Source organism: Rhodococcus sp. 06-1474-1B (assembly GCF_002258885.1).
Classification (GTDB): domain Bacteria; phylum Actinomycetota; class Actinomycetes; order Mycobacteriales; family Mycobacteriaceae; genus Rhodococcoides; species Rhodococcoides fascians.
Genome location: NZ_NOYR01000024.1, coordinates 1 through 96,737, shown reverse-complemented (window position 1 = coordinate 96,737; position 96,737 = coordinate 1). Strand labels below are relative to the sequence as shown.

Genomic DNA, 96,737 nt, shown 5'->3' with positions numbered 1-96,737 from the left:
AAAACCCCGTCACCGCCCACAAAGCAGGCACCATCACCGGCCTGAGCGTCACCGCAGGCGACGCCATCACCCAAGGCACCGTCCTCGCAGAAATCAAGTGACACCGACGTTCGATGCCGAACGGATCGACCCCCGGGCGACTTTCGGCATCGAACGGCGGCGCGGATAGCGCTACCCTGTAGCAATGTCCGAGCTTCCGGAAATACGTATCGGTACCGCTGATCGGGAGAAGGCCCTCGATGTGCTGAGTCAGCACTTCAGCGAGGGCCGCCTGACGGTTCCCGAATTCGACGAGCGCAGTGCCACAATCGCATCCGCGACGACGCGTGGACAGCTCGAATCGGTATTCGTCGACCTCCCTGCCGCGTCCGGCACTGCGTCGGTCGCTCGATCCGGCACCGACGCACCGGCCGTGAAGGACCGCGGAATCGATTGGGCTGCAGTGGTGATGCCGATCGTCATCTTCGGATCACTTGCTCTGTTCTTTCTCACCGATTTCGACCAGAAGTGGCTTTTCTTCCTTCTCATTCCCCTGGCCGGAGCCATCCTGTCTGCGGTAGGACATCCGGCGGACAAGAAGAAAAAGAAGAAGAAGAAGCGTTGAAAGCGCTGCTGTTCGACGTCTTCGGCACCGTCGTCGATTGGCGCACGAGCATCGCCCGCGAGGTCTCCGAAATCTGCGGTCCGGGAGTCGACAGCTATCGGTTTGCCGATCGGTGGCGGAGCCTCTATCAACCGGCCATGGAACAGGTGCGGTCCGGTGGGCGACCTTTCACTCGGTTGGACGTACTGCACCTGGAGTCCCTGCGAACGGTGCTCTCCGAGTTCGAGATCGACCTGGATGCGGACGCGACGACCGCACTCAATTTCGCGTGGCATCGACTGGAGCCGTGGCCCGATTCCGTTCCCGGGCTCACGCGGCTGCGCACCGAGTTCGTCGTAGCACCGCTCTCGAACGGCAACATCTCTCTGCTGCTGGACATGGCCAAGAATGCCGGCCTTCCCTGGGACGCCATCCTCGGCGCAGAACCGGTGCAGGCGTACAAGCCCATGCCCGACGCCTACCTGCGTACCGCGGACATCCTCGGGCTCCGTCCCGACGAGTGCATGATGGTTGCCGCCCACAACAGCGACCTCGCCGCCGCAGCCGACTGTGGCTTCGCCACCGCATTCGTCGCCCGCCCGCTGGAACACGGCCCGACGCAGACGTTCGACCTTGCTCCCGAAGCCGAGTGGACCTACAGCGCAGACTCGATCGAGTCCCTTGCCGACCGACTCAACTGCTGACAGACGCGGTTCAGAATCTCGCCGCCGGAACCAGTCGATCGGCCAGCCATCTGTTCACTTCTGCGTGCGATCGGAATCGCACGATCGTCAGGTCCGGTCGGCGCATGTTCAGTCGCTGAACTCGCGCGGCCGTCATCCGATGCGTGTTCCAGGCCCACCGGACGACGTGCTCGCGATCGAGAAATATGCGATACAGCGGTGGCTCGAAGTTGCCGTTCCACAGCACTGTTCGACCGACCCGACGACGGAGCGTGCGGAAGACGATCTGCCGCATCACCGTTCGACGAGGCAGATCGAGCCACAGGCAGAGGTCGGCCCGATCGGCGAGTCGATCCCGCACCACGCTGTACTGCCACTCGGTGACCCAGGCTGGGCGGGTGATGAACTCGTCCACGTCCTGCTCGAACGTGGCACGGGGCGTCCAGTCAGGCCCGTGATAGAGGCTGTCGATCTCGATGTGTTCGATTCCCAGAATCGATCCGAGACGAGCCGACAACGTGGTCTTACCGGAACCGGATGTTCCTGCCACCACGATTCGCGAGGGGCGACGCGATACCGCGTCGTTCGGTCCGAGAATCACGACTGTTTTCGCCCGCTACGGTTGAGCACACAGCGCTACGATCGCGTCCGCAATGTTGGTCACGAAGTGTCGACGCGCCGTTTCGGGCAGCCGGTCGAGTGAGAGGTACGGGTTCAGGTCTTCGAGCTCGACCAACAGCAGCGTTCCGTCGACGGTGCGGCATGCGTCCACCCGCGTGATTCCGTGGTCGATGTCGTTCCAGTCGACGAAACGTTGCGCGAACTCTTCGTCCTGAGCAGTACTCGAGTACGGCTCCAACTCCCAACGTCGGCCGGGGTCCGGGGCGTACAGGGCGTATTGCACTGCGCGGCCGATGAAGTAGAACGACACTTCGTAGACAAAATCGATCCGCGGCTGAATCAATGTGCCCGGCTCGACTTCCGACAGTTCGGCGCGTCCGATCTGACGCATGCCGATCGAGTCGGCACCCCATTTCGGTTTCACCACATAGGTATTCACCTCGGGTAAGCGCGAGACGCCCCGCGGATCGTCGACGGTAGGTATGACCGGAAAACCATCTGCGAAAAGATCGACCAGGTACTGCTTTCCTCTCTGGTCGCCTTTGCCGGTCAGCTGGGTGAAAACCTTCGTGCCGTTCTCGCGCGCATGGCGAGCAAACGCGTCGAACGCTTCCTGGTATCCCAGCACAGGTCCGGAGTTCCGGACGACGACAGCATCGAAGCCATCCATCAGTGCCAGCGCATCGAGCGGGTGACACAGCGCGATGTCGACCCACTCACGGAGCTGCGAAGACAAGAAGATGTCTTCGTCGCAGTAGCGTCGGCCCTTAGACAGATACGCCAAGTCGGTGACGAACAAAACGCGTGGACGGGGTGCGCACATCGGGCAAATCCTACCGGTCTCGAGACGTCATGATGTTCGCTTGCGGGCCAACAGAAATGCCTGCGATGTCGACTCGTATCCCATCGGAGCTCGATGCACGCGGACGTCCACCTCGAAGTTCGCCTCGACGAGCATGCCCGCGACCGCGTCCGGGTCGAGTCGGTATGCGTCGTACGAGACCGAGTGTCCGTACGCCTGCTCGAGTCGGACTCGCTCGTTGCCTGCTTGAAATGCCAACAGCAGCAGACCTTCCGGCACCAGCACCCGATGCAATTCGGCGAATATCGTCGACAATTGGTGCGGAGGCGTGTGGATGATCGAGTACCAGGCAACGATCCCCGCCAGGGAGCTGTCCCCCGCGTCCAGTGCCTCCATCGATCCGACACCGAATCGCAGGTGCGGGTGTTCGCGCTGCGCGACCTCGATCATGTTGGGCGACAGGTCTATTCCCGCTACATCGAGACCGAGGCGGTGCAACTGGTCGGCGATGCGGCCGGTTCCGCATCCCACTTCGAGAACGCCGCCGGTCGACGCTCGGTCCGCGAATGTCGCCAACAGTCCATGCTCGAGATGCCGCCCGTCGAGTTCGTCGCGAACCAGGTCGGCGTAGCTCTCGGCAACGGTGTCGTAGGCGGTCCTCGTCATCGAAACATACTGCTGCTCGGTCACAGTGGTTACGGTACCGGCTCACCCGGCGTCGCCAGGTAGGAGTGCGTCAGCATCTCGAAGAAGTGGCCGGTCGGGTCGCGAAAGTACACCGCGACCACCGTCTCCAGGAATTCCGGTCAACCCTCGTGCGCGTTTTGCGCCCCTCCAGGTACGTAAAACGCGCACGAGGGAACCCGTTCGATGGTCTCCTTCTACGACAGCGTTGTCGAGGAGAGGATCTCAGCATGGTCGGCCGACTTCTGTTCGTTCACGGTGCCGGCGGCTTCGTCGACGACACAGAGCTGGCGCAGGGGTTGGCTGAGGCGCTGCGCCTCGACCTCGTCATGCCGGAACTGTCCGACAGCGATATGGGTTACGAGGCCTGGGCTGTGCCGGTTCGGAAGCTGCTCGACGACGCAGGACCTGCGGACCGCGTTGTCGCGCATTCTTTCGGAGCCACGATCGTGGTTCGGGTCCTGGCCGAAGCGATGCGCGCCCATCCGCAGCAAGCCACGCTGCTGGCCATGCCGGACTGGAGTCCGCAGGGCTGGGGCGTGGCGCAGTACGCGCTCACCGGCGAACCGCGGACCGACCTGACGTTGCTGCACTGCCGAGACGACGAGGTCGTCCCTGTGTCGCATCTGGCGCTGAACTCGGCCGCCCTACCGTCCGCGACCGTGATCGCCTATCCCAGCGGTGGTCACCAGTTCGTCCGCGTGACCGAGACGATCGTTGCCGACATTCGGTAGCTACCGGTAGTCGTGGTCGATTCCCGTTGCCCACTGCGAACATTCGACGGCGATCACGTCGTCCCTCCCCCGCAGGAAGTCCCGCGCCCCCGAGTCTCCCGACGCCGATGCCGCAGCTGCCTCGAGGTGTCGACGCGCCAGAACGACCGGATGACCTGGGCGGCCGTCGAACACTGCCCTCGCCAGACCCGTCCGCGGTGCGGCGTCGAGAACGGCGTGGACGACCTCCGGTCCGACGTCGGGTGTGTCGACCACGTGAACCACCACGTACTCCGCGTCCGATGCGGCCGCCAAGCCGGCGGTGAAGGATGCGCTCATTCCCTGCTCCCAATGGGGAGCGTGTACTGCGGTCGCGCCATCGGGCACGGTGACGTCGGCCGCGCCCAGCACAACGATCACCTGGTCACAACCACCATCGGTCAGTGCCTGCACGGCCGTGCGAAGCCACAACCCGTCGTGAGCGAGCACTTTGGGCGATCCGTATCGCGTTCCGGCACCTGCGGCCAGGACCACTCCCACGACAGCGTCGGACATCGTCGCTCCTTCAGTTGTTCTGCCGAGTCTTGGATGATCGCACAACACGCGCCTCGAGCGCGGCGGAAACTTTGTGCTCGCTCGACTGGCGGCAGCGGTCGCAATGACCGATTCTTGGTGCACTTCTCCTGCAGCGTCGCAGGAATCCACCCTGTTGCGTCCGCGAGGTGCCCACCGATGTCCGTCAAGCCCATCACACGCAAGCGCGTCCATCCCGTCGACGAAGTGCTTCCTGTTCCCAAATTGGCCGCGTACGGGTTTCAACACGTGGTCGCGTTCTACGCCGGTGCCGTTCTCGTACCGATCATCATCGGCAGTGCAATCGGGCTGACCAACGAACAGCTGATCCATCTCATCAACGCGGACCTGTTCACCTGCGGTATCGCGTCGATCATTCAGTCGGTCGGGTTCTGGAAGATCGGTGTCCGGCTCCCACTTCTGCAGGGCGTCACGTTTGCCGGTGTGTCGCCGGTGATCGCGATCGCAATGGCCAACGGCGGCGGCACCGAGGGGTTGCTGTACGTCTACGGTGCCGTCATCGTCGCCGGTCTGGTCACGTTCTTCATGGCACCGTACTTCAGTAGGCTGCTGCGCTTCTTCCCACCGGTGGTGACCGGAACTGTCATCACGATCATCGGCGTCGCATTGCTGCCGGTAGCGGTCAACGATGCGGTGACCAATCCTGCGACACACGAACAGGATCCGACCAACGGTCGATGGATGGCGTACGCGATCGGAACGCTGCTGATCATCGTGCTGATCCAACGGTTCTTCAAGGGCTTCATGGCCACCATCGCCGTCTTGCTCGGTCTGGTCATCGGCAGTTCCGTCGCATTCGTGTTGGGGGACATGAACTTCGACGGCACCGCGGAAGCATCGTGGGTCGGATTCACCCAGCCCTTCCTGTTCGGTGTGCCCAAATTCAGTGTCGTCGCCATCATTTCGATGATCGTCGTCATGCTCATCATCGCGGTCGAAACCACCGGCAGTGTCTATGCGACGGGTGAGATCGTCGGCAAGCGCATCAAGAAGGACGACATCGCTGCGACGCTGCGGGCCGATGGAGTCGCCACCGTCATCGGCGGCACGTTCAACTCGTTCCCGTACACGGCATTCTCGGAGAACGTCGGCCTGGTCCGACTGACCGGTGTGCGTAGTCGGTGGGTGGTCGCCAGCGCGGGCGGCATCATGATTCTGCTCGGTCTGCTGCCGAAGACGGCGGCCGTCGTCGCCTCCATCCCGCCACCGGTACTGGGCGGTGCCGCACTGGCCCTGTTCGCGACGGTCGCCGTCGTCGGAATCCAGACTCTGTCGAAGGTGGACTTCACCGACCATCGCAACTTGATCATCGTCGCCACCAGTCTCGGACTGGCGATGCTCGTCACCATCCAACCCACCGTTTCGCAGGGCGTGCCGGATTGGCTCGAGATGCTGTTCGGCAGCGGAATCGTCCTGGGAGCCGTCTCTGCCATCGTCCTCAACGTCCTGTTCTTCCACATCGGGAATCGTGGTCAGGCCGTGGCCGGCGGTCCGGGTGCAGGTATCACCCTCGACCGGGTCAACGAGATGCCGGCCGAGGAGTTCGCCGCCACGTTCGGCGGTCTGGTGCAGGGCACCCCGTGGGTAGTCGAGCGTGCGTATCAGCAGCGCCCGTTCGCCGACGCCCACGGTCTACGTGAGGCATTCCAGGAAGCACTGTTGGCCGGTACCACCGAGGAACAGATCGAGCTGATCAACAGCTACCCCGACCTCGGCAGCGAGGATGCGACGGGCACCCTCAACGCTGCCGATCACGTCGGATTGTCCAACCTCGAGGAGGACGAACACGAGAACATCGTTCAGCTCGCCGCCGAGTATCGGCGACACTTCGGATTCCCGTTGGTGATCTGCGCCCGAGAGACCGAACGCTACGATCGGGTTCTGGCCAACGGATGGTCGCGGGTGGAGAATGCGCCGTCGGCGGAGCGATCTTTCGCGATGATCGAAATCGCCAAGATCGCGAACTATCGGTTCGACGATCTGGTTGCGGACGCCAACCCCATCGCGGCCGCGCGGTTCGGCCGGACCAACGACTTCAGATAGCGAGCGAGATGTGCTGCACGAATGGATAGGACTCGACGGGTTCAACAAGCTCTCCGATCGACAGGCGATGCATGCACTGTTCGAGTGCTGTGCGTCCTCGATCTGGGCCCGTCGAGTCGCCCAGGGTAGACCGTTCGCCAGCCGAGACTCTTTGTTGGACAGAGCAGATCGGGTACTTGCCGAGCTGCCGGAGGCCGAGATAGATCATGCACTCGACGGCCATCCCCGGATCGGGGGCACTGCGGACAACCCGTCGTCCAAGCGTGAGCAGGCCGCAGTGACCACTGCGGGCACCGAAGTACGCGAGAAGCTGGCGGCGGGAAACCGCGCGTACGAAGACAAGTTCGGGCACGTGTATCTGGTGTGCGCGACCGGCAGGTCGGCCGAGGAGTTGCTCGCTATCCTCGAGGAGAGGCTCGACAACGATGCCGAAACCGAAAGACGGGTGCTCCGCGTGGAACTGGCCAAGATCAACCGAATTCGCCTCGGCCGCGTGCTGGGACCGACGCAGTGACCGGGCTGTCCACGCACGTGCTCGACGCCACGGCCGGTACACCGGCGGTCGGCATGCGCGTGCGGCTGTTCCATTCCGAACAGGGCGAGATATCGACGGCCACCACCGACGGAGACGGCCGCATCGGTGAGGTGATTCCCGGACCTGTCGAACCGGGCGTGTACCGGCTCTCGTTCGACACGGAATCGTATTTCGAGGCGACCTCGACCCCGAGCTTCTACCCCGAGGTGTCCGTCTCCTTCACCGTCATCGACCCCGACGCCCACTATCACGTGCCGTTGTTGTTGTCCCCCTTCGCATATTCGACCTACCGCGGGAGCTGACATGACCGACCTGACCGGAAAGATCGTTCTGGGAGCCAATCAGTACGGCAAAGCCGAGAACCGGGTGGTGCGGATCTATCGAGATTCTCCGCGGCACGAGATTCACGACATCAACGTATCGAGTGCGCTGCGTGGCGATTTCTCTGCCGCACACCTGGCCGGCGATCAGTCCGCCGTTCTGCCCACCGACACCCAGAAGCAGACCGCGTACGCGTACGCCAAGACCAAGGGTCTGCTCCACCTGGAGAGCTACGGGCTCGACCTCGCCCGTCACTACGTCGACGACGTCGAGCCCGTCGACGGTGCCCGTATCGAACTCGAGGAGTACGCCTGGGCGCGTGCGGTCGTCGACGGCGTCGAGCACGACCACACGTGGACCCGCAAGGGCGAGGATATTCGCACCTCGGCCGTCACGGTCGAGGGTAAGGGCGAGGCGCAGCGAACCTGGGTCGTCAGCGGTTTCAAGGAGATGGTGATTCTCAAGTCGACGGGTTCGGAGTTCCACGGCTTCCTCGAGGACGATCTGACGATTCTCGAGCCCACGACCGACCGAGTGATGGCGACGTCGCTGACAGCGCAGTGGCGCTACACCACAACCGATGTCGAGTGGGATGCGGTGTACGCGGGCGTCAAGGCCGCGATGATCGAGCGATTCGCCAACCTGCAGTCGCTGGCTCTTCAGCAGACCCTGTACGCCATGGGCGAGGCGGTACTGGAGAAGTATCCGTTCATTGCCGAGATCTCGATGTCGGCCCCCAACAAGCACCACTTCGTCTACGACTTGGGCAAGTTCGGCATCGAGAACAACCTGGAGGTGTTCAACGCCGACGATCGGCCCTACGGTCTGATTCAGGCAACGGTCGAACGAGAGGACGCTCCGGACGCCGGAAGTGCTTGGCGCACATACTCCGTCGTCGGGTAACACATTGCGCTCACGTGTGCAGTGCCGCGGACCATTCCACCAGTGGGCTCAGAGCACGCCAGGCGTCGCGTACTTTCGTTGCTGCCTTGGGGCTTTCGAGCCACGCGGGTGAGCCGAAATGTTTGCCGGCAGTCAACGTCTTGTGCCGCAGCAGATCGATGCGCGGATGGTCGATCTCGTAACCCCGCGGCTTGGTCTTGAGCACGTCACCACCGATCTCGAACCCGGATTTCGTCAGCGTGGCCAGTAGCGCCTCGAGTTCGGCTCCGCGTACGTCGTCGTCGACGGTCTTGCGGAAACGCGCGATCGAGTCCGGGGAGCTGTTGTAGAAGCCGCCTGCGACGAACAATCCGGCGGGATCGATCTGGACGTAGTAGCCGAGGCTGTCGCCCCGTGCGACGAACCCGCCCTGGTGACTCTTGTACGGGGTCTTGTCTTTCGAGAATCGAACGTCCCGGTACGGCCGAAACAGTTTGGCGCTACCGAATTCGGGTTCCAGGTACGCCAGCAACGCGGTCATCGGTGCCTTGACGGCACTGTCGTAGACGTCCTTGTGTTCGTTCCACCAGAGTTTGCTGTTGTCGGCTTCGAGGTCTTCGTAGAAGTCCAGGGCGGTGAAGGGGATTCCGGTGAAGCCTGCAGTCATTTCCCCATTATGCAGCGCCGTGGGCCGACGCCCGAGGCATGGATTGCAGGGCGAGGTAGACATCCAGTCTGTCCGCAGTGGAGCCGAGATCTCGCCCGAGCAGTTCCTCCACGCGTTTGATGCGATATCGGACGGTGTTCAGATGGACGTGCATCGACTCTGCGGTTCGATGCCAGGACCCTCCGTTGGCCAGAAACTCCCGCAGCGTGTCGGTCAGGTCGGCGTCGGTGCGTCGGTCGTGCTCGAGCAGCGGCGCGAGGACATGCTCGACGAACGATTTTCGTACGTCGTCGGGAAGCGCCGACATCATCGATACTGCCGAAGTCGGCTTGGTGCCGGCGGTGACCGTCACCGCCGCGGATCCCTGCTTGCTGAGTTCGAGAGCGTGACGAGCCGACCTCAGTGCGCCGTCGATGGTCAGTCCGGTGGCCACGGCGCTCACGCCCACATGTATTCGGCTGGGTCCGATCCCCGAGCGCAACCGGGACAGCCGAATACGGATGGTCTGCGCGAACAGTATGTCGTCGGTATTGACGACAGCGACGATGTCGCCGTGCGCGCTGCATCCGACACACCCACCGCCGAAGGAGGTCAGGGTGTCACCGACGACGGATCGGAGCATCTCTCGCAGGTCGACGCGACCGCTGTGGGCAACTCTGACGACGGCGAGCGGCCTGTCGGGGTCGACTCCTGCCTGGCGCAGCCTCGTCAGTGCCTCGAATCCGGTGCTGTCGTGTTCGATCAACGCCACCGCCTGATCTGCGATCTCACGCCGCACCAGACGTCCTTCTTCACGCCGGGCACGATCGAGCGCGGCGATGGCTGCGAGTTGCCCGAACGCCTCGGAGACGTCGGGAGAGAACGAATCCATGTCTCCGGCCACAGCCAGGAACCATCGCGTGGTGCGCTGTACGAGCGATGGCCCGACGCCGAAGACACTGTAGGTCGAGCCATCAGCGAGAACGGTTGTCGTAGGAAGTGTTTCGGACGAGAGTGCCGCGTGCGTCAAGGTGTCGACATCGGCGTCGGACAAAGCAGATGCCTCGGTGACCAACCGACGCCCGGTGGCGGTGTAGATCAGGCACGCCATTCCCGTTTCTCTGGAGATGTGCAGTGCCAGTTCGTCGAGGGCTCTGCCGTCGGGGACCGCGGTGAGCAACTGGCGTTGGCGCACGAGCGAATTGTTCAGCGAGGCAATTCGATCACCGGTGACCCGGCCGACGAGAAATTCGGTGACCTCACCGAACGACACCGTGTCGGGAACAGCGAGGAGCGGCAGACCGTGTCGCTCGCATGCGTCGACGAGATCGAGCGGAATGTGTCCGAGCAATCCCTCCCCCGCGGCCAATGCCGCCGCACCGGATCCGGACACCGATCGAACGAACACTTCGCTGTCGTCGGGCGTGCGCCGCCATACGAGTCCGGTGATGACCAACTCGCCGCCCGCGATGTATCGGGACGGGTCGGGTAGGTCGGTGGTGAACGTCCACCGCAGGGTACGTCCGAGTGCGTCGCGATCGGGGGTGAGCAACCGGATGCCCAGGTGCGAGGCGTCGAGTAGGTCTCCGACGTACATCGCTGAACCTCCCGCCTCGTGTGTTCGGCCGTGCCGGAGGCAAAGATAAGCGCGGGTTGTTTCCGCCGAGTTTCGGGCGTATCGCGTGAGCACCGAGATCGGTAACAGAAAGTCACTACAGTTCGAGAAGGCGCACCGGGCGGTGAATCCGGGCCGGCGAGAATGAGGTGAACGAAGCCATGGATCTCGGCACTGTCGATCGTGTTCTGCTTCCCCGCTCGCGTGCGGATCTGCCGCCGGGCAGCGCGGACGCCGCGGTAGTTGCGGGCGGCACGTGGCTGTTCTCGGAGAAACAGGACCACCTGACCACCCTGATCGACATCACGGCCCTGGGATGGGAGCCGTTGATCGTCGACGAGAACGGACTCGGGATCGCAGCGACGTGCACGATCGAGACTCTGGCTCGATTCGAGTCCGCCTTCCCCGCAACCACCTTGTTCCCTAGGTGTGCAGCCGCCCTGCTGGCCTCGTTCAAGATCTGGAAGACGGCCACAGTCGGCGGAAACGTAGCGCTCGCCCTGCCCGCCGGAGCCATGATTTCGTTGACTGCCGCCCTCGACGGCGTCGCAGAGGTGTGGTCGGCACACGGCCCCGAGCACGACTACCGTCTGCCTATCGACCAGCTGGTCGTCGGCCCCCAGACCACGGTGCTCCGACCCGGGGATGTGCTGCGCAGCATCGACGTTCCGCGGCACGCCCTCGAGTCGAGAACGGCGATGCGCACGCTGTCGCTCTCACCTCTCGGCCGATCGGCGGCGGTGGTGATAGGACGCGTCGACCCCGACGGCACATTCGTGTTGACCGTTACCGCGTCGACCGTTCGTCCGTTCGTACTTCGGTTTTCGGCCGTACCGACGGCGCACGAGCTCGACGACGCCCTTGCCGACACTGTCGGTCCGCAGCACTGGTACGACGATCCCCATGGTGCGCCGGATTGGCGTCGACACATCAGTTGCGCTGCGGCGCAGTCCATTCGCGAGGAGCTGTCATGATCGTCGACATCAACGGCGTACCGACCGAGGTCGCCGCGCGACCGGGTCAATGTCTGCGCACCCTGCTCCGCGAACACGACCGTTTCGAGGTCAAGAAGGGCTGCGACGCCGGTGACTGCGGCGCATGCACGGTCCTCGTCGACGGAGAACCGGTGCACTCGTGCATATTTCCCGCTTACCGCGCGGCCGACAGGTCCGTCACCACCGTGGCCGGGCTCGGCACCCCGGAGGATCTGCACCCGATGCAGCGCCGGTTCGTCGAGGCCGCCGGATTCCAATGCGGGTTCTGTACGGCCGGGATGGTCGTGACCGCGTCGACCCTGACCGCGGAAGACAGGGACGAGCTGCCGGCACGATTGAAGGGAAACCTGTGTCGCTGCACCGGGTATCGCGCCATTTCCGATGCCGTGTGCGGGGTGGTCAACACCGAGAAGGTGGCAGACGGTCCGGCATGCGGGCGTTCGCTCGAAGCCCCCGCGAGCACACGGATAGTCACCGGAACCGAGCCGTACACGCTCGATCACTCCCCGCCCGGGTTGCTGCACGCCAGCGTTCTCGGCAGTCCGCATGCCCACGCGCGGATCGTCTCCATCGATACCACGGCCGCGGAGCAGGTTCCGGGCGTGCAGCTGGTGCTCACCTCGAAAGACAGCCCGGCGGTGGCATTTTCCACGGCCAGACACGACAGCCGCGTCGACGACCCCGACGACACCCGGGTACTCGACACCGTCGTCCGGTTCATCGGCCAACGTGTGGCGATCGTGGTCGCGGAGTCGATCGCCGCCGCACAGGCGGGCTGCCGCGCCCTCATCGTCGAGTACGAGGTGCTACCCGCCGTGTTCGACCCCGAGTCGGCATACGCCCCGGACGCACCGAAGATCCACGGCGACAAGGACGCAGCGGCTCGGATCGCCGACCCGTCCCGAAACCTGGTGGCCGAACTGCACGGCAGCACCGGTGACGTCGACGCTGCAGTACGTGATGCAGCAGCGGTGGTCACCGGGCGATGGACGACTCAGCGAATTCAGCACGTGCACTTGGAAACTCATGGCACCATCGGTTGGCTGGACGCCGACGGCCGGCTTCATCTGCGCACCAGCACCCAGGTCCCCTACCTGGTGCGCGACGAAATATGCGAAATCTTCGGCCTCCCCCGGGATCGTGTCCGCGTGTTCACCGCACGGGTGGGTGGCGGCTTCGGCGGCAAACAGGAACTACTGACCGAGGACGTCGTCGCCCTGGCCGTCCTGCGAACCGGTCGGCCGGTGCAGTTCGAGTTCACCCGCACGGACGAGTTCACGGTCGCACCGTGCCGACACCCGTTTCGCGTCGACGTCACCGCCGCCGCGAGCGCCGACGGCGTGTTGACCGCACTGTCGATCGACGTGCTGACCGACGCCGGGGCGTACGGCAATCACAGTGCCGGAGTGATGTTTCACGGGTGCGGCGAATCGGTTGCGATCTACCGGTGCGCCAACAAGAAGGTCGACGCGAAGACCGTGTACACCAACAACATTCCATCGGGTGCCTTCCGCGGCTACGGACTGGGGCAGGTCATGTTCGCGATCGAATCGGCCATCGACGATCTCGCCCGAGAGCTCGATATCGACCCGTTCGAGTTCCGCCGCCGCAACGTCATCGTTCCCGGCGACGTGATCGTCGCCGCGCACCTCGAAGGCGATGACCTGCAATTCGGCAGCTACGGTCTCGATCAGTGCATCGACCTCGCCGAGAACGCCATCAGGCAAGGCAACGGCGAGCCTGCGCCGCCCGGCTGGAAGATCGGTGAGGGAATGGCGGTGGCCATGATCGCCACCATTCCGCCCCGTGGCCACCGCGCCGACGCCACCGCGTCGCTGTTGTCCGAAGGTGGTTACGAGATACGCGTCGGAACAGCGGAGTTCGGAAACGGGACCACCACCGTCCACACCCAGATCGCGGCCAGCGAGCTGTGCACGTCGGTCGACCGTATCCGCGTCGTGCAGTCCGATACCGAGTCGGTCACCTACGACACCGGTGCGTTCGGCTCGGCGGGAACCGTGGTGGCAGGCAAGGCGCTCTACGCCGCTGTGCGCGGGTTGTCGGCCCGCATCGTCGAGGTCGCCGCCACCGCGACCGGGCACCGCCCTTCGGACTGCACGTTGGGGCCCGAGGGGGTGCGGTGCGGAGATCGCTTCGTCCCGTTGGACGACGTACTGGCATCGGCGGGAGGCACGTTGACGGCGAACGGCAACAGCGGCGGACTCCCGCGATCACTGGCGTTCAACGTGCAGGCATTTCGGGTGGCGGTCGACGAAGCGACCGGTACGGTCGCGATCCTCCAGTCGGTGCAGAGCGCCGACGCAGGCACCGTGATGAACCCGCAGCAGTGCCGGGGTCAGGTCGAAGGCGGTGTCGCGCAGGCCATCGGCAGCGCACTGTACGAGGAGATGCGCACCGACGGTGCGGGTCGAATCACCACCGACTCCATTCGTAGCTACCACGTTCCCCAGTTCGCCGACATTCCACGAACCCAGGTGCTGTTCGCGGACACCTACGACCGATTGGGCCCGTTCGGCGCGAAGTCGATGAGCGAGTCACCGTACAACCCCGTCGCCCCCGCACTGGCCAACGCGATCCGTGACGCGGTGGGAGTGCGCTTGCACCACTTGCCCATGTCCTCGGACCGCGTCTGGCGAGCGGTCAACGATCGTAGAACGTCTGCAGAATGATCGTGCTGCGCGTCTGCACGTGCGCCGTGGCGCGAATTTCCTGCAGTAGATGTTCGAGGGCGCGCGGCGACTCGACGCGCACCATCAGGACGTAGCTCTCCTCGCCGGCAACCGAGTGACACGACTCGATGGCGGTCAGATGCTTCAGTCGTGCGGGGGCGTCGTCCGGGCGAGCTGGATCGATCGGAGTGATCGCGACGAACGCCGACAACGGACGCCCCAGAGCTTCGGGATCGACCTGCGCCGTGTAGCCGCGAATGACTCGTCGCGACTCCAAGCGTCGAACTCGCGACTGGACAGCCGACACGGACAGAGACGCCTTCTCGGCCAACGTTGCCAACGTCGCGCGGCCGTCCGAGATCAATTCGTCGACGATCAGGCGGTCGACGCGATCGAGGTTTTCACTCACGTGCGCAATCTAGCTCAGATCCCCGCCGATGCCCCTCTACCCGCACGAGACATGACCCTGTGCTCACACGAACAGCGGGGGCAGGGCCAGAACCATGACCGCCGACCAGCTGACATGCGTCAGGATCGGCGCCAGAATTCCGCCCGATGCCCGACGTTGCAGCCCCATCACGTAACCGAGCAGCACGGCGGCGAAGCCGAGCATCGGGTTGCCGGACGCGAGGGTGGCGATGGTGTAGACGACCGTCGAGATGATCACCGGATGTTTGACCCCGATGGCGGAGTACAAGGCTCCTCGGAAGAAGATCTCCTCGGCGACACCGTTGAGCAACGCGATGAACACGATCAGTACCAGCGACCCCACTCGGGCGTGTGCGAGCACGTTCTCGGTGAAATCGGCGAGCGGCGGAATCTGACGGACGACGAGGCCGCCGAGCATGAACACGCCACCGACTGCGAGACCGATGAGGATGGGGGTCAAGATCGGCCGCCGGATGGACCCGCCCACCTTGATCCGTCCGAGGTGCAGCGGCCCCGACAGACATCCACCGACGATCCACACTGCGGCCAACACGAGCGTCAATGCGTAGAACGACGGGTCACCCGGTTCCACCTTCAGCGAGAAATACAGCACCGTCGCCCCGATCACCAGTGTGATCAGCACGATGATGCGCCGTTTCCTGAACGCCGCGTCGGACTCCCGGTGGTCTCGCTCGACAGGATCGACCAGAGCGGACTTCATCACGTTCAGCGCGGTCGTCGACCACGTTGCCATCACGCCTCCTCGGTATCGGTCAGTCGGCGCACGACCGACTTCGCGCGTCGGTTCACACTCGCAGCCACATCGAGGTTGGTACGCACTGCTGCTGCCACGGGCTTCGATGCCAGCAGTCGACGGCCGCCCAGAGCCTCGACCAGACCCCAGGTGCGGTCCGAGGACGCTGCCACGCCGTGCCGCCGGACGCCGAGCGCATCTCCGCCGCTCCATGCTGCGTCGGTGTTCGCCAGTCGCAGCGGGTCCTTCAGTGCACAGACCCCGGGCGGCTCGCCCACGGTTCCTCGCACGCTACGGGCCATGGCGTCTGCGATGGTGGTCAGACCACGGGGCGGATCGGGGACGAGATCCCGAATCCGGCTCTCCGACGTGGTCATCGTGTTGTGCAGTGAACCGACCAGATCCTCGGCGAGCCCGGCGGGCACAGGAATGATCTTTCCGATCACCTTGCCGGCGAGTGACGTCGGAACGAGCGGTACCGGTATGCCGATGCGCTGCAGCCCGGCGGCTTCGACGTAGGCGAACACCAGGTCGCGGTACGGGACCACGTCCGGGCCGCCGATGTCGTAGGAACCTGCTGGGACGGTGTCGGTATCGGCCGACGCCACCAGGTAGTGCAGTACGTCGTCGACTGCTATCGGTTGAACGGGCTCGGCGAGCCAGCTCGGCAACGGCAGCACCGGCAGGCGGTCTGCCAGATAGCGGAGCATCTCGTACGACGTGGAGCCGGCACCCATGACGATCGCCGCTCGCAACCACACCAGATCGATACCGTCCACCGTCAGCGCCTCACCGACGTCGGCGCGACTGGCCAGGTGCTCCGACAGGTGGGCGTCGTCGGGGACGAAGCCGCCCAGGTACACGATTCGACGCACTCCCGCTCGCGCGGCGGCCGCGGCGAACTGCTCGGCGGACGTCCGGTCCTGGGCACGGTAGTCGGCTTCGCCGATCGCATGGACGAGGTAGTAGGCGACATCGATGTCGCCCGACTCTGCGAAGGCCGCGGCACAGGATTGTTCGTCCGTGACGTCGAGCGACACCGCGGTCACGGAATCGTAGAAGTCGAAAGTGCGCAGGTTCTTCGGAGTCCGAGACCCGACGACGACGTCCGTGTCGTCTGCCAACAGGGCCGCCACCAGCCGAGATCCGATGTACCCGCTGGCACCGGTCACGAGGACTCTCATGCGTCGAGGCTAACGGCAGTCGGGGCGTTGCGTCGGTATGGCATTGTCGCTCCCATGGCTCTCGTGTTGGCAGGTGTGGTCCTCCCCGACCCTCTCGGTACCGAAACGGTGCTTCGGCGAGGAGCCGCAGTGGCGCGGGCCGGTGTGAGCTGGATGTTCACCACGGCCGATTTCGCGCTTACCCTGCCCGGCAGAATCGAAGCACTGCTGAGCCGTATAGAGACATTGATGACACGAATCGACCATGTGATCGATTCGGCCGATGCCGTGGTTGCTCATGTACAACGGACGACCGGTGCCGCGGACACCGTGGTCGCGTCGGCATCGGCCGCCTCGCATACGGCGTTGGAGCTCATCGAGATGTTCGATCCCATCGCCAAGAAGTCCGAGCCGATGGCGCGACGCTTCGTCGACAACCTGTCCGACGCCGAGGTCGACGCAGCGATCGCCATGGTCGATCAGCTTCCCGGACTCCTCGACCACATGGAAGCTCTACTCCCCATCCTCGCGACCCTCGATACGGTCTCCCCCGAGATCCACGAGCTTCTCGGAGTGACGAAGGACGTCAGGCGCGCCGTCATCGGCATCCCCGGATTCAAGTTCTTCCGCAACCGGGGCGAGGACAAGTTGAACGACGAGATGGAAGACGAACAGCGGTAGTCGCTATTTGACGAACGCGAAATCTTCACCTGCGTGGAAACGGGCCAGGGTCTCCGAAATGGACCGCCGTGATGGCGGATGAAATGCGAACGCGTGCAATGCTGCTGCGACGTAAGCGATTTCGGGTGACTTGATGAAGCCGATCCCGCCCAGCGATTCGATGGCAGCCGAACTGCTGCGCACCAGTGCGTCACGAATCGCGATGCGGTTGAACAGCAACTTCACCGAGATGTCCTGTCCGCGTTCACCTTCGTCGAAGGCACGGGCCACGTTCTCGATTGCCGCCATGGACACCTCGAGTTCGGCCGCCGCTCGAACGTAGCCTTCGTAGTCACCCTTGTCCTGCTCGATCATCCGCTCGAGCAGAGAGGTCGCGGCGCCGATGTAGTTGGCGGAGATCAGCATCCCGAACCAGAGGTAGCCGGTCATCTCGTGCACGCCATCGGGATCGTCGTCCTTGTTGGGTAGGACGAGGCTTGCCGGTACTTCGACGTCTTGGAGCAACACTTCCTCGCTCTGCGCGCCGGCCAGAATGTCGGTGGTCCAGAACGGCTTCACACTCATACCCGGAAGGCCGGCCGGAATCAGCGCGACGGCGCGGTCACCGGAGTCGATCTCGACGCTGCAGGTCAGCAAGTCCATCGAACGTGCCAGACTGCACGGCTTCTTGCTTCCGTTGACGATGTAGTTGTCGCCCTTCTTCACGGCGGTCATCGTCGGAATGAACACACTCCCGCCGGTGACGCCCTCGGAGAACCCGGAAGCGACGATCGCCTTCTGGTCGACCAATCCCTTGATCAATGCTCGGTCGTCGTCGGTGGCACCACGAGCGAATTCGGTCAGGGACGCGAGTGAGAGATGGTGCATCGTGGTTCCCGCGCCCAGAGAGGGTGAGCGAGACCCGATGGCCCTTTGCGCCCGAACCGCGTCGATGGCCGGAGCACCGAGACCACCCAGTTCGCCCGGGACCACCAAGCCGGTACCGCCGAATTCCCGAAACTTGTCGATCGCGTCCGAATCGCGGGACTCCAGTCGGTCCAGTGGGGTTGTGTCCAGATAGTGCAGCAAACCCGGCATGTACTTCTCGAGCGTTTCTCTTTCGCGCACCATTAATCCAGTCACTGTTCATCTCCTTGTGTCACTAATCGATTGTGTGCCACTGATTGATTGCGGCTTCGTTTAATTTGTACCATCAGTCGACCTGGACAAATCAGTCGAATATCAGCATGGACAGCGGTAGAGCAGGTGAATTCGCGCTGGACCCCGACAATACCCCGCCACCTGCGGCGATAAACTAAAGGTCTCGTAAAGTTTGCCCCTCGAAAGAAACCGAAGTTATTTTTCGGTGCGTATTTACCAACCGATTTCCGTCGCAAGAGCATCTTTTGAAACGCTGAATATTCTTCTGCCGAATACCAATCGCCCGCGCCGCCCGCTCCGAATGAACTCATGAATTCGCGACAATCCACAATCGACTCTGTGAGGAGTTCTGGTACACGATGGTTGTCAACAGATTGATGAAACGACTCGGCGGAGACGAGCGCGTGGATTTGCTGCGCGCTGTTCGAGACGCCGATGTGGTCCCGTACTTCCGCAAGATGGAATCGGCCGTTGCCCCGGTCGTTCGCGTCGAGGGCCGGGACAAGATCATGCTCGGATCCAACAATTACCTCGGCATTGCCGACCATCCCAAGGTTGTCGAGGGTGCCCAGCACGCGCTCGACACATTCGGCAGCGCAGTCACCGGAAGTCGTTTGCTCAACGGCACTCTGGACCTCCACCTCGAACTCGAGCACGAGATCGCCCAGTGGCACGGAACGGACGACGCACTCGTCTTCACCACGGGCTACCAGACGAACCTCGGAACGATCAGTGCGATCGTCGGCCCCGGTGACACGGTGATCGTCGATTCGGCGGCCCACGCATCGATCCGCGACGGCAGCACCCTCTCGGGCGCGTCGGTGGTCAAGTTCAAGCACAACGACATGGCCGATCTCGAAGCCAAACTCCAGCAACCCGTCGTCGACGACGGAGCCGTGCTGGTCATCGTCGACGGTCTGTACTCCATGGAGGGCGACCTGGCACCGCTCGACGTCGTCTCCGAGCTGTGTATCCGCTATCACGCAGCGCTGATGGTCGACGAAGCCCACAGCCTCGGTGTCTACGGGCCCGAACTCACCGGAGCGGCAGAGCTGTTCGGCATCACCAAGGACGTCGACGTCACGATGGCGTCACTGTCGAAGAGCCCCAGTTCCACCGGCGGGTTCGTGACCGGCTCGAGCGACTTGATCGACACCCTCCGGGTCAAGGCCCGCGCCTTCCTGTTCACGACCTCCGGTGTGCCTGCTGCGGTGGGTGCCGCATTGGCTTCCGTCCGCCTGATCCGAAGCGACGAGGGCAAGGATCGGGCTCGGCGCGTACTCGACAACGCCGAGATCCTGCGCGGCGGACTGCAATCGGCCGGCCTCGACGTGGCAGGCCGCTCGTCCACACCCCACGGCGATACGGCCGCCCCCATCGTCTCACTCCACATCGGCGACGACCTCGTGGCCATGAGTCTGTGGAAGAACCTCTACGACCGTGGCATCTTCACCAGCGCTGCCTTGCATCCCGCCGTGCCGAAATCCGGTGCCATACTTCGCCTGTGCGTGATGGCAACGCACACCGAAGAACACCTGTCGACCGCCACGGAACAGATCATCGAGGCCGTAGCGGAGCTGCCCTCATGAGTGAGCGCCACCGCGGCGTGCGTATCGCGGTCACCGGAGCCACCAGTGACTTCGCGGCCGCGATACTCCCGAGGCTGTTCGAGGATCCCGAGGTGGACGCGGTCGTCGGGATAGCCCGTCGCCCAGCCCGAATCACGCACCCGAAGTTCACCTCGCTCCGCTCGGACATTCGCTCTCCCGACCTCGAGGAGACGTTCGCCGAGTGCGACGTCGTGCTGCACTTGGCGTTCGTGGTCGAGGAGCTCAAAGACAAGACCGAGACCCACGACATCAACCTGCGCGGGTCACGCAACGTCATCGATTCCGCATACCGAGCGGGGGTGTCACGCGTGGTGATCGCCTCGAGCATCAATGCGTACGGTGCCGACATCGCTCCGGAGCCGCTCACCGAGAACAGTTATCCAGCAGGCGATCCCAATCGCTATTACTTCTACGACAAAGCCGAGGTGGAACATTACGCGGAGTGGTGGCTGCGTAGGCACCCCGGTGAGATGACCATCTCCATGTTGCGGTGCACGTACATCGTCGGACCCGACTTCGCCAACGACGGGATCGACCAGTTCACCGGGCCGATCGGCGCGTTCCCGGAAGCGGATCGGGCCTCGTATCAATTCTTGTTCCAGGACGACATGGCCGACGCCTTCCACCGCGCGGCCAAGACCGACCTCGTCGGTCCGTACAACCTGGGTCCGGTGGACTGGGTCGGCGTGCGCGAACTCGCTGCGATGCAGGGCCAGTTGATGTTCGACGTTCCACAGAAAGCGGCGACGCGTATCGCGAACATCGCCTTCGCCCTCGGCCTCACGCCGTTCTCCGGGCAGTGGGTCACGCCCGGAGAGCCCATCGTCGATTCGACCGCGCTCGGTGCTGCCACCGGTTGGGCACCCACCCTCACCTCCCATGAGGCTGCCGCCGTGATGATTCTGCTGCAGGGCAAGTCGCTGCTGAGGAGTCAGGACGCCCTCGAACGCGACCTCGCCTGCGAGGCAGCGTTGCGGCCGGCCTCCGACGCGGTCGCGCTCGCCCGCGCAGACGTCGCCGGCCTCGATATCGTGCACCGGCAGCTCGACATCGCCGGCGGGCGAGTGCACATCGAAGTACACCGATCGGCGACAGCCACCGACCAGTCGGTTGTGCTGGTTGCCGATACCGGTCTGCATGCCCGCTACCTGACACCCCTGGCCGAAGAGATCGCACGGGCAGGCGTCGACGTAGTGGTATTGGATCTCCCCGGCCACGGCCTGAGCACCGGGCTGCGCGGCCGATCATCGGCCACCCAGACCGTCGACGCTGTCGACGCCGCACTGCGCTTCGCTCGCACGCACCTCGACACCGCCCCGGTGGCGCTCCGCAGCGGAGTCCGGCACGCGACCGACACCGTGGTCGGCGGCGTGCGCCGGCGCGCAACCGGGTGGACGACACTGGAGGAACCGATGTGCCCCGACGGGCTGTTGCCTTCTCGAGTTCGCGTGGACGGTACAGCTGCGCTTCCGTTCGTGTCCACTGCGGCGGACGCTCTGGCCTACTGCGCCAGGACGATCGGACTCAGCGCCACCAGCTGAACCTGCTGCGAACGCGCGCGAACCACGATGCACCGTCGTGGTCCGCCGCCGAGGGCCGGCCCGACGTCACAGCCGACTCCGCGTCGTGCTGTCTTTCCAATCGGTCGACCTCGGTTCGATTGGTACGCCACCGGGACACCCATGTCTCGACATCCACGGGGCCGAGCGGCACGATCGGCGGGGTAGGAAAGCGAATCCACTCGACGATGCGAGCGTTGAGCTCGTCCAACACGTCTCGTACGGACTCCTCGTGCCGGAGACCGATCAACGTAGAGGGCAGCCGCTCGATCTCTTTGCGCAGGGCCAACGCCGTGGGCAAGAGCGCATCGACCGGCAGGTTCTCTCGCCTCAGATAGCCGCGAACCCACCACAGTTCGTCGTCGGGGTCGCCCATCGGGATGGGTTTGCCGGTGCCGTCGAGTCCTTCGAATGCACCGGCGTCCTGCGCCTCGCGGATCTGTTTGTCGACCCAGGACTCGAACGTGACTCCTGGCTTCTTGCGTTCGGTCACTCCATCGACTGTAGAACCGGCCCCGGGTGTTCGCCAGGTGCGCCCGAGACGAGCGAGCCCCGATCCCATGCAGGGGTCGGGGCTCGCTCAAATGCGTCGGCTCAGCCGTATTCGGCGACCAAGCGGTCGAACTCGTCACGGTCGATCACCTGAGGCTCGTTGATGGCCAGCGCCTGGGCGTACTTGCTCGCCAGGTGGTAATCCCGGCCGAGTGGACCGTGCTCGGCGTCGTCCTCGTCCGATTGGATGCTTGCCCCCGGCGGCACCTCGTTCTGCAGGCCGTTCGTCTTGCTGCCGAGCAGTGCGTCGAGTTTCGCGGAAATCTTCTGCATGATCTCTTGGTCGTCGGTCATGGCCACCGGGTACCCGAATCGGGCGAAACGACACCGCAGCGCACGAGCTTCGCGCTCCGGGGTTACCTGTCGGTGCCTCGGGGCATGATGGTGGGATGGCCACGCACAGTATCGGCACCGACATCATGGAGAAGCTGTCGCGGCCGACTCGCGAGTGGTTCAACGGCGCATTTCCGGCTCCCACGTCGGCGCAGCTCGGTGCCTGGTCGTCCATTTCCAGCGGATCGCACACCCTGGTGGTCGCGCCGACCGGCTCGGGCAAAACTCTGTCGGCGTTCCTGTGGGCCCTCGACGAGCTGGCCCAGCTGGGTGCGGACAGCACCCGCAAGACCAAGGTGCTCTACATATCGCCGCTCAAGGCTCTGGCAGTGGACGTCGAGCGCAACCTGCGAGCTCCGTTGGTCGGCATCACCCAGACGGCCAAGCGTCTCGGTCTGAACCCGCCGGAGATCTCCGTCGGAGTCCGCTCGGGCGACACCAGCGCTGCCGATCGCCGGACCATGATCAAGACTCCGCCGGACATTCTGATCACCACTCCCGAGTCTCTGTTCCTCATGCTCACCTCTGCGGCGCGGGACATCCTGGCCGAGGTCGATACGGTGATCGTCGACGAGGTGCACGCCGTCGCAGGCACGAAGCGTGGCGCGCACCTCGCGGTGTCCCTCGAGCGGCTCGACGCGATGCTGGACAAGCCCGCGCAACGCATCGGCCTGTCCGCGACGGTGCGCCCCCACGAGGAAGTAGGCCGATTCCTCGCCGGTGCCGCCCCCATCGAGATCGTCGCCCCACCCGCTCCGAAGACTTTCGACCTGACGGTTCAGGTGCCCGTGGAGGACATGACCGAACTCGGCGTCACCGACCCGAATGCGGACACCTCCGCCGCTCCCCCGGCTCAGGGATCGATCTGGCCGCACGTCGAGGAGAAGATGGTCGATCTCATCCTCGAGCACAAATCGTGCATCGTCTTCGCCAACTCGCGCCGGCTCGCGGAACGACTCACCGCGCGGCTCAACGAGGTGTACGCCGAACGTATCGGCGGCGGAGTCGATACCGAGCACAAACCACCATCTCAGGTGGGCACCGCATCCGACGTCAACCACGGCGCCGATCCTCTGCTGGCACGGGCCCACCACGGCAGTGTCAGCAAGGATCAGCGCGCGCTGATCGAAGACGATCTGAAGACCGGTCGTCTGCGCTGCGTTGTGGCCACCAGCAGTCTGGAGCTCGGAATCGACATGGGCGCAGTCGATCTGGTGGTCCAGGTCGAGGCACCGCCGTCGGTGGCCAGTGGCTTGCAGCGAGTCGGTCGCGCCGGCCACCAGGTGGGCGAGATCTCCAAGGGCGTGCTGTTCCCCAAACACCGCACCGATCTCATCCATTGCGCGGTCACCGTCGAACGCATGACGTCGGGCAAGATCGAGGCCCTCTTCGTCCCGGCCAATCCCCTCGACGTCCTCGCCCAGCAAACCGTCGCAGCGTGCGCACTCGAACCCATCGACGCCGAGGACTGGTTCGAATCAGTCCGTCGCACCGGCAGTTTCGCCACTCTGCCCAGATCTGCCTACGAGTCGACACTCGACCTGCTCTCGGGCCGTTACCCGTCGGACGAGTTCGCCGAACTACGGCCACGGCTCGTGTGGGACCGCGACGCCAACACTCTCACCGGCCGTCCCGGGTCGCAGCGACTGGCCGTCACGTCCGGCGGTACCATCCCCGATCGCGGCCTGTTCACCGTCTACATGGTGGGCGAAAAGCAGTCTCGGGTAGGCGAACTCGACGAGGAGATGGTCTACGAATCGCGAGTGGGCGACGTGTTCGCACTCGGTGCCACCAGCTGGCGCATCGAAGAGATCACGCACGACCGGGTGTTGGTCAGTCCCGCATACGGCCAACCGGGCAGGCTGCCGTTCTGGCACGGCGACGGCCTCGGTCGACCGGCCGAATTGGGTCGGGCCCTGGGCGAGTTCCTGCGGAGCACCACCGACCGTAGCAACCTGGCCGAGCGGCTGAGCACCGACGGTCTCGACGCCAACGCGGTCAACAACCTGATCGCTTTGCTCGACGAACAACTCGAGGCCACCGGCCAACTGCCCACCGACAAGACGATGATCGTCGAGCGCTTTCGCGACGAACTCGGCGACTGGCGACTGGTGCTGCACTCCACCTACGGTCAGCAGGTACACGCGCCGTGGGCCCTCGCGGTCGGCGCGAGGCTGATCGAGCGATACGGCATCGACGCCGCCCCCACCGCATCCGACGACGGCATCATCGTCCGGCTTCCCGATACCGACGACCAGCCGCCCGGCGCGGAACTGTTCGTGTTCGAGCGTGACGAGATTGCCGACATCGTCACCGAGCAGGTCGGTGGATCGGCATTGTTCGCGTCGAGATTTCGCGAATGTGCCGCTCGCGCACTGCTTCTGCCCCGCCGCAACCCTGGCAAGCGCGCACCACTGTGGCAACAACGGCAGCGTTCGGCACAGCTGCTCGACGTCGCTCGTAAATACCCCACGTTCCCGATCCTGCTCGAAACCGTGCGCGAGTGCCTGCAGGACGTCTACGACCTCCCCGCCCTCGAAGACATCCTGGCCCGCATCGGGCGACGCCAGATCAGGATCGTCGACGTCGAGACGCCGTCACCGTCACCGTTCGCGAATTCGTTGCTGTTCAACTACGTCGGCGCTTTCATGTACGAGGGCGACAGCCCGCTCGCCGAACGGCGGGCCGCCGCACTGTCTCTCGATTCGGCGCTGCTGGCCGAGTTGCTCGGACGCGTCGAGCTGCGAGAGTTGCTGGACGACAGCGTCATCACCACCACCGAGCTCGAGTTGCAGCGACTGCCCGAGGACAGACACGCCAAAGACATCGAGGGTGTTGCGGATCTGCTGCGGCTGCTCGGTCCGCTGACCGCCGCGGAAGTCGGACAGCGCACCAACGGCGACGAATATCCGCAGTGGCTCGCCGAGTTGGCCGATGCAAAGCGGGCAATGGAGGTCTCGTTCGCCGGCCAGAACTGGTGGACGGCCATCGAGGACGCGGCTCGCTTGCGCGACGCACTCGGTGTTCCGCTACCGATCGGCACTCCCGCCGCGTTCATCGAGCCCGTCGACGACCCACTCGTCGACCTGATCAGCCGGTACGCCCGAACCCACGGACCGTTCACCCTCGACGACGCAGCCGCGCGGTTCGGCGTCGGTACCGCCGTGGTGCGTGACGTCCTGCGCCGACTGGCCGTGGACAAACGCGTCGTCGAGGGCGAATTCCGTCCCGGTGCCACGGGCAGTGAATGGTGCGACGCCGAGGTTCTTCGGCGATTGCGGCGGCGATCTCTTGCGGCGGCACGGCAGGAAGTCGAACCCGTGTCCACCGCCACGCTCGGCCGCTTCCTGCCGACGTGGCAGCACGTGGACAGTCGTCGGTTGAGCGGGATCGACGGTGTGGCAACGGTCATCGAACAGCTTGCGGGCGTGCCCGTTCCGGCGTCGGCGTGGGAATCTCTCGTGCTCGCCTCCCGGGTGAGCGACTACAGCCCCGCCATGCTCGACGAGTTGACCTCGACCGGCGAGGTGTTGTGGGCGGGGCACGGTGCAATCTCGTCCAAAGACGGCTGGGTGAGCCTGCACATGGCCGATACCGCGCCGCTGACTCTGGTGCCCGCCGCCGAATCCGACCTGTCCGAGTTGCAGATTCGCATTCAAGACGCAGTCGCCGGCGGCGGTGCGTACTTCTTCCGCCAGCTCTCCGACACCGTCGGCAGCACCGACGACACGGCTCTGCAGGCTGCGCTCTGGGAGTTGGTGTGGGCCGGACGACTGAGCAACGACACGTTCGCGCCACTGCGGGCTCTGTTGAACTCGACGGCCACCCGCTCCGCCCCGAGTCATCGATCACCGCGTCGAACCCCGCGCCTGCGTTCCTACCGTCAGTTCGAGCGGCCGTCTCTACCCACCCGCACCGGCCCCCCGACGGCCGGCGGCCGATGGTCGCGATTGCCCGAACTCGAACCGGACCTCACCGTCCGGGCTCATGCCACCGCAGATGTACTTCTCGAACGCTATGGCGTGGTGACGCGTGGTTCGGTCATGAACGAAGGTGTCCCCGGCGGGTTCGCCACGATGTACAAGGTGCTGACGGGGTTCGAGGATTCCGGTCGCTGCCGACGCGGATACTTCGTCGATTCGCTCGGCGGCGCTCAGTTCTCCACCTCCGACGTTGTCGACCGTTTGCGCAGCTACGACGAACCGAAGAAGAACGCCACCGCCGTCGTACTCGCGTCCTGCGATCCGGCCAACCCCTACGGCGGAGCACTGCCCTGGCCGAAGGCCGGCGGCGAAGACACCGACGACACGACGAAGCACCGGCCGGGTCGCAAGGCCGGTGCACTGGTAGTCCTCGTTCGCGGTGAGTTGACGATGTTCGTCGAACGTGGCGGGAAGTCGGTGCTGACCTTCGGCGACAACACCGAGGACATCGCTTCTGCAGCAACGGCATTGGCGACCACGGTCAAGCGCGGCGGGGTGGACAAGTTACTGGTCGAACGGATCAACGGTCACGACATCCACGGCACAGACTTCTCCAAGACGTTGACCGCGGCCGGTTTCTCGGCGACTCCCCGCGGACTACGCCTGCGGCGCTGAGGCACCACACCACTGACGACGAAGAGAACCGAAGAACGAGAGAGGACGTAGATGCCCGAGGGCGACACCGTCTGGCGCGCCGCCAACACTCTGCGGGCAGCGCTCGAGGGCCAGCAGCTCACTGCCTGCGACATTCGTGTACCCCGTTACGCCACAGTCGACTTCACCGGCGAAACGGTCGAGTCCGTCGCGTCGAGGGGCAAACACCTGCTGATCAGAGTGGGCGGCTACTCGATCCACTCGCACCTGAAGATGGAAGGCACCTGGCACGTCTATGCACTGGGGGCTCGCTGGCGTCGTCCGGCCTTCCAAGCTCGGATCATTCTGAACACCGAGAAGGCGCAGGCCATCGGATTCGAGCTGGGCGTGCTGGAGATCCTCGAGAACGAGGACGACGCTGTCGGCTATCTCGGACCGGATCTACTCGGACCCGACTGGGACCCAGGTGTCGCCCTGACCAATCTGGAGTCGGACCCCGGCCGACCGATCGGCCTGGCCCTGCTCGATCAGCGCAACATAGCCGGACTCGGCAATGTCTACCGCAACGAGATCTGCTTCCTTCGCGGAGTCGATCCCCGCACGCCGGTCGAGGACTCCGGAGACCTGAAGAAGATGATCGACCTGTCCTTCCGCACCATCACCGCCAACAAGAATCGCAATCAACGCGTCACCACCGGGGATCGTCGCGCGGGCCGTCATTTCTGGGTGTACGGCCGTGAGAACAAGCCGTGCAGGCGGTGCGGTACCACCATCGAGTTCGGACTGATCGGCGACAACCCACTCGAAGAACGGCAGATCTACTACTGCCCGCACTGCCAGAGATGACCGGCCTTCACAGAGCTTCGTCAGGTGAGACCAAGCCTGCTCACAGCTTCGCCGATCACCATGGATCGTATGTTGACACTTGCGATACTCACCCTGCTGGTCATGGCTGTCTCCGGCGCGACGGCTGCTCGCGCACCGCGGACGCTGGTTCGGGTTCCGTGACTCAGAGGGTCCGGACGGGTTCGAGAATTTCCTGACGCGCTTCGGGGGCGACGACGCGCAGAGCGTCGGCAGATTCGTCGTCCGGCTGACGCTGCGACGCGATCTCGGCCTCGACCCGAGCCCGGTACGTGTCGACCTCACGGTCGACCGTGGCCTCGTCCCAACCCAGGATCGGGGCAATGAGTGCTGCGACCTGACCCGCGCAGTTCATCCCCCGATGTGAGTACTCGATAGAAATCCGGGTGCGCCGCGACAGCACGTCCTCGAGGTGCAGTGCGCCCTCGGCCGCAGCGGCATAGACCACCTCGACCTGCAGATAAGCGGGCGCGTCGGTCAACGGTTGGAGCAGTTCGGGTTTGCCGTCCGCCATGGCCAGCACCTCGTCGATCAGCGAGCCGTATCGGTCCAGCAGATGAGTCACTCGGTGCGGATGCAGCCCGTGTACTTCGCCCAGGTGCGGGGCCTGATTGACCAGCGCGAAGTAACCGTCCGCGCCGACGAGCGGCACCTTCTCGGTGATCGACGACGCCACCCGCGCCGGGATGTCCTCGGCCGCGAGATCCACTGCGTCCTCGGCCATAACCCGGTAGGTCGTGTACTTGCCACCTGCGATAGCAATGAGTCCCGGTGCCACCCGCGCCACCGCGTGCTCACGGGACAGCTTGGACGTCTCGTCGCTTTCACCCGCCAGCAGCGGCCGCAATCCCGCGTAGACGCCGTCGATGTCGTCGTGCGTGAGCGGCGTGACGAGCACCCCGTTGACTTCGCCGAGAATGTAGTCGATATCGGCTTTGGTCGCGGCAGGGTGCGCGAGATCGAGGTTCCAGTCGGTATCGGTGGTCCCGATGATCCAGTGCGCGCCCCACGGAATGATGAACAGCACGGACTTCTCGGTGCGCAGAATGATCGCGGCTTCGCTGACGATGCGATCGCGCGGCACCACGATGTGCACACCCTTCGAGGCCCGTACTCGGAAGCGACCACGCATGTTCGACAGCGACTGAATTTCGTCGGTCCACACGCCCGTGGCGTTGATCACCACGTGCGCACGCACCTCGGTGGTGGCCCCGGTCTCCGAATCGCGCACTCGCACACCGGAAACACGGTCGGCTTCACGGAGGAACCCCACGACCTGAGTGGACGTACGCACCACTGCGCCGTAGTGGGCTGCCGTTCTGGCGACGGTCATCGTGTGCCGCGCGTCGTCGACGACGGTGTCGTAGTACCGAATTCCGCCGATCAGCGACTTCCGCTTGAGGCCGGGCGACATCCGCAGGGCACCCGAACGGGTCAGATGCTTCTGTTGCGGAACCGATTTGGCACCGCCCATCCGGTCGTACAGAAAGATACCCGCCGCGATATACGGGCGCTCCCACCCCCGATGGGTGAGGGGGAACAGGAATTTCAGCGGTTTGACCAGATGCGGCGCGAGTGTGGAGAGCGAGAGTTCACGTTCGTGCAGCGCCTCACGGACGAGTCCGAACTCGAGTTGTTCGAGGTAGCGGAGGCCACCGTGGAACATCTTGGACGAGCGAGAGGACGTGCCCGACGCGTAGTCACGCGCCTCCACGAGCGCCACCTTCAGGCCTCGTGTTGCGGCGTCGAGCGCGGCACCCGAACCCACGACGCCACCGCCGACGACCACGACGTCGAATTGTTCGCGTCCGAGCTGGTCCCACGCCTCCACCCGTTGGGTGGGTCCGAGGAACTTCGTGTTCGATCGGTTGCTCACTGGGCGCTCCCTGTCCTCGAAAATTCCTCGCGATGTCTCCCACGTCAGGCTACCGCCCCAGGTCGGCCGAGCGCAGAACCAGCGCAGGCTGGTCGCGGTTCAGCTTCGCCGTGTCATCGACGCATGTGCCGTGCTCAGCCGCCGCACTGCCTCGTTCAGCACCTCCGGTGTGGAGCCGGCGAAGCTCAACCTCAGCGAGCGGCGGAAGTACTCGGCCGACGTGGACGTTGCAGCGCGCACGAACGCGCTACCCGGCACGAACGCGACGCCGTGCGCGAGCGCCGCAGCGAGCAGCTCGGTGGTATCGGTCCCGTCGCGAAAGGTCGCCCATGCGAACATTCCACCTGTGGGTCGCGAGACGTCCAGCGCCGAACCGAATTCCCCGGACAGAGCGCTCGTCAATGCGTCTGCGCGACAACCGTACACGCCGAAGATCGGTCAGGTGGTCCGCCAGCCACCCGGTGTCGCCCAGCATGTCCGCTGCCATCAGCTGTGTCAGCGAGGAACCGCACAGATCGGCACCCTGTTTGAGCAGTTCCACCGCCGCGCACACTCGGGGCGGGGCAACGAACCATCCCACGCGCAGAGTCGGCGCCAGGATCTTCGACGCGCTCGACAGCCTGACGACACGATCGCTGTGACACGCGATCGGCAACGGGGACGGTCCGGATTCGATTGTGTCGAACCAGAACTCGCCGTACGGATCGTCCTCGATGATCCAGAATCCGTACCGGTCGGCCAGGGCCGCGAGTCGGCGACGGCGAGCCTCGGTCATCGTCACGCCGCGGGGGTTGTGGAAGTTGGCGACCGTATGGACCACCGCGGGCCGCAGGCCGGCGAGCAGCCGCGCTTCGAGCTCGTCGACATCCATCCCGCCATCGGTGATGGGGATGGATTCGATCTGCGCCTCGGCAATCGAAAACACCTGCAGCGCGCCGGTATACGCCGGCTCGTCGACGACGACAACGGCACCCGGGTCGATCAGCGCCTGCGCGAGCAGCGTCAGTGCCTGCTGCGATCCGTGCGTCACGACGACGGTGTCAGTCGGAACCGTCACTCCCCCGCGCACGGCGCTCTCTCTGGCGGCGATCACGTTGCGCAGTGTGCGGTGGCCGGGGGACTCGCAGTACTGCACTGCGTCGGAGTGTCGCAGCACTGCGTCCGCTGCGGCAGCGATGCGGTCGACCGGTATGAGATCTGTGGCCGGTAAACCGCCGGCCAGGCTGATGATCTCGTCGCGAGCGGTCAGGGCCAGAAGGTCGCGGATGGCCGAACTGTCGAGTGTTGCGGTGCGTCGGGCCAAGCCGGCCGGCGGATGGATCGAAGACACGAAAGAGACTCCAGGGAAGCAGGGACGGGGAGAACGGCCCGCGGATCCGCAGAGTCGAAGAGAGAGCGGACGGGTGTGTCCGCTCTCTCGACTATGTCATGTGCGTCCGAAATATGAAACGCGTTTCTCACATTGCGAGATCAGTCCAGATCGTCGTGCGCCATCAGCTGGCGCGCGGCCTCGATGACCGAACCCGACAGCGACGGATAGACCGAGAACGTGTTGGCCAGGTCGTTCACCGACAGATTGTTCTGTACGGCCATCGCGATCGGAAGAATCAACTCCGATGCGCTCGGAGCAACCACCACGCCACCGATGACCACACCGGTGGCGGGGCGACAGAAAATCTTGACGAAACCACGCTTGAGACCACTCATCTTCGCTCGCGGGTTGGTCGTCAACGGCAACATCACCGTGCGTGCCGGTACGTCGCCTGCATCGATCGCGGACTGTGCGACGCCGACCGATGCGATCTCGGGCCGCGTGAACACCGCCGACGCCACGGTCTTGAGCTTGATGGGACTGACGGCCTGGCCCAGGGCGTGGTACATCGCGATGCGTCCCTGCATCGCGGCCACCGACGCCAACGGCAGCAGACCCGTGCAGTCACCCGCCGCGTAGATGCCCGCGACCGCGGTACGAGACACGCGGTCGACACGCAGGTATCCACCCTTGTCGAGCTCGATCCCGACCTTCTCCAAACCTAGTCCCGACGTGTTCGGGACCGAACCGACCGTCATCAGCGCGTGGCTGCCCTCGACGGTGCGCCCGTCGGACAGCGTGACGACGATGCCGTCGTCGGTGCGGACGACCGAGTCTGCGCGGGCATGCTTGACGAGGGTGACGCCACGTTCGTTGAACGCGTCTTCGAGCACCAGGGCAGCGTCCTCGTCCTCGTGCGGGAGGACGCGATCGCGGCTCGATACCGCGGTGACCTTGACGCCCATCTCGGTGTAGGCCGAGACGAACTCGGCACCGGTCACACCGGATCCCACGACGACGAGGTGTTCGGGCAGTGCTTCGAGGTCGTACAACTGACGCCAGTTGAGAATGCGTTCGCCGTCCGGCTCGGCACCCTTGACGACGCGGGGGCGCGCTCCGGTGGCGACGAGGACGACATCGGCGTCGAGAATTCGCTCCTCGCCGTCGGCCAACACCGCCTTGATCTGATGCGAGGCCAATCCGACGTGCGTGTCGATCATCTCGGCGCGACCGGCCAGTATTTCGACGCCCACCGAGGTGACCCGGTGCGCGATGTCGGTGGACTGCGCCTGCGCGAGGCTCTTCACTCGCGAATGAATCTGGGGCAGCGCGACCGCTGCCTGTGATGGGTCGAGTGAGATTCCGAGGTCGCTCGCGCGACGCATCTCGGTGCGAATGCCGGTCGAGGCGATGAACGTCTTCGACGGCACGCAGTCCCACAGAACGCAGGCACCACCGATGCCGTCGGAATCGACGAGCGTCACCTGTCCGCCGTGCTGCGCCGCCACCAATGCTGCTTCGTACCCTGCCGGACCACCACCGATGATCACAATCCGGGTCATTGATCCTCTTCTCGCGTGCTGAAATCTTTGTACTGTGTCACGTCAACGGTATTGCAGTGTCCGGTTCCGCGCGTCGGTAAGGCTAGCTTCACTCCACCCGCCGCTCGGCGTACCTGCGACGACGCACCGAAACACCACCACGGGGCGTCAACGGGCGGCGATACGGTTTAGGCTGGCCGACGTGCCAATTTATGCCGCCTACGGATCGAACATGCATCCGGAGCAGATGTTGCAGCGTTGCCCCCACTCACCGCTGTCGGGAACCGGGTGGCTGCACGGGTGGCGCTTGACCTTCGGCGGTGGCGACATCGGCTGGGAGGGCGCGCTCGCCACGATCGTCGAGGACCCGGACTCACAGGTCTTCGTGGTGCTCTACGACGTCTCCGACGAGGACGAGGAGAGCCTGGATCGGTGGGAGGGCTCGGAGCTCGGCATCCACCGCAAGATTCGGCTGCGCATCGAGACCGGAGGCGAGCCGGTCCTCGCGTGGCTCTACGTTCTCGACGCCTACGAGGGTGGCCTACCGTCGGCACGCTACCTCGGGGTCATGGCCGAGGCCGCCGAAATTGCCGGTGCCCCAGCCGAATACGTGCGCGACCTACGCACCAGGAACAGCCGCAACGTAGGGCCCGGTACAGCCTCGTAGCCAGAAGGACAGATCAGAAGTAGTTCTTCATCACCGACGCCACCCAGGCCGGCTCGGTCACGTCTTCACGTGTCGGAACCATGGACTGAAGGAACGGCTTGACGTCGAATATCGGTGACCCGTCGATCGCGTCGAGACCGCGGACCCGGATGCGCAGACCTTGGACCTCGACGATCTCGCACCGCGACACTCCGAGGTGATTCGGCCGGTCCTTGACGCGTTGCGCCAAGACGCCAACCCGAGGGAGCGTCGTATCACCGCGGGGGTGGCGCGAGCCGAGTGTCGTCGAGTCCGGATCGCACAGGTGGAACCGATAGACGACCTCGAGGTGAGAGAACTCCTCGAGCCCGAGAGTCGCATCGGCGTCCAGCACGGTCTCGTCCAGTTCGATCACGGACACGACTTCACCCCAGTTGTCGTCCACCACCTCTGCGCGATCGGAGCGAACGACCCCGATCGGTGAGATCGCGAAATCCACGGTTACCCCTCCGCTAGTTCGGGTCTAATGCGATTCCGGTCATCACTTTCACACCCACGGCCAAGGCTCGCTCGTCGAGGTCGAATGTCGGCTGATGGATGTCGAGTTGCGGACCGGTCCCCGACCACACGCCCAGTCGGGCCATCGCTCCCGGCACGTTCTCCAGGTACCACGAGAAGTCCTCGCCACCACCGGACTGCGCGGTGTCGGCCAACGCCGCCGGCCCCACTCGGCCGATGGCCTTTTCGAAGGTGGCCGTGGACCCCGGGTCGTTCACCACGGGCGGTACGCCGCGACGGTAGTGCAGCTCGAAGCGCACCCCGGTCGGTGCCAGCAGACCGGTGACGATCTCGCGAACGAGCGGCTCGAGCAGCGCCCACGTTTCGTGGTCGCCGGTCCGTACTGTTCCGGTGAGCATGCCGGTCTGCGGAATGGCGTTGGGGGCCTGCCCCGCCACGACCGCGCCCCAGACCATGACCGTGCTGGTTCGCGGATCGATTCGCCTGCTCAACATGCCCGGCAGCCCGGTGATGACGGTGCCCAACGCGTAGACCAGATCGGTCGTCAGATGCGGCCTCGACGTGTGCCCGCCAGGCGAGTCCAGACGCAATTCGACGGTGTCGGCGGCGGAGGTGATGGCCCCGACACGCACTCCCACCTGCCCCACCTCGAGCCGCGGATCGCAGTGCAACGCGAAAATCTTCGACACCCCGTCGAGCGCACCCGCGGCAACGGCGTCGAGTGCACCGCCCGGCATGACCTCCTCGGCAGGTTGAAAGATCAGCCGAACGCCATAGTGCAGGTCCGGCAGCGACGCCAGCGCGAGTCCGGTCGCCAGCAGCACCGTGGTGTGCGCATCGTGCCCGCACGCGTGGGATACGCCGGGAACCGTCGACGTGTACGGCGCACCGGTGATCTCCTGCAGCGGCAACGCGTCCATGTCCGCGCGCAGCGCGACGCGCGGGCCGTCGGGACCGATATCGCAGATCAAGCCCGTGCCGCCGGGCAGCGGCTTGGGTGACAGGCCTGCCGCCGAGAGCTGCTCCATGACGAACGCCGTCGTAGCGAATTCACGACGGGCCAGTTCCGGATGGGCGTGAATGTGCCGACGCCACAGGGACAGATCTTCTGTGTGAGCCTGAATCCACCGATCGATCGCGGCTTCACGTGAACTCATCGCTGCACCGCCGATCGAGCGTTCACACCGTCGAGCAGACGCGCCCGGGTCTGTGGATCGGCTGCGGCGCGAGCGGCCGTTCCGGCGAGGGCGAGAGCACCGTCGAGCAGTGCACGATCGGCGGACTCGGTGACACACGCTGCGGCGAACTCCGGTTGATGCGTCACCGCCCCTCCGGCATCGAGGCCGACGACGGGGTGGATTCCGGGTAGAACATTCGTCACGTTTCCCATGTCAGTGCTGCCCAACGGGCGAAATCCTTCCAAATCCGGTGCCAAGGGCGACCGTCCCAATGATTCGATTTCCTGACGAAATGCCGCCACCAGCCACGAATCCGGGGTCAGGGCCGCGTACGTCGGCGACACCGTGCGGATTTCGTGTGTGCATCCGGTGGCAATGGCACCCGCCTCGAAACAGGCGAACGTCTTCTTCGTCAGCGCCTCGAGTGACTCGGTGCTATTCGCGCGAAGATAGTAGAGCAGCTCGGCATGTCCGGGCACGATGTTCGGCGCGACGCCGCCGTCGCTGACGATGCCGTGCAGTTGCTGTCCGGGCGAGAGGTGCTGCCGAATGAGCCCGAGCGCCACCTGCGCGACGGTGACGGCATCGCCCGCGTTGATTCCCCACTCGGGGGCGGCCGAGGCATGGGCAGCGCGGCCGGTGAATTTGACGGCAACGTCGGCCAATGCCAGCGACGTCGCGCCCACGATGTCGAACGGGCCCGGATGCACCATCAGTGCGGCACCGATGTCGTCGAAGACGCCGCGCTCGAGCATCAGGACCTTGCCGCCGCCGGTTTCCTCGGCAGGGGTGCCGAGCACTCGGACCGTGATGCCGAGCGCATCGGCCACCGGCGCGAGCGTCAGGGCGGCACCCACCGCAGACGCGGCGATGATGTTGTGGCCGCAGGCATGACCGATCTCGGGCAACGCGTCGTACTCCGCGCAGATTCCGATCACGAGCTCGCCGCTACCCACCGACGCGGTGAATGCGGTGTCGATGCCGGCGACCCCGGATTCGATCTCGAAATGGTGGGCGCGAAGCGTGTCGAGGACCTTCGCAACGCTGCGATATTCCTCGAACGCCAGTTCCGGTTCTGCGTGAATCGAGTGCGACAGCGCAACCAGTTCGTCGGTTGCGTGAGCGAGCGCGCGGCCGATCTCCTCGCCCACGGCGGCACTGTTCGGTTCGTCGATCACGAGAGACAGTGTGTCACTAGCGCGGCGGCGTGTCGGAACGGCTGTGCCGACTCCGAGCCCGAACAGTGCCGGACGGGCTAGTTGCCGAAGCTGAAGTTGCTGTCGTCCGTCGGCGTCATCAGCGCAGCGAGCAGGTCCACGTGCATCCGACTCTTGATGCCGGCCAGGTTCGCTCCCCGGGTGCTGGTCAGCGCCGCGGCCTTGGCAACGGCGTCGGAGACCACCGATTCCTCGGACGCGGTGGCCTCGACGATTCCTGCGGCCACCGCATCGGCCCCGCCGTAACGACGGCCGGTCAGCATCGCCTCGACGGCGGTCTGCTTGGGCAGCCTGGAATTGATCAGGGCAGACATGCCGACGGTGAACGGCATGTTGAGGTTGACCTCCGGCAGGCAGTAGAAGCCTCGGTCTGCGCGCTGGATGCGGAAATCCTGCGATGTTGCGAACATCGCGCCGGCACCGAACGCATGGCCCTGCACCGCTGCGACCGTGGGCATCGGGAACGCCAGCAGCCGCGTGTAGAGCGTGTGCACGCGGTCGAGGTACCAGGTGATCCGGTCCAGGTTCGCGAACAGCCAATCGGTATCGAGTCCGTTGCTGTAGAACTTGCCTGCCGAGGTGGTGACCAGCGCGGCCGGACCGGTCGATGCCTCGACCTCATCGAGCAGTGCATGGACGGCATCTATCCAGTCGGGGTGGAACCTGTTCTCTGGATTGCCCGCGCCCTCCTGGGCACCGAGGAACAAGATGTGGACATCACCGTCGCGTTCGAGATAAGGCATGCAGCGGATACTACTCGGCGGTAACTTCCCGGTCGCACCGTCTCGGTTCCACATCCATCGCAGCGATCTCATACTGTTGTTCATCGTGGCAACTTCCGACGCACGAGCAACCGATCCCGTGACCGATCCCGATGCGGCGGCGCGCACCGCCGCCGATGCTCTCGCTGCAGCGACCGGCATCGACACCCATACCGTCGCCATCGTCCTCGGCTCCGGCTGGCAGGCGGCCGCAGATGTCTTCGGCTCCCCCACCGCGACCGTGCGCATGGCCGATCTCCCCGGCTTCGCGCCGCCGTCCGCGTCGGGCCACTCCGGCACGATCACCTCGGTGGACGTGGGCGGAACCCACACTCTGTTACTTCAGGGCCGTACGCACGCCTACGAGGGCCACGACCTCCGACGCGTCGTGCACCCGGTGCGCACCGCGATCGCGGCAGGCGCGACGACCGTCGTCCTCACCAACGCCGCCGGCGGCATCCGTGAAGGCATGAGCGTCGGCCAACCCGTTCTGATTTCCGATCACCTCAACCTGACCGCCCGTTCGCCGCTCGTCGGCGCCGAATTCCTCGATCTCGTCGGTGCCTACTCACCCGAACTCCGCGCTCTCGCGGCCGAGATCGATCCGTCTCTCGAGGACGGCGTCTACGCGGGACTGCCGGGCCCTCACTACGAGACGCCTGCCGAAATCAAGATGCTGCGCACGTTCGGTGCAGATCTGGTGGGCATGTCGACGGTGCACGAGACGATCGCCGCCCGTGCAAAGGGTGCTCGCGTGCTGGGAATTTCGTTGGTCACCAACCTCGCTGCCGGCATGACCGGAGAACACCTCGATCATTCCGAAGTGCTCGCTGCGGGCAAGGATTCGGCAGCTCGGATGGGCGCTCTGCTGCACGAGTTGGTCACCCGGCTGTGATCGAGGATCTCACCGAACGCGTGCAACGCTGGATCGCGGGAGATCCCGATCCGGCGAGCCGCGACGAACTCGACGGCCTCTCCGATTCCGAACTCGCGGACCGATTCAGCGGTCCGTTGACCTTCGGCACCGCCGGTCTCCGAGGGCCGGTGCGCGCCGGCCCGAACGGCATGAACGTCGCCGTGGTCGTGCGAGCAACCGCCGGTATCGCAGCGTGGTTGCTCGGGCAGGGCCTCGGCGGATCCACGGTCGTGGTGGGCCGTGACGCGCGCACCGGTTCGGAACAGTTCGCCTTCGCAGCGGCGGAAACGTTGGCTGCGCAGGGATTTTCGGTGGTCCTTCTCCCTCGACCACTCCCCACGCCCGTTGTCGCCTTCGCCGTACGGGCGCTCGATGCCGAGCTGGGGGTGCAGATCACCGCCTCGCACAACCCGGCCGCCGACAACGGGTACAAGGTGTATCTGCGGGGCGGGTCGCAGTTGGTTCCGCCGAGCGATGCCCAGATCGAGGCGCTCATCGACGCCAGTGCAGATGCAGTCGACGTGCCTCGCACAGCCGTCGAGCCCAGCGGCTCGGACATCGCGTCGCGCTACCTCGATTCGGTTGTGAGACTGCCCCGTTCGAGATCACGCGATGTTCGTATCGCCCTGACCGCACTGCACGGCGTCGGCGGAGAACTCGCCGTGGCGGCACTGCGCGGCGCTGGGTTCCGCGACATCCGGGTGGTCGAGGGGCAGTTCGAGCCCGATCCGTCCTTCCCGACGGTGACCTTCCCCAACCCGGAAGAGCCGGGTGCTGCGGACGCGGTTCTCGCGCTGGCGGCCGAGACCGACGCCGACCTCGCCGTGGCACTCGACCCCGATGCCGATCGCTGCGCAGTCGGAGTCCGAGACGCTCACGGTTGGCGGATGCTGACCGGGGACGAAACCGGCGCTCTGCTGGCCGACTACCTGCTGCGTGACGCACCGCCCGGCTCACTGGTGGCCAATACCATCGTGTCCTCGCAGCTGCTCTCGGCACTGGCACCGGCCCGCGGCGCGCGCTATGCCCGCACACTGACCGGTTTCAAATGGCTCGTGCGCGCCGGAGACGGCCTCGTGTACGCCTACGAAGAAGCGATCGGTCACTGCGTAGATCCAAATGTGGTGCGAGACAAGGACGGGATTTCTGCCGCCGTCGTACTGGCGGACCTCGCGGCGGCGCTGAAGCAGGACGGACGCACGCTACTCGACGTACTCGACGACCTCGCCGTCGAATTCGGAGTCCACAGCGGCGCGCAGGTGTCGCGCCGAGTGCAGGATCTCACCGACATCGGGGACATGATGCGCCGACTGCGCAGCACGCCGCCGACCGAGCTGGCCGGACGCACGGTGACTGTCATGGACTACGCCGACCGGGACGACGAGTTGCGCACCGACGCAGTCGAAATCGCGGGATCCGGACTCCGGGTCATCGTGCGACCGTCCGGGACCGAACCCAAGCTCAAGGCGTACCTCGAGGTCGTCGAGCCCGTCTCGGACCGGCAGGATCTGGCGAGGGCGAGAGCGACGGCGTACGAACTCCTGGCCCAGCTCTCCGCGTTCGCAAAAGAGCTGTAACTCAGAACAGTGCCGACTGCACCGCAGGCAGATCGGACGTGAAGGCCCCGAGTTCGATGCGCCGACCCTTCAATGCCGCCAGATCCGCGACGTAGGTCTGCTCGTCGACCGAGGCGATCACCGCCTGCCCGACGCATGTCCTGATCTGCAGTCCATGAGAGCCGGTTGCGACATCGGCGGGGTAGGCAACCCGAGTATCGTTTTCGCTCAATGTTTCCCGCCCCGCAGGCGGAGTCCACCGCTCCGCGATCGGCCGACATCCGCCGATCGCGGCGTCGGTCAACAGCTGACGGACCTGCTCCGCACGCGCGGCAGTGCCTGCCTCCAACCGGTCGAGATCGAGTGGCACGCACAGCGATGCTGCTTTCGTCGCCGACCGTACGGCCTGCCGTAGTCCGAGCCTTTCGGTCACCAGGTCCTCGGCGACACGCACGGCCTTGCCGTCGTCCGCGTGCGCGACGTACTGCGCACAGATAGCCCCCTGCTCGGCCAGCCGACCCCATTTGCGAGTCTGCGCGGCCGTCCCGATCTTGAAGGTGCCGTTGGCAAACGCCGCCAGGTAGAGCCAATGCGGTGCCATGACATGCTTTTCCAGATCACGCGAGACGAATCCGCTGCGGTGCACGGTATGAACGAAACGAAACACGTCCTTGTCCGCGCACCGTGCACACTGGCTCGATCCGACGGCCGGCTCCCGGCCCGGGCACGGAACGTACCGCGGCGGCCCGTCCGCAGTGAATGCCGTTCGGCCCGTGCAGTATCGGTCTGCCGCACCGCCGAGAGCGCGGTAGCTCAGTGTGTTACCCACCAGCTCCTGAAACTCGACCTGCTCGGCCTCGATGTCGAGCAGGCGCAACCGCGGGGTGTCAGGACCGGCGGAGGGCCAGGACACCCCGAGCGCGAGCAGGGTTGCACCGGAGCGAATCAGCGGGGCCCGAACTGACGGTCGCCCGCGTCGCCGAGGCCCGGGACGATGAAGGCATTGTCGTTGAGTCCGTCGTCGATGCTCGCGGCAACGAGTCGCACCGGGAGTCCCGATGCTTCGAGCGCTGCGACGCCTTCGGGGGCGGCCACGACGCAGATGGCAGTGACATCGGTTGCGCCGCGTCCGACGAGCAGCTCGATCGTGTGCACCATCGATCCGCCGGTCGCCAGCATGGGGTCGAGCACATAGACCGGAGTCTGGGACAGGTCGTCGGGCAGGGACTCCATGTAGGGCACCGGCTGATGCGTCTGCTCGTCCCTGGCCATCCCGACGAACCCGACGCGAGACTGTGGAATCAGACCGCTCGCCTTCTCCACCATGCCGAGACCGGCACGCAGTACGGGCACGAGCAGCGGCGGACGAGCCAACCGGGTGCCCTGGGTGACTGCGACGGGAGTACGTACCTCGAACGTGTCGATGCCGGCGTCCCTGGTGGCCTCGTACACCAGCATGTGGGTGAGCTGGCGGAGCGCAGTGCGGAACGTGGCGTTGTCGCTCCGCTCGTCCCGCATGGTGGTGAGCAGGGCGGCGGCCAGTGGGTGGTCGACCACGTGTGTATCCATGTCTCACAGGATAAGGCCCAGCACCATGAGGCCCACACGATGAGCCCCAGCGGAGGAGATCGCCGAGACGCACGGTGAACGGCAAGTCGTGGGAACCGATGTGCCCGCAGTCGCGTCGAACCAGTTGGGCGTCGCATTCGGCGACTGCGCGAACGCACGCGATTTCAGGGGGACTCATGGACGAACTCGTCGTCGAGACCGAGGGGGTGCTCGCCTACGGTGCGGCTGCGTCGACCATGGCCGAGCAGATCGCGGCGGCCGGTGCTGCCGCCGCTGCCTGCGGGCCCGCCGTGTTGGCGCCGGTGTTCGGCCTGATCGGGCAGGAATTTCTGGCCACGGTGACCGGAACCCATCTGGCGCATACCGATGCGGTCGTTCGCCTGGCGGGAGCGGTGGCGAGCCTCGGTTCTGCGGCCGCCGATGCTGCGGTGTCGTACGCCCGCACCGACGACGCAACCGGGGCGGCCGTCACGGCCCACTCTGCCGGTCGCGCACCGGACGCTCGGTAAGCGGCGATGATCGATCTACTCTCTCGCCCCATCGTCGAGCTACTCGGTGCCTTCGGCGGCGGTACCGTTCCCTCCGGAGGCCCCGCGGACGTGTTGCGACTGTCGTCGGCTGCGATCGAGGCCGCCCAGGGAATCGGCCGCATCGCGATCACCGAACTTGCTTCGAACTGGAACGGCGACGCCGCGGACGCAGCACTTCGGTACGCCGAGAACGCTCATGCGAGTGCTCTGGCCCTTGCCGATCACGCGGACGATATCGCCGCCGTCGTCGATCGGGCATGTCGGGATACCGAGCAGGGTTTCGTCGAACTACAGGCAATAGTGCAGTCGTTCGTGGGCATCGCCCTTTCCGCAGGACCGATCATCGCCACCCCGATGGGGCAGACGATGCTGATCTCGGCCGCGATCGAGCACCTCGAGCGCGCTCTGGCGGTGGTCGCGCGTGTGCGCGCCGAACTGGCCGTGCACGCTGCGACAGCCGGCGAGCTGGCCTCCCCACCCGCGGTCCCCGCACCCATCGACTCCGGCCCGGCAGCGGTGCCGGGCTCGCCCTCGAACCTGATGACCTCACCCGCAACGGCTCAGGTGATCGAGACCGGGGAGAAGCTGGCGAAGACGTTCGCGCAGTCGCTCTCACAAACCGGCGGCACGCCGGACTCCCCCGGAGCCGGTGGAGCACAGCACTTCTTGGGCAATTCGGCGATGGATTCACCCCGCGCCGGGGACGCCGGCCGAGGAGTAGAGGTGCGATTGCCCGACGGGAGCACCGTCACCGCCCCCAACGCCGAAGCCGCAGGTGCCGTTCGCAGCGCGTTGACGCAGCAGGGCGTCCCCTACGCCTGGGGCGGTACGACGCCGGGCACCGGACTGGACTGCAGTGGGTTGACCCAATGGGCGTACGCACAGCAGGGCGTCGACATCCCCCGGCTGGCGCAGGAACAGGACATCGGCACATCGGTGGCGGCCGGTGACGTACAGCCCGGCGATCTCGCGGTGTGGGACGGCCACGTAGCGATGGTCATCGGCAACGGCCAGCTCGTCGAGGCGGGAGACCCGGTGCAGGTAGGACCGATCAGAACGACCAACAGCGACATGGCATTCAAGGGCTTCTACCGCCCGACCCAATAACGGTCGGACCGAACGAGAGGCAGACCGAATGAGAGGAAGTCGATGACGGACGCGAACACCACCGTCGTCAGCGCGGTATCGGCAACTCGATCCGGCTCGGTATCCGTTCGCGCCACCGAGCATGGAGTGCCGATCGCAATCGCTATCGACGAACGTGAACTACGTTACGGGGGAACAGCATTGGCGTCGACAATCCTGGATCGGTGCACGCGGGCGACCGCAACCGCTCAGGCGCAGCGCCGAATCCGGTTGGCCGAGGACGGGGTTCCCGCCGACATCCTCGATCGCCTGGGTCTGCCGACCGACGCCCGAACGGCCGCCGACGCGAACGACGATCTGGCCCAGGAACCGGCACCCACGAGTTGGTTGCGACCGGTATGACCCACTCTCACCCCACCGATCTCGACACCGTGATCGACAACGCCCGATGCCGGCTCGACGGATTGCGTGAGACACAGGAGCGCGTCGACCACATCAGGATTCGAGTGGCCTCGCCCAACGGGCTCGTGACCGTCGTCGCGGACGGAACCGGGGCCATGGTCGGCCTCGATCTCGCGGAGGATCTCGGATCGGTGACCGCCCGCGAACTCGCGTCGACCATCGTTCTCACAGCTGCCGAGGCGGCGTCCGCAGCGTTGGACCTGCGCGAGACCATCCTGCAAAGTCTGCAGGCTTCGTTCACAGACTCCTGAGATAGGCTTCGCGCCATGGCTGGAGACATCATCCCGATCGAACTCGGTCTGACCGCCGGTGACTTCTCGACTCTGTGGGCACCGGAGTGGCGAGAAGGCGACGACGAATGGGAGGCATTCCTCGGACACGAGGAAGATCTCTACGGATTCGCCACGGTTGCCGAGCTCGCCGCATTCGTCCGATCCGACGACGACAACGACCTCGTCGACCACCCGTCGTGGCCGGTGGTGTCCGCTCTCGCGGCCTACGAACTCGAGCCCGACGAGCTGCATCGGTTCGACCTCGTCGCAGTGCCCGAGCTGGTGGCTGCAGACCCCGAAGCCGACGTTCTCGCCGAACTGCAGGCCACCTTCGACATCGTCTCGTCCATCGGTGATGTCTGCGAACTACGGCCCGTCACAAGCTTTTTCGGAACCAATCCGTTCGTCGGAGCGGTGGCCGGTGGCGTCGAGAACTTTCTCGGCCGTGAAGGTGCCGAGCTGTGGGACCGCATCGGCGCAGCAGTGGCGAAGCATTGGGACGAAGTCCTCGACGCAGTCGATTCCATCGTGACCTCCCCCGACGTCGACAGCGCCGCCGTCGCCGTCGCCGACGCGGAGATCACCGCGGCTGCAGAGAACGCCGTCGATGCAGACGACGCAACGGACGACATCGACGACGACACCGAGGACGAAGAGTCCGACGACGACGCAGAGAGCGACGAGGACGACGTCGACCGAGATCCCATCGCCGCTGCCGCGGCGGAGGAGACGTTCTGGACCACCGTCGGTATCGATCCCATTCGCATCATCACGTCCGACGACACGCTGTACACCCTGCGGTGCTACCTCGGCGACAAGCCCGTCTTCCTCGGCCGCGGTGGCGCCATCAGCGTGTTCGGGTCCGAGCGCTCGCTGGCTCGCTATCTCGCCGACGATCACGATCACGACCTGGCGCAGGTCAGCACCTACTCCGATGTTCAGACCGCCGCGATCGACGGCTCACTGGACATCACGATCACCGACGACAACGTCTACGTACTGCCCGGACTCGCCGACGACCTTGCCGACGGGCCCACCGCAGTGGACGTCGACCAGCTCGATCTTGCCGTCGAATTGTTCACCGATGCAGCCGATTTCGCCGGGGACAGCTCGGTGGACGAGGCCCTCGCCACGTCCACACCGTTGGGCTGGTACGTCTCGTACACCCTCGAGCCCAGTCCCGATCGGCTGGCCCCGAGCGCACCGTTCGACGTCGAGGCCGAGGCCTGGCGCGCCCTCGAGCGAGAGTTCGAGAGCCGTCTCCGCAAGAAGTAGGGCGTTCTCGCCCGGCCACGCGCCCGCTCGTCAGCCGATCAGCACCGCGTAGCCGGGTTTGATGACGTCGTCGATCAACGCCAATCGCTCGTCGAACGGCAGGAATGCGGACTTCATCGCATTGATGGTGAATCGCTCGAGGTCACTCCACCCGTAGCCGAACGTATCCACCAGTTTGACCATTTCTCGGCTCATCGAGGTGTCGCTCATCAATCGGTTGTCGGTGTTCACGGTGACGCGAAACCGCAGTCGTGCGAGCAGATCGAAGGGGTGCGTCGCCAACGATTCGACGGCACCGGTCTGCACGTTGGAACTGGGGCACAACTCCAGAGGCATCCTGGTGTCGCGGACGTACGCGGCCAACAGACCGAGTGACGGCGTGCCGTCGGAGTTCGTGGTGATGTCGTCGGTGATCCGCACTCCGTGTCCGAGCCGGTCGGTCCCGCAGAACGCCACTGCCTCCTGGATCGACGGCAGACCGAACGCTTCGCCTGCGTGAATGGTGAAGTGCGCGTTGCTGGCTCGCATATATTCGAAGGCGTCGAGATGGCGGCTGGGAGGGAAGCCCGCCTCGGCCCCGGCGATGTCGAAGCCCACCACCCCGCGGTCACGGAAACGCACCGTCAGTTCCGCGATCTCTCGTGAACGTGCGGCGTGCCGCATGGCCGTCAGCAGGGTGCCTATGGTGATGTTCTTGCCCCGCACCTTGGCTGCGGAGATGCCCGCCTCGAAACCGGCGAGGGTGTGGGTGACGACCTCGTCGAGGGTCAGCCCGCGTTCGAGGTGCTGTTCCGGCGCGAAGCGCACCTCGGCGTACACGACGCCGTCGTCGGCCAGATCCTCGGCGCATTCGCGCGCCACCCTGAACAACCCCTCGGGGGTTTGCATGACGGCCACGGTGTGCGCGAAGGTCTCGAGGTAGCGCTCGAGCGATCCACTGTCCGCTGCGTCGCGGAACCACTCCCCCAGAGCGGCACCGTCGGTCGCGGGTAACCCGTCGTATCCGCATTCGTCGGCCAGTTCGAGCACGGTCTGCGGTCGGAGTCCGCCGTCGAGGTGGTCGTGGAGTAACGCCTTCGGAGCCGACCTGATGGACGCGAGATCGAGTGGCGCACTGCCACCGATCGAGGACTGAGTGTTCTCCGCGGTGCTCATGTGTCGACGGTAGCGCGCGTCGTGCGCGGACGCGCGCCTGTCATCGCCACTCGGCGAGTCCGCGGATTCCCCCGACGTCCGCCGCTTCCGCGACCTATTTCGTTGCATTGTTACTCCGATGAAAACTATTCCGTCGATACACAGCGAATCGGCGACGGAAATCGTAGTGTTCATCCATCACACGCGACCGATTCTGTCGGGTCCCCTTCCGACGCCTCGGTCGACTCGAACCTCGGAGAGACCTATGTCGATTGCGGAACCGCCCAACACCATTCCGGGCAAGGGACTCAACACCGGCGCGCTCGGGTTGGTCGGCAACATCGTCATCGGACTGTCGGCGGTGGCCCCGGCCTACAGTCTCGCCGCCACCCTCGGCTACGTCGTTCTGGCCGTCGGCGACAAAGCACCGTCGATGTTTCTCATCGCCTTCGTTCCGATGCTGCTCACCGCCTTCGCCTACCGCGAGCTCGGGCGCGACACACCGGACTGCGGGACGTCGTTCACCTGGGGCACCAAAGCCTTCGGGCCCTGGGTCGGTTGGATGGCCGGGTGGGGGTTGGCCGTCTCGGCGATCATCGTGCTGGCCAACGTCGCCGAGATCGCAGCCATCTACCTGTTCGAGTTCCTCGGCCTGTCGGACTTGGCGGAGTCGACCGCGGCCAAGGTCGCCCTCGGTTCGTTCTTCATCGTCGCGATGACCTACGTCAGTTTTCGCGGCATCCTCATCAGCGAACGCATGCAGAACGTGTTGCTGGTCGTTCAGTTCGGCGTACTCATCGGAGTGTCGGTGACGGCACTGGTCAAGGTGGGGACAGGTACGGCCGGTCCGCAGGCCATCACGCCGCAATGGAGCTGGTTGGCGCCCACCGGGGTGACGATGTCCGACGCGGCCCAGGCCATCATCCTGTGCATCTTCATCTACTGGGGATGGGATGCCTGCCTTGCCGTCGGCGAGGAAACGAAGGACTCGGAGAAGACGCCGGGACGAGCCGCAGTGATCACGACGTTGATTCTCGTCGCGACCTACGTGCTCGTCGGATACGCCGTGCAGTCGTTCGCCGGGTTCGGAGACACGGGTATCGGTCTGAACAACCCGGACAACGTCGACGATGTGCTCACCATTCTCGGCGATCCGGTCGCCGGCTCGATCGTCGCGTCGCTGCTGCTGTTGACGGTGTCCATCTCGGCGCTGTCCTCTACACAGACGACCATCCTGCCCACGGCCCGCGGAACACTGTCGATGGCTGTGTACGAGGCAATCCCCAAGCGGTTCGCCAGTGTGCACCCCAAGTACATGACGCCCGGCTTCGGCACGCTCGTGATGGGTGCCGCAGCCCTGATGTTCTACCTTGTGCTCACCTTCGTCAGCGCCAACGCGCTGCAGGATTCGGTGGCATCGCTCGGGCTCGCGGTCGCGTTCTACTACGGCATCACCGCCTACGCGTGCACCTGGTACTTCCGTCGGACACTGTTCTCGTCCGCCCGAAACCTGTTCATGCGCGGCATCTTTCCACTTCTCGGCGGGCTGTCCATGACGTGGGCGTTCGTGCAGAGCGCAGTCGACATGATCAAGCCCGACTACGGTTACACCGTCTACGGTCCGATCGGCGGAGTGTTCGTCCTCGGTGTCGGCATGCTGGTACTCGGAATCCCACTGATGCTGCTCTGCTTCGTGGGTAACAAGGATTTCTTCCAGGGCAAGACACTCACCGCGTCCACCGAAGTCAAGGTTCCGGACACTTACTAGAAGAGAAGGACCGAAACTCATGAAGATCACCGTCGGCTACCTCGCCACCCCCAGCGGCGACGACGGCGTAGCCCTGGCCACCGCCCTCGCCCGCGCCCTCGACGCGTCCATCGACATCGTGCTGGTGATGGCCGTCGACGAACCTGTCATGGAAGGCAGCGGACCGTATCGAAAGATCCTCGAGGCCAAGGCGAGGGGCTGGGTGGACGACGCGGCCGCCCAGGTCCCGTCGGATATCGAGGTGACCACGCACGTGATCGGCCACGAGTCGTTCGCCCGCGCCCTGATCGACTTCGCCGTGAACTCCGATGCCGACATGATCGTTGTCGGCGGTGCCAGTGACGGCCTGCTGAACCGACATTCGATCGGCTCGGTCGCCGGTCAGCTTCTGCACGCCTCGGAAGTTCCGTTGGCACTTGCCCCTCGGGGTTACCGGCTCTCCAGCGCACCGATCACCGATCTCACCGTCGCCGTCCCAACCCGGTCATCCGCCCCGAACCCGTTGCCGTTCGCTTTCACTCTCGCCAGCGCTGCGCACGTGCCTCTTCGATTGGTCTCGCTGGTCTCTCTGGAATCGACCGGAACCCCGAGCGACGAGACTTCACTGGACACGCGTCGCCGGCAAGTCGCTGCCGCACAGGAGAATCTGGAACTCGCGGCCCGCACGCTCCCCGGCATCGAGGGCCTGGAATCCGTGGTGGCCGACGGGTCGACACTGGACGAGGCCGTGGGCAACCTCGAGTGGAAGCCGGGCGATGTGTTGTTGCTCGGCTCGAGTCGACTGGCGACCCCCAAGCGGGTGTTCCTGGGCTCGAGTGCTGCCAAGATTCTGCGTGCTGCCCCGGTGCCGGTGGTCGTCGTTCCGCACGAGTGAGCGGCTTCGCCGCATGTATCAAGACAGCACACGTAGCAGAGCCCGAGTTTCCACTCACGTGCGGCGCAGCCGCTCTAACTGTCGAAGCCCAGACCCAACGCGTCCATTCCCTTCAGCCACAATCCCCGCCGTCCCTCGTTGCGGTCTGCACGAGCGAATTGCGCACGAGTGATGTTGATCCCGATCGACTTGAGGGGCTCGGGTGGAAACGGCAACGGCTTGGTACGCACCATTTTCAGGCGCGTTCGTTCGGTATCGCGTCCGTCGAGCAGATCCAGTGCCGTGCGGGCCCCGAAGTGCGACGCGCCGACGCCGAGGCCGGTGAACCCGGCCACCGACGCCACTCGCCCGTTCATACCCAGATCCCAGAAGGCACTGAACCGCGAGCACGTGTCGATCGATCCGCCCCACGCGTGGGTGGCACGGATTCCCTCGAGGGCTGGGAACATCTGCAGCAGATGTTCGGCGAGCAACGCGAACTCTTCTGGATGTTGGGTTCGACGTGGGTCGGTGTCGCTACCGTAGAAGTAGTGCGCGTCCCACCCACCGAACAGGATGCGATCGTCCGCCGTCAACCGGAAATAGTGGAATCGATTGCCGGAGTCGGCCAATCCTTCGCGGCCGGACCAGCCGATTGCGGCGAGCTGCGCAGACGTCAGCGGTTCGGTCATGATCACGTAGTCCCACACCGGGACTATCCAGTGACGGAGCTTGCGGCGTAACGATTTCGATGCCGAGGTGGCCAGCAGAACCTTGGCTGCCTCGATGGTGCCGTAGCCCGTCTTCACCCGAATACCGTTGCCGGACTTGTCGATCGACAAGGCACGAGTGTTCTCGTGGATGCGTACGCCGAGCGACTCCGCCGCGTCGGCCAGGCCCCAGGCCAATTTGGCAGGATCGATCATCGCGACGTCGGGGTCGAACAGGGCACCGCGCGCCATCGGTGAGGTGATTTTGGCTCTCACTGCAGCGGCGTCGAGGTATTCCATCGGTTGCGACAGTCGTCTCCCCTCGTCGCCGAGCTCACGGAGGTCGTCGACCTGCCAGTCGAAATTGGCGATGTCGAGCTCGCCGGTGCGTTCGATGTCGGCGTCGATTCCGTACTTCTTCGCAGTCGCGCAGATCGCGTCGAGCGTCTCGGTTCCCATCCGCAGCAACTCGGGTAGTTCGTCGGCATACCGGTCGAGTCCGTTGCCCAGTCCGTGCGTCAGGCTGGCCGCGCAGAAGCCGCCGTTGCGTCCGGTGGCGCCCTCGGCAATGCGGTCGCCTTCGAGCAACACGATCGATCTGTCGGGGTTCTCCTCTGCCGCCTGCAGAGCCGCCCACAATCCGGTGAACCCGCCGCCGACGATCACCAGATCCGCAGACGTCGAACCGGAGTGCCGCGGCCTGGGCGTCGGTCGTTCCGGTCGGTCGAGCCAGAAGGGCTGCGGCGCTGCTCCGAGAACCATCGCCACGCCGCGATCGGTGGGTTCGGTAGCCCAGGATGCGCTCATCGTCGTAGCTCCTGATCCTCGGGTCCTGCGCTGGCGAAAACGGTGCGATGCCAGGACTTTCGGGCCACACCGGTGATGTCGGTCATCACGTGTTTGACGGTGAGGTACTCGTCGAGCGAGTAGCTCGACATGTCCTTGCCGAACCCCGAGGCTCCGAATCCGCCGTGCGGCATCTCGCTGATGATCGGGATGTGGTCGTTGATCCACACACAACCGGCGGCGATCTCCCGCGACGCTCGGCCCGCGCGGTACACGTCGCGGGTCCACGCCGAGGCCGCCAGTCCGAACGCGGTGTCGTTGGCCCGCCGAATCGCATCGTCGTCGCCGTAGTGCCGCGACACCGTGAGCACCGGTCCGAACACCTCGTCGCGGTAGATCTCGTCCTGCTCACCCACATCGGCGATCAACGTCGGAGGGTAGAAAGCACCCCTACCGTCCGGGACACGGCCTCCGGTGACGATCCTCGCTCCGGTATCGCGAGCCCGATCCACCATGGCCGCAACCCGATCCCGATGCGCGATCGAGATCAGCGATCCCATGTCGGTCGCCGGATCCGTCGGATCTCCCATGACGACGCGTTCCATCACCTCGGCAACTCCGGCGACGAAATCGTCGTACAGCGAGTCCGCGACGATGGCGCGGGTGGCTGCCGTACAGTCCTGTCCGCCGTTGATCAACGAACCGGCGACGGCACCGTGAATCGCAGCCTCGAGGTCGGCATCGTCGAACACCACGAAGGGGGCCTTGCCGCCGAGTTCGAGCTGCACCCGGGTGCCGTGCACGGCTGCCTGCGACATCACCTGCCTCCCGACGGGAGTGGAACCGGTGAAAGTCATCAGGTCCAGGCCCGCATGCGAGGACAACGCGACTCCGGCCTCCGCTCCGGTTCCGGTGACCACGTTGAACACCCCGTCGGGCAGGCCGGCCTCCGAGGCGAGACGCGCCAGACGCAGCGTGGTCAGAGGCGTGAGTTCACTGGGCTTGAGCACGATGGAACACCCGGCCGCCAACGCCGGGATCGCCTTCCAGACGGCCATCTGCAGCGGATAGTTCCACGGCGTGATCGATCCGACCACGCCGACCGGGTCGCGTCGGATGGCCGAGGTGTGTTCGCCCGAGTACTCGGCCGCTGCCTTGCCGTCCAGATGTCGGGCAGCTCCGGCGAAGAACTCGATGTTGTCGACACTGCCCGGAACGTCGAACTCCGTTGCCAGACGCACGGTTTTACCGGTCTGGGCCACCTCTTCGGTGGCGAATTCGGCGTCGGCCGCCACCGATCGCGCCAAGTCGGCAAGCACCGCGCCGCGCTGGGCCGGCGTTGCGGTGGCCCACTGCGGTAGCGCCGAGCGCGCTCGAACGAGAGCCGCTTCGACGTCCGCTGCCGTGGCGAGACCGAACTCGGACACCACAGTTCCGGTCGCCGGGTTCTCGACGCCGCAGCGGTCGCCGCTGCCGTCCACTGCGCGTCCGTCGATCCAACAACCAGGAATGTTCGCCATGACTGCACGATACCGACCGATCCACGGATTCGCCCGGTTTCCGATCCCGCAACAACCGATTCTGTCGTCGACACAGATATTTATTGCGAATTTCATCGCCTATCGCTTGTGTCGGCGGCGGTGTCGGTGACAAGATCGACCGATGCCGGATCAGTCACCCATCGCACTCGACGACGTCTCCAAGGCGATTATCGAACAACTTCAGGAGGACGGGCGACGCTCCTACGCCGCGATCGGCAAAGCCGTCGGGTTGTCGGAAGCTGCCGTGCGGCAACGTGTTCAACGCCTGACGGACTCCGGCGTCATGCAGATCGTCGCCGTCACCGATCCGGTACAGGTCGGATTCAAGCGGCAGGCCATGATCGGCATCAAGTGCACCGGGGACAGTCATGCACTGGCCGAGCAACTCTCGGCGATCGACGCGATCGACTACGTGGTCCTCACGGCAGGCTCCTTCGACATCGTTGTCGAAGTGGTGTGCGAGGACGACGAACAACTACTACGGATTCTCAACAAGCAGATCCGCAGCCTCGACGCGGTCACCAGTACCGAAACCCTGGTCTATCTGAAACTCGTCAAGCAGCAATACAATTGGGGAACACGATGACGCGATCCACATCCGAACTCGACGCCTCCGCGGCCAAGCATCTGTGGGGCCACTTCACCCGTCACGGCGGCGGGGTCGTTCCCCCGATCATCACCCGCGGTGAGGGTTCGACCATCTGGGACTCGAACGGCAAGAGCTACATCGACGGACTGTCGGGCCTCTTCGTGGTGCAGGTGGGGCACGGCCGCGAAGAACTGGCCGAGGCCGCAGCGAAGCAGGCCAAGGAATTGGCGTTCTTCCCACTGTGGTCGTATGTCACCGAGCCTGCCATCGAACTCGCCGAACGGCTCGCCGGATACGCCCCTCGGGACCTCAATCGTGTTTTCTTCACCACCGGCGGTGGCGAAGCAGTCGAGAGCGCATGGAAGCTGGCCAAGCAGTATTTCAAGAAGGTCGGCAAACCAGGTAAGCACAAGGTGATCTCGCGTGCCATCGCGTACCACGGCACCCCGCAGGGCGCTCTGGCCATCACCGGTATCCCGGCACTCAAGGAACCGTTCGAACCGTTGACCCCGGGCGCATTTCGGGTGCCGAACACCAATATCTATCGGGCTGCGGCCCCCATGGACACCGATCCCAAGGCGTTCGGAATCTGGGCGGCCGACCGCATCGCCGAGGCCATCGAATTCGAGGGCCCCGACTCGGTGGCCGCGGTGTTCCTCGAACCGGTCCAGAATGCGGGTGGCTGCTTCCCTCCTCCACCCGGATACTTCGAGCGGGTCCGCGAGATCTGCGATCGCTACGACGTCCTGTTGGTCTCGGACGAGGTCATCTGCGCGTTCGGGCGCATCGGATCGATGTTCGCCTGCAACGACTTCGGCTACGTGCCCGACATCATCACCTGCGCCAAGGGAATGACCTCGGGCTACTCCCCCATCGGCGCGATGATCGCCTCCGACAAGCTCTTCGAGCCGTTCGACGACGGCACGTCGAGCTTCGCCCACGGCTACACCTTCGGCGGGCACCCCGTCTCCGCAGCCGTCGCGATGGCCAATCTCGACATCTTCGAACGCGAGGGGCTCAACGCCCACGTTGCGGACAACGCACCCGCGTTCCGCGCGACGCTCGAAAAACTGCACGATCTGCCCATCGTCGGCGATGTGCGCGGCGAGGGGTACTTCTACGGCATCGAGTTGGTGAAGGACAAGGCCACGAAGGAAACGTTCAGCGACGCCGAAGCAGAACGCATCCTCCGCGGGTTCCTGTCCACCGCCTTGTTCGACGCCGGGCTGTACTGCCGGGCCGACGATCGCGGCGACCCGGTGGTACAGCTGGCTCCGCCACTGATCTGCGGGCAGAAGGAGTTCGACGAGATGGAACAGATTCTGCGCAGCGTGCTGACCGAGGCGGGCAACCTGATCTGATCGCCGGTGCTACTGCCCGATACGGTCGATGACGAGGGGGGTCGGCTGCGCGGCGGTGGTGCCGATCTCCCAACTGCCCTCGAGGGCCTGCTGCGCGTAGTCGAACTTCTCCGGGGTGTCGGTGTACAGGGTTGCGAGCCGATCCCCGGCGCGAACCCGATCGCCCGGCTTGGCATGCAAACGCACCCCGGCTGCGCTCTGTACCGGCTCGCCCTGCCGCTCCCGGCCCGCACCGAGCCGCCACGCCGCGAGGCCGACTCCCATCGCATCCAAGCCGGTGACGACGCCGTCCTGCGTCGCAGTGAATTCCTGGCTCTCACGGGCGACGGGCAGCGCGGCGTCGGGGTCGCCGCCCTGCGCGGCGATCATCGTGCGCCACCGGTCCATGGCGGACCCGTCGGCAAGCTTGTCGGCCGGATCGATGCCCTCGATCCCGGCCGCGGCGAGCATCGTGCGTGCCAGCGTGATCGTCAGCTCCACGATGTCCGCCGGCCCGCCGCCGGCCAGTACCTCCACCGACTCCTGCACTTCGAGCGCGTTGCCCGCGGTGAGGCCGAGCGGTGTGTCCATCGCCGTCAGCACCGCCAGGGTCCGTACGCCCGCATCCGTTCCGAGTTCGACCATCGCCGTTGCCACTTCGCGTGCATCGTCGACGTTCTTCATGAACGCGCCCGCCCCGACCTTCACGTCGAGCACCAACGCGCCCGTGCCCTCGGCAATCTTCTTGCTCATGATCGAACTGGCGATCAACGGAATCGACTCGACGGTTCCGGTGACGTCGCGCAGGGCGTAGAGCTTCTTGTCGGCCGGAGCCAGATCTGCGCCTGCCGCGCAGACCACCGCGCCCACGGCCGGGTCGGCAAGAATCCGGTGCATCTCGTCGCCGCTGAGATCAGCTCGCCATCCGGGGATGGACTCGAGCTTGTCCAAAGTGCCCCCGGTATGTCCCAGCCCGCGGCCCGACAGTTGCGGCACCGCCGCTCCGCACGCAGCGACCAAGGGTGCGAGCGGCAGCGTGATCTTGTCTCCGACGCCACCGGTCGAGTGCTTGTCCACGGTAGGGAGCGGCAACGCGGAGAAGTCCATTCGCGTGCCCGACGCGATCATGGCGTTCGTCCACGTACTCAACTCCCGGCGCGACAATCCGCGCAGCAGAATTGCCATCGCCAACGCCGACATCTGTTCCGGCGCGACGCTTCCGCGGGTGAACTCGGCGATCACCCACTCGATCTGCTCGTCGTCGAGAACGCGTCCGTCGCGTTTGGCGCTGATGATCGATACGGCGTCAGGCATGGTTGTTCACGCGTCCTTCGTCGAGGTTGTCGGGGCCGAATGCGTCCGGGAGCAACTCTGCCAGCCGACGCGGCCCGGTGGCGGTATCGACGAGCAGATCCGCGCCGCCGAACTCGTACAGCAACTGCCTGCACCGCCCGCACGGCATGAGGATCTCGCGTCGGGAATCGCAACAGGAAAAGGCAACGAGCCTGCCCCCGCCGGTCGAGTGCAGGTTCGACACCAACCCGCACTCGGCGCACAGGCCCAAACCGTATGAGACATTTTCCACATTGCACCCGGTGACAATGCGATTGTCGTCCACCAGAGCTGCCGCGCCCACCGGAAAATTGGAGTACGGGGCGTATGCATGCCTCATGGCCCCATGGGCATTGTCGCGCAACGCATTCCAGTCGATTTCGTTCATGGTCACCCATCCAATCACGCTGTCTGAATTGATGCAGAGATCTACCCGAAACCGCCCGAATGAATTGGGAAGGCAAACCTAACACGGGATTTCGGCACCGTACGAACCTCGAGTCGAATTAGTTCCGTGTTTCGAATGGGTTTACAGTTTCTATCAAGCGGCTAGTACAACCAGCACTAGGGCCGAATCGCGACAAATCGAGCCAGGTTAAGCCCGGCCACCGGGCTCGACGCGTCCACCAACGACGTTGGAGGCATTGCACTCGATGAGTAGCACGACGGAAGCCGCTCCGGTCAAGGAGCGCAAGCGGTCTCTGTACCGCGGGGACCCGGGAATGTGGTCCTGGGTTCTGCACCGCATCACAGGCGTGTTGACGTTCTTCTTCTTGTTCGTCCACGTTCTCGACACGGCGATGGTTCGGGTCAATCCCGAGACGTACGACGCCATCATCGAAACCTACAAGACCCCGCTCGTCGGACTCATGGAACTCGGCCTCGTCGCGGCAGTGCTGTACCACGCGTTGAACGGCATCCGAGTCATGCTGATCGACTTCTGGGCCAAGGGACCGCAGTACCAGAAGCTGATGCTCTGGGTCATCGCAGTCGTCTGGCTCGTCGTCATGATCCCGGGCGCGGGACGAATCTTCTACAACATGTTCACGGCGGGTGGTCACTGATGTCGACGCAGGGTCCCGAGGCGAAGGTCCTCGGCACGAACTACGACCGTCCGGCCAGCCTGGCCAACCCGCGTTCGCCGCGGCGTCAGAGCAAGGGCAACTTCGAGCTCTACGCGTGGCTGTTCATGCGGTTCTCCGGCCTGGCACTCGTCGTGCTGGTCCTGGGCCACATGTTCATCATGCTGATGCTCGACGACGGCGTGCACCGCATCAACTTCGCCTTCGTCGCCGGCCGTTGGGCCAGCCCGTTCTGGCAGTTCTGGGATCTGACGATGCTGTGGCTGGCACAGCTGCACGGCGGCAACGGTCTGCGCACCATCATCGCCGACTACTCCCGCAAGGACTCGACGCGATTCTGGCTGACGACCTTGCTGGTGCTGTCGATGATCCTCATCATGGGCGTCGGCACCTACGTCATCTTCACCTTCGATCCCAACATCTCGGCGAGCTAAGGACACTGACGCTTACATGCAGGAACATCGTTACGACGTACTGATCGTCGGCGCAGGCGGTGCCGGAATGCGTGCTGCGATCGAAGCCGGACCCCGTGCTCGGACAGCCGTATTGACCAAGCTCTACCCCACCCGCTCCCACACCGGAGCAGCTCAGGGCGGCATGTGTGCCGCACTGGCCAACGTGGAGGAAGACAACTGGGAGTGGCACACGTTCGACACCGTCAAGGGCGGCGACTACCTCGCCGACCAGGACGCGGTGGAGATCATGGCCAAGGAGGCCATCGACGCCGTCCTCGACCTCGAGAAGATGGGTCTTCCGTTCAACCGGACACCCGAAGGAAAGATCGATCAGCGACGCTTCGGCGGCCACACCCGTGACCACGGCAAGGCACCCGTTCGTCGCGCGTGCTACGCAGCCGACCGCACCGGTCACATGATTCTGCAGACGCTCTACCAGAACTGCGTCAAGCACGACGTCGAGTTCTACAACGAGTTCTACGCGCTCGATCTCTGCCTGACCGAGACGGACGACGGGCCGGTTGCCACCGGCATCATCGCCTACGAACTCGCCACCGGCGAACTGCACATCTTCCACGCCAAGTCGATCATCTTCGCGACCGGCGGCTCGGGACGTATCTACAAGACGACCTCCAACGCGCACACTCTGACCGGCGACGGCATGAGCATCGTGTTCCGCAAGGGACTTCCCTTGGAGGACATGGAGTTCCACCAGTTCCATCCGACCGGCCTCGCAGGCCTTGGCATCCTCATCTCCGAGGCCGTCCGCGGCGAAGGCGGCATTCTGCGCAACGAGTCGGGTGAACGCTTCATGGAGCGGTACGCCCCGACCATCAAGGACCTCGCTCCGCGCGACATCGTGGCGCGGTCGATGGTGCTCGAGGTTCTCGAGGGACGCGGCGGTGGTCCCAACAAGGACTACGTCTACATCGACGTCACCCACATTCCCGAGGAAGTTCTCGACGAGAAGCTCCCCGACATCATGGAGTTCTCGCGCACCTACCTCGGTGTCGACCCCGTCAAGGAGCCGGTGCCGGTCTACCCGACCTGTCACTACGTCATGGGCGGTATCCCCACCAAGATTCGCGGTGAGGTGCTGCGCAACAACGAGGACATCGTCCCCGGCCTGTACGCGGCAGGTGAGTGCGCCTGTGTGTCGGTGCACGGCGCGAACCGTCTGGGAACCAACTCGCTGCTCGACATCAACGTCTTCGGTCGTCGTGCGGGCATCGCCGCGGCCGAGTACGCCAACTCGGTGGACTTCACCCCGCTCCCCGAGGAGCCGGCGAAGATGGTGCAGGACTGGCTCGAGCTGATCCTGTCCGACCACGGTCACGAGCGGGTGGCCGACATCCGTTCCGAGATGCAGCAATCGATGGACAACAACGCGTCGGTCTTCCGCACGCAGGAACGCCTCGAGACGGCGCTGAAGGATGTGCGTGCCCTCAAGGAGCGCTACAACCACATCACCGTCGCGGACAAGGGCAAGCGCTACAACAGCGACCTGCTCGAAGCCATCGAACTCGGCTTCCTGCTCGAGATGGCCGAGGTGACCGTCGTCGGAGCGCTCAATCGCAAGGAATCGCGCGGCGGACACGCTCGCGAGGACTTCCCCGATCGCAACGACGCCGAGTACATGAAGCACACCATGGCCTACAAGGAGGGCGAAGGTTTGCTCACCGAGATCCGCCTGGACTACAAGCCGGTAATCCAGACCCGCTACGAGCCGATGGAGCGGAAGTACTGACATGAGCGCACCCACACTGGACAAGAAGTCCGAACAGAACGATCTGCCTCCCGTGCCCGACGGCGCGGTCATGGTCACGCTCAAGATCGCTCGTTTCAACCCCGAGAGCGGCGACGGCCAGTACTGGGACACCTTCCAGGTCCCCACGCTGCCCACCGACCGCCTGCTGAACCTGCTGCACTACGTCAAGGGCTACCTCGACGGAACTCTGACGTTCCGTCGCTCGTGCGCCCACGGCGTCTGTGGCAGTGACGCGATGCGCATCAACGGCGTCAACCGTCTCGCCTGCAAGGTGCTGATGCGCGACATGCTGCCGAAGGATTCGTCGAAGACCCTCAACATCACCATCGAGCCCATCCGTGGCTTGCCGGTGGAGAAGGATCTCATCGTCAACATGGAGCCCTTCTTCGACGCGTTCCGCGCCGTGAAGCCGTTCCTCATGACGACGGGCAACGAGCCGACCCGCGAGCGCATTCAGTCGGCTGCGGACCGCGCCCGTTTCGACGACACCACCAAGTGCATCCTGTGTGCGTGCTGCACCACCTCGTGCCCGGTGTTCTGGAGCGACGGAAGCTACTTCGGTCCGGCGGCCATCGTCAACGCGCACCGGTTCATCTTCGACAGCCGTGACGAGGGTGCCACCGAGCGTCTGGACATCCTCAACGACGTCGAGGGTGTGTGGCGCTGCCGCACCACGTTCAACTGCACCGACGCATGCCCTCGTGGCATCCAGGTGACCAAGGCCATCCAGGAAGTCAAGCGCGCACTGCTGTTCGCTCGCTGATCTCCACGGCTACGACGAAAGCGCCCCTTCGCAGACGCGAAGGGGCGCTTTCGTCTGTCCGTCACACGAACGCGCTGTAGCCCGTCACGCCGCGACCGACGATGAGATTGTTGATCTGAGCGGTGCCCTCGTACGAGTACAACGCCTCGGCATCGGAGAAGAACCTGATGACCTCGTGCTCGATGAGAATTCCGTTGCCGCCCATGATCTCTCGGGCCCATCCGACCACCTCGCGCAGACGCGTCGTGCAGAACGTCTTCGCGAGCGCCGCATGCTCGTCGTGATGAACTCCGTTGCCCTGCAGTTGTGCGACGCGAACGGCCATCCCCAGAGACGCGGTGATGTTCGCCGTCATCCGCGCGATGAGATCGGCAATGAGCTGGAACGAGGCGATCGGAGACCCGAACTGCTCCCGTTCGCGCGCGTAGGCGACGGCTCGCTCGTACGCGCCCATCATGACGCCGACGGCTTGGAACGCCACTCCTCCGCGGGTCAGCCGCAGCACCTTGGCGGTGTCGGCGAACGAGTTGGCCTCGGCCAGCTTGTTGGCGACCGGGACGCGGCAGTTCTCGAGATGGACGTCGGCGTTCTCCACTGCGCGAAGCGAGTACTTCCCCTCGATCTTCTCTGCCCGGAACCCCTCGAATTCCTTCTCGACCACGAAGCCCTTGACCTCGCCGTCCGCCTCGTCCTTGGCGAAGACGATCGTCAGGTCCGCGAAGGTCGCATTACCGATCCATCGCTTGCTTCCGTTGAGAATCCAATGGTCTCCATCGAGGCGAGCCGTGGTCTCCAACCCGCCGGCGACGTCCGATCCGCCGTGCGGTTCGGAGAGTCCGAACGCGCCGATCGTCTCCATTCGGCGCATGGCGGGCAACCACCGCTCGCGCTGTTCTTCGGACCCCAGAATCGAGATACTGCTCATGGCCAGCGAACTGTGCACGCTGAACATCGTTCCCGTCGATGGGTCGACCCGCGCGAATTCCATCTCGAGCCAGCCGGTGAGTAGTTTGCGGGAGGCCTTGCGGTCGTCAAAGGTGTATCCCAGACCCGCGATTTCGAGTTCGGCGATGGCCGGCATCAGGTGTACCGGTGACACGGCCTTCTCCCAGAACTCGTTGGCTCGCGGCGCAACCTGCTCCTGGAGGAACCGGCGGGTACGCAGCACCACGTCGACTTCGGCCTCGTCGAGCAAGCCCTGATACCCGTAGAAATCCGATTCGAGGAAGTCCGGCGACAGTGGCCCGAGGGGCTCGTGCTTGCTCATGGTCGACTCCTTCGTCCGGTGCCGCGCTCGGGCACCACTACTGCTCTTCTACCCGCCGCGCCCCTGTCTCACCCATCGCGGGTCGTCAGCGACCGAGTTCGTGGGTGAGGGTTGCGAGCTCCTGGCCCCCGGCCATTTCGGTCGTGAGCTCGTCGAGCGAGATGTCGTCGTAGGTGCAGTCCAATTTCTGGCGGCCGCGGTCGAGCAGGACGAAATGATCGCCCACCAGGTATGCGTGGTGAGGATTGTGGGTGATGAACACGACGCCCAGTCCCTGCTCTTTGGCGGCGGAGATGTAGCGCAGCACCATCCCGGATTGTTTGACTCCCAGCGCCGCGGTCGGCTCGTCGAGAATCAACACACGGGCTCCGAAGAAGATCGCGCGCGCAATTGCCACGCATTGCCGCTGACCGCCGGACAGCGCCCCGATGGGGGCATCGACGTCGGGCAGATCGATGCCCATCTTGCGCAGCTCTTCGATGGTCGTCGCGCGCATGGCGTTCGTGTCCAGAGTCTTGAAGAATCTGCCCTTCGTGAGCTCCTGGCCGAGAAAGAAGTTGCGCCACACCGGCATCAGCGCGACCACGGCAAGATCCTGGTAGACCGTCGCGATACCCAGGTCGAGAGCATCCCTCGGCGAGTCGAACGTCCTCGGTGTGCCGTCGACGAACAGCTCCCCCTCGGACTGCTTGTGCAGGCCCGCCATGATCTTGATCAACGTGGACTTGCCCGCGCCGTTGTCACCGAGAACTCCGGTGACCTCACCGGCGCCGACGCGTAGGTCGATTCCGTGCAGCGCAACGATGTTGCCGTAGTTCTTACCGACGTTCTTCAGCTCGATGAGCGGCGCCGACGGCGACTCGACGGGCTGATCCGAGGAGGTAGTCATGCTCACCTTTTCGCCGCGTAGTTACGGAAGGAGTTGTTGGCGATCACGGCGAAGAGAAGCATCGCGCCGAGAAAGAACTTGAACCAGTCGGGATTCCATCCGGCATACACGATGCCCTGGTTGGTCATTCCGAAGATGAACGCACCGATGAAGGCTCCGACGGCGGTGCCGTACCCACCCGTGAGCAGACACCCTCCGATGACTGCCGCGATGATGTAGAGGAATTCGTTGCCGACGCCTTGGCCGGACTGCACGGTGTCGAACGCGAACAGCAGGTGCATCCCGACGAACCACGCGCAGAACCCCACGAACACGAAAAGGCCGATCTTGACCTTGGTGACCGGAACACCGACTGCCCTGGCCGATTCCTGATCGCCGCCGACGGCGAAGATCCAGTTACCGATGCGAGTTCTCATCAGCACCCACGTGGCCACGAGTGTGAACACGACCCACCACACGACGGTGACGCGGATGGAGACCCCGAACAGCGAGAACGACGAGGAGAACACGGCTTTCGCCGAGTCGAAGCCCTGCATGTCCGAGATCGACGGGGTCGCAACCTGTCCGGTGACGAGTTTGGTGACGGCCAGATTGATGCCGGTGAGCATCAGGAACGACGCCAGCGTGATCAGGAACGACGGAATTCTCGTCTTCGTCACCAGATACCCGTTGACGAAGCCGACCGCCGATGCCAGGCCCAGCGCCAGCACAGCTCCGGTCCACACGTTGAGATGCAGGTTGTAGGCGAGCATCGAGGCCATGATCGAGGAGAACGTGACCGCGACCCCGGTGGACAGGTCGAACTCGCCGCCGATCATCAGCAGCGCGACACCGATCGCCATGATTCCGATCGTCGACGACGCGTACAGCACGGTCGCCAGTGCTTCGGGAGACCGAAACGGCGGCGCGACGATGCAGAAGAAGACGAAGATGGCGATCGCACCGAACAGGGCACCCATCTCTGGGCGGATCAGCAAGCGCTGCAACGGTTTCTGTTTCTTCACCCGCTCGTCCAGGATCACGGCGTGCGTTCCCGAAGCCGGGTCGGCCTGTGTTGGCATGATGTTCCTTCCGCGTCCGGACGACGCTCAGCGAGTTCCGTTGCGGGCGTACTCGGCGATGGCCTCGATGTTGGTCGAGTCGACGAAGGCCGGGCCGGTGAGCACCGGGGTGCCGCCGCCGATGGTGTTGCCGTTGTTGAGGTACAGCCACAGGGAGTCGATGGCGAGATAACCCTGCAGATAGGGCTGCTGATCGATGGCCCAGGCGACGTCGCCTGACTCGATCGCGTCGACGAGGGCCGCGTTGGTGTCGAACGTGACGACGGTGGCGTCGCTACCGGCATTGGTCTTCGATTGCACCGCGGTCAGTGCGATCGGGGCTGCGAGCGCTACCACGTGATCGATGCTCGGGTCCTGCTGGAGCTTCGCGGTGATCGTCGCCTCGACCGACGGCATGTCCTTGCTGTTGACGTTCAGAATTTCGGTGCTGCCCCCGGTGAAGCCCTGTCGAACTCCTGCGCAGCGTGCTTCGAGCGCTACTGCACCCTGCTCCTGGATGATGCACAAGGTCTTTCGCGCACCGTCTTCGGTGAGCCGCGCCCCGGCAGCCCTACCCGCAATGGTTTCGTCCTGACCGAAGTACTGCTGCACCCCCATTGCGCTCCATGCGTCGTAGCCGGAATTGAAGGCGACGACCGGGATGCCCGCTGCGGTTGCCGCCTCGACAGCCGGAGCCATGGCCTCGGGCTTGGCCAGTGTCAGAGCGATGCCGTCGACCTTCGAGTCGATCGCGCTCTGAACGAGATTGGCTTGATTGGGTGCCTCCGGATCGGCCGAGTAGCGGAGCTCGATGTTGTCCTTGGCGGCTGCGGCCTCGGCTCCCTTTCGGATGAGATCCCAGAAGGTGTCGCCCGGTACCTCGTGCGTGATCATCGCTACCGTCGCCGCAGGCGTGTTCGCCACTCCCGCATTGCTGCCGTTGTCGGTGGACCGTGGAGCCCCACCGGTGCTCGAACAGGCCGTCAGCGTCAGCACCATCACCAACCCGAGCGCGACACCCGCCCCACCGGCGCGGCGTCGAACCGAGCGGAGCGAGCCGGTACGGGCCGCCTGTCGAAATGTCATCCGGGTTCCTCTCGGGCGACCGAGCTGTCGGTAGTACAGCTCGGCGGATCACTGTCTGTACAACGTAATGCCGATCACAGACGATGGACGTAGTTTGGCAGGGCCTTCGAACCGGCCCGCTCCCCGGTGGGTCGCGGCCTCGGTGACCTCTGCAGCGCCTATGGTAATTCGCGATGAAAAGGACTCGAAAGTTCGTAGCCGTGTGGGCGACAGCTCTCGCTCTCGCCGGCGTCGGCGGCGGCCCGGCATCGGCGCAGCCGGCAGTCGAGCCACCCGTCGTATCGACGACGCCACCGTTCACGACGCCGAACACCGACGCGTGCCCGTTCGCGGCCTCGCCGCCCCCGGCGATCGATTCCTCGGAAGTTCCGGCTCCGGGTAGCACTGCGCCACAACCGGTTCCGATCCCGGCGGACCCGGTGGGCGGATCCCGACTGGCCGAGTGCGGCGCGATCGTGCCGGACGGCGCGCCCCCACTGCCCGCGGACATCTCGGCAACCGGGTTCGTGGTGGCAGACCTCGATTCCGGATCGGTGGTAGCCGCCAAGGATCCACACGGTCGGCACCGACCGGCGAGCACGATCAAAATACTGCTCGCCCTCGTCGCTCTGGACGAGCTGGACCTCGGCAAACAGATCACCGCAACGGCCGAGGACGCCGACGCGGAAGGCAGCGCCGTCGGCATCGGGAAGAACGGTGTCTACACCAATCTGCAACTGTTGCAGGGCCTGGTCATGGCGTCGGGAAACGATGCCGCGCATGCCTTGTCGACTCAGCTGGGAGGTGACGCCGCGACCGTCGAGAAGATGAATGCCAAGGCAGCAGAGTTGGGCGCGCTCGACACACGGACCGCGACCCCCTCCGGCCTGGACGGGCCCGGCATGGCCAGCTCGGCCTACGACCTGGCACTGTTCTACCGGGAGGCCATGCGCAATTCGACCTTCGCGCAACTGATTTCGACCGAGAACGTGCAATTTCCTGGCTATCCGAAGGATCCCACGATCCCCGACGACCAGGACCGCCCCGGTTTCACGCTGTCCAACGACAACCAGCTGCTCTACAACTATCCGGGCGCTCTCGGCGGCAAGACCGGCTACACCGACGATGCCCGGCAGACCTTCGTGGCGGGTGCCGAACGCAACGGTCGCCGTCTGGTCGTGACGCTCATGAAGGGTGACGTACTACCGATCCGGCCGTGGGAACAGGCGGCTCGGCTGCTCGACTACGGGTTCGCCCTCGACCCGAGCAGCAGCGTCGGCGATCTGGTCGAACCGGATTCCACGTCGCCGGTGACGAGTACACGTGCGACCGGCGCGGTGCCGACCCTTGCTCAACCCCCTGCCTCGGCGTCGAGTGCCGAATCGGGTACCCGACAATCCGATCTGCAGGCGCAGGGCGACACGGTCGTACGCATCGCGATCGGGGTCATCGGTGCACTGGTCGTGGTCGGTTTGCTGTGGGGCGCACGCACACTGTCTCGCCGCCCCTGAACTCCCCCGCCGCCTCTCACATTCGCAAGTAGGTTGCCTCGGATCAGCGTCGCCGATTGCGAAGTCCAGCGATACCCAGAGCGGCCAGAGCGCCCGCGCCCACCAAGGCCAGACCACCCTTGACACCCGGGCCGTCGCTCACCTCGACCCGGGTGTTGATCACCGCGGGGTTCGGTGCCGGAACATGAGCGTCAGCAAGGCTCTCCCGAGTGGTGGCTGCAAACGCAGTCGAGAACAGCACCAACCGCGACGTCGTGAACACGAACACCAACAGACCGATGATGGGACCGAACACGACTCCGGCGGGCCCGCTCGTGACGGACGCGAGGTAGATCGCGCCGAGCTGCTTGAAGATCTCGAACCCGACTGCGGCCAACAGTGCACCTTTGGCCGCACTGCGCCACGACACCGGTTCGCGGGGCAGACGTGAGATCACCCAGGTGAACAGCGCCCACGTTCCGGCAAGCGCGAGCAGTATCGAGAAGACCCGCAGCGCCACTCCGACGCCGGGAACGGAATCGAGGTTCAACCATTCGAGAATGCCACGCATGACGCCGCCCCCGGCCAACGCGGACAGCCCGAGAGATAGCACCAGTGCTGCTCCCAGGCCGAGCAGAGCCGCGAGGTCCTTGGCCTTGGTCGCAAGGAATCCGCCCGCCTCGTGCTGGCTTTCCCACATCGCGGTCAGGGCCTCACGCAGATTGGCCACCCAACCGAGCCCCGCGTACAGCGCGCCGAGCAGGCCGATGACACCGACACCGGTACGGGACTCGATCGCGGTATCGATCAGCGAGCTGATCGTCTCACCGAAGCTACCGGGGACGTTCTCGGCGATCTGCGACTGAATCTCGGCAAGCCATTCGGGCTGATTCACCAGTACGAACCCGGCAACGGCGAATGCAACCATCAGCAGCGGAAACAACGCCAGCACACTGAAATACGTCATCCCCGCGGCGTAGTAATCGCCCTTCTGCCCCTGATACCGCTGCGCGGCAACAACAGTGTGATCCAGCCACGGCCACCGAGCACGCCGATCGTCGAGCATGGCCTTGAAATCGGGCATGGCACTCACCTTTTCGCTGTCGTCGGCGGCTGTTCGGGCCGTGTCCTCGAAATGTCGTGTAGCGCGAATATCGTGTACTGACAGGGCTATGCGCCGGGAGGAAGGAACCCCACCCTGTCGTACACCTGAGCCAGCGTTTTGCTCGCGACCTCCCTGGCTCGATCCGCACCGGCAGCGAGGAGGCGATCCAATTCGGCTACGTCGGACATGAATCCGTCCATTCGTTCGCGCAGCGGAACCACGAACTCGGTCAGCACGTCGGCAGTGTCGGACTTGAGTTCGCCGTAGCCCTTGCCTGCGTAACCGGCGACCAGATCATCGATGCTCTTCCCGGACAGAGCGGACTGAATCACCAGAAGATTGCTGACGCCCGCCTTGTTCTCCGGATCGAAGACGATATCGCGTTCGTTGTCCGTCACTGCCGAACGAATCTTCTTCGCGGACACCTTCGGATCGTCCAGGATGTTGACGATGCCCGCCGGATTCGACGACGACTTGCTCATCTTCGCCGTCGGATCCTGCAGGTCGAAGATCTTGGCCGTGCCCTTGATGATGTGTGCATCGGGAACCACGAAGGTCTTCTTGAACCGCGAGTTGAACCTCTGCGCCAGATCGCGAGTCAACTCCAGATGCTGACGCTGATCCTCGCCCACCGGAACGAGATTCGGCCGGTACAGCAGGATGTCCGCGGCCTGCAGAATGGGATAGGTGAACAACCCGACGCTGGTGTGATCGCGACCCTGCTTGGCGGACTTGTCCTTGAACTGCGTCATCCGGCCGGCTTCGCCGAACCCGGTGATGCAGTTGAGAACCCACGCCAACTGCGCATGCTCGGGAACCTGGCTCTGCACGAACAACGTCGACTTCTCGGGATCGATACCCACCGCCAACAGTTGTGCGGCCGCTATCCGGGTGCGCCGGCGCAATTCCTTCGGGTCCTGCGGAACCGTGATCGCATGGAGATCGGGAACGAAGTAGAACGCATCGAACTCCTCCTGCAACTCCACCCAGTTCCGCACAGCACCCAGGTAGTTACCGAGATGGAACGAATCCGCCGTCGGTTGGATGCCCGAAAGCACCCGACGACGCGGACCCTGCGACGTGTCGATCGAGTCAGGAGAAGACATGCGGCAATCTTTTCACGCCGTCCCCGACCCGTACCGATTGCCTTGCCACACCGGTCACTCCGCAGGCTCCGCTCCTCACCACCCCGGTCACTCCGCAGGCTCCGCTCCTCACCACCCCGGTCACTCCGCAGGCTCCGCTCCTAGCGGTAGCGCACCGTCACCGGCGCGTGATCGGACCACCGCTGGTCGTACGCCTCCGCTCTCTCGGTGACGGCTTCCTTCGCACGCTCGGCCAGATCACTGGTGGCGAGTTGGTAGTCGATGCGCCACCCGGCGTCGTTGTCGAACGCCTTGCCGCGGTAGGACCACCAGCTGTACGGCCCCTCGACGCCGGGGTGCAGCTCACGCACGACGTCGGTCCACGGTGACTTCTCGGCGAGCAATCGCGATACCCACTCACGTTCTTCGGGCAGGAATCCCGACTTCTTGCGGTTGGTCTTCCACGACTTCAGATCCGCTTCGGTATGGGCGATATTCCAGTCGCCGCAGACCACGACGTCGCGCTCGGCAGACGTCGTTGCCTTGGCGGTCTTGGCGAGATACTTCGCGAACGCCGCCATGAAGCGTTCCTTCTCGTCCTGTCGGTCGGTCCCCACCTCGCCCGACGGCAGGTACAGGCTCGCCACGGTGACGTCACCGTAGTCTCCTTCGATGTAGCGACCCGCGTCGGCGAATTCAGCGACGCCGATGCCGGTTCTGATCGCCTCCGGTGCGGCCCTCGACAGCAGGGCCACACCGTTGCGTCCCTTCGCCGACGGTTCCGCCGACGCCAGATGCCATCCCGCATCGAGGGCCGGGGCCAGTGCTGTGGTCAGCTCGCCGTCGTTGGCGCGCGTCTCCTGAAGACAGATGACGTCGGCATCGGTGGCCTCGAGCCACGGAAGCATGCCCTTGCGAACAGCGGCGCGGATCCCGTTGACGTTGACAGTGGAAATAGTGATCGGCACGCCGACGACCGTAGCGGAGGCCACCGACAACCGGCAGGTGGCCTCCGCAGGCTCACCTTCTCTTCGGTTTGGCTCCTGGCTTCGGAGCCGTCACCACCGATGCCACCTTCGGCACCGCGACCGGCTCCTGGTCGATCCGTCGGTAGACGATGTGCTGCTGGGCGTAGGTCCAGATGTTGTTGCTCACCCAATAGAGCAGCACCGCAACGGGCAGCACCGGGCCACCGATCAGCACCCCGGCCGGGAAGACCCACAGCGCGAGTTTGTTCATGATCGCGGTCTGCGGGTTCGCCGCGGCGGCCGCATCCTGACGCGCGATCGATGCCCGGGAGTTCAGGTGGGTAGCCACCGCGGCAACGATCATCAACGGCACCGCGACGACCGCGATGCTCCACACCGACGGCACCCCACCGAACGGACCGAACGCTTCGAGAACATCTCGAGAGCTACTGACGGCAGCGGAGATCGGTGCGCCGAACAGCCGCGCGTCGAGAAACGACTGCACATCGCCCGCACCGAACACGTAGTTGGCTGTACTCGCATTCTCCTGCGCCGACATACCGAGATGCCCGAACCCGGTTCCCGTCCGGTTGAACGAGCGCAACACGTGCAGCAGACCGATGAACACCGGTGCTTGCGCGAGCAGCGGGAGGCAACCCATCAGTGGGTTCACCCCGTGTTCCTTTTGCACTGTGCGGATTTCCGTGGCCTGTCGAGCCCGGTCACCGGAGTACTTCTTCCGTACCTCCTCGAGCCTGGGTTGGAGTTTCTTCATGGCGAGCTGTGAACGAATCTGACCGACGAACGGTTTGATCAACAGCGTTCGTAGCGTGAAGACCAAAAATACGACGGCCAAGGCCCAGGCGACGCCGTTGTCGGGGCCGAGCACGAAACCGAAGACCCGGTGCCAGAACCACAGCACCGCGGAGACGGGGTAATAGACGAAATCGAGCATGATGGAGTGCCTCACTGAGAGAGAAATCGGTCGGATGACGTCTCGACCGGATCTCGCAGTGGCTCAGCGGAACTGGAGCCACCGATCCGGTCCGTGAACCGATCCGGGTGCTCTCGGCATAGGGCGACCTGGCGCGTCGGGTTGCTCTTGTCTGCGGTAGGCCCCACGGAGTCTGCCGCCGTCGGATCCGGCGGTTGTGGACGCGGGCGGCACCACGACGAGGATGTCGGCCGATGCACCCGTCACCAGCAGTGCCGCAGCCACCAGCGCACCGAACATCGCTATCTGGGCCGCGGGCTGGGCATCGACGACGGCGAAGACGACCAGCAGAACTGCCGTCACTCCGACGAGGGTGACCACTGCGGCTCGCCACGGCGACACCGCACGCCTGGAAATTACGTCGAATGCAGCCGTCGAATCGAGACGGCGGGTGGCGTTGTCGATGGACAACATGGTGATTCTCCCGATGAACCTCGTGGACCAGGGGCACGTGAGGTGTGGGAGAGCTGTCGAACTACAGCGCTCCCACCAGGAGACCGGGTGCTCGCGGCTGCGGGCGACCGGGTGCGTCGGGGCGATGTTGACGTCGGAACGAGCCACGAAGGTGGCGCTCCTCCGCATTCGGTCCGACGTTCGACGGACGGTACAGAAGGCTCAGCGCCCCGGCACGATGCGCGTAGAACACCGCCGCCGCCAGAGCAGCGACGATGATCAGCGCGAGATCCGCCGGTCCGGCCGGAGTAGTCAGCAGCAGCGCGAAGAACAGCACCGACGTGACGACGAGGTTCTGATAGCCCATCGTGCACCTCCGTCCTTACGTCACCGATCGTCGAGTCGTTGCTCAGGGTACAGATACCGTCGGGTCTGTGCACTGGTACCAGCTGTCTCCCCAGGAGACCGGGCCTCGGGCCTGAACACACTTACGCACACGTTCGGGCAGGCGATCGAGTTCGGAATCTGCGTCCGCCGACAACCCGCCGAGGTAGAACACGTCGATCCGCCCCGTCTCCTCGAACCGTTCGACGTTCTGCCGCGCGATGTATGCGTCCGGGTTCACGGCCGCGAGGGCGAGAACGGTCAGCACTGCTCCCACACCGACTGCTCGCGGAAGCCAGCGACCCGACATACGTACGCCCGCGACGAGCAGCAATACGAACACCGAACCCAACCACCATTCGACGGCGGTGACGAACAGCCGCAGGGTGGTGTAGCCGTACTGCTCCTCGTACAACGACATTCGATGCAACGCCGACGCCACGATCACCACCGACAGTGCGCACAGCGCGCCGAGCAGAACCCGCAATGCAAGTCGGTCGCGTAGGTCCGTTCGTTCGGCCTTGGTCACGGTGACCGCGATGACGAGCAAGGTCAATACCGTCACCGTCAGCAACTGCCAGAATCCCTGCCGTGCGTACTCGGCGTTGGTCAAACCTTCGGTGCTCAGAACGTGTCCCTGGCCGCCGAACAAGCTCGGAATCTGAAAGGCGACGAACACGCCGAACAGGCCGACGACAGCGCCGAGCGGTATTGCCCACTCCCACAACCGAAGTGTGCGACGCGGTGTTGCCGCCAGGCGGTCGAAGCGCGGCGGATGCACGGCCACGTATGCGGCGGCGAGCGCACCTGCGGCCGTCAGTACGAATACGACCACTCGCCCGAAAATCGATCCGAGATCGAACTGCGGAGTGACCGAGCCCAGAGCATCCGCGAAACGTCGATCCGCCGCCCCGAACAGCGCGGCGAACACCACACAGAGCGCGACGGTGACGGCGGCGACCACGCCGATTCGGATCGGCTTGGGCCCGTCGAGATCGATGGTTTTCGCCCCTCGTCGCGTCCACCGCACGACCCGCAAGGGCAGCAGCAGCGGCAGCACGGTGCCGAGAGCAATGCCCGTCCAAGTCCAGGCCCGCGAGAGAACGACCGACCCGACGACGACAGCAAGGGCAACGGACAGAGCGACGATCCACTCCGCCTCTCGTAGCGCCGCGACGCTGGACAAGGCGAGGACCCCCGCCACACCCACCCACTCCCACGGCGACAACGACGCGCGCCGAACCGCTACGACGACGGCCATGATGCACGCGGCAGTGATGGGTACGCCGAAGTTGTTGTAGCCCAATATCACTGCCGCGACGAGCCCGGCAGCAAGCGCTCCGAGAAGTGCCGCGCGGGGTGCCCGAGAGTGTCGCAGCACCGGCCAGGTTCGAGGGCTCCACAGCGATCGACGAGGCCGCGTTCTGGCTTGAATGGGTATTCCGATCGTGGTCATGACTGTGATCCATTTCTGTGTTCGAGGCATGCCGAACCGCGGCTGCGGTCCAGGGACGAGCAGTCGAGGTGTGTGCGTGAGAGAGAAGGTGGGTCGTCAGCGCCCGGGGATGGCCACTCTGATGTGGCAGCCCGACTCACTGTCGAGAACGTCGATTGTCCCGCCGTGCAGTTCGGTGGCCCACCGTGCGATTCCGAGTCCGAGACCTGTTCCGCCGTCGGTGGATCCGCCGCGAGTGAACCGGTCGAACACCGCGTGACGGTCGGCCGGTGCGATGCCGGGACCCTCGTCGCGAACATCGAACGCGAACCGGTCCCCGGCTCGATGCGCTCGGATACTCACCGTGCCCGACTGCGGCGAATGCCGTACGGCGTTGTCGACGAGATTCGTGATCACCTGCGTCATTCGAGCGCGATCGGCGACGACCGTCCCGGCACCGGGTGAGACGACGATCGATACTCGTTCTCGGTGAACGCCGGTCGCCTCCTCGAGGAAGGGGCGCACCGGGAATTCCGTCGGTGCGATGCTCAGCACTCCGCCCTCGACCCTCGACAGATCGAGGAGTTCGGTCACCAGGTTTCCCAGTCTCTCGGTCTGGCCGAGAGCCACCGACAACGTAGCCGGGTCGGGTTCGGTCACCCCGTCGACCATGTTCTCGAGCACTGCCCGCAAGGCAGCGATCGGAGTCTTCAATTCGTGGGAGACGTTTCCGATCAGCTCGCGGCGGTACTTCTCGGCGGCTTCCAAGTCGCTCGCCATGGTGTTGAATGCGGTGGCGAGCTCGCCCACCTCGTCGCGGGACGTGGCACGCACCCGGGTCGAATAGTCGCCTCGCGCCATCGCTTTGGCCGCCGAGGTCATCTCTCGCAGGGGCGACGTCATGCCGTGCGCGACGAATTGTGTTGCGGCCAAGGACACGATCAATGCCGCGAGAAGTGTGTAGCGAAATTGCCAGCCGGCCCCGATCCAGAAGACGACGCTCGCCAGCACGAGCACGATGCCCACCACGAGCGAGACCTTGAGTTTGAACGACCGCAAAGGATCGAGCGGACGCGGCAGCATCGGCCTCATCGCGGTGCCTCCACGGCGTATCCGACGCCGTGGACGGTACGAATCAGGTCGCCACCGAGCTTGCGCCGCAACGCTTTCACATGACTGTCGACGGTACGGCTGCTGGCCGAATCGTCCCAGCCCCACAGTTCCGACAGCAGAGTCTCCCTGGACACCGCCGTACGAGGCCGAGCGGCGAGATACGCCAGGATGTCGAATTCGGTTCTGGTGACGTGGATGTCGCCCGCGTCGGTGGAGACGCGTCGCTCCCGGTGATCGATGTGTACGTCGCCGATTCGAGTGGTGTACTGCTCGGGAGTGACGACGCGCTCGGCGCGCCTGATGAGAGCGTGCACACGCGCGACCAGTTCACGCATGCTGAACGGCTTGCCCAGATAATCGTCCGCACCGACGCCCAGCCCGACGAGCATGTCGGTCTCGTCGGACTTGGCCGTCAACATCAGTACCGGTACCGGCCGGGATGCCTGGATGCGTCGACACACTTCGAGTCCGTCGAAACCGGGAAGCATCAGATCCAGCACCACCACGTCGGGGTCGATCCGGCCGCACACTTCCACCGCGGAGGGGCCGTCGGCGGCAGTGACCACGTCGTACCCCTCGCCTCGCAGTCGAGCGGCCACGGCGTCGGAGATCGTGGGTTCGTCGTCGACTACGAGAACTGTGCGGCTCATGAGAATTGACCCTAGAGGTCGCACATGGAGGACTTCGTCGGGAAATGTGGAGGTTCGGTGAAGGTTGACCTGAAAGTCGAACTAAGGGTGGGCTACCCTTCCTTTCGATACCCGACCTGACGAAAGGCCCACTCGATGCGTACCCGACCACTTCGGAGAACTTTGGCGGTGTGCGCGATCGCGCTGACCACGGCGGGACTACTGAGCGCCTGCTCGAACTCCGACGGCACGTCCGACGGCCCCGACTCCCCCACGACCGCCAGCTCGGGCGTCTTTCCCGTCTCGGTAAAGCATGCGTTCGGCGAGACCGTCGTTCCCGAGGAACCCACGCGCGTCGTGGTGGCGGGATACACCGAACAGGACACGGTGTTGGCCCTCGGCGTGATCCCCGTCGGAGTGACGGAGTGGTACGGCGACCAGCCGTACGCGACCTGGCCCTGGGCTCGGGCCGCGCTGGGAAATGCCCAGCCCGAGGTGCTCACCAACAACGGCGACGGTTTCGAGACCGAGAAGATCGCCGCCCTCGAGCCCGATCTGATCATCGCCACCAACGCCGGTCTCACCGCGGACAGCTACCGGACTCTGAGCAACATCGCACCCACGCTCGCCCAGTCCGACGCGTCGACCGCCTACTTCGAGCCCTGGGACGTACAGGCGGAGAAGATCGGCCGGGCGTTGGGCAAGAAAGCCGAAGTGGACGGACTCATCGACGGTGTGAATCAGAAGTTCGCCGATGCCGCGGCGGCTCACCCCGAGTTCGCAGGGAAGAAGGCGATCTTCCTGCAGAACGCGTTCTACGAGGGCAAGGCCATCGCGTACCAGGACGGTTTGAGCACCGACTTCCTGACGAAGCTCGGTTTTGTGATCCCCGACGACATCGACGCGTTCGTGCCGGCCGACGGCAGTGCACAGGCGAGCATCCCGCTGGAGAACCTGTCGGTCCTCGACACTGCAGATGTGCTGATCTGGGGAACGGAGAACCCGGGCGATCGCGGCCAGTTGGAGAGGGAACCGGTGTACAACGCTCTGCAGCCGGTCAAGGACGGCAACCTCGTCTTCACCGACGGGGTGACGGCGGGCGCGATCTACTTCACGAGCGTGCTGAGCCTGCCGTACGTGATCGACAAGGTGGCTCCGGCACTCTCCGAGGCGCTCGACGGTACCGCCACCACCATCACGTCCTGACTCATGCCGCGGAGCGCTTCTCCATCCACATGGCGACGGACAGAACGCCGAGGCCGGCAACAGCGAGACCCGAGCCGACGGCGGCCGGTGCCGTGTAGCCGAGACCTGCGGCGATCACCGCGCCGCCCACCGCGGCTCCGATGGCATTGGCCAGGTTGAACGCCGCGTGGTTGAGTGACGCGGCGAGAGTTTGCGCGTCCTCCGCCACGTCCATCAGACGGGTCTGAAGTCCGGGGACGACGGACGAGCCGGACGCGCCGATCAAGAACACGAGAAGCAGCGCGGTCACCGGGTTGTGAGCCGCGACGACGAAGACGGCCAGGGACACTGCGGTCGCGGCCAGCCCGATGAAGGTGCCCTTGAGCTTGTACTTGTCGGCCAACCAACCGCCTGCGTAGTTGCCGGCAACCATGCCGAGGCCGTAGATCATCAAGGCCACCGGAACCAGTGCACGGGCAAGGCCTGCGACGTCGGTCAGGGTCGACGCGATGTAGGTGTACACCGCGAACATGCCGCCGAATCCGACGATGCCGACGAACAGGGTCATCCAGACCTGGCCACGGCGGAGGGCACCGAGCTCGGTGATCGGGCTGGTGGTCGGCATGGCGTCGAGTCGCGGCATCCACAGGACCAGCGCACTGACGGTGAGCAACCCGATCACGGCGACGAGCGCGAATGCGCTTCGCCACCCGAGGGCCTGGCCGATCCAGGTCGCCACCGGTACACCGACGACGTTCGCCACCGATAGACCCATCATCACCATCGCGACGGCCTTCGCTCGTTTGCCCGGTTCGGCGAGGTGCGCTGCCACCAGTGCGGCAACGCCGAAATACGCGCCGTGCGGCAGACCGGCCACGAACCGGGAAGCAACCAACTCGTTGAAACTCGGCGCGAAGACCGTCCCGAGATTGCCGAGAGTGAACGCCACCATCAGGGCCAGCAACAACATGCGCCGAGGAACACGCGCCGCAAGAGCGGCGATTGTCGGCGCACCGACGACGACGCCGAGCGCGTAGGCGGAGATCATGTGGCCGGCCGACGGCTCCGAGATTCCCATCGTCGTCGCGATGTCCGGGAGCAGGCCCATCGACGCGAATTCGGTGGTGCCGATGCCGAAGCCGCCGATGGACAGGGCCAGCATGGCGAGCCTGCGGCGGGTCGAGTGCGGTCGATGGCCGACGCTCAACCCACTCGACACCTTGCCGCGCACGGCGCTGACGTTTCTGGCGAGAGCGGAATCGGTGACAGTCACAGCAGAACAACCTTCGTAAGCAATCGGATTACAGAGCGGGCCAGGGGCTGGTGGATCGACCTGGTAAATCGACGACCTGGTGGATCGATTCAGTACAGCCCGACCGGACGGCACAACGTTCGTCGTGTTCATTGTCTTCCCCGAGGCGACCGGTTTTCGAGTCGTCGGGCGGTGATTGTCCTCACCAGAGCATCTGCTCGAGGGTCGTGAGCGCCCTCGTTCCCCCGAGACACCCGTACCCGCTAAGATTCCTGCCAGGTCATGAGTGCCAGCATCGAGCCCCGGCTTGCTGGCCGGCAACCCTCCAACCGCGGTGGGGTGCCCCGGGTGAACGACCAGGCCGATGCAACACATCCGTGTCGTATCGACAAGCGCGGGTCCGCTCCGAAGCGGACCCACTGATCTTCGGCCCCCACGGGCCGAGGCATGTCAGGAGGTTCTCATGTGTTGCTGTACCGATACGCCCCGTAACGCTCGAGTTCTCGAGCTTCATTCGACAGAAAACACGTCTGAGAAAACGGAGTATCACCAGCCATGACCGATTCGACCCCCGACGTCGTCGACGCCACCGGAGCACCCACCGAGGATCCGTTCACCGATCCCGCAGCCGACTGGAGCTTCGAGACCAAGCAGATCCATTCGGGTCAGACACCGGACGGCACCACCAGGGCTCGTGCGTTGCCCATCTACCAGACCACCTCGTACACGTTCGACAACACCGACCACGCGGCCGCACTGTTCGGCCTGGCGGAACCGGGCAACATCTACACCCGCATCATCAACCCCACGCAGGATGTCGTCGAGCAGCGCATCGCCGCTCTCGAAGGGGGCGTCGCAGCGCTTCTGCTCGCGTCGGGCCAGGCGGCAGAAACGTTCGCCATTCTCAATCTCGCCGAGGCGGGCGATCACATCGTCTCGAGCCCGCGGCTCTACGGCGGCACGTACAACCTTTTCCACTACACGCTTCCGAAGCTGGGCATCACCGTCTCGTTCGTCGACGATCCGGACGATCTCGAGCAGTGGCGCGCGGCCATCACACCGTCGACAAAAGCGTTCTACGGTGAGACGATCTCCAACCCGAAGAACGACATTCTCGATATCCCCGGCATTTCGGCGATCGCCCACGAGAACGGCATTCCGCTGATCGTCGACAACACCGTCGCGACGCCGTACCTGCTGCAGCCGCTGAAGCACGGTGCCGACATCGTGGTGCACTCGGCGACGAAGTACCTCGGCGGTCACGGCACGGCGATCGCGGGCGTCATCGTCGACGGCGGAACGTTCGACTGGACGCAAGGCCGTCACCCCAACTTCACCACCCCGGATCCGAGTTACCACGGTGTCGTCTTCGCCGATCTCGGCGCTCCGGCCTTCGCCCTGAAGGCGCGGGTGCAGTTGTTGCGTGACATCGGGGCTGCGGTGTCACCCTTCAATGCGTTCCTGATCAGCCAAGGCCTCGAGACGTTGAGTCTTCGAATCGAGCGGCACGTGGAAAACGCGCAGAGGGTGGCCGCCTTCTTGGCCGGTCGCGACGACGTCGTCTCGATCAACTACGCCGGACTCGAATCCTCGCCCTGGTACGAGCGCGGCCAGCAGCTGCTCCCGAAGGGGCAGGGCGCGATCATCGCGTTCGAGCTGAAGGGAGGAGTGGACGCGGGCAAGAAGTTCGTCAACGCTCTCACTCTGCACAGTCATGTGGCTAACATCGGAGACGTGCGTTCTCTCGTCATCCATCCCGCGTCCACCACGCATTCGCAGTTGACCCCGGAAGAGCAGTTGGCCTCCGGCGTCACTCCCGGCCTCGTGCGTCTGGCCGTCGGTATAGAAGGAATCGACGACATCATCGCCGATCTCGAGGTCGGCTTCCGCGCGGCGGCGTCTTGAGCCACAGCTTGAACACAGGCGTTCGTCCGGAGGCGGTCCTTCCGTCTCCGGACGGGCGGTTGGGAACCATCGACATCGGTGGTCTCGATCTCGAGAACGGTTCTCACATTCCGCACGTGACCGTGGCGGTGCAGCGTTGGGGCGAGATGGCAGCCGATCGCAGCAACGTCGTGCTCGTCGAACATGCGTTGACCGGCGATTCCCACGTTTCGGGACCGCCGGATGCCGACCACGTACTGCCCGGTTGGTGGAACGGGATGGTCGGACCGGGCAGCCCCATCGACACCGACGAATGGTGTGTCCTCGCCACCAACGTTCTCGGCGGATGCGGAGGCACCACCGGGCCGAGCAGCACCTCCCCCGACGGCACCCCGTACGGTTCTCGCTTCCCGGAAATTTCGATTCGCGATCAGGTGGCGGCAGAGGTCGCGGTGGCCGACGTTCTGGGCATCGATCGGTTCGCCGCCGTCGTGGGCGGGTCGATGGGTGGCATGCGCACCCTCGAATGGATTGTGGGACATCCGGATCGGGTGGGTGCCGCGCTGGTGCTCGCCGTCGGTGCCCGCGCGACAGCGGACCAGATCGGGACACAAACCACCCAGATCGCTGCGATCAAGGCCGATCCGGGTTGGCTCGGCGGCAACTACCACGACACCGGCACCGCCCCGACCGCCGGACTCGGGATCGCTCGTCGCATCGCGCATCTGACGTACCGAACCGAGAGCGAACTCGACATTCGGTTCGGAAACTCTCCGCAGAACGACGAGGACCCGTGGGCCGGCGGCAGGTACTCCGCGCAGAGCTACCTCGAGCATCAGGCCGCCAAACTGGTCAATCGATTCGACGCGGCGACGTACGTTCTTCTGAGCGAAGCGATGAACCGCCACGACGTGGGCCGAGGACGCGGCGGAGTCGCCGAAGCCCTTGCGTCCGTGCCGGTTCCGACCATCGTCGGGGGCGTCGATTCCGATCGCCTCTACCCGCTTCGACTGCAGAAAGAAATTGCGCGTGAACTCCCACAGTGCCGGGGGCTCGAAGTGATCCAGTCGCGAGACGGCCACGACGGATTTCTCACCGAGGCCGATTCGGTGGCGAAGTTGCTGGCCGAGACGATGGAGCTCGCCCGCCTCGGACGGCGCTGACCCGAGTCGATCGGTCTACGTCAGTCCGTCCCCAGGGGATCGATCGACAGCGACAGAAAGACGATGGCGCCGCCGACGCCTCCCAGCGCCAACACGTCGAATCCCCTGCTGCGCACCTTCAGGGTGCCGACGCGTGACTCGGGTAGGCACAGTCGCAGCAACGCTGCCACCACCGCTGCGCACCCGAAGATGAACGAGCCGCGCCGCCAACGGTCGGCGAGAACCAGGACCAGCGCGGCGAGCACGATGATCGACACCACGACCATCGGTAGATTCCGAGCGAGCGCCGCTCGGAAACCCGGCACGTGATCGCCTCGCGCATCCTGTACGTCGTTCACCTCGGCTCGCTCAACTCTGGGCCGCAGTGCGTTCGGCTCGCTCCACGACATTGGACAGCAGAAACGCGCGCGTCAACGGCCCGACTCCACCGGGGTTGGGCGACAGGAAACCGGCCACCTCGGCGACGTCGTCCGCGACGTCTCCGCGCAATCCGTCCTCGGTGCGGGTGACCCCGACGTCGAGCACAGCCGCCCCGGGCTTGACCATGTCTGCGGTGATCAAACCGGGAACCCCGGCGGCCGCGATAACGATGTCGGCGCGGGAGACCTCGGCGGCAAGATCACGAGTTCCGGTGTGGCACAACGTGACCGTCGCGTTCTCCGAACGGCGGGTCAGCAGAAGTCCGATCGGCCGGCCCACCGTCACACCGCGGCCGATGACCACAGCGCGCGCCCCGTCGAGTGCGACGTCGTAGCGACGCAGCAGGTGGACGATGCCCCGCGGGGTGCACGGCAATGCGGCGTCCTTGCCCAGCACCAAGCGGCCGAGGTTGATCGGGTGCAGACCGTCGGCATCCTTGTCGGGATCGATGCGCTCGAGCGCGGCGTTCTCGTCCAGATGCTTGGGCAACGGAAGCTGCACGATGTACCCGGTGCAGTCGGGGTTGGCGTTGAGCTCGTCGATGACCGCTTCGAGATCGGACTGAGTGATATCCGCGGGAAGATCGCGTCGAATGGAAGTGATGCCCACCTTCGCGCAGTCGTTGTGCTTGCCCCGCACGTACGCGGCAGAACCCGGATCATCTCCGACGAGCACCGTCGCCAGGCCGGGAGTGATGCCCTGCTCCCGCAGCCGTGCCACACGGGCGGTGAGGTCGACGAAAATCTCGTCACGAGTCGCTTTGCCATCGAGGATCGTTGCAGTCACCGGGCCATTGTTTCAGGTTCTGCCCGTCCGGCGGCGCGCCGGGCCGATCACCGCGGTCAGCTCTCGACGATCAGACCCTGCGCAGCCGCGAAGGCCACTGCTTGCATCAGTTCGATCTTGGCCCCGCGCACCCCTGCGCCGACCCACAGGGACGCATCCACGACGGCTCCGCGCAGGTCCGACTCCTCCATTTTGGCACCGACGGTTCGTGCTCCCGCGAGATCGACGGACCGCAACACCGCTTTGCGAAGATCGGTCGAGGTCAGGTTCGCCTCCCGCATCCGACATCCGGTCAGATCGACGCCGCGCAGGTCGGCATTACCCAGCGAGGCCAACGTGAAATCGACTTCGTCGTAGGTGGCCGGCCGCATGCGAGTGTCCACGAACACCGATCCCATCAACGTCGAGTGACGGAAGACGCTGTGCTGCAGATTGGTTCGAGTGAACGTGCACGATCGAAAGGCCGAGTTGGTGTGCACCGAATCCGTGAGGTCGGTACCGGTGAAGTCGCATTCGGTGAAGACGACCGAGTCGATTCGGACATTGCTCATGTCCGCGTCACGGAAGGTGCACCGGACGAACTGCCTGCCCGACCACTCCCGCCCGTCGAGTCGAGAATCCGAGAAATCTTCGCCGATGGTCTGTTCGTCGTCCACCTGCCCCATCCTCCCCGGGCCCGTGGTGGCAGAGTGATCCGGGTGTTTCGACTCATGTTCTTCGAGCCCCGGATTCCGCAGAACACCGGCAATGCGATTCGCCTCGTCGCCGGCACCGGATGCGAACTGCATCTCGTGGGCCCCCTCGGGTTCGACATGTCCGAACCCAAGCTCAAACGTGCGGGATTGGACTACCACGACCTCGCGTCGGTCACCGTGCACCAGGACCTGCCGTCGGCGTGGTCCGCACTGGCCCCGGAACGGGTCTTCGCCTTCACCGCGCACGCAACACGCTCCTACGCCGACGTCGCCTACCAACCCGGTGACGTCCTACTGTTCGGACCGGAACCCACCGGACTCCCCGACGACGTCTTGAACGACCCCCATGTGACCGATCAGCTGCGCATCCCGATGATCCCCGGACGCCGATCACTCAACCTGGCGAACGCCGCAGCAGTGACGATGTACGAGGCCTGGCGCCAACACGACTATCAGGGCAGCGTCTGAGCGATTTGCGTTCGAGTGCGCTCGAAGCCATAGCTTTCCGTTCATGACACAACCGCTCGGACAACGGCATTGGCTCATCACCGGAGCATCCTCTGGCCTGGGTCGGGCGCTCACCGTCGCCGCTCTGGAGGCAGGCGACACCGTCGTCGCAGCGATGCGGCGACCCGAACGTCTCGACGACCTGGTTGCCGAGAACCCGGAATCCCTACTGACCATCGCCTTCGACGTCAGAAACACCGAATCCGCGCCGACCGTCGTCGAGGCCGCGATCGGCCGGTTCGGACGCGTCGACGTACTGGTGAACAACGGAGGCGTCGGGCAGATCGGTGCGGCGGAGGAGATAGACGACACGCGATTGCGCGACATGCTCGAACAACACGTGGTCGGGCCTGCTGCTCTGACCCGCGCAGTCCTGCCTCACATGCGAGAGCGGAGCGCGGGAACCATCGTGCAGGTCAGCAGCCAAGGCGGCCGCGTCTCGTTCCCGGGTGCCGGCTCGTATTCTGCAGGTAAATTCGCGCTCGAAGGCTGGTCTGAAGCCCTTGCCGGCGAGGTCGCTCGGTTCGGCATTCGAGTTCTCATCGTCGAACCGAGTCGGTTCAGGACCGGGTTCAACAATGCCGATGTACTCGAGATCGCAGACCCCATCGATGCCTACACCGCCCTGTTGGGCGCGCTCAGAGTCGACGTGCTCGACGTCGACGGACGGCAAGAAGGCGATCCGGCCCGCGCCGCGCACATCATCCGCCGACTGGTCGACGCCGAATCCGCTCCCCTGCGCATCCCACTGGGGCGAGAAGCGGTTCGACGGCTACGCGAGTCGTACCGTCGGGAACTCGACTCCTTGAACACCCATGCCGAATTGTCCGCAAGCGCGGATTTCCCCGGTGTGCCCGAATCCGTCCGTCCGGTATGACTGCCCAGGTAGGACTATCTTCCCTCTCATGTCGACGAACGAATTGATGAACAGGGCGCTGTCGGCGGCCGTGGACTCGGCTGCGCCCCTGACGGTGGAGCTGCTGCACGACCTGATCGAGCCGTCGGAACTGCCCGAACCGCTCGGTATCGCCGAGGTAGCCGAACTACTCGGCATCTCCACACACACGCTGCGGTACTACGAGCGATGCGGCCTCATCGACGTCGATCGCGACGGACTCGAGCACAGACGATACGATTCCGCGGCCGTCCGTCGATTGGTGTTCCTGACAAGGATGCGGCTCTCGGGTATGCCCATGCGCGACCTCCGGAGATACGTCGCGCTGGTCGACAGCGGCGACCAGACTGTCCCGGAACGACTCGAGATGCTCGTCGCGCATCGCGACGCTGTTCACAAGCGCATCCGAGAACTGCAACTGTCTCTCGTGGCAACCGAGTACAAGATCGCAACATACGGCGGCGCCACGGGTCCGTGATCCGGGTGAAACAACCGTTCGGCCCGGTGGGCATGTCTGCGTCCTCGCACGTCAAATCGATTGTGAGCGTCGACAAATCGATCTGGTCGGAACGGCACCTGCGCTGTGAGACCCAACTATCGAGCCGCGTCCGACGGCTCGCCAGCCCTCCGATAACAATTTCCTTTCGTTCGGCGGTCGCCCGGGCATGCCGACTCGGAGCATCGCCACCCGCTTCGGACACCGGCACCGAGCCGACAAACAGGCCCCAATCATGAACTGACGGAACGGAATCGACCGGACTGCGCACGTAGAACCTGGGCAGTACAAAGGCGGTACGAACCGGCTCGACCGTTACCGCAGGGGTCCGAGAAATCGGACTTCTACGACGATTCATCTCCCGATGCCATCGGCACCGTTACACAATCTGTGTCTGCTTGCTGTCACGGACCCCCGGAGCGGGGTACCGTGTGCCGCACCGACCCGTTTCGCTCGTGAAGGAGCTTTCTGTTGTTCTCTGTTTCCCTGCCCCGTACGGTTTCTTCCAACTCCTCCTCCGCGCGAACGTTCAGTCGGTTCGGTAGTCGAATCGCCCGCACCGCAGCTATTTTCGCCATCGGATCGGGCCTGACGGCGGCCGCCTTCGCCGGCACCGCCACCGCGTCGGCGGCACCGGTCACGTGCGTGTCGCCGCCCTCGGCCAACGACATCCAGGTGAGTGACACAGCGAGCTGCGGAGCCACCTCGAGCGGACCCGGAAGCGCCACCGCCGGTGCCGCCGACAGCGGAACTGCCGTCAGTGTCAACGACGGGCCGGGCGCAACCAACACCTACGCCAACGGTTACGGTGTCGCGCTCGGAGCGAGCAAGAACGCGGGCACGGCATACGCGCTCGCACTCGGCGGCGGAATCGCGCACTCGTGGGCAGATGCCGGCCAGACGACCCTCGCGGTCGCAGGATGGGGATCCGGTGCCACATCCGAGGCACGCGGCGTCGACTGCGTCGGGCCGCTGTCGTTGGCACTGAACCTCACGAGCGGTCAGTTCTGCGTTCTCGGTAGCTGATTCTTCATCCGATCGAGCGGAGCCGACTACCCCGACACGGACCCGTCGAGGTAGTCGGCTCCACCTACGTAGACAGTCCGGCCGGACTTCTCGATGGGTCCGATTGCAGCCTCAGTCACAGCCGACGCGAACTCCGCAATGGTCGGGAGCGCACCCTGCGCGGTTCGCGCAGCGACTGAGTCCGGATTACGGCGTTCGAGCAGGGTGACCACGATCGTGCCCTCGATCATGTCCCCGGACACCACGACCAATTCGATTCCCCGAGAATCCAATTCAGGAATCATCCCACGCAGTGCATCCTCCCCCGCCCGTTTGCTCGCAGCAACGGGTTCGTATTCGACGGGGACCGGTTTCTTGCCGTGAAAATGCGCCTGGTGGCTGGTGAGGAAGACGATCCGCGAGCCCGGCTCCATACGGGCGATACTCGCGCGAGCCAGCGCCACCTGCGCGTCGCGATTGATACTCATCGCGTAGTCGGGTTCTGCACCGAACTCCAGGCCACCCGAGGCATTGAGAACCAGAACGTCGATTGCGCCGAACTCGGCAACGACTACGTTCAGCATGGCGTCGATCGCGTCAGCGTCGGTGACGTCGGCACCCACAGGAAGAGCTGTGCCGCCGCCCTCCTCGATCGCGCGCACCACGGCCTCGGCTCGACGCTTCTTCTCGCGGTAGTTCACCGCGACCGCAGCACCGAGAGCACCCAACTGCAATGCAGTTTCTGCTCCGATTCCCCGAGATGCGCCGGTGATCAACACCGTCTTTCCATCCGCCCGCCCGGTCATTCGTTCTCCACTCCTCGTAGTGCTTCGAATTTCGAACTGCTTCGATTTTCGAACCACTATGATGAGTCGAGATGGAAAAGGCAAACGAACCGCGCCGTGCCATGATGGCCGCGCTCGACCTTCTGGGGCAGCGCTGGAACATGCGCATCCTGTTCGAGCTACGCAGCGGACCGCTCGGCTTCCTCGAACTGAGGCGACGCACCGACGACATATCCTCGAGCGTGCTCGCCACCCGGCTACGCACTCTCGTCGACGCACGAGTGCTGGCGAAGGGCCCTGATGGCTCTTACCGTCTCACCGAGATCGGTGACGAACTCGGACCCGCACTCGAACCGCTGTGGCAATGGGCACAGCGATGGAACGAGGACAGCGACCACACCGATCACCGCATGTAACCAGTCTCGGCAAGTGCTCAACGGGCACCTTTCCATTCTTGTCGGTGGGTCGAGATACTCTTTCTTCAGTTCGAACGCATGTTCTGAACTGGGGGTCACCGGGGGGTGAAAAATGGCTGCACCAGTGGTGTCGTTGGATGCGTTGACCGCTGCCGCGCGGGAAGAGAATCGGCATGCGGCCCGAAAGATCGCTGCCTGCTACGACTTCCACCTCACCTGCATCGCGCAGGATGCGAAGCATCGGCGGTACAGCCGGTACGGACGCACCGAACTCGCTGTCGCGTTGGGATGCTCGGCGACGGTCGCCGAGGCCTACATCTCTGCCGGGGTTGCGCTGCACACCCGCATGCCGAAGCTCCGGGGAGAATTCGAGGCCGGTGAGATCGACTTCGCGCGGGTTCGGGTCGCGTGCCGGATTCTCGACAATCTGTCCGACGCCCTCGTCGACCTCGTCGAAGGCGACGTCGTCGAGGCCGCACGTCGCTTCTCACCGGGGCCGTTGGAAAAGGAGATCTGGGAGATTTTGCTGCGCGTCGCACCGGAGGAAGCAGCAGCGTTGCGAGAGTTCGCGAAGAAGTTCCGCAATGTTTCCTACGCCCCGGCTGGGGAATTGGCCCGGATCCGAGCAGAATTGACCGCCCCCGAAGCCGCCGCCGCATGGCAGCTGCTCGAGGAGATGGCCGACACGGTGTGCGCGAAGGATCCGCGCGGCAAACAGGAACGACTGTGCGATGCGTTCATGGCGCGGATGCACGGTGAACCCCGGCTGACATGCCTGTGCCAACGCGCGGGCTGCCCGAAGAAAGATGCAGAGCTGCCGGATCGTCGGGTGCCGTTGACGATGGTCACTGTCGACATCGCAACTCTCATCGGACTGTTGGCAAATCCTGCGTACTTGGCTGGGCACGGATCCATCGACCCTGATCTGGCACGAGAGTTGGCGCGCAACAGTCAGTGGCAGATCCTGCTCACCGAAGCAGTCACCCTCGCCGAGACACTCGGACTGGCGGTGCAGAACCCGGAAACCGGGGAATGGGAACGACGCTCCGCTGAACCCACAGACACCACAGACACCACAGACACCACAGACGAGCCGAACAGGGCAGACCCCGAGCCTGCACAGCCGAACTCGGCAGAATCGAACGTAGCCGAATCGAACGCGACGGAATCGAATACACCTCCAGCGCATGCGGATACACGCACCGACACAGGCACCAGCACCGCAACACGCTCAGCAGCGCCGACGGACAACGCAACGGAGAAGTCAGCGCCAGCGGACACGGCAGCACCGACAACTCACACCGACAGCGCGACCAAGAATGCAACCGACAATGCAGAACGCGTGGACGATGCAGGGCCGGGTCCGGGTTCGGCTGCTGCACAGACCGATTCGACGACTGTTCCGACACCACCTGAGCCGACCGTTGATGACGACACCCGGCAACGACGTCGGAATGCCCTTGCCTCCGCAGCGGCACTGTTCTGTACTCACACCCCAATCGGCCGGGGCGCACGGCACAGCTCTGCCCTACCCTCGATGATCCGGTCGAACCGCCGCATCATGCACACACCGGCAGGCATCTACCTCGGCAATGCGTCCCTCGCCGCAGCACTCGAAGCCGACCCCACTCTCGGAACATCCGTCGGGCGCGACCCACTCACCGACCGAGCCCTGATCTACAGACCCGACGCCCTCACCATCGCCGCCGTCCGACTCCGCGACCGCCACTGCCGCTTCCCCGGCTGCCACCGACCCGCCGCACGCTGCCAACTCGACCACGTGATCCCGTTCGACCACGCCAACCCACTCGGCGGCGGCTGGACCACCGTCAACAACCTCCAATGTCTTTGCGAATACCACCACAGCGTCAAAACCGCAGGCTACTGGACCGCCGTCATGCTCCCCGGCGGCGCCATCCTGTGGACCTCCACCTCGAAGACCACCCGAATCACCCTGCCAGCCAACGGAACCACAGTACCCATCATCGGCAACGACCTCCGGCCACACACCCCCACCCAACCCAGAAGATCAGGCATCATCGCCTACCCCGACCCACCCGACAACCCGACCCCCGAGCCAGAACCGACCAACGAAGAAGACGAGGAGCCGCCCTTCTGAGTATCGGTGCGCTCTTCGGTGCCTCCTCATGGCAGCCTCGCGAATTCTGGTCGCTGCCGACCGGCATACTCGATCCATGAGGTATTCACGTGCGCACACCCGCCCGAGGGCGCTGTCGTTGCACGGACGGATTCGAGTGTTGACGATGAGCCTGGCCGCGCTCGCCGTTGCGGTCAGCGCTCTGGCGATCTACCTCGTCGCAGAGCAGTCGCTTCGCTCGCAGATCATCGACCGTGTCGGCCGAAACAGCGATGCACTGATCGCCAGCGCCGCGTCGGGAGTGCCTGCCGATCTCTTCGGGTTCGGGATCGAGGACACCGAAGGAACCGCGGTCAAAGTTGCGTTGATGACCACCGATGGCACCTTGGTGTCCTCGTCCAACGGCACCTACCCCTTCACCAACTCCGATGGTGGGCTCGACGATCCGGAGAAGGCGGTCACCGAGGGCCGCACCGATCGGTCACTGCGGGAGGTTCGCGGCTACTACATATCCGCCGAGCGCACCGATTCCGGTGAGACGATCATGGTGGCCGAAGCCCTGAGCGGTACGTCACCACTGCTCGGAAAACTCACGCTTGCCCTGATCCTCGTCGGGGCGTTCCTCGTCGCCCTCGCTGGTGTGGCCGGCGCAGCCGTCGCTCGCACCGGGCTTCGTCCGGTCAGACGGTTACGCGCCGGAACGGAACGAGTGGCCAGGACGGGTGCCTTCGAGCCCATCGACGTCAACGGAGACGACGAACTGGCGTCTCTCGCCAACAGTTTCAACGAGATGCTGGCTGCGCTCTCGCGGTCGCGGGCACGACAGGGACAGTTGATAGTCGACGCAGGTGCCGAACTGATGGAACCATTGACCGCTCTGCGCACCAACATCGATCTGTTGATGTCCCTCGACGGCCCGAATGCCCCGGTCATGCCCGACGAGCAACAGGACCGACTGCGCGTGGAAGTCATCGAACAGATGGACGTCATCATCGGACTGGTGCACGACTTGGTCGACCATGCCCGAGAGCCCGCACCGACCCAGCAGTGAGAACCCAGCAGTGGGCACCGAGCAGGGCCCGCGACTCAGGATCCGAGTCGTACACCGGTGAGAACCTCGGATGCGTCCCACAGACGTCGCGCATCGTCCATGCTGCGCAACGGCTTCCATATGGAGACCTCGGCCGGGGGACCACCGATCAGGCGTCTGGGTCCTACGAACTGGTCGCCTCGCGACAGTGTTCCCGCTGCTGCCACCACAGCCGGCTGCGCGGCGCTGTCCACGCTCCCCGCAATCCCGACGCGAGCCAGAACGCTGATCAGCCCGCGGCCGGCCGAATCCTTGGGTCGTCCCAGGCCCGGTTGAGCCGCAAGCAGATTCGTCGGGGAGATTCCGGGATGCGCCATGTTGCTGGTGATTCCCCACCCGCCGGCCCTACTGCGCGCCTCGAGCTCACGGGCGAACAGCCCCACAGCGATCTTGGATTGGCTGTAGGCCTTCATGACGTCGTAGGACTGCTCCCAATTCAAGTCGTCCCAGTTGATGGCCCCCACGCGTGCCGCGATGCTGGTCTGGTGAGTGACCCGTCCTGCGCCTTCTCGGAGCAGTGGGAGCAGGCCGAGGGTGAAGGCGAAGTGACCGAGGTGGTTCGTACCGAATTGCAGCTCGAACCCGTCCTGGGTGACCTGCCGCTGCGGCGGTTGCATGACACCGGCGTTGTTGACGAGAACGTCGATCGGTCGGCCTTCCGACAAGAACTCGTCGACCGATGCGCCAACGGAGGTCAGTGACGACAGATCGAGGAGCCGAGTGCTGACCTTCGCGTTCGGCACGGATGACCGAATCGATTCGACTACCCGCTCTCCCTTGGCGGCTGAGCGCACGGGCATGACGACCTCGGCTCCCGAACGAGCGAGAGAAGTCGCAATCACCGCGCCGAGACCGTCACTCGCTCCGGTGACGACGGCACGCTTTCCAGTGAGATTCCTGATCGATGTATCTGCGATGCGGGCCATTGTGAGCTCCTCGGCTGTAGTGATCGAGCGATTTGGATGCGCTGACATCCATGGTCGTGCCACACGCCGCTCTGATCCAGGACTTGCCGATCCACTGATGAGCAGACCTCGTCAGGTCAGTACGTCAGTACCGACAACCGAGAGCAGTTCCAATCTTGCATAGCTCTCGCTGCCCGGCACGGCTGTGTACACCAGCAGTCGATGCGATTGCTCGGGGTCGAGCAGCGTCTGACAATGCAGCTCGATCTGGCCGACCGCCGGATGGATGAAGGTCTTGAACTCGGGGGGACGAACACCCACTTCGCGCCGCTCCCACAACACTCGGAATTCCTCGCTTGACGCTTGGAGTCGAGCGGCCAGTCGAGCCGCCTGCGAGTCCGGGCCGCGCAGGGTCGCGACTTCCCGTAAACCCGAGGCGTACGCCCTCGACAGCAAGGCGCGATCTTCGAGCGGATACGACTGCTGGACAGCAGGATCGGTGAACCAGCGATATCCGAGACTTCTATCCGGCCCGGTCCGGTGCGTTGCGTCTCCGGTCAAGGCTGCTGCCAGAGGCGTCTGTCGAAGGGTCTCTCCGATCTCGGAGATGATCTCGGCCGGCGTGTCGTGCAGGCGATCCATGATGCGCAACAGGCCAGGGCTGACGTGCTCGCTTGCCGCACCGCGTACCGGTGGACTCTGGCCGGCCAAGCGGAAGACGTGGTCGCGCTCGTCCAACGACAGGTGCAGACCCTGCGCTATCGACGCGATCATCTGCTCCGATGGAGCGGGGCCTGTTCCGCGCTCGAGGCGCGCGTAGTAATCGGTCGACATGTGGCACAGGCCGGCTACTTCTTCCCGGCGCAGACCCCGCGTTCGACGCCGTTGTCCACGCGGAAGTCCGACATCCTCGGGCTGTAGCGCCTCTCGGCGCTGCTTGAGAAAAGCGGCCAATTCCGGTCTGTCGATCAACAGAACCCTCCTCTGTCGTGCGTTGCCCGCCATTGTGCTCCTTCGGTACTCGCTATTGTCGAACGATGAATGCCCCTTTGACGATCGTGACCGGCGGCAGCCGCGGAATCGGAGCCGCAGTATCTCGGCGTCTCGTGGCCGATGGGCACGACGTCGTGATCGCCTACCGCTCGGAATCTGCGACCGCCGAAGCAGTGGTGCACGAACTGTCGAGCGCCGACCGAACGGTCGTCGCGATACGTGCCGACACCACCGACGAGCGGTCGGTGATCGATCTGTTCGCTGCGGCTGCCGAGATTGGCACTGTCACCGGATTGGTGAACAACGCCGGATCGGCGCGTGCAGTAGGGACCCTGGCGAACAACGACATCGAGACGATCAGGGCAGACTTGGACGTCAACCTGCTCGGCGTCCTGACCTGCTGCAAGTACGCCGTACACGCGATGGCCGACCACGGCGGTGCCATCGTCAACATCTCCTCCGCGGCAGCCACCATCGGAAGTCCCGGTATGTACGTGCACTACGCCGCGGCCAAGGCAGCCGTCGACACCTTGACGGTCGGTCTGTCCAAAGAGCTTGCCGCGCAGAACATTCGCGTCAACGCCGTCGCGCCGGGAGTCATCGAGACCGAGTTTCACAAAGACCGTGAGCGACCACGGAAGATAGCGTCGAGCATCCCCCTCGGCCGCCCCGGAGTGCCCGACGAGATCGCCGGCGCGGTGTCGTGGCTGTTGTCCGAGGATGCGCGCTACGCCACCGGAACGGTCGTCCGAGTCGCAGGCGGAATGTGACGGACACTCGGCATGCCGATCAGCGAGGCGGAAGTCGATGCAGCTCGACGTCTGTCAGCTCGCCGCCATCGGCAACGGCGGTGAGGTAGGTACAGAACGGCTGCCGACGCCGATCCGTCGGCGATCCGGGGTTGAGCAGCCGTAGACCGTTGTCGGCCGTCGTATCCCACGGAATGTGACTGTGTCCGAACACGAGGACGTCGGTATCGGGGTATTCGGCCGCCATCCGGCGCTCGCGTCCTGTGGCGGCTCCGGTTTCGTGGACGACGGTGAAGCGCACGCCGCCGAGTGCCACGTCGGCACGTTCGGGCATGACCGCACGCAGCTCGTCGCCGTCGTTGTTTCCCCAGCAGGCGACCAGCGAACGAGATCGCTGCGAGAGTGCCTCGAACGTCGCGAGATTCACCCAATCTCCGGCATGGATCACCACATCGGCGTCGTCGACGGCGGCCCACACCTGATCGGGCAGCACTTTCGCTCGGGTGGGCAAGTGAGTGTCCGCAATGATCAGTAGCTTCACGCCTCGATTCTGCACCGGCGTCCTGCTCGATGACGCGCGGGCAGGCCGAGTTCATCAGCGAAAGTCTCTGGATCGGGACGCAACTCGCAGATCCATCAATTGCAGATGGTCTGCCACCACGGTCACCGCTCCCTCGGCATTCTGCACTTTGCCTCGAATGAGCAACGCCGGAGCGGTGATTGCGAGTTTGCGGTACTTCGCCCACAACCCCACCGAGCACACGACGTTGACCATGCCGGTTTCGTCTTCGAGGTTGATGAACGTGACGCCTCCCGCGGTTGCCGGACGTTGACGATGCGTCACTGCACCGCCGACGAGGACCCGGTCGCCATCGGGGATCTTCAGCAGCCGATTGGCGGGCACCACGCCGAGGGAATCCAGCCGATCCCGGAAGAACTGAGTGGGGTAGGAATTGGGTGACACTCCCGTTGCCCAGACATCGGCCGACGCCAGATCGAGGTCCGTCATACCCGGCAGCGCAGGCGCTTTCGTCGATGCGCCGACGCCGGGGAGCAGACCGGGCCGCTCCCCCGCGGCCGCTCCGGCAGCCCACAACGCCTCTCGACGAGTGATGCCGAAACACCCCAGCGCGCCGGCCGTGGCCAGTGCTTCCGCTTGCGCCACCGACAGTTCGACGCGTCCCGTCAGATCCAGAAACGAGGTGTACGGCCCGTGTGCGTCTCGCGCGTCGACGATCTTCTGGGCAAGTGCCGTCCCGATGAACTTCACGTCCGCCAAACCCATGCGGATCTCGAGACCGTCTGCCTCGAGATTTGCATGACCGAGACTGGCGTTGACGTCGGCACCGTGCACGACCACGCCGTGCCGTCGGGCATCGGCCACCAGAGACTGAGGTGAGTAGAAGCCCATCGGCTGAGCACGAAGGAGACCGGCACAGAACGCCGCCGGATGGTGCAGCTTGAACCACGACGAGTAGAAGACCAACGAGGCAAAGCTCTGCGAATGGCTTTCGGGAAAGCCGAAGTTGGCGAACGCCGAGAGCTTTTCGTAGATTCGATCCGCGGCTGCACCGGTGATGCCGTGCAGATCACGCATTCCGTCGTAGAACCGTCCACGAAGCAATTCCATCTTCTCCGGAGACCGTTTCGATCCCATGGCTCGACGCAGCTGATCGGCATCGGCGGCGCTGAAGCCCGCGACGTCGATGGCCATCTGCATCAGCTGTTCCTGGAACAGCGGTACCCCGAGAGTTCGATCGAGAGCTTTCTTCAGCGACGGATGATCGAAGGTGACCGGTTCGAGTCCGTTGCGCCGCTTGACGTACGGGTGCACCGAGCCACCTTGGATGGGACCGGGACGAATCAAGGCGACCTCGACGACGAGATCGTAGAAATTACGCGGCTTGAGCCGCGGAAGAGTCGCCATCTGGGCCCGCGACTCGACCTGGAACACACCGACCGAATCGGCCCGTTGCAGCATCTCGTACACCGCATGTTCGGACAGGTCGATCGAGGCGAGGTCGATCTCGATGCCCTTGTGTTCGGCGACCAGGTCGATCATGTAATGCAGAGCCGAGAGCATCCCGAGCCCGAGCATGTCGAACTTGACCAAACCCACTGCGGCACAATCGTCTTTGTCCCATTGCAGCACACTGCGATTCTCCATCGTCGCCCATTCCACCGGGCACACGTCGGCGATCGGTCGGTCGCAGATCACCATTCCTCCCGAATGGATGCCGAGGTGACGCGGAAAGCCCTCGATCTGACGGGCGAGGTCGAGAACGGAATCGGGGATCCCGTCGCCGTCCTGATCGCCGATTCCGGACCACCGGGTGATCTGCTTGCTCCACGCGTCCTGTTGCCCCTGGGAGAACCCGAGAGCGCGAGCCATGTCTCGTACCGAGGACTTCCCGCGATAGGTGATGACGTTGGCGACCTGAGCGGCATGGGTACGGCCGTACTTGGCGTACACATGCTGAATGGCCTCTTCCCGCCGATCCGACTCGATGTCGATGTCGATGTCGGGTGGTCCGTCGCGTTCGGGTGCGAGAAACCGCTCGAACAGCAACTTGTTGGCAACCGGATCGACATTCGTGATTCCGATGGCGTAGCAGACGGCCGAGTTCGCCGCCGAGCCTCGCCCCTGGCACAGAATGTCGTGGGTCTTGCAGAAATGAACGATGTCGTGCACCACCAGGAAGTAGCCAGGAAATTCGAGCCGCTCGATGATGTCGAGCTCGTACTCCAACTGCGAATATGCAGCCGGGTTCGCCGACTGCGGGCCGTACCGCCGGGCAGCACCCTCGAACGTGAGCCGCCGCAGGTAACTGATCTCGGTGTAACCGTCGGGCACCTCGAACGGTGGGAGACGAGGCGCAATCAGTTTCAGATCGAACGTGCATTCTCGACCCAGTTCGACGGCACCGCGCACTGCACCGGGATAGTGCTCGAACAACTCCGCCATCTCCGCCCCCGACCGCAGATGTGCACCACCCGTCGGTGCCAGCCACCCTGCCGCCTCGTCCAGACTGCTCCGCGCACGTACCGCAGCCATCGCCATGGCCAACCTTCGGCTACGCGGACTGGCGTAGTGCGCCGCCGTGGTGGCGATCATCGGCAGACCGTACCGGCGAGCCAGCGCTGCGAGGGCGTCGTTGCGCTCATCGTCGTCGGCAGTGCCGTGCCTGGTGAGCTCGACGGTGACGCGCTCGGCCCCGAACCGATCGACCAGATCACGCAGCGCGAGATCGGCCGCCTCCTGCCCACCCCGCGAGAGTGCTTGGCGAACATGCCCTTTGCGACAACCGGTCAGGATCTGCCAGTGCCCTCCCGCCGATTCGGTGAGTTCGTCCACGTCGTACCGCGGCTCACCCTTGACTCCGCCGGCCAGATGCGCGGCCGCGATCCGACGCGACAGCCGCCGATACCCTTCCTGTCCACGAGCGAGCACCAGAAGATGCGTACCGTCGGGATCGGTCGCTCCGGCCCTGGACCGGTGGGTGTCGAGCGACAGCTCGGCACCGAACACTGTTCCGATGCCGAGGGCTCGTGCTGCCTCGGCGAAACGTACGACGCCGTAGAAGCCGTCGTGGTCGGTGATCGCAATGGATTCGAGTCCCAGACGCACCGCTTCCTCGACCATTTCCTCCGGCTGCGATGCTCCGTCGAGAAAACTGAACGCAGAATGCGCATGCAGTTCTGCGTATGGTGTCGACGGCCCCACCGAATCGGGCCGGCGACCCTGGTAGGCGTCGCGTTTGCGCGACCACGCCGGGCTGTCGCCCCCATCGCCTTCGGCGACCGGCTTGGGGCGCCCGGAGAGGACTCGCTCCATTTCCGACCAGGTGGGCGGCCCGTCGTTCCATCCCATCGAGACCACCTCCTTCACACCGTCACGCAGATCATCGAACACTTGTTCTAATGAGAACACGAGGGTCCGACACGATCAACTACAGTCGAATCGCTACTCACCCCTTCCACAGAGCCGGAGCACAGTTGTGACGCGTTGGGCATCGTTCGTCGTATCGCACAAGCGATGGGTGCTCGCCGTCGTCGTCGCGGTCGTAGCCGTCGGCGGCGTGCTGGGACTGGGCGTCTTCTCGAAACTGAGCGAGGGCGGATACGCCGACGCAGGCAGCGAATCGTCGCAGGTCGCGCGGCTGGTCCAGGGCATCGGCCAACCGACCCCCGACATCGTCGCGATCTACACCGCACCCGACGGACGCACGATCGACGACATCGGACCACAGGTGCAGTCAACACTCGACGAATTCCGCAGCCGCTACACCCTCGGAAACGTGAACTCCTACTGGACCGCGGACCCGGTGACCAAGGAATTCCTGGTCTCGAAAGACCGAACCAAAGCACTGGTGACCATCTCCCTCGGTGCGAAATCGGGAGTTACGTTCAACACGTTCGGTGAGCTACCTCCACAACTCGTCGTCCCCGGCATCGAGTCGCAATTCGCCGGCGCATCGGTCGTGGGCGTCTCGCTCAGCCAAACCCTCGAGCGAGACCTCGTGCGCTCGGAGATCATCGCCGTCCCCATCACACTTCTGCTTCTCGTCTTCATCTTCGGTGGCGTGATCGCCGCAGCGGTACCGGTGTTCGTCGGAATTCTCAGTGTGCTCAGCTCGCTGGCAATCCTGCGGGTGCTGACCGAATTCACCGAGGTGAGCTCGTTCTCGATCAACGTTGCGTCGTTGCTCGGCCTCGGCTTGGCCATTGATTACGGACTGTTCATCGTCAGTCGATTCCGCGAGGAACTCCGCACCGGGTCGTCGTCGATGGAGGCGACCGTACGTACCGTGTCCACTGCGGGCCGCACCGTCGTCTTCTCCGGACTGCTGCTGATCTGCGCGTTCGCGGGCATGCTGGTCTTCCCGCAGGCGGTGATTCGATCCCTCGGTTTCGGTGCCATGGCCGCGGTGGCCAGCGCCGCCCTGCTGTCCCTGACCGCGGTGCCCGCTCTGCTCGCTCTTCTTGGCACTCGCATCAACTCCTGGACCTGGTCGCGTACCGCCTCGGACCGCAGTGACGCACGCGCACACAAGTTCTGGGGTGGTGTCGTCACCCGAGTGATGAAGAATCCAGGAATCGTCGCCGCCGTCATCGTCGCGGGCCTGCTGATCGTCGCCACGCCGATTCTGAAGGTCTCCCTGGGAGAGGTCGACTACACGGCACTACCGAAGAACGACCCGGCACGGGCGGCCTTCGAAACCCTCGCCACCGACTTCGAGTCCACCGGCGACGGTGCCACCGTGGTGCTGCGGGGTCTCGACGGCGTCAAGCCTCAGGGCCCGCCCGTTGCGGAACTGACCGCAGCGATGAACGCCACCCCCGGCGTTGCCCGAGCCGAATTCCTCGGATCCAAGGACGATCTGGTGGCATTCCAGGCGTCCTACAGCGAACCCAGCGACGGAACGACCGAGGCTCGGTCCCAATCGAATGCGGTGACTGCCCTCCGCGCGATCACTCCACCGGACGGCACCGAAATCCTCGTCGGCGGCGGACGCGCGAACGTCGACGACGGTAATGCCGCGATCGCGAAATGGCTGCCGGTGATGATCGCGATCATGGTGATCTCGACGTTGGTCCTGCTGTTCCTGGCCTTCGGCTCGATAGTGCTGCCGATCAAAGCAGTTCTCATGGCCGGACTGAGCCTGGCAGCGACCTTCGGTGCACTGACCTGGGTGTTCCAGGAAGGTCACGGTGCAAGCCTGCTGGGAGTGACGCCCGGTCCGCTCGAGTCGACCTTCGTCGTACTCATCCTCGCAGTCATCTTCGGCCTGTCGACCGACTACGAAGTGTTCTTGATGTCCCGGATGGTCGAAGCGCGCTCGGCAGGTGCTTCCACCGAGGAGGCCGTCATTTTCGGAGCCCAGCGCACCGGACGCATCGTCACTGCCGCGGCCCTGATCCTGATCGTCGTCACCGGAGCGTTCACGATCTCGGGCCTGTCGATCATGAAGTTCCTCGGCTTCGGCGTGATTCTGGCGCTGATCATCGACGCCACCATCATCCGCATGCTGCTGGTGCCCTCCTTGGTCAAGCTCATGGGCGAAGCCAACTGGTGGGCCCCGGCGTGGATGAAGAAAGTGCACGAGAAGGCCGGTATGGGGCACTAGCTGTTCTTCCCGGGGACGTTGTGGACGGTCAGTCGCTCGATGGGTGACTTGCCGCCGATGCCTGTGTGGGGTCGGTGGTGATTGTAGTGGTGGATCCAGTCTTGGTAGGTCGCCGCTCTGGCTTCGTCGGAGAGGTAGGTGTTCGCGTAGGCCCATTCCTGGTTGAGGGTTCGGTTGAATCGTTCGACTTTGCCGTTGGTCTGCGGCCGATACGGCCTGGTTCGTTTGTGCTTGATTCCAGGGCCTAGGGTCTGCGCGAACAGTGTTGAGCGGTAACAGGATCCGTTGTCGGTCAGCACACGCGCGATCGTGATGTCATGGGCTGCGAAGTAGGCTTTGGCGCGCTCGAAGAACCCCGAGGCGGTTTCTTTGCGTTCGTCACCGAGGATCTCCGAATACGCGAGCCGGCTGTGATCGTCGACGGCGTGATGGACGTAGGAGTAACCGCGGCCCTGTTTCTTGTTGTGCCGCTTTCCGATCGCGCGGCCGAGCTTGCGATGTCCGCCGCCGTCGGGGATTCGG

92 protein-coding genes, 1 pseudogene and 1 riboswitch are annotated in these 96,737 nt (G+C 64.7%); of the genes and pseudogenes, 44 read left to right on the top strand and 49 right to left on the bottom strand.

What is annotated here, in order from left to right:
• The 3 genes from CH266_RS25195 to CH266_RS14735 form a co-directional block, all read left to right on the top strand.
• Positions 1 to 101, top strand: a 101-nt coding sequence (locus CH266_RS25195) for a biotin/lipoyl-containing protein (protein WP_141214481.1), incomplete at its 5' end; no start/stop codon positions are given.
• 83 nt (positions 102 to 184) lie between these two features.
• The gene (locus CH266_RS14740) at positions 185 to 604 is read left to right on the top strand and encodes a DUF1707 SHOCT-like domain-containing protein (protein ID WP_094715582.1); all 420 of its coding nucleotides are present in this window, start codon (positions 185 to 187) and stop codon (positions 602 to 604) included.
• A complete protein-coding gene (locus CH266_RS14735) occupies positions 601 to 1,287 on the top strand; it encodes a haloacid dehalogenase type II (protein WP_027496468.1) in 687 nt (228 codons plus the stop codon). The genes CH266_RS14740 and CH266_RS14735 overlap by 4 nt, the downstream gene beginning before the upstream one ends.
• A gap of 10 nt (positions 1,288 to 1,297) precedes the next feature.
• On the opposite strand, the gene CH266_RS14730 is transcribed toward CH266_RS14735, so the two are convergent.
• Genes CH266_RS14730 through CH266_RS14720 form a run of 3 tightly spaced genes read right to left on the bottom strand, consistent with a single transcriptional unit; the run spans position 1,298 to position 3,355 of the window.
• Positions 1,298 to 1,867 carry an AAA family ATPase gene (locus CH266_RS14730; RefSeq protein WP_441347058.1) on the bottom strand — a complete coding sequence of 190 codons (570 nt, stop codon included), beginning with the start codon at positions 1,865 to 1,867 and terminating at the stop codon, positions 1,298 to 1,300.
• Positions 1,868 to 1,882: 15 nt separating this feature from the next.
• Entirely contained in the window at positions 1,883 to 2,710 is an 828-nt protein-coding gene (locus tag CH266_RS14725; protein ID WP_094715581.1) for a hypothetical protein, read from the bottom strand.
• A gap of 27 nt (positions 2,711 to 2,737) precedes the next feature.
• Complete coding sequence (locus tag CH266_RS14720) at positions 2,738 to 3,355, bottom strand: class I SAM-dependent DNA methyltransferase (RefSeq protein ID WP_094715580.1); 618 nt, start codon at positions 3,353 to 3,355, stop codon at positions 2,738 to 2,740.
• A gap of 248 nt (positions 3,356 to 3,603) precedes the next feature.
• Between CH266_RS14720 and CH266_RS14715 the strand changes: the two genes are divergently transcribed.
• Entirely contained in the window at positions 3,604 to 4,107 is a 504-nt protein-coding gene (locus tag CH266_RS14715) for an alpha/beta fold hydrolase (protein ID WP_094715579.1), read from the top strand.
• Here the strand turns inward: CH266_RS14715 and CH266_RS14710 are convergent, their stop codons facing one another.
• Positions 4,108 to 4,641 (bottom strand): nucleotidyltransferase family protein, encoded by a 534-nt coding sequence (locus CH266_RS14710; protein WP_032387142.1) that lies wholly within the window; start codon positions 4,639 to 4,641, stop codon positions 4,108 to 4,110. It abuts the gene before it with no gap.
• A 177-nt stretch (positions 4,642 to 4,818) separates the two neighbouring features.
• On the opposite strand from CH266_RS14710, the gene uraD (CH266_RS14705) reads away from it, so the two are divergent.
• Genes uraD (CH266_RS14705) through pucL form a run of 4 tightly spaced genes read left to right on the top strand, consistent with a single transcriptional unit; the run spans position 4,819 to position 8,482 of the window.
• Positions 4,819 to 6,723: a 2-oxo-4-hydroxy-4-carboxy-5-ureidoimidazoline decarboxylase gene (gene uraD / locus CH266_RS14705; RefSeq protein WP_094715578.1), complete on the top strand. Its 1,905-nt coding sequence runs from the start codon at positions 4,819 to 4,821 to the stop codon at positions 6,721 to 6,723.
• 10 nt (positions 6,724 to 6,733) lie between these two features.
• Positions 6,734 to 7,237, top strand: a complete 504-nt coding sequence (uraD, locus tag CH266_RS14700; RefSeq protein ID WP_027496461.1) for a 2-oxo-4-hydroxy-4-carboxy-5-ureidoimidazoline decarboxylase — start codon at positions 6,734 to 6,736, stop codon at positions 7,235 to 7,237.
• Positions 7,234 to 7,560, top strand: a complete 327-nt coding sequence (uraH, locus tag CH266_RS14695) for a hydroxyisourate hydrolase (protein WP_032372721.1) — start codon at positions 7,234 to 7,236, stop codon at positions 7,558 to 7,560. Before uraD (CH266_RS14700) ends, uraH begins: the two co-directional genes overlap by 4 nt.
• A 1-nt stretch (position 7,561) precedes the next feature.
• Positions 7,562 to 8,482 (top strand): factor-independent urate hydroxylase, encoded by a 921-nt coding sequence (pucL, locus tag CH266_RS14690; RefSeq protein ID WP_094715577.1) that lies wholly within the window; start codon positions 7,562 to 7,564, stop codon positions 8,480 to 8,482.
• 10 nt (positions 8,483 to 8,492) lie between these two features.
• On the opposite strand, the gene CH266_RS14685 is transcribed toward pucL, so the two are convergent.
• A complete protein-coding gene (locus CH266_RS14685; protein WP_032370679.1) occupies positions 8,493 to 9,128 on the bottom strand; it encodes a DUF2461 domain-containing protein in 636 nt (211 codons plus the stop codon).
• A 7-nt stretch (positions 9,129 to 9,135) separates the two neighbouring features.
• The gene (locus tag CH266_RS14680) at positions 9,136 to 10,704 is read right to left on the bottom strand and encodes a PucR family transcriptional regulator (protein WP_094715576.1); all 1,569 of its coding nucleotides are present in this window, start codon (positions 10,702 to 10,704) and stop codon (positions 9,136 to 9,138) included.
• 179 nt (positions 10,705 to 10,883) lie between these two features.
• Between CH266_RS14680 and CH266_RS14675 the strand changes: the two genes are divergently transcribed.
• Together CH266_RS14675 and CH266_RS14670 are read left to right on the top strand one after the other, a co-directional pair.
• On the top strand, positions 10,884 to 11,696 hold the full coding sequence (locus CH266_RS14675) for an FAD binding domain-containing protein (RefSeq protein WP_094715575.1): 813 nt from the start codon (positions 10,884 to 10,886) through the stop codon (positions 11,694 to 11,696).
• Positions 11,693 to 14,407 carry a molybdopterin-dependent oxidoreductase gene (locus CH266_RS14670; protein ID WP_094715574.1) on the top strand — a complete coding sequence of 905 codons (2,715 nt, stop codon included), beginning with the start codon at positions 11,693 to 11,695 and terminating at the stop codon, positions 14,405 to 14,407. Before CH266_RS14675 ends, CH266_RS14670 begins: the two co-directional genes overlap by 4 nt.
• On the opposite strand, the gene CH266_RS14665 is transcribed toward CH266_RS14670, so the two are convergent.
• The 3 genes from CH266_RS14665 to CH266_RS14655 form a co-directional block, all read right to left on the bottom strand.
• Complete coding sequence (locus CH266_RS14665; protein WP_027496454.1) at positions 14,379 to 14,816, bottom strand: Lrp/AsnC family transcriptional regulator; 438 nt, start codon at positions 14,814 to 14,816, stop codon at positions 14,379 to 14,381. The two genes, CH266_RS14670 and CH266_RS14665, sit on opposite strands and share 29 nt — an antisense overlap.
• A 63-nt stretch (positions 14,817 to 14,879) precedes the next feature.
• Positions 14,880 to 15,590, bottom strand: a complete 711-nt coding sequence (locus CH266_RS14660; RefSeq protein ID WP_032390027.1) for a CPBP family intramembrane glutamic endopeptidase — start codon at positions 15,588 to 15,590, stop codon at positions 14,880 to 14,882.
• Positions 15,590 to 16,774, bottom strand: a complete 1,185-nt coding sequence (locus tag CH266_RS14655) for an NAD(P)H-binding protein (RefSeq protein ID WP_027496452.1) — start codon at positions 16,772 to 16,774, stop codon at positions 15,590 to 15,592. The genes CH266_RS14660 and CH266_RS14655 overlap by 1 nt, the downstream gene beginning before the upstream one ends.
• Positions 16,775 to 16,828: 54 nt before the next feature.
• Between CH266_RS14655 and CH266_RS14650 the strand changes: the two genes are divergently transcribed.
• Complete coding sequence (locus CH266_RS14650; RefSeq protein ID WP_032383951.1) at positions 16,829 to 17,434, top strand: hypothetical protein; 606 nt, start codon at positions 16,829 to 16,831, stop codon at positions 17,432 to 17,434.
• 3 nt (positions 17,435 to 17,437) lie between these two features.
• On the opposite strand, the gene CH266_RS14645 is transcribed toward CH266_RS14650, so the two are convergent.
• Positions 17,438 to 18,556, bottom strand: coding sequence for an acyl-CoA dehydrogenase family protein (locus CH266_RS14645; RefSeq protein ID WP_094715573.1), 1,119 nt, complete (start codon positions 18,554 to 18,556; stop codon positions 17,438 to 17,440).
• Positions 18,557 to 18,933: 377 nt separating this feature from the next.
• Here CH266_RS14645 and CH266_RS14640 point away from each other — a divergent pair, with 377 nt between their 5' ends.
• On the top strand, positions 18,934 to 20,163 hold the full coding sequence (locus CH266_RS14640) for an aminotransferase class I/II-fold pyridoxal phosphate-dependent enzyme (protein ID WP_027496449.1): 1,230 nt from the start codon (positions 18,934 to 18,936) through the stop codon (positions 20,161 to 20,163).
• On the top strand, positions 20,160 to 21,725 hold the full coding sequence (locus CH266_RS14635) for an NAD-dependent epimerase/dehydratase family protein (RefSeq protein ID WP_027496448.1): 1,566 nt from the start codon (positions 20,160 to 20,162) through the stop codon (positions 21,723 to 21,725). Before CH266_RS14640 ends, CH266_RS14635 begins: the two co-directional genes overlap by 4 nt.
• On the opposite strand, the gene CH266_RS14630 is transcribed toward CH266_RS14635, so the two are convergent.
• Together CH266_RS14630 and CH266_RS14625 are read right to left on the bottom strand one after the other, a co-directional pair.
• A complete protein-coding gene (locus CH266_RS14630) occupies positions 21,709 to 22,236 on the bottom strand; it encodes a J-domain-containing protein (RefSeq protein WP_255175918.1) in 528 nt (175 codons plus the stop codon). The two genes, CH266_RS14635 and CH266_RS14630, sit on opposite strands and share 17 nt — an antisense overlap.
• 101 nt (positions 22,237 to 22,337) lie before the next feature.
• Positions 22,338 to 22,589, bottom strand: a complete 252-nt coding sequence (locus tag CH266_RS14625) for a hypothetical protein (protein ID WP_027496446.1) — start codon at positions 22,587 to 22,589, stop codon at positions 22,338 to 22,340.
• 95 nt (positions 22,590 to 22,684) lie between these two features.
• On the opposite strand from CH266_RS14625, the gene CH266_RS14620 reads away from it, so the two are divergent.
• Together CH266_RS14620 and CH266_RS14615 are read left to right on the top strand one after the other, a co-directional pair.
• Positions 22,685 to 27,226, top strand: coding sequence for an ATP-dependent helicase (locus CH266_RS14620; RefSeq protein ID WP_094715571.1), 4,542 nt, complete (start codon positions 22,685 to 22,687; stop codon positions 27,224 to 27,226).
• A 51-nt stretch (positions 27,227 to 27,277) separates the two neighbouring features.
• The gene (locus tag CH266_RS14615) at positions 27,278 to 28,051 is read left to right on the top strand and encodes a DNA-formamidopyrimidine glycosylase family protein (protein ID WP_027496444.1); all 774 of its coding nucleotides are present in this window, start codon (positions 27,278 to 27,280) and stop codon (positions 28,049 to 28,051) included.
• 163 nt (positions 28,052 to 28,214) lie between these two features.
• On the opposite strand, the gene CH266_RS14610 is transcribed toward CH266_RS14615, so the two are convergent.
• The 3 genes and pseudogenes from CH266_RS14610 to CH266_RS14600 all read right to left on the bottom strand — a co-directional run bounded on the left by CH266_RS14610 (position 28,215) and on the right by CH266_RS14600 (position 32,819).
• The gene (locus CH266_RS14610; protein ID WP_027496443.1) at positions 28,215 to 29,945 is read right to left on the bottom strand and encodes a glycerol-3-phosphate dehydrogenase/oxidase; all 1,731 of its coding nucleotides are present in this window, start codon (positions 29,943 to 29,945) and stop codon (positions 28,215 to 28,217) included.
• A 99-nt stretch (positions 29,946 to 30,044) separates the two neighbouring features.
• A pseudogene (locus tag CH266_RS14605) lies at positions 30,045 to 31,275 on the bottom strand (aminotransferase-like domain-containing protein).
• Between the two features lie 140 nt (positions 31,276 to 31,415).
• On the bottom strand, positions 31,416 to 32,819 hold the full coding sequence (locus tag CH266_RS14600) for an NAD(P)H-quinone dehydrogenase (RefSeq protein WP_027496441.1): 1,404 nt from the start codon (positions 32,817 to 32,819) through the stop codon (positions 31,416 to 31,418).
• A 181-nt stretch (positions 32,820 to 33,000) separates the two neighbouring features.
• Between CH266_RS14600 and CH266_RS14595 the strand changes: the two genes are divergently transcribed.
• Positions 33,001 to 33,465, top strand: coding sequence for a gamma-glutamylcyclotransferase (locus tag CH266_RS14595; protein WP_032387045.1), 465 nt, complete (start codon positions 33,001 to 33,003; stop codon positions 33,463 to 33,465).
• Positions 33,466 to 33,478: 13 nt separating this feature from the next.
• Here the strand turns inward: CH266_RS14595 and CH266_RS14590 are convergent, their stop codons facing one another.
• From CH266_RS14590 to CH266_RS14575, 4 genes are all read right to left on the bottom strand, one after another.
• Complete coding sequence (locus CH266_RS14590) at positions 33,479 to 33,943, bottom strand: TrmO family methyltransferase domain-containing protein (protein ID WP_094715570.1); 465 nt, start codon at positions 33,941 to 33,943, stop codon at positions 33,479 to 33,481.
• 13 nt (positions 33,944 to 33,956) lie between these two features.
• Positions 33,957 to 35,120, bottom strand: a complete 1,164-nt coding sequence (locus CH266_RS14585) for a M20 family metallopeptidase (protein WP_048319731.1) — start codon at positions 35,118 to 35,120, stop codon at positions 33,957 to 33,959.
• Positions 35,117 to 36,292, bottom strand: a complete 1,176-nt coding sequence (locus CH266_RS14580) for a M20 family metallopeptidase (RefSeq protein ID WP_052067074.1) — start codon at positions 36,290 to 36,292, stop codon at positions 35,117 to 35,119. The genes CH266_RS14585 and CH266_RS14580 overlap by 4 nt, the downstream gene beginning before the upstream one ends.
• A 104-nt stretch (positions 36,293 to 36,396) precedes the next feature.
• The gene (locus CH266_RS14575; protein ID WP_032390021.1) at positions 36,397 to 37,101 is read right to left on the bottom strand and encodes an enoyl-CoA hydratase-related protein; all 705 of its coding nucleotides are present in this window, start codon (positions 37,099 to 37,101) and stop codon (positions 36,397 to 36,399) included.
• A gap of 85 nt (positions 37,102 to 37,186) precedes the next feature.
• On the opposite strand from CH266_RS14575, the gene CH266_RS14570 reads away from it, so the two are divergent.
• Complete coding sequence (locus tag CH266_RS14570; protein WP_094715584.1) at positions 37,187 to 38,014, top strand: purine-nucleoside phosphorylase; 828 nt, start codon at positions 37,187 to 37,189, stop codon at positions 38,012 to 38,014.
• The gene (locus CH266_RS14565) at positions 38,011 to 39,612 is read left to right on the top strand and encodes a phospho-sugar mutase (RefSeq protein WP_094715569.1); all 1,602 of its coding nucleotides are present in this window, start codon (positions 38,011 to 38,013) and stop codon (positions 39,610 to 39,612) included. The genes CH266_RS14570 and CH266_RS14565 overlap by 4 nt, the downstream gene beginning before the upstream one ends.
• A 1-nt stretch (position 39,613) precedes the next feature.
• Here CH266_RS14565 and CH266_RS14560 read toward each other — a convergent pair whose 3' ends face one another.
• Both CH266_RS14560 and upp read right to left on the bottom strand, forming a co-directional pair.
• Positions 39,614 to 40,504, bottom strand: a complete 891-nt coding sequence (locus CH266_RS14560; RefSeq protein ID WP_230593563.1) for a DUF2797 domain-containing protein — start codon at positions 40,502 to 40,504, stop codon at positions 39,614 to 39,616.
• 32 nt (positions 40,505 to 40,536) lie between these two features.
• Complete coding sequence (gene upp / locus CH266_RS14555; protein WP_094715568.1) at positions 40,537 to 41,160, bottom strand: uracil phosphoribosyltransferase; 624 nt, start codon at positions 41,158 to 41,160, stop codon at positions 40,537 to 40,539.
• 176 nt (positions 41,161 to 41,336) lie between these two features.
• Here upp and CH266_RS14550 point away from each other — a divergent pair, with 176 nt between their 5' ends.
• The 5 genes from CH266_RS14550 to CH266_RS14535 are packed head-to-tail and all read left to right on the top strand — an operon-like array spanning position 41,337 to position 44,785.
• Positions 41,337 to 41,669, top strand: coding sequence for a type VII secretion target (locus tag CH266_RS14550; RefSeq protein ID WP_080733168.1), 333 nt, complete (start codon positions 41,337 to 41,339; stop codon positions 41,667 to 41,669).
• A gap of 6 nt (positions 41,670 to 41,675) precedes the next feature.
• A complete protein-coding gene (locus CH266_RS14545) occupies positions 41,676 to 42,797 on the top strand; it encodes a C40 family peptidase (RefSeq protein ID WP_057474270.1) in 1,122 nt (373 codons plus the stop codon).
• 42 nt (positions 42,798 to 42,839) lie between these two features.
• A complete protein-coding gene (locus CH266_RS14540; RefSeq protein ID WP_094715567.1) occupies positions 42,840 to 43,178 on the top strand; it encodes a hypothetical protein in 339 nt (112 codons plus the stop codon).
• Entirely contained in the window at positions 43,175 to 43,489 is a 315-nt protein-coding gene (locus CH266_RS25405) for a YbaB/EbfC family nucleoid-associated protein (protein ID WP_176457099.1), read from the top strand. The genes CH266_RS14540 and CH266_RS25405 overlap by 4 nt, the downstream gene beginning before the upstream one ends.
• 15 nt (positions 43,490 to 43,504) lie before the next feature.
• A complete protein-coding gene (locus tag CH266_RS14535; protein ID WP_176457098.1) occupies positions 43,505 to 44,785 on the top strand; it encodes a primosomal protein in 1,281 nt (426 codons plus the stop codon).
• 30 nt (positions 44,786 to 44,815) lie between these two features.
• Here CH266_RS14535 and CH266_RS14530 read toward each other — a convergent pair whose 3' ends face one another.
• The gene (locus CH266_RS14530) at positions 44,816 to 45,940 is read right to left on the bottom strand and encodes an adenosine deaminase (protein WP_045841980.1); all 1,125 of its coding nucleotides are present in this window, start codon (positions 45,938 to 45,940) and stop codon (positions 44,816 to 44,818) included.
• Between the two features lie 244 nt (positions 45,941 to 46,184).
• Between CH266_RS14530 and CH266_RS14525 the strand changes: the two genes are divergently transcribed.
• Both CH266_RS14525 and CH266_RS14520 read left to right on the top strand, forming a co-directional pair.
• A complete protein-coding gene (locus tag CH266_RS14525; RefSeq protein WP_094715566.1) occupies positions 46,185 to 47,687 on the top strand; it encodes an APC family permease in 1,503 nt (500 codons plus the stop codon).
• Positions 47,688 to 47,706: 19 nt separating this feature from the next.
• Complete coding sequence (locus tag CH266_RS14520) at positions 47,707 to 48,561, top strand: universal stress protein (RefSeq protein ID WP_094715565.1); 855 nt, start codon at positions 47,707 to 47,709, stop codon at positions 48,559 to 48,561.
• A 74-nt stretch (positions 48,562 to 48,635) separates the two neighbouring features.
• Here the strand turns inward: CH266_RS14520 and CH266_RS14515 are convergent, their stop codons facing one another.
• Both CH266_RS14515 and CH266_RS14510 read right to left on the bottom strand, forming a co-directional pair.
• Positions 48,636 to 50,057, bottom strand: coding sequence for an NAD(P)/FAD-dependent oxidoreductase (locus CH266_RS14515; RefSeq protein ID WP_032393309.1), 1,422 nt, complete (start codon positions 50,055 to 50,057; stop codon positions 48,636 to 48,638).
• Positions 50,054 to 51,556: a gamma-aminobutyraldehyde dehydrogenase gene (locus CH266_RS14510; RefSeq protein ID WP_032387039.1), complete on the bottom strand. Its 1,503-nt coding sequence runs from the start codon at positions 51,554 to 51,556 to the stop codon at positions 50,054 to 50,056. Before CH266_RS14510 ends, CH266_RS14515 begins: the two co-directional genes overlap by 4 nt.
• A 142-nt stretch (positions 51,557 to 51,698) precedes the next feature.
• Between CH266_RS14510 and CH266_RS14505 the strand changes: the two genes are divergently transcribed.
• Positions 51,699 to 52,163, top strand: a complete 465-nt coding sequence (locus tag CH266_RS14505; protein WP_027496424.1) for an Lrp/AsnC family transcriptional regulator — start codon at positions 51,699 to 51,701, stop codon at positions 52,161 to 52,163.
• Positions 52,160 to 53,527 carry an aspartate aminotransferase family protein gene (locus tag CH266_RS14500; RefSeq protein ID WP_094715564.1) on the top strand — a complete coding sequence of 456 codons (1,368 nt, stop codon included), beginning with the start codon at positions 52,160 to 52,162 and terminating at the stop codon, positions 53,525 to 53,527. Before CH266_RS14505 ends, CH266_RS14500 begins: the two co-directional genes overlap by 4 nt.
• A gap of 9 nt (positions 53,528 to 53,536) precedes the next feature.
• Here CH266_RS14500 and CH266_RS14495 read toward each other — a convergent pair whose 3' ends face one another.
• Together CH266_RS14495 and CH266_RS14490 are read right to left on the bottom strand one after the other, a co-directional pair.
• A complete protein-coding gene (locus CH266_RS14495; protein WP_094715563.1) occupies positions 53,537 to 54,820 on the bottom strand; it encodes a thymidine phosphorylase in 1,284 nt (427 codons plus the stop codon).
• Positions 54,813 to 55,226 carry a cytidine deaminase gene (locus tag CH266_RS14490; protein ID WP_027496421.1) on the bottom strand — a complete coding sequence of 138 codons (414 nt, stop codon included), beginning with the start codon at positions 55,224 to 55,226 and terminating at the stop codon, positions 54,813 to 54,815. The genes CH266_RS14495 and CH266_RS14490 overlap by 8 nt, the downstream gene beginning before the upstream one ends.
• A 334-nt stretch (positions 55,227 to 55,560) precedes the next feature.
• Here CH266_RS14490 and sdhC point away from each other — a divergent pair, with 334 nt between their 5' ends.
• Genes sdhC through CH266_RS14470 form a run of 4 tightly spaced genes read left to right on the top strand, consistent with a single transcriptional unit; the run spans position 55,561 to position 58,906 of the window.
• On the top strand, positions 55,561 to 55,902 hold the full coding sequence (gene sdhC, locus CH266_RS14485) for a succinate dehydrogenase, cytochrome b556 subunit (protein ID WP_027496420.1): 342 nt from the start codon (positions 55,561 to 55,563) through the stop codon (positions 55,900 to 55,902).
• Complete coding sequence (locus CH266_RS14480; protein WP_027496419.1) at positions 55,902 to 56,354, top strand: succinate dehydrogenase hydrophobic membrane anchor subunit; 453 nt, start codon at positions 55,902 to 55,904, stop codon at positions 56,352 to 56,354. Before sdhC ends, CH266_RS14480 begins: the two co-directional genes overlap by 1 nt.
• A 16-nt stretch (positions 56,355 to 56,370) precedes the next feature.
• On the top strand, positions 56,371 to 58,122 hold the full coding sequence (sdhA, locus tag CH266_RS14475) for a succinate dehydrogenase flavoprotein subunit (RefSeq protein ID WP_027496418.1): 1,752 nt from the start codon (positions 56,371 to 56,373) through the stop codon (positions 58,120 to 58,122).
• A 1-nt stretch (position 58,123) separates the two neighbouring features.
• Positions 58,124 to 58,906, top strand: coding sequence for a succinate dehydrogenase iron-sulfur subunit (locus CH266_RS14470; RefSeq protein WP_027496417.1), 783 nt, complete (start codon positions 58,124 to 58,126; stop codon positions 58,904 to 58,906).
• Between the two features lie 61 nt (positions 58,907 to 58,967).
• Here CH266_RS14470 and CH266_RS14465 read toward each other — a convergent pair whose 3' ends face one another.
• The 4 genes from CH266_RS14465 to CH266_RS14450 form a co-directional block, all read right to left on the bottom strand.
• A complete protein-coding gene (locus tag CH266_RS14465) occupies positions 58,968 to 60,173 on the bottom strand; it encodes an acyl-CoA dehydrogenase family protein (RefSeq protein ID WP_094642955.1) in 1,206 nt (401 codons plus the stop codon).
• An 85-nt stretch (positions 60,174 to 60,258) separates the two neighbouring features.
• Positions 60,259 to 61,062: an ATP-binding cassette domain-containing protein gene (locus CH266_RS14460; RefSeq protein WP_094715562.1), complete on the bottom strand. Its 804-nt coding sequence runs from the start codon at positions 61,060 to 61,062 to the stop codon at positions 60,259 to 60,261.
• A 2-nt stretch (positions 61,063 to 61,064) separates the two neighbouring features.
• Positions 61,065 to 62,123, bottom strand: coding sequence for an ABC transporter permease (locus CH266_RS14455; protein ID WP_032371016.1), 1,059 nt, complete (start codon positions 62,121 to 62,123; stop codon positions 61,065 to 61,067).
• Between the two features lie 27 nt (positions 62,124 to 62,150).
• A complete protein-coding gene (locus tag CH266_RS14450; protein ID WP_032367238.1) occupies positions 62,151 to 63,101 on the bottom strand; it encodes a substrate-binding domain-containing protein in 951 nt (316 codons plus the stop codon).
• A gap of 260 nt (positions 63,102 to 63,361) precedes the next feature.
• Here CH266_RS14450 and CH266_RS14445 point away from each other — a divergent pair, with 260 nt between their 5' ends.
• Entirely contained in the window at positions 63,362 to 64,678 is a 1,317-nt protein-coding gene (locus CH266_RS14445) for a D-alanyl-D-alanine carboxypeptidase family protein (RefSeq protein ID WP_094715561.1), read from the top strand.
• A gap of 43 nt (positions 64,679 to 64,721) precedes the next feature.
• On the opposite strand, the gene yhjD is transcribed toward CH266_RS14445, so the two are convergent.
• From yhjD to CH266_RS14395, 9 genes are all read right to left on the bottom strand, one after another.
• Complete coding sequence (yhjD, locus tag CH266_RS14440) at positions 64,722 to 65,741, bottom strand: inner membrane protein YhjD (protein WP_176457097.1); 1,020 nt, start codon at positions 65,739 to 65,741, stop codon at positions 64,722 to 64,724.
• Between the two features lie 86 nt (positions 65,742 to 65,827).
• On the bottom strand, positions 65,828 to 66,868 hold the full coding sequence (gene trpS / locus CH266_RS14435) for a tryptophan--tRNA ligase (protein ID WP_094622613.1): 1,041 nt from the start codon (positions 66,866 to 66,868) through the stop codon (positions 65,828 to 65,830).
• Between the two features lie 140 nt (positions 66,869 to 67,008).
• The gene (locus CH266_RS14425; RefSeq protein WP_027496409.1) at positions 67,009 to 67,815 is read right to left on the bottom strand and encodes an exodeoxyribonuclease III; all 807 of its coding nucleotides are present in this window, start codon (positions 67,813 to 67,815) and stop codon (positions 67,009 to 67,011) included.
• A gap of 52 nt (positions 67,816 to 67,867) precedes the next feature.
• Positions 67,868 to 68,770, bottom strand: coding sequence for a membrane protein insertase YidC (gene yidC, locus CH266_RS14420; RefSeq protein ID WP_052057203.1), 903 nt, complete (start codon positions 68,768 to 68,770; stop codon positions 67,868 to 67,870).
• A gap of 63 nt (positions 68,771 to 68,833) precedes the next feature.
• Entirely contained in the window at positions 68,834 to 69,223 is a 390-nt protein-coding gene (locus CH266_RS14415) for a DUF6412 domain-containing protein (protein WP_052053778.1), read from the bottom strand.
• A gap of 61 nt (positions 69,224 to 69,284) precedes the next feature.
• On the bottom strand, positions 69,285 to 69,569 hold the full coding sequence (locus tag CH266_RS14410) for a DUF6412 domain-containing protein (RefSeq protein WP_032387034.1): 285 nt from the start codon (positions 69,567 to 69,569) through the stop codon (positions 69,285 to 69,287).
• Between the two features lie 42 nt (positions 69,570 to 69,611).
• Entirely contained in the window at positions 69,612 to 71,042 is a 1,431-nt protein-coding gene (locus tag CH266_RS14405; protein ID WP_094715559.1) for a DUF4153 domain-containing protein, read from the bottom strand.
• 96 nt (positions 71,043 to 71,138) lie between these two features.
• Positions 71,139 to 72,113 carry a HAMP domain-containing sensor histidine kinase gene (locus tag CH266_RS14400; protein ID WP_032366682.1) on the bottom strand — a complete coding sequence of 325 codons (975 nt, stop codon included), beginning with the start codon at positions 72,111 to 72,113 and terminating at the stop codon, positions 71,139 to 71,141.
• On the bottom strand, positions 72,110 to 72,784 hold the full coding sequence (locus CH266_RS14395) for a response regulator transcription factor (RefSeq protein ID WP_032371022.1): 675 nt from the start codon (positions 72,782 to 72,784) through the stop codon (positions 72,110 to 72,112). Before CH266_RS14395 ends, CH266_RS14400 begins: the two co-directional genes overlap by 4 nt.
• 135 nt (positions 72,785 to 72,919) lie before the next feature.
• On the opposite strand from CH266_RS14395, the gene CH266_RS14390 reads away from it, so the two are divergent.
• Positions 72,920 to 73,969, top strand: coding sequence for an ABC transporter substrate-binding protein (locus tag CH266_RS14390; protein ID WP_094715558.1), 1,050 nt, complete (start codon positions 72,920 to 72,922; stop codon positions 73,967 to 73,969).
• Between the two features lies 1 nt (position 73,970).
• Here the strand turns inward: CH266_RS14390 and CH266_RS14385 are convergent, their stop codons facing one another.
• On the bottom strand, positions 73,971 to 75,110 hold the full coding sequence (locus CH266_RS14385; RefSeq protein WP_032367243.1) for an MFS transporter: 1,140 nt from the start codon (positions 75,108 to 75,110) through the stop codon (positions 73,971 to 73,973).
• Positions 75,111 to 75,478: 368 nt separating this feature from the next.
• Positions 75,479 to 75,601: riboswitch (SAM riboswitch) on the top strand.
• 154 nt (positions 75,602 to 75,755) lie between these two features.
• On the opposite strand from CH266_RS14385, the gene CH266_RS14380 reads away from it, so the two are divergent.
• Together CH266_RS14380 and metX are read left to right on the top strand one after the other, a co-directional pair.
• Positions 75,756 to 77,105 carry a bifunctional o-acetylhomoserine/o-acetylserine sulfhydrylase gene (locus CH266_RS14380; protein WP_094715557.1) on the top strand — a complete coding sequence of 450 codons (1,350 nt, stop codon included), beginning with the start codon at positions 75,756 to 75,758 and terminating at the stop codon, positions 77,103 to 77,105.
• 8 nt (positions 77,106 to 77,113) lie between these two features.
• Complete coding sequence (metX, locus tag CH266_RS14375; protein ID WP_032408179.1) at positions 77,114 to 78,247, top strand: homoserine O-acetyltransferase MetX; 1,134 nt, start codon at positions 77,114 to 77,116, stop codon at positions 78,245 to 78,247.
• A 20-nt stretch (positions 78,248 to 78,267) separates the two neighbouring features.
• Here metX and CH266_RS14370 read toward each other — a convergent pair whose 3' ends face one another.
• From CH266_RS14370 to CH266_RS14360, 3 genes are all read right to left on the bottom strand, one after another.
• On the bottom strand, positions 78,268 to 78,513 hold the full coding sequence (locus CH266_RS14370; protein ID WP_045842095.1) for a DUF3017 domain-containing protein: 246 nt from the start codon (positions 78,511 to 78,513) through the stop codon (positions 78,268 to 78,270).
• Positions 78,514 to 78,595: 82 nt separating this feature from the next.
• Positions 78,596 to 79,453, bottom strand: a complete 858-nt coding sequence (locus CH266_RS14365; protein ID WP_032371024.1) for a bifunctional methylenetetrahydrofolate dehydrogenase/methenyltetrahydrofolate cyclohydrolase — start codon at positions 79,451 to 79,453, stop codon at positions 78,596 to 78,598.
• A gap of 56 nt (positions 79,454 to 79,509) precedes the next feature.
• Positions 79,510 to 80,118, bottom strand: a complete 609-nt coding sequence (locus CH266_RS14360; RefSeq protein ID WP_094715556.1) for a pentapeptide repeat-containing protein — start codon at positions 80,116 to 80,118, stop codon at positions 79,510 to 79,512.
• A 33-nt stretch (positions 80,119 to 80,151) separates the two neighbouring features.
• On the opposite strand from CH266_RS14360, the gene CH266_RS14355 reads away from it, so the two are divergent.
• From CH266_RS14355 to CH266_RS14340, 4 genes are all read left to right on the top strand, one after another.
• Positions 80,152 to 80,616, top strand: a complete 465-nt coding sequence (locus CH266_RS14355) for a tRNA (cytidine(34)-2'-O)-methyltransferase (RefSeq protein WP_179284834.1) — start codon at positions 80,152 to 80,154, stop codon at positions 80,614 to 80,616.
• Between the two features lie 43 nt (positions 80,617 to 80,659).
• Positions 80,660 to 81,532, top strand: coding sequence for an SDR family oxidoreductase (locus tag CH266_RS14350; protein WP_094715555.1), 873 nt, complete (start codon positions 80,660 to 80,662; stop codon positions 81,530 to 81,532).
• A gap of 28 nt (positions 81,533 to 81,560) precedes the next feature.
• Positions 81,561 to 82,028, top strand: coding sequence for a MerR family transcriptional regulator (locus CH266_RS14345; protein WP_027496394.1), 468 nt, complete (start codon positions 81,561 to 81,563; stop codon positions 82,026 to 82,028).
• A 489-nt stretch (positions 82,029 to 82,517) separates the two neighbouring features.
• Positions 82,518 to 83,072, top strand: a complete 555-nt coding sequence (locus CH266_RS14340) for a DUF6764 family protein (protein ID WP_176457096.1) — start codon at positions 82,518 to 82,520, stop codon at positions 83,070 to 83,072.
• Positions 83,073 to 83,098: 26 nt separating this feature from the next.
• On the opposite strand, the gene CH266_RS14335 is transcribed toward CH266_RS14340, so the two are convergent.
• On the bottom strand, positions 83,099 to 83,857 hold the full coding sequence (locus CH266_RS14335; protein ID WP_094715554.1) for an SDR family oxidoreductase: 759 nt from the start codon (positions 83,855 to 83,857) through the stop codon (positions 83,099 to 83,101).
• A gap of 71 nt (positions 83,858 to 83,928) precedes the next feature.
• Between CH266_RS14335 and CH266_RS14330 the strand changes: the two genes are divergently transcribed.
• From CH266_RS14330 to CH266_RS14320, 3 genes are all read left to right on the top strand, one after another.
• Positions 83,929 to 84,252 carry a winged helix-turn-helix transcriptional regulator gene (locus CH266_RS14330; RefSeq protein ID WP_032393319.1) on the top strand — a complete coding sequence of 108 codons (324 nt, stop codon included), beginning with the start codon at positions 83,929 to 83,931 and terminating at the stop codon, positions 84,250 to 84,252.
• A 112-nt stretch (positions 84,253 to 84,364) separates the two neighbouring features.
• Positions 84,365 to 86,371 (top strand): DUF222 domain-containing protein, encoded by a 2,007-nt coding sequence (locus CH266_RS14325; protein WP_094715553.1) that lies wholly within the window; start codon positions 84,365 to 84,367, stop codon positions 86,369 to 86,371.
• 76 nt (positions 86,372 to 86,447) lie between these two features.
• Entirely contained in the window at positions 86,448 to 87,401 is a 954-nt protein-coding gene (locus CH266_RS14320; RefSeq protein ID WP_032365671.1) for a methyl-accepting chemotaxis protein, read from the top strand.
• A 35-nt stretch (positions 87,402 to 87,436) separates the two neighbouring features.
• Here the strand turns inward: CH266_RS14320 and CH266_RS14315 are convergent, their stop codons facing one another.
• Positions 87,437 to 88,366: an SDR family oxidoreductase gene (locus CH266_RS14315; protein WP_094715552.1), complete on the bottom strand. Its 930-nt coding sequence runs from the start codon at positions 88,364 to 88,366 to the stop codon at positions 87,437 to 87,439.
• Between the two features lie 111 nt (positions 88,367 to 88,477).
• Positions 88,478 to 89,317, bottom strand: a complete 840-nt coding sequence (locus CH266_RS14310) for a helix-turn-helix transcriptional regulator (RefSeq protein WP_032384021.1) — start codon at positions 89,315 to 89,317, stop codon at positions 88,478 to 88,480.
• 65 nt (positions 89,318 to 89,382) lie between these two features.
• Between CH266_RS14310 and CH266_RS14305 the strand changes: the two genes are divergently transcribed.
• On the top strand, positions 89,383 to 90,108 hold the full coding sequence (locus CH266_RS14305) for an SDR family NAD(P)-dependent oxidoreductase (RefSeq protein ID WP_094715551.1): 726 nt from the start codon (positions 89,383 to 89,385) through the stop codon (positions 90,106 to 90,108).
• A 19-nt stretch (positions 90,109 to 90,127) separates the two neighbouring features.
• On the opposite strand, the gene CH266_RS14300 is transcribed toward CH266_RS14305, so the two are convergent.
• Both CH266_RS14300 and CH266_RS14295 read right to left on the bottom strand, forming a co-directional pair.
• The gene (locus tag CH266_RS14300; protein ID WP_032371122.1) at positions 90,128 to 90,628 is read right to left on the bottom strand and encodes a metallophosphoesterase family protein; all 501 of its coding nucleotides are present in this window, start codon (positions 90,626 to 90,628) and stop codon (positions 90,128 to 90,130) included.
• A 54-nt stretch (positions 90,629 to 90,682) separates the two neighbouring features.
• Positions 90,683 to 93,958 (bottom strand): error-prone DNA polymerase, encoded by a 3,276-nt coding sequence (locus CH266_RS14295; RefSeq protein WP_094715583.1) that lies wholly within the window; start codon positions 93,956 to 93,958, stop codon positions 90,683 to 90,685.
• A gap of 127 nt (positions 93,959 to 94,085) precedes the next feature.
• Here CH266_RS14295 and CH266_RS14290 point away from each other — a divergent pair, with 127 nt between their 5' ends.
• Positions 94,086 to 96,215: an MMPL family transporter gene (locus tag CH266_RS14290; RefSeq protein WP_032387027.1), complete on the top strand. Its 2,130-nt coding sequence runs from the start codon at positions 94,086 to 94,088 to the stop codon at positions 96,213 to 96,215.
• On the opposite strand, the gene CH266_RS14285 is transcribed toward CH266_RS14290, so the two are convergent.
• Positions 96,212 to 96,737: integrase core domain-containing protein (locus tag CH266_RS14285; RefSeq protein ID WP_141214474.1), on the bottom strand; the 526-nt coding region annotated here is incomplete at its 5' end. The genes CH266_RS14290 and CH266_RS14285 overlap by 4 nt on opposite strands.

Bases quoted from the DNA above. Each gene is read 5' to 3' on its own strand.
- sdhC (WP_027496420.1), top strand. From the start codon at position 55,561: ATGTGGTCCTGGGTTCTGCACCGCATCACAGGCGTGTTGACGTTCTTC.
- CH266_RS14380 (WP_094715557.1), top strand. From the start codon at position 75,756: ATGACCGATTCGACCCCCGACGTCGTCGACGCCACCGGAGCACCCACC.
- CH266_RS14495 (WP_094715563.1), bottom strand. From the start codon at position 54,820: ATGCCTGACGCCGTATCGATCATCAGCGCCAAACGCGACGGACGCGTT.
- CH266_RS14415 (WP_052053778.1), bottom strand. From the start codon at position 69,223: ATGTTGTCCATCGACAACGCCACCCGCCGTCTCGATTCGACGGCTGCA.
- CH266_RS14520 (WP_094715565.1), top strand. From the start codon at position 47,707: ATGAAGATCACCGTCGGCTACCTCGCCACCCCCAGCGGCGACGACGGC.
- trpS (WP_094622613.1), bottom strand. From the start codon at position 66,868: ATGTCTTCTCCTGACTCGATCGACACGTCGCAGGGTCCGCGTCGTCGG.
- CH266_RS14410 (WP_032387034.1), bottom strand. From the start codon at position 69,569: ATGGGCTATCAGAACCTCGTCGTCACGTCGGTGCTGTTCTTCGCGCTG.
- CH266_RS14400 (WP_032366682.1), bottom strand. From the start codon at position 72,113: ATGAGGCCGATGCTGCCGCGTCCGCTCGATCCTTTGCGGTCGTTCAAA.
- CH266_RS14460 (WP_094715562.1), bottom strand. From the start codon at position 61,062: ATGACTACCTCCTCGGATCAGCCCGTCGAGTCGCCGTCGGCGCCGCTC.
- CH266_RS14660 (WP_032390027.1), bottom strand. From the start codon at position 15,590: ATGGCAACGTGGTCGACGACCGCGCTGAACGTGATGAAGTCCGCTCTG.
- CH266_RS14360 (WP_094715556.1), bottom strand. From the start codon at position 80,118: ATGGGGCAGGTGGACGACGAACAGACCATCGGCGAAGATTTCTCGGAT.
- yhjD (WP_176457097.1), bottom strand. From the start codon at position 65,741: ATGCCCGATTTCAAGGCCATGCTCGACGATCGGCGTGCTCGGTGGCCG.
- CH266_RS14445 (WP_094715561.1), top strand. From the start codon at position 63,362: ATGAAAAGGACTCGAAAGTTCGTAGCCGTGTGGGCGACAGCTCTCGCT.
- CH266_RS14575 (WP_032390021.1), bottom strand. From the start codon at position 37,101: ATGCCTTATCTCGAACGCGACGGTGATGTCCACATCTTGTTCCTCGGT.
- CH266_RS14500 (WP_094715564.1), top strand. From the start codon at position 52,160: ATGACGCGATCCACATCCGAACTCGACGCCTCCGCGGCCAAGCATCTG.
- CH266_RS14710 (WP_032387142.1), bottom strand. From the start codon at position 4,641: ATGTCCGACGCTGTCGTGGGAGTGGTCCTGGCCGCAGGTGCCGGAACG.
- CH266_RS25405 (WP_176457099.1), top strand. From the start codon at position 43,175: ATGACCCACTCTCACCCCACCGATCTCGACACCGTGATCGACAACGCC.
- CH266_RS14315 (WP_094715552.1), bottom strand. From the start codon at position 88,366: ATGGCCCGCATCGCAGATACATCGATCAGGAATCTCACTGGAAAGCGT.
- CH266_RS14510 (WP_032387039.1), bottom strand. From the start codon at position 51,556: ATGGCGAACATTCCTGGTTGTTGGATCGACGGACGCGCAGTGGACGGC.
- CH266_RS14370 (WP_045842095.1), bottom strand. From the start codon at position 78,513: ATGGTCGTGGTGTCGATCATCGTGCTCGCCGCGCTGGTCCTGGTTCTC.
- CH266_RS14540 (WP_094715567.1), top strand. From the start codon at position 42,840: ATGACGGACGCGAACACCACCGTCGTCAGCGCGGTATCGGCAACTCGA.
- CH266_RS14350 (WP_094715555.1), top strand. From the start codon at position 80,660: ATGACACAACCGCTCGGACAACGGCATTGGCTCATCACCGGAGCATCC.
- CH266_RS14395 (WP_032371022.1), bottom strand. From the start codon at position 72,784: ATGAGCCGCACAGTTCTCGTAGTCGACGACGAACCCACGATCTCCGAC.
- CH266_RS14585 (WP_048319731.1), bottom strand. From the start codon at position 35,120: ATGAGTTCACGTGAAGCCGCGATCGATCGGTGGATTCAGGCTCACACA.
- CH266_RS14650 (WP_032383951.1), top strand. From the start codon at position 16,829: ATGGCTCTCGTGTTGGCAGGTGTGGTCCTCCCCGACCCTCTCGGTACC.
- CH266_RS14680 (WP_094715576.1), bottom strand. From the start codon at position 10,704: ATGTACGTCGGAGACCTACTCGACGCCTCGCACCTGGGCATCCGGTTG.
- CH266_RS14740 (WP_094715582.1), top strand. From the start codon at position 185: ATGTCCGAGCTTCCGGAAATACGTATCGGTACCGCTGATCGGGAGAAG.
- CH266_RS14545 (WP_057474270.1), top strand. From the start codon at position 41,676: ATGATCGATCTACTCTCTCGCCCCATCGTCGAGCTACTCGGTGCCTTC.
- CH266_RS14335 (WP_094715554.1), bottom strand. From the start codon at position 83,857: ATGACCGGGCGGGCGGATGGAAAGACGGTGTTGATCACCGGCGCATCT.
- CH266_RS14405 (WP_094715559.1), bottom strand. From the start codon at position 71,042: ATGACCACGATCGGAATACCCATTCAAGCCAGAACGCGGCCTCGTCGA.
- CH266_RS14635 (WP_027496448.1), top strand. From the start codon at position 20,160: ATGAGTGAGCGCCACCGCGGCGTGCGTATCGCGGTCACCGGAGCCACC.
- CH266_RS14600 (WP_027496441.1), bottom strand. From the start codon at position 32,819: ATGACCCGGATTGTGATCATCGGTGGTGGTCCGGCAGGGTACGAAGCA.
- CH266_RS14720 (WP_094715580.1), bottom strand. From the start codon at position 3,355: ATGACGAGGACCGCCTACGACACCGTTGCCGAGAGCTACGCCGACCTG.
- CH266_RS14320 (WP_032365671.1), top strand. From the start codon at position 86,448: ATGAGGTATTCACGTGCGCACACCCGCCCGAGGGCGCTGTCGTTGCAC.
- CH266_RS14305 (WP_094715551.1), top strand. From the start codon at position 89,383: ATGAATGCCCCTTTGACGATCGTGACCGGCGGCAGCCGCGGAATCGGA.
- CH266_RS14675 (WP_094715575.1), top strand. From the start codon at position 10,884: ATGGATCTCGGCACTGTCGATCGTGTTCTGCTTCCCCGCTCGCGTGCG.
- sdhA (WP_027496418.1), top strand. From the start codon at position 56,371: ATGCAGGAACATCGTTACGACGTACTGATCGTCGGCGCAGGCGGTGCC.
- CH266_RS14615 (WP_027496444.1), top strand. From the start codon at position 27,278: ATGCCCGAGGGCGACACCGTCTGGCGCGCCGCCAACACTCTGCGGGCA.
- CH266_RS14655 (WP_027496452.1), bottom strand. From the start codon at position 16,774: ATGAGAGTCCTCGTGACCGGTGCCAGCGGGTACATCGGATCTCGGCTG.
- uraD (WP_094715578.1), top strand. From the start codon at position 4,819: ATGTCCGTCAAGCCCATCACACGCAAGCGCGTCCATCCCGTCGACGAA.
- CH266_RS14465 (WP_094642955.1), bottom strand. From the start codon at position 60,173: ATGAGCAAGCACGAGCCCCTCGGGCCACTGTCGCCGGACTTCCTCGAA.
- CH266_RS14670 (WP_094715574.1), top strand. From the start codon at position 11,693: ATGATCGTCGACATCAACGGCGTACCGACCGAGGTCGCCGCGCGACCG.
- CH266_RS14455 (WP_032371016.1), bottom strand. From the start codon at position 62,123: ATGCCAACACAGGCCGACCCGGCTTCGGGAACGCACGCCGTGATCCTG.
- CH266_RS14330 (WP_032393319.1), top strand. From the start codon at position 83,929: ATGGAAAAGGCAAACGAACCGCGCCGTGCCATGATGGCCGCGCTCGAC.
- CH266_RS14515 (WP_032393309.1), bottom strand. From the start codon at position 50,057: ATGAGCGCATCCTGGGCTACCGAACCCACCGATCGCGGCGTGGCGATG.
- CH266_RS14390 (WP_094715558.1), top strand. From the start codon at position 72,920: ATGCGTACCCGACCACTTCGGAGAACTTTGGCGGTGTGCGCGATCGCG.
- CH266_RS14450 (WP_032367238.1), bottom strand. From the start codon at position 63,101: ATGGTGCTGACGCTGACGGCCTGTTCGAGCACCGGTGGGGCTCCACGG.
- CH266_RS14535 (WP_176457098.1), top strand. From the start codon at position 43,505: ATGGCTGGAGACATCATCCCGATCGAACTCGGTCTGACCGCCGGTGAC.
- CH266_RS14550 (WP_080733168.1), top strand. From the start codon at position 41,337: ATGGACGAACTCGTCGTCGAGACCGAGGGGGTGCTCGCCTACGGTGCG.
- CH266_RS14470 (WP_027496417.1), top strand. From the start codon at position 58,124: ATGAGCGCACCCACACTGGACAAGAAGTCCGAACAGAACGATCTGCCT.
- yidC (WP_052057203.1), bottom strand. From the start codon at position 68,770: ATGCTCGATTTCGTCTATTACCCCGTCTCCGCGGTGCTGTGGTTCTGG.
- CH266_RS14385 (WP_032367243.1), bottom strand. From the start codon at position 75,110: ATGCTGGCCCTGTCCATCGGCGGCTTCGGCATCGGCACCACCGAATTC.
- pucL (WP_094715577.1), top strand. From the start codon at position 7,562: ATGACCGACCTGACCGGAAAGATCGTTCTGGGAGCCAATCAGTACGGC.
- CH266_RS14325 (WP_094715553.1), top strand. From the start codon at position 84,365: ATGGCTGCACCAGTGGTGTCGTTGGATGCGTTGACCGCTGCCGCGCGG.
- CH266_RS14505 (WP_027496424.1), top strand. From the start codon at position 51,699: ATGCCGGATCAGTCACCCATCGCACTCGACGACGTCTCCAAGGCGATT.
- CH266_RS14685 (WP_032370679.1), bottom strand. From the start codon at position 9,128: ATGACTGCAGGCTTCACCGGAATCCCCTTCACCGCCCTGGACTTCTAC.
- CH266_RS14530 (WP_045841980.1), bottom strand. From the start codon at position 45,940: ATGAGCACCGCGGAGAACACTCAGTCCTCGATCGGTGGCAGTGCGCCA.
- CH266_RS14480 (WP_027496419.1), top strand. From the start codon at position 55,902: ATGTCGACGCAGGGTCCCGAGGCGAAGGTCCTCGGCACGAACTACGAC.
- upp (WP_094715568.1), bottom strand. From the start codon at position 41,160: ATGGATACACACGTGGTCGACCACCCACTGGCCGCCGCCCTGCTCACC.
- CH266_RS14620 (WP_094715571.1), top strand. From the start codon at position 22,685: ATGGCCACGCACAGTATCGGCACCGACATCATGGAGAAGCTGTCGCGG.
- CH266_RS14625 (WP_027496446.1), bottom strand. From the start codon at position 22,589: ATGACCGACGACCAAGAGATCATGCAGAAGATTTCCGCGAAACTCGAC.
- CH266_RS14715 (WP_094715579.1), top strand. From the start codon at position 3,604: ATGGTCGGCCGACTTCTGTTCGTTCACGGTGCCGGCGGCTTCGTCGAC.
- CH266_RS14725 (WP_094715581.1), bottom strand. From the start codon at position 2,710: ATGTGCGCACCCCGTCCACGCGTTTTGTTCGTCACCGACTTGGCGTAT.
- CH266_RS14295 (WP_094715583.1), bottom strand. From the start codon at position 93,958: ATGGGATGGAACGACGGGCCGCCCACCTGGTCGGAAATGGAGCGAGTC.
- CH266_RS14525 (WP_094715566.1), top strand. From the start codon at position 46,185: ATGTCGATTGCGGAACCGCCCAACACCATTCCGGGCAAGGGACTCAAC.
- CH266_RS14345 (WP_027496394.1), top strand. From the start codon at position 81,561: ATGTCGACGAACGAATTGATGAACAGGGCGCTGTCGGCGGCCGTGGAC.
- CH266_RS14640 (WP_027496449.1), top strand. From the start codon at position 18,934: ATGGTTGTCAACAGATTGATGAAACGACTCGGCGGAGACGAGCGCGTG.
- CH266_RS14490 (WP_027496421.1), bottom strand. From the start codon at position 55,226: ATGAACGAAATCGACTGGAATGCGTTGCGCGACAATGCCCATGGGGCC.